Source organism: Micromonospora sp. WMMB235 (genome assembly GCF_001855515.1).
In the GTDB taxonomy this organism is placed as follows: Bacteria; Actinomycetota; Actinomycetes; order Mycobacteriales; family Micromonosporaceae; genus Micromonospora; species Micromonospora aurantiaca.
Window position 1 is genome coordinate 346029 of record NZ_MDRX01000001.1, and the last position, 114717, is coordinate 460745.

Annotated in this window: 104 protein-coding genes (1 of these 104 cut by a window edge); 46 read left to right on the forward strand and 58 right to left on the reverse strand. The window is 73.5% G+C overall.

The features are described 5' to 3' along the window. Positions 1-241, reverse strand: partial view of a DUF1540 domain-containing protein gene (locus tag BFV98_RS01260; RefSeq protein WP_030268344.1) — the 5' portion only. It extends 56 nt beyond the left edge of the window; 241 of the gene's 297 nt are visible here — the first part of the coding sequence; its start codon is at positions 239-241; its stop codon lies off the left edge, out of view. Between the two features lie 597 nt (positions 242-838). On the opposite strand from BFV98_RS01260, the gene BFV98_RS01265 reads away from it, so the two are divergent. Continuing rightward, complete coding sequence (locus tag BFV98_RS01265) at positions 839-1438, forward strand: VanZ family protein (protein WP_013286939.1); 600 nt, start codon at positions 839-841, stop codon at positions 1436-1438. Between the two features lie 74 nt (positions 1439-1512). Here the strand turns inward: BFV98_RS01265 and BFV98_RS01270 are convergent, their stop codons facing one another. Next, positions 1513-4233, reverse strand: a complete 2721-nt coding sequence (locus BFV98_RS01270) for a sugar-binding protein (protein ID WP_071094492.1) — start codon at positions 4231-4233, stop codon at positions 1513-1515. A gap of 590 nt (positions 4234-4823) precedes the next feature. Here BFV98_RS01270 and BFV98_RS01275 point away from each other — a divergent pair. The 7 genes from BFV98_RS01275 to BFV98_RS01305 all read left to right on the forward strand — a co-directional run bounded on the left by BFV98_RS01275 (position 4824) and on the right by BFV98_RS01305 (position 13399). Further along, a complete protein-coding gene (locus tag BFV98_RS01275) occupies positions 4824-5906 on the forward strand; it encodes an ROK family transcriptional regulator (protein WP_255367955.1) in 1083 nt (360 codons plus the stop codon). Positions 5907-6166: 260 nt separating this feature from the next. Continuing rightward, positions 6167-7219 (forward strand): extracellular solute-binding protein, encoded by a 1053-nt coding sequence (locus tag BFV98_RS01280; protein WP_013286936.1) that lies wholly within the window; start codon positions 6167-6169, stop codon positions 7217-7219. Positions 7220-7280: 61 nt separating this feature from the next. Beyond that, positions 7281-8354, forward strand: coding sequence for an ABC transporter ATP-binding protein (locus BFV98_RS01285; RefSeq protein ID WP_030268352.1), 1074 nt, complete (start codon positions 7281-7283; stop codon positions 8352-8354). Further along, the gene (locus BFV98_RS01290; RefSeq protein ID WP_013476376.1) at positions 8351-10099 is read left to right on the forward strand and encodes an iron ABC transporter permease; all 1749 of its coding nucleotides are present in this window, start codon (positions 8351-8353) and stop codon (positions 10097-10099) included. The genes BFV98_RS01285 and BFV98_RS01290 overlap by 4 nt, the downstream gene beginning before the upstream one ends. After that, positions 10087-10908, forward strand: a complete 822-nt coding sequence (locus BFV98_RS01295) for a creatininase family protein (RefSeq protein ID WP_013476377.1) — start codon at positions 10087-10089, stop codon at positions 10906-10908. The genes BFV98_RS01290 and BFV98_RS01295 overlap by 13 nt, the downstream gene beginning before the upstream one ends. A 41-nt stretch (positions 10909-10949) precedes the next feature. After that, positions 10950-12404 carry an argininosuccinate lyase gene (locus tag BFV98_RS01300; protein ID WP_030268353.1) on the forward strand — a complete coding sequence of 485 codons (1455 nt, stop codon included), beginning with the start codon at positions 10950-10952 and terminating at the stop codon, positions 12402-12404. Positions 12405-12499: 95 nt separating this feature from the next. After that, on the forward strand, positions 12500-13399 hold the full coding sequence (locus BFV98_RS01305; protein WP_013286931.1) for an ROK family protein: 900 nt from the start codon (positions 12500-12502) through the stop codon (positions 13397-13399). Positions 13400-13469: 70 nt separating this feature from the next. Here BFV98_RS01305 and BFV98_RS01310 read toward each other — a convergent pair whose 3' ends face one another. From BFV98_RS01310 to BFV98_RS01360, 11 genes are read right to left on the reverse strand one after another with little or no spacing between them, the layout of a single operon-like run. Continuing rightward, positions 13470-14219 carry an enoyl-CoA hydratase gene (locus BFV98_RS01310; protein ID WP_071094496.1) on the reverse strand — a complete coding sequence of 250 codons (750 nt, stop codon included), beginning with the start codon at positions 14217-14219 and terminating at the stop codon, positions 13470-13472. Then, a complete protein-coding gene (locus BFV98_RS01315; protein WP_071094498.1) occupies positions 14216-16330 on the reverse strand; it encodes an acyl-CoA dehydrogenase family protein in 2115 nt (704 codons plus the stop codon). The genes BFV98_RS01310 and BFV98_RS01315 overlap by 4 nt, the downstream gene beginning before the upstream one ends. After that, positions 16327-17055 carry a co-chaperone HscB gene (locus BFV98_RS01320; RefSeq protein WP_071094500.1) on the reverse strand — a complete coding sequence of 243 codons (729 nt, stop codon included), beginning with the start codon at positions 17053-17055 and terminating at the stop codon, positions 16327-16329. The genes BFV98_RS01315 and BFV98_RS01320 overlap by 4 nt, the downstream gene beginning before the upstream one ends. Beyond that, positions 17052-17846: a CoA transferase subunit A gene (locus tag BFV98_RS01325; RefSeq protein ID WP_071094502.1), complete on the reverse strand. Its 795-nt coding sequence runs from the start codon at positions 17844-17846 to the stop codon at positions 17052-17054. Before BFV98_RS01325 ends, BFV98_RS01320 begins: the two co-directional genes overlap by 4 nt. Beyond that, positions 17843-18688, reverse strand: coding sequence for an SDR family oxidoreductase (locus tag BFV98_RS01330; protein ID WP_071094504.1), 846 nt, complete (start codon positions 18686-18688; stop codon positions 17843-17845). Before BFV98_RS01330 ends, BFV98_RS01325 begins: the two co-directional genes overlap by 4 nt. After that, a complete protein-coding gene (locus BFV98_RS01335; protein WP_071094505.1) occupies positions 18685-20088 on the reverse strand; it encodes a 3-hydroxyacyl-CoA dehydrogenase NAD-binding domain-containing protein in 1404 nt (467 codons plus the stop codon). The genes BFV98_RS01330 and BFV98_RS01335 overlap by 4 nt, the downstream gene beginning before the upstream one ends. Further along, the gene (locus tag BFV98_RS01340; RefSeq protein WP_071094507.1) at positions 20085-21251 is read right to left on the reverse strand and encodes a thiolase family protein; all 1167 of its coding nucleotides are present in this window, start codon (positions 21249-21251) and stop codon (positions 20085-20087) included. Before BFV98_RS01340 ends, BFV98_RS01335 begins: the two co-directional genes overlap by 4 nt. Then, positions 21251-22585 (reverse strand): phenylacetate--CoA ligase family protein, encoded by a 1335-nt coding sequence (locus BFV98_RS01345; RefSeq protein WP_071094509.1) that lies wholly within the window; start codon positions 22583-22585, stop codon positions 21251-21253. The genes BFV98_RS01340 and BFV98_RS01345 overlap by 1 nt, the downstream gene beginning before the upstream one ends. Continuing rightward, positions 22582-23220: a TetR/AcrR family transcriptional regulator gene (locus tag BFV98_RS01350; RefSeq protein ID WP_071094511.1), complete on the reverse strand. Its 639-nt coding sequence runs from the start codon at positions 23218-23220 to the stop codon at positions 22582-22584. The genes BFV98_RS01345 and BFV98_RS01350 overlap by 4 nt, the downstream gene beginning before the upstream one ends. Further along, on the reverse strand, positions 23217-24050 hold the full coding sequence (locus tag BFV98_RS01355) for a cyclase family protein (RefSeq protein ID WP_013286921.1): 834 nt from the start codon (positions 24048-24050) through the stop codon (positions 23217-23219). The genes BFV98_RS01350 and BFV98_RS01355 overlap by 4 nt, the downstream gene beginning before the upstream one ends. Continuing rightward, positions 24047-25201 carry an acyl-CoA dehydrogenase family protein gene (locus BFV98_RS01360; protein ID WP_071094514.1) on the reverse strand — a complete coding sequence of 385 codons (1155 nt, stop codon included), beginning with the start codon at positions 25199-25201 and terminating at the stop codon, positions 24047-24049. Before BFV98_RS01360 ends, BFV98_RS01355 begins: the two co-directional genes overlap by 4 nt. Positions 25202-25416: 215 nt before the next feature. Here BFV98_RS01360 and BFV98_RS01365 point away from each other — a divergent pair, with 215 nt between their 5' ends. Together BFV98_RS01365 and BFV98_RS01370 are read left to right on the forward strand one after the other, a co-directional pair. After that, entirely contained in the window at positions 25417-26184 is a 768-nt protein-coding gene (locus BFV98_RS01365) for an enoyl-CoA hydratase-related protein (RefSeq protein WP_013286919.1), read from the forward strand. 9 nt (positions 26185-26193) lie between these two features. After that, positions 26194-26823, forward strand: coding sequence for an enoyl-CoA hydratase-related protein (locus tag BFV98_RS01370; RefSeq protein WP_013286918.1), 630 nt, complete (start codon positions 26194-26196; stop codon positions 26821-26823). 119 nt (positions 26824-26942) lie between these two features. Here the strand turns inward: BFV98_RS01370 and BFV98_RS01375 are convergent, their stop codons facing one another. From BFV98_RS01375 to BFV98_RS32175, 4 genes are all read right to left on the reverse strand, one after another. Beyond that, on the reverse strand, positions 26943-27362 hold the full coding sequence (locus BFV98_RS01375) for a heme-binding protein (RefSeq protein ID WP_013286917.1): 420 nt from the start codon (positions 27360-27362) through the stop codon (positions 26943-26945). Positions 27363-27397: 35 nt separating this feature from the next. Continuing rightward, positions 27398-28603, reverse strand: a complete 1206-nt coding sequence (locus BFV98_RS01380; RefSeq protein WP_013286916.1) for a CaiB/BaiF CoA-transferase family protein — start codon at positions 28601-28603, stop codon at positions 27398-27400. Between the two features lie 46 nt (positions 28604-28649). Then, the gene (locus BFV98_RS01385; RefSeq protein WP_143025307.1) at positions 28650-29012 is read right to left on the reverse strand and encodes a hypothetical protein; all 363 of its coding nucleotides are present in this window, start codon (positions 29010-29012) and stop codon (positions 28650-28652) included. 456 nt (positions 29013-29468) lie between these two features. Further along, the gene (locus BFV98_RS32175) at positions 29469-29690 is read right to left on the reverse strand and encodes a hypothetical protein (RefSeq protein WP_176921669.1); all 222 of its coding nucleotides are present in this window, start codon (positions 29688-29690) and stop codon (positions 29469-29471) included. A 484-nt stretch (positions 29691-30174) separates the two neighbouring features. On the opposite strand from BFV98_RS32175, the gene BFV98_RS01390 reads away from it, so the two are divergent. The 12 genes from BFV98_RS01390 (at position 30175) to BFV98_RS01445 (ending at position 40270) form a co-directional block, all read left to right on the forward strand. Further along, on the forward strand, positions 30175-30603 hold the full coding sequence (locus BFV98_RS01390; RefSeq protein WP_041799045.1) for a hypothetical protein: 429 nt from the start codon (positions 30175-30177) through the stop codon (positions 30601-30603). Positions 30604-30778: 175 nt separating this feature from the next. Beyond that, positions 30779-31987: a substrate-binding domain-containing protein gene (locus BFV98_RS01395; RefSeq protein ID WP_013286914.1), complete on the forward strand. Its 1209-nt coding sequence runs from the start codon at positions 30779-30781 to the stop codon at positions 31985-31987. Next, complete coding sequence (locus BFV98_RS01400; RefSeq protein ID WP_071094516.1) at positions 31984-32760, forward strand: ATP-binding cassette domain-containing protein; 777 nt, start codon at positions 31984-31986, stop codon at positions 32758-32760. The genes BFV98_RS01395 and BFV98_RS01400 overlap by 4 nt, the downstream gene beginning before the upstream one ends. Beyond that, entirely contained in the window at positions 32757-33854 is a 1098-nt protein-coding gene (locus tag BFV98_RS01405) for an ABC transporter permease (RefSeq protein ID WP_013286912.1), read from the forward strand. The genes BFV98_RS01400 and BFV98_RS01405 overlap by 4 nt, the downstream gene beginning before the upstream one ends. Beyond that, on the forward strand, positions 33851-34891 hold the full coding sequence (locus tag BFV98_RS01410; protein WP_071094518.1) for an amidohydrolase family protein: 1041 nt from the start codon (positions 33851-33853) through the stop codon (positions 34889-34891). The genes BFV98_RS01405 and BFV98_RS01410 overlap by 4 nt, the downstream gene beginning before the upstream one ends. Beyond that, positions 34881-35180 carry a NifU family protein gene (locus tag BFV98_RS01415; RefSeq protein WP_052166116.1) on the forward strand — a complete coding sequence of 100 codons (300 nt, stop codon included), beginning with the start codon at positions 34881-34883 and terminating at the stop codon, positions 35178-35180. The genes BFV98_RS01410 and BFV98_RS01415 overlap by 11 nt, the downstream gene beginning before the upstream one ends. Beyond that, positions 35177-36385 (forward strand): CaiB/BaiF CoA-transferase family protein, encoded by a 1209-nt coding sequence (locus BFV98_RS01420; protein ID WP_013286909.1) that lies wholly within the window; start codon positions 35177-35179, stop codon positions 36383-36385. The genes BFV98_RS01415 and BFV98_RS01420 overlap by 4 nt, the downstream gene beginning before the upstream one ends. A 10-nt stretch (positions 36386-36395) precedes the next feature. Further along, the gene (locus BFV98_RS01425; RefSeq protein WP_030268387.1) at positions 36396-36827 is read left to right on the forward strand and encodes a heme-binding protein; all 432 of its coding nucleotides are present in this window, start codon (positions 36396-36398) and stop codon (positions 36825-36827) included. Next, entirely contained in the window at positions 36824-37708 is an 885-nt protein-coding gene (locus BFV98_RS01430) for a hydroxymethylglutaryl-CoA lyase (RefSeq protein ID WP_071094520.1), read from the forward strand. The genes BFV98_RS01425 and BFV98_RS01430 overlap by 4 nt, the downstream gene beginning before the upstream one ends. Then, positions 37705-38859 (forward strand): CaiB/BaiF CoA-transferase family protein, encoded by a 1155-nt coding sequence (locus tag BFV98_RS01435; protein ID WP_071094522.1) that lies wholly within the window; start codon positions 37705-37707, stop codon positions 38857-38859. The genes BFV98_RS01430 and BFV98_RS01435 overlap by 4 nt, the downstream gene beginning before the upstream one ends. After that, a complete protein-coding gene (locus BFV98_RS01440; protein WP_013286905.1) occupies positions 38856-39605 on the forward strand; it encodes an SDR family NAD(P)-dependent oxidoreductase in 750 nt (249 codons plus the stop codon). Before BFV98_RS01435 ends, BFV98_RS01440 begins: the two co-directional genes overlap by 4 nt. 29 nt (positions 39606-39634) lie before the next feature. Then, positions 39635-40270 carry a GntR family transcriptional regulator gene (locus BFV98_RS01445; RefSeq protein ID WP_071094524.1) on the forward strand — a complete coding sequence of 212 codons (636 nt, stop codon included), beginning with the start codon at positions 39635-39637 and terminating at the stop codon, positions 40268-40270. Positions 40271-40328: 58 nt separating this feature from the next. Here the strand turns inward: BFV98_RS01445 and BFV98_RS01450 are convergent, their stop codons facing one another. From BFV98_RS01450 to BFV98_RS01570, 25 genes are all read right to left on the reverse strand, one after another. Continuing rightward, entirely contained in the window at positions 40329-41189 is an 861-nt protein-coding gene (locus BFV98_RS01450) for a CoA ester lyase (RefSeq protein ID WP_071094526.1), read from the reverse strand. Positions 41190-41201: 12 nt separating this feature from the next. Then, complete coding sequence (locus tag BFV98_RS01455; RefSeq protein ID WP_071094528.1) at positions 41202-42665, reverse strand: dihydroorotase family protein; 1464 nt, start codon at positions 42663-42665, stop codon at positions 41202-41204. 22 nt (positions 42666-42687) lie between these two features. Next, positions 42688-44094, reverse strand: coding sequence for an MmgE/PrpD family protein (locus tag BFV98_RS01460; RefSeq protein ID WP_013476392.1), 1407 nt, complete (start codon positions 44092-44094; stop codon positions 42688-42690). Beyond that, on the reverse strand, positions 44087-44926 hold the full coding sequence (locus BFV98_RS01465) for a cyclase family protein (RefSeq protein ID WP_013286900.1): 840 nt from the start codon (positions 44924-44926) through the stop codon (positions 44087-44089). The genes BFV98_RS01460 and BFV98_RS01465 overlap by 8 nt, the downstream gene beginning before the upstream one ends. Positions 44927-44957: 31 nt before the next feature. Continuing rightward, on the reverse strand, positions 44958-46157 hold the full coding sequence (locus BFV98_RS01470) for a CaiB/BaiF CoA-transferase family protein (protein WP_013286899.1): 1200 nt from the start codon (positions 46155-46157) through the stop codon (positions 44958-44960). Beyond that, the gene (locus BFV98_RS01475; RefSeq protein ID WP_071094529.1) at positions 46150-47007 is read right to left on the reverse strand and encodes an IclR family transcriptional regulator; all 858 of its coding nucleotides are present in this window, start codon (positions 47005-47007) and stop codon (positions 46150-46152) included. Before BFV98_RS01475 ends, BFV98_RS01470 begins: the two co-directional genes overlap by 8 nt. A 45-nt stretch (positions 47008-47052) precedes the next feature. Beyond that, positions 47053-48042, reverse strand: a complete 990-nt coding sequence (locus BFV98_RS01480) for an EamA family transporter (RefSeq protein ID WP_013286897.1) — start codon at positions 48040-48042, stop codon at positions 47053-47055. Beyond that, on the reverse strand, positions 48029-48493 hold the full coding sequence (locus BFV98_RS01485; RefSeq protein ID WP_013286896.1) for an Ohr family peroxiredoxin: 465 nt from the start codon (positions 48491-48493) through the stop codon (positions 48029-48031). Before BFV98_RS01485 ends, BFV98_RS01480 begins: the two co-directional genes overlap by 14 nt. Then, positions 48490-49317: an alpha/beta fold hydrolase gene (locus tag BFV98_RS01490; protein WP_013476396.1), complete on the reverse strand. Its 828-nt coding sequence runs from the start codon at positions 49315-49317 to the stop codon at positions 48490-48492. Before BFV98_RS01490 ends, BFV98_RS01485 begins: the two co-directional genes overlap by 4 nt. Beyond that, on the reverse strand, positions 49314-50678 hold the full coding sequence (locus BFV98_RS01495; protein ID WP_071094531.1) for a M20/M25/M40 family metallo-hydrolase: 1365 nt from the start codon (positions 50676-50678) through the stop codon (positions 49314-49316). Before BFV98_RS01495 ends, BFV98_RS01490 begins: the two co-directional genes overlap by 4 nt. Before the next feature lie 36 nt (positions 50679-50714). Next, positions 50715-51461, reverse strand: a complete 747-nt coding sequence (locus tag BFV98_RS01500) for an SDR family NAD(P)-dependent oxidoreductase (RefSeq protein ID WP_071094533.1) — start codon at positions 51459-51461, stop codon at positions 50715-50717. Between the two features lie 100 nt (positions 51462-51561). Next, positions 51562-52422, reverse strand: a complete 861-nt coding sequence (locus tag BFV98_RS01505; RefSeq protein WP_030268404.1) for an ABC transporter permease — start codon at positions 52420-52422, stop codon at positions 51562-51564. 12 nt (positions 52423-52434) lie between these two features. Then, on the reverse strand, positions 52435-53265 hold the full coding sequence (locus BFV98_RS01510) for an ABC transporter ATP-binding protein (protein ID WP_013286891.1): 831 nt from the start codon (positions 53263-53265) through the stop codon (positions 52435-52437). A gap of 25 nt (positions 53266-53290) precedes the next feature. Continuing rightward, a complete protein-coding gene (locus BFV98_RS01515; RefSeq protein WP_013286890.1) occupies positions 53291-54403 on the reverse strand; it encodes an ABC transporter substrate-binding protein in 1113 nt (370 codons plus the stop codon). 100 nt (positions 54404-54503) lie between these two features. Then, positions 54504-54890 carry a nuclear transport factor 2 family protein gene (locus BFV98_RS01520; protein ID WP_013286889.1) on the reverse strand — a complete coding sequence of 129 codons (387 nt, stop codon included), beginning with the start codon at positions 54888-54890 and terminating at the stop codon, positions 54504-54506. After that, positions 54890-55201: a hypothetical protein gene (locus BFV98_RS01525; RefSeq protein ID WP_013286888.1), complete on the reverse strand. Its 312-nt coding sequence runs from the start codon at positions 55199-55201 to the stop codon at positions 54890-54892. The genes BFV98_RS01520 and BFV98_RS01525 overlap by 1 nt, the downstream gene beginning before the upstream one ends. Next, positions 55201-56277, reverse strand: coding sequence for a class I SAM-dependent methyltransferase (locus BFV98_RS01530; RefSeq protein ID WP_071094535.1), 1077 nt, complete (start codon positions 56275-56277; stop codon positions 55201-55203). Before BFV98_RS01530 ends, BFV98_RS01525 begins: the two co-directional genes overlap by 1 nt. Positions 56278-56341: 64 nt before the next feature. Next, positions 56342-58369 (reverse strand): FAD-dependent oxidoreductase, encoded by a 2028-nt coding sequence (locus tag BFV98_RS01535; protein WP_071094537.1) that lies wholly within the window; start codon positions 58367-58369, stop codon positions 56342-56344. Positions 58370-58857: 488 nt separating this feature from the next. Beyond that, entirely contained in the window at positions 58858-59442 is a 585-nt protein-coding gene (locus tag BFV98_RS01540; protein WP_071094539.1) for a TetR/AcrR family transcriptional regulator, read from the reverse strand. 62 nt (positions 59443-59504) lie between these two features. Further along, positions 59505-60230, reverse strand: a complete 726-nt coding sequence (locus tag BFV98_RS01545) for an ABC transporter ATP-binding protein (RefSeq protein WP_013286884.1) — start codon at positions 60228-60230, stop codon at positions 59505-59507. After that, positions 60227-61357, reverse strand: coding sequence for an ABC transporter permease (locus tag BFV98_RS01550; protein ID WP_013476402.1), 1131 nt, complete (start codon positions 61355-61357; stop codon positions 60227-60229). Before BFV98_RS01550 ends, BFV98_RS01545 begins: the two co-directional genes overlap by 4 nt. 144 nt (positions 61358-61501) lie before the next feature. Continuing rightward, positions 61502-61927 carry a DUF6069 family protein gene (locus tag BFV98_RS01555; RefSeq protein ID WP_071094541.1) on the reverse strand — a complete coding sequence of 142 codons (426 nt, stop codon included), beginning with the start codon at positions 61925-61927 and terminating at the stop codon, positions 61502-61504. After that, positions 61920-62387: an SRPBCC domain-containing protein gene (locus BFV98_RS01560; RefSeq protein ID WP_071094543.1), complete on the reverse strand. Its 468-nt coding sequence runs from the start codon at positions 62385-62387 to the stop codon at positions 61920-61922. The genes BFV98_RS01555 and BFV98_RS01560 overlap by 8 nt, the downstream gene beginning before the upstream one ends. Next, positions 62341-62721, reverse strand: coding sequence for a helix-turn-helix transcriptional regulator (locus BFV98_RS01565; protein ID WP_174361719.1), 381 nt, complete (start codon positions 62719-62721; stop codon positions 62341-62343). Before BFV98_RS01565 ends, BFV98_RS01560 begins: the two co-directional genes overlap by 47 nt. Positions 62722-62865: 144 nt before the next feature. Next, entirely contained in the window at positions 62866-64212 is a 1347-nt protein-coding gene (locus tag BFV98_RS01570; protein ID WP_071094545.1) for a PHB depolymerase family esterase, read from the reverse strand. Positions 64213-64449: 237 nt separating this feature from the next. Between BFV98_RS01570 and BFV98_RS01575 the strand changes: the two genes are divergently transcribed. The 4 genes from BFV98_RS01575 (at position 64450) to BFV98_RS01590 (ending at position 68317) form a co-directional block, all read left to right on the forward strand. Further along, positions 64450-65412 (forward strand): PaaX family transcriptional regulator C-terminal domain-containing protein, encoded by a 963-nt coding sequence (locus tag BFV98_RS01575; protein WP_013286878.1) that lies wholly within the window; start codon positions 64450-64452, stop codon positions 65410-65412. Next, positions 65403-66656, forward strand: a complete 1254-nt coding sequence (locus BFV98_RS01580; protein ID WP_071094546.1) for a cytochrome P450 — start codon at positions 65403-65405, stop codon at positions 66654-66656. Before BFV98_RS01575 ends, BFV98_RS01580 begins: the two co-directional genes overlap by 10 nt. Positions 66657-66752: 96 nt before the next feature. Then, positions 66753-67013 carry an acyl carrier protein gene (locus BFV98_RS01585; RefSeq protein ID WP_013286876.1) on the forward strand — a complete coding sequence of 87 codons (261 nt, stop codon included), beginning with the start codon at positions 66753-66755 and terminating at the stop codon, positions 67011-67013. 65 nt (positions 67014-67078) lie between these two features. Then, the gene (locus BFV98_RS01590; RefSeq protein WP_071094548.1) at positions 67079-68317 is read left to right on the forward strand and encodes a beta-ketoacyl synthase; all 1239 of its coding nucleotides are present in this window, start codon (positions 67079-67081) and stop codon (positions 68315-68317) included. 30 nt (positions 68318-68347) lie between these two features. On the opposite strand, the gene BFV98_RS01595 is transcribed toward BFV98_RS01590, so the two are convergent. The 3 genes from BFV98_RS01595 to BFV98_RS01605 all read right to left on the reverse strand — a co-directional run bounded on the left by BFV98_RS01595 (position 68348) and on the right by BFV98_RS01605 (position 70722). Then, entirely contained in the window at positions 68348-69661 is a 1314-nt protein-coding gene (locus BFV98_RS01595) for a glycosyltransferase family 2 protein (protein ID WP_071094550.1), read from the reverse strand. A gap of 12 nt (positions 69662-69673) precedes the next feature. Continuing rightward, complete coding sequence (locus BFV98_RS01600) at positions 69674-69967, reverse strand: phosphopantetheine-binding protein (protein ID WP_244879622.1); 294 nt, start codon at positions 69965-69967, stop codon at positions 69674-69676. Between the two features lie 74 nt (positions 69968-70041). Further along, entirely contained in the window at positions 70042-70722 is a 681-nt protein-coding gene (locus tag BFV98_RS01605; protein ID WP_013286872.1) for a 4'-phosphopantetheinyl transferase superfamily protein, read from the reverse strand. Positions 70723-70787: 65 nt separating this feature from the next. On the opposite strand from BFV98_RS01605, the gene BFV98_RS01610 reads away from it, so the two are divergent. Then, complete coding sequence (locus BFV98_RS01610) at positions 70788-72197, forward strand: condensation domain-containing protein (protein WP_071094553.1); 1410 nt, start codon at positions 70788-70790, stop codon at positions 72195-72197. Positions 72198-72201: 4 nt separating this feature from the next. Here BFV98_RS01610 and BFV98_RS01615 read toward each other — a convergent pair whose 3' ends face one another. Beyond that, positions 72202-73404: a cytochrome P450 gene (locus BFV98_RS01615; protein WP_013286870.1), complete on the reverse strand. Its 1203-nt coding sequence runs from the start codon at positions 73402-73404 to the stop codon at positions 72202-72204. A gap of 10 nt (positions 73405-73414) precedes the next feature. Further along, a complete protein-coding gene (locus tag BFV98_RS01620) occupies positions 73415-74578 on the reverse strand; it encodes a nucleotide disphospho-sugar-binding domain-containing protein (RefSeq protein WP_071094555.1) in 1164 nt (387 codons plus the stop codon). 157 nt (positions 74579-74735) lie between these two features. On the opposite strand from BFV98_RS01620, the gene BFV98_RS01625 reads away from it, so the two are divergent. Next, positions 74736-75947, forward strand: coding sequence for a cytochrome P450 (locus tag BFV98_RS01625; protein ID WP_071094557.1), 1212 nt, complete (start codon positions 74736-74738; stop codon positions 75945-75947). A 7-nt stretch (positions 75948-75954) separates the two neighbouring features. On the opposite strand, the gene BFV98_RS01630 is transcribed toward BFV98_RS01625, so the two are convergent. Then, positions 75955-76818, reverse strand: a complete 864-nt coding sequence (locus BFV98_RS01630; RefSeq protein ID WP_013286867.1) for a TauD/TfdA family dioxygenase — start codon at positions 76816-76818, stop codon at positions 75955-75957. Between the two features lie 161 nt (positions 76819-76979). Here BFV98_RS01630 and BFV98_RS01635 point away from each other — a divergent pair, with 161 nt between their 5' ends. The 6 genes from BFV98_RS01635 (at position 76980) to BFV98_RS01660 (ending at position 84301) form a co-directional block, all read left to right on the forward strand. Continuing rightward, complete coding sequence (locus BFV98_RS01635) at positions 76980-78005, forward strand: methyltransferase (protein ID WP_071094559.1); 1026 nt, start codon at positions 76980-76982, stop codon at positions 78003-78005. 252 nt (positions 78006-78257) lie between these two features. Then, positions 78258-79277 (forward strand): polyprenyl synthetase family protein, encoded by a 1020-nt coding sequence (locus tag BFV98_RS01640; protein ID WP_047892613.1) that lies wholly within the window; start codon positions 78258-78260, stop codon positions 79275-79277. Further along, positions 79274-80308, forward strand: coding sequence for a UbiA family prenyltransferase (locus BFV98_RS01645; RefSeq protein ID WP_071094561.1), 1035 nt, complete (start codon positions 79274-79276; stop codon positions 80306-80308). Before BFV98_RS01640 ends, BFV98_RS01645 begins: the two co-directional genes overlap by 4 nt. Next, positions 80305-82005: a prenyltransferase/squalene oxidase repeat-containing protein gene (locus BFV98_RS01650; protein ID WP_071094563.1), complete on the forward strand. Its 1701-nt coding sequence runs from the start codon at positions 80305-80307 to the stop codon at positions 82003-82005. Before BFV98_RS01645 ends, BFV98_RS01650 begins: the two co-directional genes overlap by 4 nt. Then, positions 82002-83276 (forward strand): NAD(P)/FAD-dependent oxidoreductase, encoded by a 1275-nt coding sequence (locus BFV98_RS01655; RefSeq protein WP_071094565.1) that lies wholly within the window; start codon positions 82002-82004, stop codon positions 83274-83276. The genes BFV98_RS01650 and BFV98_RS01655 overlap by 4 nt, the downstream gene beginning before the upstream one ends. Further along, positions 83276-84301: an aminotransferase class I/II-fold pyridoxal phosphate-dependent enzyme gene (locus tag BFV98_RS01660; protein WP_225319490.1), complete on the forward strand. Its 1026-nt coding sequence runs from the start codon at positions 83276-83278 to the stop codon at positions 84299-84301. The genes BFV98_RS01655 and BFV98_RS01660 overlap by 1 nt, the downstream gene beginning before the upstream one ends. Here the strand turns inward: BFV98_RS01660 and BFV98_RS01665 are convergent. Together BFV98_RS01665 and BFV98_RS01670 are read right to left on the reverse strand one after the other, a co-directional pair. After that, positions 84206-85174, reverse strand: a complete 969-nt coding sequence (locus tag BFV98_RS01665) for a 2-hydroxy-acid oxidase (RefSeq protein ID WP_255367958.1) — start codon at positions 85172-85174, stop codon at positions 84206-84208. The genes BFV98_RS01660 and BFV98_RS01665 overlap by 96 nt on opposite strands. Positions 85175-85179: 5 nt before the next feature. Then, positions 85180-86118 (reverse strand): 3-oxoacyl-[acyl-carrier-protein] synthase III C-terminal domain-containing protein, encoded by a 939-nt coding sequence (locus BFV98_RS01670; RefSeq protein WP_047892608.1) that lies wholly within the window; start codon positions 86116-86118, stop codon positions 85180-85182. 71 nt (positions 86119-86189) lie between these two features. On the opposite strand from BFV98_RS01670, the gene BFV98_RS01675 reads away from it, so the two are divergent. The 5 genes from BFV98_RS01675 (at position 86190) to BFV98_RS01695 (ending at position 91495) form a co-directional block, all read left to right on the forward strand. Continuing rightward, positions 86190-87350 carry a glycosyltransferase gene (locus BFV98_RS01675; protein ID WP_030268445.1) on the forward strand — a complete coding sequence of 387 codons (1161 nt, stop codon included), beginning with the start codon at positions 86190-86192 and terminating at the stop codon, positions 87348-87350. Between the two features lie 85 nt (positions 87351-87435). Further along, positions 87436-88413 carry a daunorubicin resistance protein DrrA family ABC transporter ATP-binding protein gene (locus tag BFV98_RS01680; protein WP_013286857.1) on the forward strand — a complete coding sequence of 326 codons (978 nt, stop codon included), beginning with the start codon at positions 87436-87438 and terminating at the stop codon, positions 88411-88413. Positions 88414-88436: 23 nt separating this feature from the next. Then, positions 88437-89201, forward strand: a complete 765-nt coding sequence (locus tag BFV98_RS01685; RefSeq protein WP_013476421.1) for an ABC transporter permease — start codon at positions 88437-88439, stop codon at positions 89199-89201. A gap of 116 nt (positions 89202-89317) precedes the next feature. Further along, a complete protein-coding gene (locus BFV98_RS01690; RefSeq protein ID WP_083395217.1) occupies positions 89318-90970 on the forward strand; it encodes a class I adenylate-forming enzyme family protein in 1653 nt (550 codons plus the stop codon). Between the two features lie 45 nt (positions 90971-91015). After that, the gene (locus tag BFV98_RS01695; protein WP_071094568.1) at positions 91016-91495 is read left to right on the forward strand and encodes a hypothetical protein; all 480 of its coding nucleotides are present in this window, start codon (positions 91016-91018) and stop codon (positions 91493-91495) included. Between the two features lie 31 nt (positions 91496-91526). Here BFV98_RS01695 and BFV98_RS01700 read toward each other — a convergent pair whose 3' ends face one another. Next, positions 91527-93110, reverse strand: coding sequence for a ricin-type beta-trefoil lectin domain protein (locus BFV98_RS01700; protein ID WP_071094570.1), 1584 nt, complete (start codon positions 93108-93110; stop codon positions 91527-91529). Positions 93111-93635: 525 nt separating this feature from the next. Between BFV98_RS01700 and BFV98_RS01705 the strand changes: the two genes are divergently transcribed. The 4 genes from BFV98_RS01705 (at position 93636) to BFV98_RS01720 (ending at position 100079) form a co-directional block, all read left to right on the forward strand. Beyond that, the gene (locus BFV98_RS01705) at positions 93636-94637 is read left to right on the forward strand and encodes a glycoside hydrolase family 11 protein (RefSeq protein ID WP_013286852.1); all 1002 of its coding nucleotides are present in this window, start codon (positions 93636-93638) and stop codon (positions 94635-94637) included. Positions 94638-94777: 140 nt separating this feature from the next. Continuing rightward, complete coding sequence (locus tag BFV98_RS01710; RefSeq protein ID WP_013286851.1) at positions 94778-95206, forward strand: Fur family transcriptional regulator; 429 nt, start codon at positions 94778-94780, stop codon at positions 95204-95206. A 23-nt stretch (positions 95207-95229) separates the two neighbouring features. Further along, a complete protein-coding gene (katG, locus tag BFV98_RS01715) occupies positions 95230-97506 on the forward strand; it encodes a catalase/peroxidase HPI (protein WP_013286850.1) in 2277 nt (758 codons plus the stop codon). Positions 97507-97874: 368 nt separating this feature from the next. Further along, positions 97875-100079 (forward strand): carbohydrate-binding module family 20 domain-containing protein, encoded by a 2205-nt coding sequence (locus BFV98_RS01720; RefSeq protein ID WP_071094572.1) that lies wholly within the window; start codon positions 97875-97877, stop codon positions 100077-100079. Positions 100080-100132: 53 nt separating this feature from the next. On the opposite strand, the gene BFV98_RS01725 is transcribed toward BFV98_RS01720, so the two are convergent. Next, entirely contained in the window at positions 100133-100654 is a 522-nt protein-coding gene (locus BFV98_RS01725; protein ID WP_013286848.1) for an RICIN domain-containing protein, read from the reverse strand. A gap of 194 nt (positions 100655-100848) precedes the next feature. On the opposite strand from BFV98_RS01725, the gene BFV98_RS01730 reads away from it, so the two are divergent. Further along, positions 100849-103623 carry a LuxR family transcriptional regulator gene (locus BFV98_RS01730; protein WP_071094574.1) on the forward strand — a complete coding sequence of 925 codons (2775 nt, stop codon included), beginning with the start codon at positions 100849-100851 and terminating at the stop codon, positions 103621-103623. Here BFV98_RS01730 and BFV98_RS01735 read toward each other — a convergent pair. The 4 genes from BFV98_RS01735 to BFV98_RS01750 all read right to left on the reverse strand — a co-directional run bounded on the left by BFV98_RS01735 (position 103551) and on the right by BFV98_RS01750 (position 106400). Further along, on the reverse strand, positions 103551-104771 hold the full coding sequence (locus BFV98_RS01735; protein ID WP_013286845.1) for an MFS transporter: 1221 nt from the start codon (positions 104769-104771) through the stop codon (positions 103551-103553). The two genes, BFV98_RS01730 and BFV98_RS01735, sit on opposite strands and share 73 nt — an antisense overlap. Before the next feature lie 79 nt (positions 104772-104850). Next, positions 104851-105324 carry a hypothetical protein gene (locus BFV98_RS01740; protein ID WP_030268460.1) on the reverse strand — a complete coding sequence of 158 codons (474 nt, stop codon included), beginning with the start codon at positions 105322-105324 and terminating at the stop codon, positions 104851-104853. A 33-nt stretch (positions 105325-105357) separates the two neighbouring features. Further along, positions 105358-105546, reverse strand: a complete 189-nt coding sequence (locus BFV98_RS32975) for a hypothetical protein (protein ID WP_030268462.1) — start codon at positions 105544-105546, stop codon at positions 105358-105360. 41 nt (positions 105547-105587) lie between these two features. Further along, a complete protein-coding gene (locus BFV98_RS01750) occupies positions 105588-106400 on the reverse strand; it encodes a hypothetical protein (RefSeq protein ID WP_236619277.1) in 813 nt (270 codons plus the stop codon). A 110-nt stretch (positions 106401-106510) separates the two neighbouring features. On the opposite strand from BFV98_RS01750, the gene BFV98_RS01755 reads away from it, so the two are divergent. Both BFV98_RS01755 and BFV98_RS01760 read left to right on the forward strand, forming a co-directional pair. Next, a complete protein-coding gene (locus BFV98_RS01755) occupies positions 106511-109171 on the forward strand; it encodes a cation-transporting P-type ATPase (RefSeq protein ID WP_071094576.1) in 2661 nt (886 codons plus the stop codon). Positions 109172-109204: 33 nt separating this feature from the next. Further along, positions 109205-110086: a universal stress protein gene (locus tag BFV98_RS01760; protein ID WP_013286840.1), complete on the forward strand. Its 882-nt coding sequence runs from the start codon at positions 109205-109207 to the stop codon at positions 110084-110086. A 76-nt stretch (positions 110087-110162) separates the two neighbouring features. Here BFV98_RS01760 and BFV98_RS01765 read toward each other — a convergent pair whose 3' ends face one another. Next, a complete protein-coding gene (locus tag BFV98_RS01765) occupies positions 110163-110462 on the reverse strand; it encodes an STAS domain-containing protein (protein WP_013286839.1) in 300 nt (99 codons plus the stop codon). Then, the gene (locus tag BFV98_RS01770) at positions 110459-114607 is read right to left on the reverse strand and encodes a SpoIIE family protein phosphatase (RefSeq protein WP_071094578.1); all 4149 of its coding nucleotides are present in this window, start codon (positions 114605-114607) and stop codon (positions 110459-110461) included. The genes BFV98_RS01765 and BFV98_RS01770 overlap by 4 nt, the downstream gene beginning before the upstream one ends. Between the last annotated feature and the right edge of the window lie 110 nt (positions 114608-114717).

Below are 114717 nucleotides of genomic sequence, written 5' to 3' on the forward strand. Positions count from 1 at the left end.
TCGACTCGGCGGTGCAGGCCAGGTTGGTGTTGAACACGCAATCGGCCCGCGCGCACGCGCCCACCGCGCCGGTGACCTCCGCGATCCCGCCGCTGAGCGACGACTCGACGAACGTCGCGCAGGAGGCCGCGTCGGCGGACGCCGCCACGGTGATCGCGGGAGCGTGGCAGCCGTTGTCGTTGAAGCTGCACGCGGTGGCGGCGCATTCACGTACCGGCGGAGACTGCAACAGGGTCTTCATGGTGCCTCCAAGTCATGCGGGCCGGCGGAAGCGAACGGCCGGCCTCGTGGTGCTCGAATGCCATCTGGTATTTGCCGTGCGGCCGGTCCTCAAACCCGTCGGCCGTCAGTGAGGATCATGCTCACCTTAACAACGGAATGCGGGGTTGGCCGCCGGAAGGAGCCGTTTCCACACCGAATACCGAACGACGAAGATAAGGCTAACCTTGGTTAGGCGAGTCTTTCTTCACCCACCGGTACGGCGAATGCCGGCGTGCAATTTCCGCCCGTCCGACCAGGGTTCATCTGCGGGAACGCCACTGTCGCCCCGGACGGAGGCTGCGCCTCGGTGGTGGAATGGGCGAGCGCGGAACGCCGGTGAGGACGGAACGGCCGCGCCCTTCGGGTCGCGCCGAAATATCGGCTGGGAAATCAGCGGATCGGCAGGGATTCGGGACCGGCCGGGCGGCGGAATGCGAATCCGGTGGCAGGAAGCGCGGGCTCCGCATACGCGATGTCCGGGCCGGGGTCACCTGTCGGCGCGGGCGTGGCACCCTGAGCGGACCGCACGGGCCCGGTGCGGGCGCGGCGGATCCGGGGCGGGACGGGTGGAGGCGGCGTGATCGAGGGATGGCACGGCTGGTTCGGCACGATCAACGGGGTCGTGCTCCTCACCGTGGCCGCGTTGCCGGCGGCTGCGCTCGCGGTGTGGGTTCTGGCCCGACGGCGCGGCGGGGCGGGGCCGGCGTGGCGGAGGTCGCTGGCCGAGGTGGGCATCGTCTACGGGACCGTGCCGTGGGTCTGGATGATCATGCTGCCGGGGGACGGGGCCGGCGTGGTTCCCGGCCGGGTGAGCCTGGTGCCGCTTCGGGACCTGCTCACCGTCCTCGCGAGCGGGCCGCTGACGGTGACGGTCCAGATCGTCGGCAACCTGCTGGTGTTCGCGGCGCTCGGGTTCCTGGGCCCGCTGCGGTTCGCGGCGCTGGCGTCGGTGCCGCGGATCCTGGCGCTCGCGGCCGGCTGCTCGGTCCTGGTCGAGGTCGCGCAGTACGTCCTGCGGCTGGACCGCGTCTCCTCCGTGGACGACGTCCTGCTCAACACCGCCGGCGCCGGGCTGGCCGCGCTGGCGTCGCGCCGCTGGTGGCGCCGGCCGGCTGAGGTGTCACCCGCCACCACCGGTCCCGGCACCGGCCCGCTGAGCGGGGCACGACCCGGGTGACGCGGACGGCACGATGGGCCGGGCCGGCCGGCCCGGCCCATCGTGTGCGTCAGGTCGACGCGATCAACGTCCGCTCAGCAGATCTTCTTCGCCAGAGCGGTGGTGGCGCCGCCGTGCTCGTACGAGACGAGCAGCGAGGTGCCGGCCGGGAGCGACCCGCTCAGCGGCAGGACGAGCGTGCCGTCCTTGCGTAGAGCGGCGGTGGTCTCCGCCACGACCCGGGTGCCGTCCCAGAGGAAGGCGCGGGCCGTGCCCGCCTTCTTCACCTGGAGCTGCACGGACACCTTGCTCGCGGTGCGGGTGACCTTCTTGATCTTCACGGTGCCGTCCGGCAGCTTGGCGTAACCGCCCGGCGCCACCCCGTCCGAGACGGACTGCAGGAGGGTCTGCGGCGAGTCCACGCTCTGCGCCGCGGTGTCCGGCATGATCGGAGCCTTCGGCGCCGACGGCTTCGCCGCCAGGGCCGGCAGCGTCGCGTTGCCCCAGCGCCACGGGTCGGCCCGTACGCCGCTCCAGGTCGACCAGCCGACCCGGGTCTGCGCGGACAGGTCCTGCGTGTCCGAGTCGTTGACCAGGATGTTCAGGCCCATGCGGTTCGGGTCGACGGCGTCCGGCAGCACGCTGAACGGGATCTTGACCTCGATCCGGTAACCCGTGTAGGGGCTGCTTGTCACCACGGAGGCGATCTCCACGCCCGGCGCGGTCTCCGGGCCGCCCTGGTGGTTGTCCCGTTCCCGGGCGAAGCACGGCGGGTTCCCGTTGGCCGGGTCCTTCGTGGCCGGGAAGAGCGCCATGTTGAACACCGTGGAGGTGTTCGCCGAGTTGCCGCGCGGGTCGATGCCGAACTCGATGTTGTCGTTACGCCGCGGACGCTTGCAGTCCTCCGGCGGCAGGACGGTGCCGAGCACGTCGTCGGTGATGGTGAAGACGGCGTACAGGGCGTCGTCGGTGTGGGTCAGCTGGGCGGTGCCGGAGATGTCCGACGCCGGGGCGGCGGTGCCCTCCCAGCGGGTGGAGATGTCGATGACCTCGCCGGTGTACTCGTTGTCGTGGGCGTGTCCGTCGACGGTCGGCGCGCTGGCGGCCTTCGGGATCGTGGTGACCGGGACCAGGTTGAACGCACCGGGCTCGTTCGCGCTGCCGCCGGCGTAGCTGGTCTCGATCTGCACCCGGTAGGCGCCGTTGTCCGGCGCCCGGTTGGCCGTCGGCAGCGACGTGTCGGTGTTGGTGACTGTGAACGTCACCGAGGTGCTGGCGCCCGGCCGGAGCCCGCTGTACGGCACCTGCTGCTCGGCCACCGAGAAACCGGCGGGGACGTTCAGCTTGACCGCGCCGGACTCGACCCGGGTGCCGTGGTTGGTCAGGTTGACCTTGACGCTGCGGGTGCCGCCGCTGGGGATGTTCAGCAGGGACTCGATGAGCGCGTCGAGCTGCTGGGTCTTGTTCCGCACGGTCCACGCGCGGAAGTCGGCGATCTCCTCCAGCGGCTCCAGGGTGCCGCGCACCGGCGCGGTGCCCTGAACCCGGGCGCTGCTGGTGCCGCTGCCGTCCTTCTTGCTGGTCAGCGTGGCGTCGATCTTGAAGCGGGTGCCCACCTCGACCTGCGCGGGCGGGGTGACCGTGAAGGTCTTCACGACCTCCTTACGCGGGGTCAGCGTGCCCACGTTGCCGTTGCCGGTGACCGTCCAGCCGGCCGGCACGTTCAGGGTGACCTTGGCCCCCGGGACGGCCTTCTCGGCGTACAGGACGGTGTCCACCTTGATGGGCTGGCCCGCGACGGCCTCCCAGGTGCGCGGACGCACGTGGACCTCGGTGCCCAGCGGCAGGCCGCCCTGGGCGCGCAGGGTGGCGCCCTGGAGCGCACCGGTGCCGGCGCCCACGTTCGGGTCCGGGTACGGGGTGCGGGTGTCGATCAGCGTCAGCCGGTTGCAGCCGATGGCGTCGGGGTCGGTCGTCGGGAAGGAGCTGTTGCCCCAGCCCTGCGACACGTACTCCCGGCGGGCCCAGGTCTGGACCGTGTTCCACCGGTTGCCGTCGTGGCGCGCCGACTCGTAGCCCTGCCAGGTGCCGAAGACGACGTTGCTGGCCTCGGCCGGCGTGAAGGTGGTCTCGCAGGCGGGGCCGTTGGTGCCGGTGGTGCCGCTGCCGCCGGTCTGGAAGATGCGGGAGGCCCGCCAGGGCTGGAGGCCCTCCTTCTTGATCTGCTCCGGGAACGCCTTCGGGTCGGCAGCCGCGTAGAAGGCCTCCACGGCCAGCATGGCCGCCTTCTGGTGGTTGCCGTGGTTGCCCTGCGTGGCCGAGGGGTTCATCGTGAGGATGACCTCGGGCTTGGTGGTCCGCAGGACCCGCACGATCCGGGACAGCGTCTCCTGGTGGCCCCAGACCTCCTCGGTCAGGGGAGCGCTGGCGGTGTACCAGAAGTCCAGCGCGTCCAGGTTGTAGATGTGCTCGACGCCGGCCCAGCCGACGGCCTTGCGCTCCTCGGCCTCCCGCAGGATGCCGAGCTCCGGGCCCTCCTCGAGACCGGTGGCGTTGCCGCCGCCCTCGCCGCGGGTGGTGGTGATGACGCCGGCCTTCATGCCGTGATACTCGTTCCAGTATCCGAGCATGCCGAGCTGGCCGGCCTCGTCGTCCGGGTGGGCGCCGATGAACATGATGTCCAGGTCGACCGGCTTGTCGGACTTCTTGGCCTGGGGCTTCGGTGATGCTTGCTGGGGGTTGGCCTGGGCCGGAGTGGCCAGGCCCAACGACAGCAGACCGCACATGGCGATCGCCGCGCTGGTGCGCCATCTCATGGGCATACCTCTTCGTCTCGAAGCGAGAGTGCTGCGGCTGGGGACGGTCGGCCCGGCACGGGCCGGCTGACACGGTGGCTCGTGCCGGGCCGTGTTGCAGACAGCTGTCCACAGAGGACCGTGAGGTCCTCGGGGGTCGTGGTGCTCGACAACGGGATGGTGGTGCTCGCGCACCGTCACGGCGTGAGCGGTACGCACGGTGGCGACGTCGGTCCACCGGAAGGCCTTCGGGCCGTAACCTAGGGATCTTGCGAAGGCGTCGTCAATAGCTCCGGACGACTTTCTTCCTTATCCGAATAAACGATCGCCCCTGCTCAGGGCGATCACCCGGAGGTCGGCCGTGACGTGCGGACAGTCTTTGTCCAGGTTTGGCACCCCAATGTGGACCACAGGGCTCGGTTTTGCGCGACATGTCGGGCTGGCCCCGGCGCGACCGGCTTGTCGGCCGCAGAATTTTCCCTGGTCGGCGGACCGAGATCATCTCGTTACTTGACGCCAGAATTTTTTCTCACTAGGAAGAAAGTGTGTCTGACAAAGCCCCGACCAGTCCGGTCAGCCGTGAGCGGTCCCGTGAGATCAAGCGTCTCTCGGTGATCTTGGCCGCCCGGCAGGCCCGGCGGCTGTCCCGCGTGGACCTGGCCGAGATGACCGGCCTCTCGGCGGCGACCGTGACCGCGCTCGTGCGGGAACTCGTCGCCGAGGGTTACCTCATCGAACGCGGTCCCGGCGCGTCCACCACCGGCCGGCCCCGGGAGATGCTCGAGTTCAACCCCCGCGCCGAGCTCGTCGCGGCGGTGTCGCTGGAGCCGCCCCGGATCAGCTGCGAGATCGCCGACAGTGAGGGCGCGGTCATCGCGCACCGCGTCGCGCGGCTCGGCGCGAACGTGGTGGAGACCGTCTGCGAGTTCGTCCTCGACCTGGTCGGCGACAACCTGCCCTCGCTCCGCGGCGTCGCCATCGCGGTGCCCGGCGTGTCCAGCAACGGTGCGGTACGCCTCGCGCCGTCGGTCGGACTGGTCGAGGCGTGGCCGATCGGCGAATCCGTGCAACGGCGGCTCGGCGTACCCGTGGTCGTCGACAACGACGTCAACCTCATGGCCGCCGGCGAGTGCGTGGCCGGCGCCGGCGCGGACGTGGCGAACCTGTTGCTGATCCACGTGGCCGACGGCATCGGCGCCGGCCTCGTGCTCGACGGCAAGGTCCGCCGCGGCGCCAGCGGAGCCGCCGGCGAGGTCGGCTTCCTGCCGCTCGGCGGCGCGACCGAGCGCCGCTACAGCGGCGTCGGCGAGTTCGAGGCCCGGTGGTCGGTCAACGCCATCGCGGAGCGGGTCGTCGCGCTCAACCCGGGCCGCCGGCCCGAGTCACCGGTACGGGAGCTGAGCGGGCTCGCCGCGACCTCGGCGCCCGCCCGCGAGTACCTCGACGAGGTCCTCGGCGCCTGGGCCGGGCTCATCCTCTCCTGCGCCTGCGTCGTCGATCCGGGGCTGGTGCTGCTCAGCGGCGCCGCGGCGGAACTCGACGACGCGGCCCTCGACCAGCTACAGACCCTCGTCTCCGCCCGGACCCCGGCTCCCACCGAGGTACGCCGGGCCACCCTCGGCGACCAGGCCGTGCTGCACGGAGCCATCAGCTACGCGCTCTCGGCCGCGGTGCCCCGACCCTCGCTTCCCTGACCACCACCTGACCCCGGCCCCCGACGACCCCGACGCCCCCGACCCCGACACCCACCCCACCGTCACCGTCACCGTCGCGGCGACCGCGTCCGTATCCCGGACGACCGGTCGCGGCGCGATGCGGCGCGCCCCGGTCCGGGCGCGATCCGCGGACCTTCGACCCCGTCCCGGGGAACCGGCGAACCCGCCGGCGCCCCGGGTCGGGATCGCACACCGTCTTTCCCCGCTCCCGATAGTTCCCCCGCAAAATGGAGGTACCAATGAAACGTCGTTTGGCCCTGGCCGTCGCGTTCAGCGCGCTGCTGGCCGTCAGCGCGTGCGGCAGCAGCGACGACGACAAGGACACCGGCTCCTCCGGCTCCGCGTCGGCCGAGAAGGTCGTCATCTACAGTGCCCGCGACAAGTCGGTCACCGACTACGTCGTCGAGCAGTTCACGACCAAGAACCCCGAGTACAAGGGCAAGGTCGAGGTGCTCAACATGGGCGCCCAGGAGGTGCTGGAGCGGGTCCGCGCCGAGAAGGCCAACCCGCAGGCGTCGGTCTGGTGGGGCGGCACCCAGCAGGGCCTCGCCGCCGGCGCGTCCGAGGGCCTGCTGGAGTCCTGGCAGCCGTCGTTCGCCTCGAAGATCGACGCGCGGTACAAGGACGCCGAGGGCCGCTGGTTCGGCGAGATCCTGCTGCCCGAGGTCATCATGTACAACAACAAGGCGCTGACCCCGGAGACCGCGCCGAAGGACTGGGACGACCTGGTCGACCCGAAGTGGAAAGACAAGATCATCATCCGGGACGTGGCCGCCTCCGGCACCATGCGCTCGATTTACGCCTCGATGATCCAGCGCTTCACGGCCGACGGGTCCAACCCGCAGCCCGGCTACGACTGGCTGCGCAAGCTCGACGCCAACACCGTCGAGTACGCGGCCAACCCCAGCGACCTCTACCTGAAGATGTCGCGTGAGCAGGGCGTGGTGAGCGCCTGGAACCTCCAGGACATCCTGCTCCAGGCCAACGAGAAGATGCCGTTCGGCTACGTCATGCCGGCCTCCGGCGCGCCGGTGCTCGTCGACGGCGTGGCCGCGGTCAAGGGCGGCAACAGCGAGGGCGCGAAGAAGTTCCTCGAGTTCCTGTTCGACGACTCGCTGCGGGCCAGCCTGGCCAAGGACTACTTCCAGATCCCCGCTGTCGACATCGCCGAGAAGCCCGAGTGGCTGACCAAGCTCGACCTCAAGCCGATGAACGTCGACTGGAACGTGATCGGCAAGAACGAGACCGCCTGGATCACCCACTGGAACGCCCAGATCAAGGGCAAGGGCTAAGACGCTCGGAACCGGGCCGTGCTCCGGCACGGCCCGGCTTCGTCCTGGAAGGACCCACGAAATGATCGATGTCCGACTGACGGCGGTCAGTAAGCGCTTCGCCAAGTCGAGCGACTCCGCGGCGGTCGATGACGTCACCGTCACCATCGGAGCCGGCGAGTTCTTCACGCTGCTCGGGCCGAGCGGCTGCGGCAAGACGACGACGCTGCGCATGGTGGCCGGCTTCTACTTCCCGACGTCCGGTCACATCCACTTCGGCGACGACGACGTCACCCACTGGACGCCGAACAAGCGGGACACCGGCATGGTGTTCCAGAACTACGCGCTGTTCCCGCACATGACGGTGGCGCAGAACGTCGCGTACGGGCTCAAGGTCCGCCGGGTCTCCCGCGCCGAGCAGGCCCGGCGGGTCACCGAGGCGCTCGAACAGGTGCACCTCGCCGGCTACGGCGACCGGCGCATCGACGCGCTCTCCGGCGGCCAGCAGCAGCGCGTCGCGCTGGCGCGGGCCCTGGTGATCCGTCCCCGCACCATGCTGCTCGACGAACCGCTGTCGAACCTCGACGCGAAGCTGCGCGAGGAGACGCGTGCCGAGATCCGGCGGATCCAGCGGGAGAGCGGCACCACCTCGATCTACGTCACGCACGACCAGGCCGAGGCGATGGCGATGTCGGACCGGATCGCCGTCATGGAGTCCGGCCGGGTCCAGCAGGTCGGCACCCCGCACGAGGTCTACTACCAGCCCGCGAACGCGTTCGTGGCCCGGTTCATCGGACGCAGCAACGTGCTGAGCCTGCCGGTGACCGGCGCGGCGGAGCAGCGCGTCCAGGTACGCCTGCCCGGCGGCGCCACGATCGAGGTAGGCGCTCCCGCCGGACACGGGCTCACCGAGGGTGACACCGCACTGGTCTCCGCCCGCCCCGAGCACATCGCGCTCGGCGGCGACGACGACACCGCGGCCATGCGCGGCCGGGTCAGCCACGTCGAGTTCACCGGCATGGCCACCCACGTCACAGTCGACGTCGACGGTGACGAGGTGATGGCCGCACTGGTCGACGCGCCCGCCGGCATCGGGCTCGGCGACGTCGTGGGCCTGCGGCTCGCACCCGAGCGGCTCTGGGTGGTCAAGCCGTGACCGCTGCGACCCCGACCGCCCCCGGCTGGGCGGCGGCCCTCGGCCGGCGCCTGGCCGGCGGGGCGAACTCCCGATGGTTCCCCTACCTGCTGGTGCTGCCGCTGGTCCTGGTGCTGTGGGGCTTCGTCGTCCAGCCGATGTTCGCCACCTTCCGGGAGAGCGTCAGCGCCAACGGCACCGACAACTACCTCCAGTTCCTCTCCTCCTCCGGGGTGGCCCGCGAGTCGCTGTTCACCTCGCTGTTCATCTCGGCCGCGAGCGTGCTGCTCTGCGGCGTCGTCGGCGTGGCGATGGCGTTCCTGCTCAAGCGGTTCCACTTCCGCGGCCGGCGGCTCATCGAGGCGTTCATCCTGGTGCCGGCGGCCCTGCCGCCGCTGATCGGCGCCGTGTCCTTCCAGCTGCTCTACAGCAACATCGGCATCGTGCCGCGCGGCCTTCAGGCGCTGCTCGGCACCGAGAAGCCGGTCCTGGCCTTCGACGGGATCGCCGGTGTGCTGGTGGTGCACACGTTCACCATGTACCCGTTCTTCTTCCTGGCCGCCTCCGCGGCGCTGGCCGGGATGGACCCGTCGGTCGAGGAGGCGGCGTACAACCTCGGCGCGGGCCGGGTACGCGTGTGGCGCACCGTCCTGCTGCCGATGCTCACCCCGGCGCTGATCTCGGCGTCGCTGCTGGTCTTCATGACGTCGCTGGCGTCCTACACCGCGCCACTGCTGTTCAACGTCAGTCAGACCATGACGATGCAGATCTACATCAACCGCACCAACGGCGACCTGCCGATGGCCTCGGCGTACGCATCCGTGCTCGGCATCGTCTCGATCATCTTCCTGCTGGGCATGCGCTGGTACGAGGGGCGGCGCAACTACCAGTCGCAGTCCAAGGGCGTCTCGGCGGTCCGGCGGGAGATCACCAACCCGGTCGGCCGCTGGCTCGCGCCGCTCGCCTCGGTGCTGGCCACGCTGGTCCTGCTCGCCCCGGTCGGCGCGATCGCGCTCGTCGCGTTCTCCGAGGACCGGTCCTGGACCACCGAGGTGCTGCCGCCGACGTACACGTTCGAGAACTTCGTCACCATCTTCACCGACCCCAAGGCGTTCCAGCCGATCCTCAACTCGGTGCAGATGAGCCTCATCGCGGTCGTGGGCTGTGTGGTGATCGGCGTGCTGATCGCGTACGCGGTGCGGCGGCTGAAGTTCGTCGGGCGCGGCCTGCTCGACGTGGCCGTGATGATCGCCTGGGCACTGCCCGGCACGGTCGTGGCGATCAACCTGATCTCGGCGTTCAGCACCGGCAACGCGTTCAGCTTCGGGCAGGTGCTGGTCGGCACGTTCTGGATCCTGCCGCTGGCCTACTTCGTGCGGTTCCTGCCGATCGTGTTCCGGTCCAGCTCCGCGACGCTGGCCCTGATCGACCCGTCGCTGGAGGACGCCGCGCGTAACCTGGGCGCCTCCTGGCTGCGCGCGTTCTACACGATCACCGTGCGGCTGATGCTGCCCGGTGTGCTGGCCGGCGCGCTGCTGGCGTTCGTGCACGGCGTCGGCGAGTTCGTCGCCTCGGTGCTCATCTACACCTCGTCGACGGTCCCGATCTCGGTCGCCATCAACAACCGCATGTACAGCTTCGAGCTGGGCACCGCGGCCGCCTACGGCATGCTCCAGGTGCTGCTCATCTTCGTGGTGATGTGGTTCTCCGGACGGCTGGAGAGCAGCCGCACCGCGACCCGGAGGGCCGAGCAGTGGACGAACTGATCGAGCGGTGGCGGACCGGGGGAGGGCTGCTTCCGGTCACCCGGGTACCCGGGCACGCGTTCGCCGCCGTGACCGAGGCGGCCGACCTGGCGGTGCTGCCGGTCGGCGCGGTCGAGTGGCACGGTCCGCACCTGCCGATCGGTACCGACCTGATCCTGGCCGAGGGCTTCGCCGGGGAACTGGCCACCGGGTCCGCCCGGGCGGTGCTGTTCCCGGCCACGCCGTACGCCGCCTGCCCGGGCCAGACCCGGCCGTGGCCGGGCACTGTGGCGCTGCGGCCGGAGATCGCCGTCGGCTACCTCGCCGACGTGCTCGCCGGCATCGTCGAGGCGGGCTTCACCCGGGTGCTCGTGGTCAACGGGCACGACGCCAACATGTCCACCGTCCGCGCGGCGATGGAGTGGGTGTCCGGGCGGCACCGGGCCAGCATGATGCTGGTGAACTGGTTCCAGCTGGTCGGCCCGGACGAGACCACCGAGATGTTCGGTGAGCTGCCCGCCCGGGGGCACGGCGGCGCGTACGAGAGTTCCGCCGTGCTCGGCTTCGACCCGGCCGCGGTACGCCTGGACGCGGCGCCGGACCTGCCGCCCAAGCCGAAGCTGCCCACCCCGTACCCGTACGTGCTGGTGGAGTCGCGCCCCGACCCCTGGCAGGGCTGGTCGGGCCACGTCTCGCTGGCAGGCGAGGAGGCCGGCGGCCGGATCCGCGCCACCGCCGGCACCCGCCTGCGCGAGCTGGTCGGGGCGTGGCTCGCCGCGCCGCTGCCGGGACCGCCCGGCGCCGACCGGCCGGACCAGCCGGCCGGATGACAGTTACGCCCCAGGACCACGCACCACCTCGGGAGGCCTCCATGAGCCCGTCACTGACCGTCTACCAACAGCACCACCTCCGCGTCGTGTTCGACCACCACGTCGCCCACCTCTACCCGGCGATGGTCACGGCCAGCAAGGCCCACGTCGTCATGCTCGCCGAGCAGGGGCTGATCTCCGACGACGCCGCCGCGACGATGCTGCGCGGCCTGGTCGCCCTCGCCGCGGACCGGCCGGAGGAACTGGAGTACGACGGCAGCGTCGAGGACGTCTACTACACGCTGGAGAAGCGCCTCGCCGCCGCGGCCGGCATCGAGGTGTCGCAGCTGAGCGTGCAGCTCGCGCGTAGCCGCAACGACCTCGACGCCGGCGTCTTCCGGATGGTGCTGCGCGACCAGCTGCTCCAGGTGCTCGACGCGCTGCTGGCGACCGGCCGTACCGTGCTGGACCGCGCGGACCGGCACGCCGACGTGGTGATCACCGGCTACACGCACCGCCGCCCGGCCCAGCCGACCAGCATCGGGCACGTCTTCGCCGGCTACGCCGAGGCGCTCGCCGGCGAGGCCGCCGCGTACGCCGGCCTGCTGGACGAGATGAACCGCTCGCCGCTGGGCTCCTGCGCCTTCGCCGGCACCGACCTGGACATCTCGCCCCGCCGGCTGGCCGACCTGCTCGGCTTCGACCAGCTCATCGTCAACTCGTACGAGGCGGTGGCCGGCGCCGACCACCTGGTCCGGGTCGCCACGCTCAACGCGCAGGCGCTCGCCACCGGCGCCCGGCTGGCCCGCACCCTGATGGACTGGCTGAGCTGGGGCTGGGTGGTCACGCCCGGCGAGTTCACCCAGGGCAGCAGCATCATGCCGCAGAAGCGCAACCCGGTGGTGCTGGAACACCTCGTCTCGATGGCCGGCGCCGCCGCTGCCGACGCGGCGAGCGTGCTCAACAACGTCGGCGCCGCCTGGTGGGAGGACTCGAACAACGCCACCACCGACGTGCAGTCCCGGCTCTGGGACGGCGACGACCGGGCGTACCGGTTCTTCTCGCTGCTCGGTGGCCTGATCGAGAAGCTGGACCCGCAGCGCCCGCCGTCCGGCGAGGAGATCGTCGCCTCCGGCGCCACCACCACCGCGGCAGCCGACGCGCTGGCCCGCCACGGCGTGCCGTTCCGCGGCGCCCACTCGCTGCTCGGCCGGCTGGTCCGCGGCGGCGCCCCGGCGACCTGGACCGAGGATCTGGTCCGGTCCACCGCCGCCGACCTCGGTCTGGCGCTCGACGACGCCGCGGTACGGGACCTGCTGGCCGCCGCGGTCCGCCCGGAACTCGTGCTGCGCCGCGCCCAGGCCGACGGTCCCGGCGAGGCGGCCGTCCGGGACCAGGTCGGACGACTGTCTACAATGCTCGACGCGGTGCAGGAGCGGGCGCAGGCGTTGCGCGAGCGGCTGACCCGTGCCGACGCGGCTCTCGCCGAGGCGGTCGCGGCGAGGGTAGGCCTGTGACGGGGCGGCAGCCGCAGCTGGCCGTGGTCGCGGACGTCGTGTCGCGGCGACCACGTGATCTGGACCGACGGCCCGAAGGGCGATCTGACATCACCATGGAACGACCGGCAAATCCGCGCCTGCTCGGCATCGACTTCGGCGGCACCAAGATGGCGATCGGCGTGGGCGACACCGACGGCCGGCTGCTCGTCTCCGAGCGCCTGCCCACGATCGCCGAGCGGGGCGCGCAGCAGGCCCTCACCCGGGCGCTGGACCGGGCGTGCGAACTCGCCGAGCAGACCGGCGGCACGATCGTCGCGGCCGGCATCGCCTCGCCCGGCGTCGTCCACGACGACGGCATCGAACTGGCGCCGAACGTGCCCGGCTGGGAGCAGTTGCGGCTGGGCGAGGCGGTCCGCGCCCACCTCAACCTGGCGCACGTGCGGGTGACGAACGACCTGAAGGCGGCCGCCTACGCCGAGCTGCGGCTCGGGGCCCTGCGCGACGCCGATCCGGGCCTCGTCGTCGGGCTCGGGACCGGGGTGGCCGCCGCGGTGACGGTCAACGGCGAGGTGCTGCCGGGCCGCCACGGCGCGGCCGGCGAGATCGCCTACGGACTGACCGACCTCAGCTGGCCGCCCCGCCTGGAACCGATGCTGGAGGCGACGTTCTCCGGCCGGGCCCTGGACGAGCTGGCGCAGCGCCTCGGCGTGGACGGCCGGGCCGCCGGCCTGTGCGCGGCGGCGGAGCAGCCCGGCCCGGTACGGGAGCAGCTCCGCCTGCGCGTCGACGAACTGGCCCGCCAGCTGGTCACGTGCTGCCTGCTGCTCGACCCGCAGCGGATCGTGCTGGTCGGCAGCGTCGCCGGCAACGACCTGGTGCGGGAGCTGCTGACCGAGCGGCTCACCCACACGCTGCCGTACCCGCCGGAGATCGTGCTGTCGGACTTCGCGCAGGACGCCGCGCTGCTCGGCGCGCTCGTCATGGCCACCGAGGCACAGCCCGCCGTGGTCTGACCGGAGCGGCGGCGTGATGCCGCCGGGCGGGGCGCACAGCGGCGCCCCGCCCGGTCCCGCGGCGGACGGGTCACCTGCGGAACGCGGCCACCGCCTCCTGGATCGCCGGCCCGGTCGCGGAGGACGCCTGCGCCCACGACTCGAACTCCAGCGCGGCGGCGAAACCGGCCGTCTCCGCGGTGCGCACCGCCGTCTTGATGTCCCGGGCCAGCGCCGGGTCCAGCGCCGCCCACCGTTCGGCCCGCTCGTGCGCGGCCGCCAGCGGGTCGTCGGCGAGCGTCGCGGCGAGCCCGACGCGTACCGCCTCGGGGCCGTCCACGCTCCCGCCGTCGAGCAGCAGTTGCAGGGCGCGTTCCGGGCCGAGCGCCCGGGTGAGGAACCAGGTGCAGCCCCCGCCGGGGTGCAGGCCGAGCTTCGTGAACGAGGCGATCAGCTTCGCCTTCGGCCCGACGATCCGGGTGTCGCACGCGAGCGCCAGGTTCAGCCCGGCGCCCACCGCCGGTCCCTGCACCGCGGCGATCGTCGGGATCGGCAGCGCCCGTACCCGCAGGAAGCTGTCGTAGACGCGGTGCAGGTCGGCGCGGATCTCCGCGACGCCGCGGCCTGGTTCGCCGAACATGGCGGGCAGGTCGGCGCCCGCGCAGAACGCCGTGCCCGCGCCGGTGACCACGAGCGTGCGGGCGTGCCGGTCGGCGGCCACCTCGGCGATCGCGTCGCCGAGCGCGTCGCGCATCTCCGCGTCGATGGCGTTGCGCCGGTCCGGGTCGTTCAGCGTGAGCGTCCAGCGCCCGTCCGCGTTGTGCAGTTCCACTTTGCTCATGACTCAGCCTCCTGATCGGTCAGCCAGGACCAGACGCCCGCGCTGCCGCGCGGCACCAGCGCCGCGCCGAGCGTGGCGGCCCAGAACTGCTGGGTGCCGTTCTCGTCCCGCCAGGACCAGAGCCTGCGGGTGGACAGGTGCAGCGGGTGCTCACGGGTGACGCCCATCGCCCCGTGCAGCTGGTGCGCGCCGCGCGCCACGATCGTCGCGGCCCGGCCGGTGAGCACCCGCGCGGCGGCGACCCGCAGCGGGTCCGGCCCGGCCAGCGCGGCGTCGAGCGCGGTGCCGGCGAGCAGCGTGTGCGCGGTCATCCGGGCCAGGGTCTGCCCGACCGCCTGGAACGCCAGCAGCGGCCGGCCGAACTGCTCCCGCGTCGTCACGTGCTGCCGGGTGTGCTCCACAGCCGTCTCCAGCGCGCCGGTGAGCGCGGCGGCGGTCAGCAACGCCGCCTCGGCGCGTACCGCCCCGGCGGGCGCGACGCCGGTGAGCCGCATGTCGCCGGTGACCGGCACGTCGAACACGACGTCGTCGCGCGGCTCGGCGGCCAGGTTGCGGCCGGGCGTGACCCGCACGCCGGGGTGGTCGGCGGGCACCACGAACGCCTCGTCGCCCGCGTACACCAGCAGTGTCCGCGCGGCGGCGGCCCACGGCACGCGGGCAGCCGTGCCGCGCAGCCGCCCGCCGGCCACCGCGAGCCCGTCGCCGGCGACCACGGTGGCGACGCCCTCGGGCAGGCCGCGACCGGCGGCGGCGAGCTGCCGGGCGGCCAGCACGGTCCCGGCCAGCGGCAGGGAGACACCGTGGCGACCCAGCCCGCGCACGAGCGCGGCCAGGTCGGCGAGCGTGCCGCCCGAGCCGCCCGCGTCCTCCGGCACCGACACCCCGGTCCAGCCCAGCCCGTGCACTGTGGACCAGAGCGTGGGCAGGCCGTCCGGGTCGCCGCCGTGACCGCCGAGCACGTCGTCGGTCAGCTCCCGCAGCTCGTCGCCGCCGCGCCGGGGCGCTTGGGCGGCGCCCTTGGCGATGATGGTGCGCAGCACCTCGGTGGTGCCGCCGCGGATCGAGAAACCCGGCGCGGCCAGTAGCCCCTGGGCGAGCAGCCCGGCCGGTCCGTCGCCGTCGGGGTCAGGCTCGACGTCGAGCACGGTACGCGCGATCTCGTTGACGTCGGCCTCGAACTCGGTGCCCAGGTCCTTCAGCACCGCCGCGGCGTGCACCGGGGCCTGCCCGGCGTCCAGCTCACCGGCGATGCGCCAGGCCAGGCCGCGCAGCCCGGCCAGCCGGGCCAGCGCCTCGCCCAGCGCGGCGTCCGCGTCCCGCCGCGCGGCGCACGCGTCGACGGTGGCGGCCAGCAGCGGGTACGTGCTGAGCACCCGCTCCATCCCGCCGCGCTCGAAGGACAACTGCTCGGTGACCTGCGTCCAGCCGTTGCCGGCGGTGCCCAGAACGTGGTCGCCGGACACCCGCACGTCGTCGAAGACGACCTCGTTGAAGTGGTGCTCGCCGCGCAGGTCGACGATCGGCCGGACGGTCACGCCGGGCGCGGACATGCCCACGATCAGCTCGGTCAGGCCCTCGTGCCGGTCGCCGCCGGTGCCGGTGCGGCACAGCACGTACGCGTGCGTGGACCGGTGGGCGTGACTGGTCCAGATCTTGCCGCCGGTGAGCCGCCAGCCGTCGCCGTCCGGGCGGGCGGTGGTGCGCACCGAGGCGAGGTCGCTGCCGGACTCGGTCTCGCTCATGCCGAGGCAGAACGTCACCTCCCCGGCGGCGATCGCCGGCAGGTACCGCTCGCGCAGCGCGGGGGAGCCGTACCGCAGGACGGCCGGGCCGATCTGCCGGTCCGCGATCCAGTGCGCGGCCACCGGCGCCCCGGCGCGCAACAGTTCCTCGGTGACCACCAGCCGGGCCCGGTTCGAGCGGGCCTGCCCGCCGTACTCGCGCGGCCAGGTCAGGCCGATCCAGCCCCGGTCCGCCAGCGCGCGGCTGAACTCCGTGTCGTACGAGCGCAGCCACGCGTCGCACACCGGCCGGAACCGGTCGCCGTCGCGCCACTCACCGACCAGCTTCCGTACCTGCCGGCGCAGCTCACCGAGATCGTCGTCAGTCATCCTCTGTCCGTTCCCTTCGCCACTGAGTAGCCCCGTACGGCGGCCCGCCGCAGCACGCCCACGGCCGCGGCGCGTTCGGCCGCGGTGACCGGCGGCCGGGGCGCCGCGCCGTCGACGGGTACGCCGAGCGCGGCCAGGTGGGCACGCAGCACCTCGCCGTCCGCGGTGACCTCCTCCAGCCGCGGATCGGCGCCGAGCCGCACCACGCCCCACCGGGTGTGCAGCCGCACCAGCGCGTCCGGGGCGGGCGCGGCCGTCACGTGCTCGACCGCGCACACGATCCGGCGTGGATCCCGTGCGCCGTGCAGCAGCACCAGTTCCCGTGCCGCCGCCGCGATGTCGGCGGCACCCCCGCCGCCGGGCAGCCGCACCGTGGGCCGCTCCCGGGGGCCCAGGTACGACGAGTTGATCCGGCCGCGCAGGTCGACGTTGCCGGCGTCGAGCACCACCCGGTCGAACCGGTGGCCCATCGCCAGGAGCACGTCGGCGGTGCCGCCCAGCCAGCCGAACCCGCCGGCGTACGCCGGGTAGTCGGTGGTGCTGGTCGGCACGTCCGCGCCGGGCCGGTGCGTGCTGGCGCCGGCCTCGAAGACCTGGCTGAACGGTTCGCCGGGCAGCGCGTACGCGCACTGGCCGGCGAGCACCGGCCAGTGGAAGCCGGTGAACACCCAGCCGCCGCGCCGGAACTCCCGCGCCGCCCGGACCAGGAAGTCCGCTGTGGTCACAGCACCTCCTCGGCCAGCCACCGCCGGAAGCCGTCGGCGGTGGCCGAGCGGCGGGCATACCGCTGGTACGCCTCGACGTCACGCGGGTACCGGCCGACCGCGCCGTCGGGGTGCACCGCGCCGGGGGACTCGACCACCGCGTCGACGAGCAGCCCGGGAATGCTGATCCCGGCGGCGCGTACCGTCTCGGCGTCGGTGACCTGCTCGGCGACGAGCACGGTGCGCCGGGCCGCCTGGGCGGCCACGAGCACCTCACCGAGCGGGCCGCGGATCACCCCGTTGCCGTCGGCGTCGGCCAGGTCCACGTGGACGAACGCCACGTCGGGCCGCTCGGCGCGGACCACCCGGGCCGGCCCGAACGCCGAGTCGACCGAGGACAGCCGCCCCCGGCTCCAGTCCTCGTCCAGGTAGCCGGTGCCGGGCAGGTCCGGCACCGGCATGAACGGCACCCGCCAGGCGCCCGCGGTGAGCGCTGCGGTGAGCAGCCCGAGGCTCAGCTCGTGCAGCGCGACCCGGGTGTCGCCGTCCTGAGCGGCGCGCCGGAAGTTCCAGGCGGGCGCCGGGCCGACCGGGCTCCAGCAGTGGCCGTACGTGGCCGAGCGCAGCACCCCGGCGCCGAGCAACTGGTCCATCAGCAGCCCGCCGGAGGCGATCACCACGTCCACGTCCCGGATCCGCTGCCGGATCATCTCGTGGCCCACGGCGAACAGTTGCGCGCCGAAGTTGCCCAGGTAGACCCGTCGGCCGGGGCGTACGTGCTCGGCCACGACGTCGGCGAGGGCGCGGCTCACCGGTACGCCTCCGCCAGCATGTGCAGCCCCGGTCCCAGGTGTGCGCCGCCGTCGAGCTGGATGAGCTGGCCGGTCATCATGGCGGCGGCCGGGCCGGCCAGGAACGCCACCAGCTCGGCGACCTCCTCGGCGCGGGTCGGGCGGCGCAGCGGCGTGGCCCGGTCCACCAGGTTGTCCCGCACGTGCCGGTCGGCCTCGGCGTCGAGCGCGGCGGTGAGCACCGTGCCCGGTCCGAGGCAGTTGAGCCGGATACCGTCGGCGGCCCACTCCAGGGCCAGCGTGCGGGTCAGCCCGAGCACGCCGGCGCGGGCCGCGACGGCGTGCGCCATGCCCTGCCCGCCGCGTTCCACCCCTGACAGCGACATGTTCACCACCGCGCCGCGGGTGCGCCGCAGGTACGGGTACGCGGCGGTGGTGAGGTGGAAGACACTTGTGAGGTTCAGGTCGACGACTGCGGCCCAGCCGCCCGCAGAGATCCGCGTGGCCGGGGCGAAGAACTGCCCGCCGGCGTTGTTCACCAGCAGGTCGATGCCGTGCGCGTCGCCTGCCTCGGCGAGGGTGGCGGCGGCGCGGTCGTGGTCGCGGACGTCGCAGACCGCGTACGTGTAGCGGCCGCCCCCGGTGGCCGCCTCGCCGGTGATCGCCTCGCCGGTGATCGCCTCGCCGGTGGCGGCGAGCGTGTCGGCGTGCCGGCCCAGCCCGGTGACGTGGGCGCCCAGCTCGGCCAGGCGTATCGCGACCGCCCGGCCGATGCCGCTGCCGGCGCCGGTGACCACCGCGTGCCGCCCGGCGAGCACACCCGCGCGCAGCACGGCCACGCCGGTGTCGTCCCCCGGCGTCACCGGGCGGCCCTCGCCTCACCGATCGCCTGCCGCCGCAGCAGTTGCGCCGGCCGGTAGCGGGGGTCGCCGAACGCGTCGGCCATCGACCGCAGGGCCTCGTACACGGTCCCCGCCCCGGCGGCCCGCAGCGTCTCGAACGGGCCGCGCGGATGGTTCATCGCCAGGCGCAATGCCACGTCCACGTCGTCGGCGGTGGCGGTGCCCTCCTCGACCACAGTGGCCGCCTCGTTCACCAGGCAGTGGGCGAGCCGGTCGCCGACCAGGCCGGGCAGCGCCGGCACCCGCACCGACGACGCGCCGAGGTGGTCCAGCAGCCGGTCGACGAAGCCGGGGACGGCGACGCCCGCGACCGGGTCCTCGACCACCTCGGCGAACACGGCGTCGTCGGCGCGCCGGTGCAGCCGGATCCAGCCGACGTCGGCGGGCAGCACCTCGGCCCAGCCGGCGTCGGAGCTGTCCAGCACCACGTTCTGCCGGGCCGCCAGCCGGGCCAGCTCCGCCTCCCGCTGCGGGGTCGGCGCGCCGAGGCTCACCACGCGGGCCGCCGGACCGTTCGGCGCCCCGGGCCGCCGGACCACCCGGGCGTTGGCGTCGCGCGGCGGCTCGACGGCGTAGTCGTAGAAGCCGCGGCCGGCGGCCTTGCCGGTCAGGCCGGCCCGGACCAGGCCACGCACCTGGGGGATGGGCCGGTAGCGGGGGTCGCCGAACTCGCGCAGCGCGGTCTCCGACGAGGCCAGGTGCGTGTGCAGCCCGGTGAAGTCGAGCAGTTGCAGCGGACCCATCGGGTGCCCGAGCGCGCCCCGGGCGACCGCGTCCACCACCGCCGCCTCGACGCCCTGCGCGAGGAGGAGCTGCGCCTCGTAGTACAGCGGCCGGCAGACCCGGTTGACGATGAAGTTCGGCGAGTCCCGGCACACCACAGCGGTCTTGCCGAGCGACTCCACGAGCGCCAGCGCCCGCCGCACCGTCGCCTCGCCGGTGGCCGCGCCGACGATCACCTCCACCAGGCGCATCCGGGTGGGTGGGTTGAAGAAGTGCAGCCCGAGCAGGCGTTCCGGGGCGCCGAACGCGCGGCCCATCTCGTTGACGCTCAGCGACGAGGTGTTGGAGGCGACGAGCAGGTCCGGCCCGCCGGCGGCGGCGACCCGGGCGAGCAGGTCGCGCTTGGCGGCCATGTCCTCCACGATCGCCTCGATCAGCACGTCCGCGCCGGCGAGCGCGGTCTCGACGTCGGCGGCGGCGCCGAGGTCCCCGGTCGCGCCGTCGGCGCGGATCCGCTCCAGGCCGGCGCGGCCCAGCTCGGCGGTGGCGTCGACGACCCGGACGGTGTGCCCCGCCCCGGCGAGGACCTGCGCGATGCCCCGGCCCATCGGCCCGAGGCCGACCACGACGGCGATCACCGGGTCACCCGCTCGATCACGGCGGCGATGCCCTGTCCGCCGCCGACGCACAGGCTCGCCACGCCGTACCGGCCGTCGCGGCGGGCCAGCTCGTGCAGCAGCGAGACGATCAGCCGGGCGCCGCTCTGTCCGGTCGGGTGGCCGAGGGCGATCCCGCCGCCGTTGACGTTCACCCGCTCCTCGTCCAGGCCCAGCGCGCGCACGTTCTGCACGATCTGCGCGCCGAACGCCTCGTTGATCTCGAACAGGTCCACGTCGGCGACGGTCAGCCCGGCCCGGTGCAGGGCCAGCGGAATGGCCTCGGCCGGTCCGACGCCCATCATCGTCGGGTCCACGCCGACGGCCGCGAACCCGACGATCCGGCCCAGCGGGGTCAGCCCGTACCGCCGTACCGCCTCGCCGCCGGCCACCACGACCGCGGCGGCGCCGTCGGCCATCTGGCTGGCGTTGCCCGCGGTGACCGTGCCGCCGTCGGTGAACGACGGGCGCAGCCGGGCGAGCCGTTCCGGTGTGGTGTCGGGGCGTACCGTCTCGTCGCGGTCCAGCTCGTCCAGCGGCAGGACCTCCTGCGCCATCGCGCCGGACTCCCAGGCCCGGGCCAGCCGCTGGTGGCTGCGCGCCGACCAGGCGTCCTGGTCGGCGCGGGACACGCCGAACTCGCGGGCGACCTTCTCCGCGGTCTCGCCCATGCTCATGCCGCAGATCGGGTCGGTGCCGCCGTCGCGCCAGCCGTCCTGGAGCAGGACGTCGCCGCGGCGCACGCCGTCCCAGCGCAGCGTGTACGGCGCCAGGTACGGCATCGTGCTCATGCTCTCCGCGGCCACCGCCAGTGCCACGTCGGCCTCGCCGGACCGCACCGACCGGTGCGCGAGCTGCACCGCCTTGAGCCCGGAGGCGCAGGCCATGTTGATGGTCTGCGCGGGCGTCGGCACCGGCACGCCCGCCGCCAGCGAGATCTGCCGTCCCGGGTTCGGGCCGTTGCCCGCCTGACGGCAGTTGGCGACCACCGTCTCGTCCACCGCCTCGGCGGGCACCCCGGCCCGCGCCAGCGCGGCGGCGCCGGCCAGCCCGCCCAGGCGCACCACCCGCACGTCGCGCAGCGCGCCGCCGTACCGGCCGTGCGGGGTACGCACGGCGCCGACCAGGAACGCTTGCCTGTCCATCACGGAACCTTCCGGTCGGCGCGTACGACGCGCTTGCTCTTGTGGGTGCTGCGCGGCAGCGTGCCCTCGGGGACGGTCTCCACCACCGCGCGCACCGTCAGCTCGGCGCGCACGGCGTGCGCCAGCTCGCGGGCCACCCGCTGGTCGTCGCCGGTCACCTCGACGCGCAGCTTGATGCCGGTGAGGTAGCCGGTCGCCGGGTCGGCGACGTCCTCGTCGAGGACGATGAGGTATTCGCCGCAGGTGCCGGGCGTGGCCCGGACGACCTGCTCGACGGCGGAGGGGAACAGGTTCACCCCGCGTACCACGAGCATGTCGTCGGCCCGGCCGACGACGCCGCCCGGCAGCCGGGCGAGCGTGCGCCCGCACGGGCAGGCGGTGCTGTCGCGGACCACCACGTCGCCGGTGGCCCACCGCACCAGCGGGCTCGCCCGCTTGTCCAGGTGGGTGAGCACCAGCAGGCCGGGTGCGCCGTCGGGCACCGGCTCGTGGGTGTACGGGTCGAGCACCTCGGCGTACGCGAAGTCCTCGGCCAGGTGGCCGCCGGCCTGTTCCTCGCACTCCCAGGCGATCGGCTGGAACTCCAGGCTGCCGTACCCGTCGAAGCACTTGGCGCCCCAGCGCTGCTCGATGTGCGCGCGGGTGGCCGGCACCCCGGCGCCGGGTTCGCCGCCGACCTGGATCCGCCGCACCGGCGAGTCGCGCAGCGGCGTGCCGGCGCGTTCCGCGGTCTCGGCCAGGTGCAGCATGAACGACGGCGTCCCGCCGACGGCTGTGGTGCCGTACCGGAAGATCGTGTCGATCTGACGCTGGGTGTCGCCGGACCCGGCGGGCAGCAGCGTCACGCCGATGCGCTGGTAGCCGGCTGTCGCGCCGAGCCCGCCGACGAACCAGGCGTAGCTGAACAGGCACTGGTACACGTCGGTGTCCCGCACGCCCTGGCTGTACGCGGCCCGCGCGTACAGGTCGGCCCAGCGGTCCAGGTCGTGCGCGGTCCACAGCACCGGGGTCGGGTTCGAGGTGGTGCCGGAGGAGAAGTGCACGCGGCGGCGGTTTGCGACCGGCGCGGCGACGGCGCTGCCCCACGGCGGGTGGGCGGCCAGGTCGGCCACGTAGTCGGCCTTGCCGACCAGCGGCAGGCGGCGCAGGTCGGCCAGTTCCCGGACGTCGCCCGGGTGGAAGCCGAGCGCGTCCCACCGGGTGCGGTAGAAGTCGCTGGCGGCGTACACGTAGGACAGTTGCGCCTTCAGGCGGGTGAGCTGGTACGCGGCCAGCCGCTCGCGCGGCCACGTCTCGGCCTCGTGCCAGTGGCGCTCGGAGAACGGCCCGGTCATCGCGGGCTCCGGCGCAGCCCGCCGACGATGAAGTCGGCGTACTCGTCGGCGAGCCGCTGACGGGTGTTGTAGTCGCCGCGCTGCGGGTCGTACCAGAGGCTGATCCAGTTCAGCGCGCCGAGCAGCGGTTTGGTGGCCAGCCGGCTGTCCACCTCGCGGAACACCCCGGCCTTCCGGCCCTCGTCGATGACGTCGGCGAAGATCTGCTCGTACCGGTCGCGCATGGCGATCACGGTCTCCAGCGCCTGCTGCTGGGCCGGGGCCTCGCCGAGACGGCGCATCTCGACCGCGCGCATCGCCACCCGCTGGAACGAGTTGCGGGTCATCATCAGCCCGGCGTGGTGGTGCGCCATCCGCCAGAGCCGGGTGGCCGGGTCGAGGCCGCCGTTGCCGGCGATCGGCTCGATCCCGTCGATCAGCTCCTGCATGCCGGTGGTGACGATGTCCAGGAAGACGTCCGCCTTGGCCCGGTAGTAGTGGTAGACCCGGCCCTTCGTGGCGCCCATCTCGCGGGCGATGTCGTCGATGGTGGTGGCCGCGTACCCGTTGCGGGTGAACGCGGTGGCTGCGGCCTCCAGGATGTCCCGCCGGCCGGGGGCGGGCGGGCGCGCGGTGGTCTCGTCGTCGGCGGTCATGCGGTGGTCTCCGGTGCGGTGGTGTCGGGTACGACGGCGAGCGGGCGGATCGGTGACCCGGTGCCGCCCCGGATGGACAGCGGGGCGGCGATGAAGAAGAAGTCCCAGACCTCCTCGGCGGCCAGCGGCGCGAGGTTCATCGCCTCCATGATCGGCACGCCGTGGTCGACGAGCAGGTGGCAGTGCACCGCCAGCGCGGGGCTGGGCATGTGCTCGAACGCGATGGTGTCCGCGCCGGCAGCCACCACGCCGTGGTCGGTGAGCCAGCGCGCGCCGCTGACGTCCACGCCGGGTGCGCCGGTGGCGACACCGAGGTACGCGGCGTTGTCCGTCCACTTCTCGTCCCAGCCGGTACGCACCAGCACCACGGCGCCGGGGCGGGGGCGGGGCCGGTCGGCGAACCAGCGCTCGAACAGCTCCGCGCCGACGCCGTCGGCGGGTGTCAGCGGCCGGCCGAGCGCGACTGTCGCGTCCACCAGGTGACCGGGCGCCAGCATCGGCGGCAGCTCGTGCACCGACACGTCCGGCACCCCGCCGGCGTACGACTGGCTCGCGGTCACGTCCACCCCGCCGTACACCTTGCCGAGCCGGGAGACGTGGGCGAGCCCGTCGACGTGGGTGCCCACGTGCCCGCCCGTGGTGATCATCTCGGCGGCGGCGGAGACGCCGTCCGGGTACATGATCTCGCCGTGCCGCTTGGTCAGCGTGAAGCTGTACGGCGGGTGGTTCGGGTGGTGCGGGATGCCGGTGTACATCTGCTGCGCCAGGTCGAACACCCGGGTCGGGCCGGACGCGGGCCAGTCGACGTTCAGCCGCCAGGACGCGCTCATGCCGCCACCGACGCCTTGATCGCCCGGCCCAGCACCAGCCGCTGGATCTCCGAGGTGCCCTCGTAGATCTCCAGGATCCGCTGGTCCCGGTAGAGCCGCTCGGCGGGGCAGGGCTTGCAGAAGCCGTCGCCGCCGAACACCTGCACGGCCGTGTCGACCGCCCGGTGCGCGACCTCGCTGGCGTACAGCTTGGCCATCGCGCCGAGGATGCCGACGTCGCCGCCCTCCTGATGGGTGCGGGCGGCCTCGAAGGTGATCATCCGGGCGGCGGTGATGCCGGTGGCGACGTCCGCCAGCGGGAACGAGATGCCCTGGTTGTCGATGATCGGCCGGCCGAACGTCTCCCGCCGGGCCGCCTCCCGCGACGCGACGTCGAAGCCGGCCAGGGCGACGCCGAGCGACTGGGCGGCGACGCTGATCCGCCCGGCGGACAGCGTCTGCATGGCCAGCCGCATGCCCCGGTTGAGGTCGCCGAGCACGTCGCCGTCGGGCACCCAGGTGTCCAGCTTGAGGTTGCTGGTGAGCGTCCCGCGGATGCCCATCTTGTCCTCGTACCGGTCGATGACCACGCCGTCGGCGTCCTTGTCCACCAGGAACGCGGTGATGCCGCGGGTGCCGGCCTGCGGGTCGGTGAGCGCGAAGACCACGTAGTAGCGCGACGCGCCGCCGTTTCCGATGTAGATCTTCTCGCCGCGCAGCCGCCAGCCCGCGCCCTCGCGCCCGGCTGTGGTGCGGATCCGGGCGGCGTCGCTGCCGGCGCCCTCCTCGGTCAGCGCGAAGCTGATCGCCTCGCCCCGGGCCAGGCCACCCAGGTAGCGCTCGCGCTGCTCGGGGGTGCCGGCCAGCACCAGCGGGGTGGCGCCGAGCGCGTATGCGGTGAGGATCGCGCCGGTCGACGGGCAGGCGCGGGAGACCTCCTCGATGACCGCGCAGGCGGTCACGAACGACGCGCCCCGCCCGCCGTGCTCGCGTTCCACGAGCAGCCCGGCCAGCCCTTCCTCGACGAGCACCCGCACGCTCTCCCACGGGTAGCGCTGCTCCCTGTCGAGTTCCTCGGCCAGCGGCGCGAAGTGGCGCGCCGCCACGTCCCGGGCGAGGTCGCGCCAGTGGCGGCCCTCGTCGTCCAGGCGTGGCTCCCAGATCACGGACACGTGGTGCCTCCCGGTTCTCCGGCGCGGGCCGGTCGTTGCGCCGCACGCCATACCGTTGCGTATGTCGAGATGTCTAGGCGGTGCGCTCGAAGTGTGTCAAGCGCTTCCCGGATGCTGTTTTCCCTTGTGTCGTACGTTTGCCAAGCCGTCCGCGAAGATCTTGACGACATACCGAAGAGTATGTTCGCCTGGTGCGGACGACAGGGAGGTGATCCGTGGAACCCGTCGGTTACGCGGTACACGACGCGGTGGCGGTCGCCACCATCGACCGGCCGCAGACACGCAACGCGCTCAGCGCCGACGTCCTGCGCGCGCTCGCCGCGGCGATGGACCGGGCCGAGGCCGACCCGGCGGTACGGGTGCTGGTGCTGACCGGCGGCCCGCGGCTGTTCGCCTCCGGCGCGGACATCCGCGAACTGCGCCGCACGTCGCCCGCCGACTACCTGCTCTCCGAGCGGCTGGAGTGCTGGAACCGGTTCGCCCGCTTCGGCAAGCCGGCCGTCGCAGCCGTCGCCGGATACGTCCTGGGCGGCGGGTGCGAACTGGCCATGACGTGCGACGCGGTGGTCGCGGCCGACTCCGCCGTGTTCGGCCAGCCGGAGATCAACCTCGGCATCATCCCCGGCGCCGGCGGCACCCAGCGCTGGGCCCGCGTCGCCGGCCGGTTCCGGGCCGCCGAGCTGGTGCTGGGCGGCCGGCTGGTGGACGCCTGGACCGCGCAGCGGATGGGCCTGGTCAGCCAGGTGGTGCCCGCCGAACGGGTGGTCGAGGCCGGGATCGCGCTGGCCGCCTCGATCGCCGCCCGCAGCCCGGTCGCGGTCCGCCTCGGCAAGCAGGCGCTGCGTACCGCCGAGGAGGTCGGCCTGACCGCCGGCCTCGCCCACGAGCGTTCGCTGCTGCTGACGCTGCTGTCCACCGACGACCACATCGAGGGCATCGACGCGTTCCTGGAGAAGCGTCCGGCCCGCTTCACCGGCCGATAGGAGAGACACGTGACGCAGGTACACGAGGCCGCCGACCCGGGCGCGGGCGAACGGCTCGGCCCGGCCGCCCGGGCCGCCCTGCTCGACGCGCTCAAGCGCCACGCCCGTACGCCGGGGGAGCCGCTGCTGATCCGCGTCGAGGGCGACGCCTGGCGGCACGAGCCCGACGACCTCACCCAGCCGGTGGTCAGCGGGCAGTTGCACGAACTCGTGCTGCGGGTGCACGCCGCACCCGGCCCGGTGATCGTCCACGTCGACGGCGCGGTACGCGGCCTCGGGCTCGGCTTGGCCCTCGCCGCGGACCTGCGCGTCGCCGCGCCCACCGCGACGTTCGGCACCGGCTCGCCGGCGGCGTTCCTGGCCGGCGGCGCCGGACGGCTGCTCGCCGGTGTCGCCGGCACCGGCGTGCTGGCACACCTGGCCTGGACCGGCGCCACGCTCGACGCCGACGAGGCGTTGCGGCACGGCCTGATCGGGTCGGTGTCGGCCGACCCGGACGCCGGGGCCGCGCTCGCCGCACGGGTCGCCACGATCGGCGCGGGCCCGGCGTCGGCGCTGGCACGCGCGCTGCGCGGCCGGGACCGGCCGGAGCTGACCGCCGCGCTCGACTACGAGTCCTGGCTGGCCGGCGTCGCGTGAGCCGGTCGCGCCGGCGCGCCCCGGCCGTTCCGCCCCGGCGGGACCAGCCGGGGCGGGCCGGGCGGGCGCCGGCACGGGACCGATGGCCGGGGAGCCCGGGCCCCGTGCCGGCGGCCGGGTCACGCGACGGCGTCCAGCCCGGCGCGCGCGACCTCCATGTCCTGCGTGTAGTGCCCGCCGCTGACCCCGATGCCGCCGATCACCGCGCCGTCGGCGGTGATCGGGTAGCCGCCGCCGAACACCACCAGCCGGTCGATGCCCGTGGTCGCGCCGGTGGCCAGCGGCGCGTCGTCCTTGATGAAGTCGTACCAGCCGTCGGTGGGCATGCCGAAGCCCGCCGCCGTGTACGCCTTGTCCTGCGCGACCTGCACCGACAGCAGCGCCGCGCCGTCCATCCGGGCGAACGCCTTCAACACGCCGCTCTCGTCGACGACGGCGATGACGCACGGCAGCGCGATCTGCTCGGCCTTGGCGATCGCGGCGGCGAGGATCCGCTGCGCGGCGCCGATCGTGACCGACGTCTTGGTGAAGTTGTCCATGAGGGGTTCCTTCCGTGGTGGTGGGTGGGGTGGGCTCAGACGACGCCCGCGGCGCGCAGGCGGGAGATCTCGTCGCCGTCGAGTCCGGCGACGTCGCGGAGCACCTCGTCGGTGTGCTCGCCCAGCTCGGGCCCGACGCGGCGGATGCCGCCGGGCGTCGCGGTCAGCTTCGGCACGACGTTCTGCATCGGGAACTCGCCGAGGTCCGGATGCTCCAGCCGGACGATCGCCTCCCGGGCGGCGAAGTGCGGGTCGGTGAGCATCTCCTTGGCGGTGTAGATCCGCCCGGCCGGCACACCGTGGCGGTGCAGCAGCTCCAGCAGCTCGTCCCCGGCGTACCCGGCGCACCACTTGGCGATCAGCTCGTCCAGCTCGTGCTGGTGCCGGCCGCGGTCGGTGTGCCCGGCGAACCGCGGGTCGGCGGCCAGTTCCGGCTGCGCCATCGCCTCGGCCAGCCGGCGGAACACGGTGTCCTGGTTCGCCGCGATAACCACCATGCCGCCGTCGGAGGCGACGTAGACGTTGCTCGGCGCGATGTTCGGCAGGATCGAGCCGGTGCGTTCCCTGATGTAGCCGCCGATCGCATACTCCGGCACCAGCGACTCCATCAGCGCGAGCACCGACTCGTAGATGGCGCTGTCGACGATCTGGCCCCGGCCGGTCGCCTCGGCCACCCGCAGCGCGCCCATCGCGCCCACAGCGGCGAACGTGCCGGCCAGCGAGTCGCCGATGCTGATGCCGACCCGGCTGGGCAGCGAATCGGGATCGCCTGTGGTGTAGCGGATGCCGCCCATCGCCTCGCCGATCGAGCCGTACCCGGCGCGTTCGGCGTACGGCCCGGACTGCCCGTACGCGGACACCCGCACGATCACCAGCCGCGGGTTGATGTCCCACAGCACGTCCGGGCCGACGCCCCAGCGCTCCAGCGTGCCGGGCCGGAAGTTCTCCACCAGGACGTCGGCCTCGGCGGCGAGCCGGCGCAGCACCTCCTGCCCCTCCGGAACGCGCAGGTTGAGGGTGACCGAGCGCTTGTTGCGGCCGAGCACCGGGAACCACAGCGACTTGCCGTACGGCCGCTCGCGTCCCCATTCGCGCATCGGGTCGCCCCGCCCCGGCTCCTCCACTTTGATCACGTCGGCGCCCAGGTCGCCGAGGATCTGGCCGCAGAACGGCCCGGCCAGCAGGACCCCGGCTTCGATCACGCGCAAGCCGGACAACGGGCCGCGGGCATAGTCGTTCATGTCGTCCCTGTTCTCTCGTCGGTCGTCTCGTTGGTGCGGGCGGAGGTCAGGCCGGCACGGCGTGCGGGCGGGCCTCCGGTTCGGGTTCCGGCTCGGGGGAGTGCCGCTGGGTGCGCTGGCGGATCCAACCGAGCGACACCGCGCCGAGCAGCGTGACGCCGAGCAGGATGTCGCCCAGCGGCAGCGGCATGCCGCGCAGCCGGAAGATGTTCAGCACGATGCTCAGCGAGAGCAGGCTGAGGAACGCGGTCATCGGGCTCCCGTGCCCGCCGCCGGCGAGCCGGAACCCGGCGATCAGCAGCGCGCCGTAGACGTACAGTTCGGTGCCCTCGCCGAGGGTGACGGCCGAGGCGCCGGTGCGCATCACCTGGACGCACCCGGCGACCGCCGCGGCGGTGCTGGTCAGCACGAACAGCGCCACTGCCCCGGCGGCCGGTGAGCGCCATCCCGCCGAGCAGCAGGATCGAGATCACCCGGAACTCGGTACCCGGGGTCAGCGTGGACCGGACGATGTCGCCCTGGGACGCGAGGACCAGCCCGGCGAGGCCGGCGACCAGCCCGCAGGACACCAGCGCGCCGGCCTGGATCCGGTCCGGCCGCAGGCCGCGCACGATCAGCGCCGCGTTCACGATGCCGATGAGCGTGCCGAACACCAGCACCGCCACCAGCACCACGGCGAACGGCGCGCCGTCGGTCAGCAGCTGGGCGGCGATCAGCGCGGCGGCCACAGCGGTCACGCCGACGGACAGGTCGAACTCGGCACCGCTGAGCATCACCAGGCTGACGCCGACGACCAGGACGCCGATGAACGCCATGTTGAAGGCCACCGCGATGACGGTCTGGTGGGACAGGAAGGCCGGCGACTTCACGGCGTGGCCAGCACCAGCGCGACCCAGAGCGCGGCCAGGGCGAGGGTGTCGCCGTGGCCGCGGAGCACGGGGAGAACCGTGCTCCGCCGGACGGCCGCCTGCGGGGCAGACACGGACATGGTCAGGTGTAGCCCTCGTACCAGAACGGGGTCGAGCCGCCGAGGCCGGCGGCGCTCGACGTCCCCCGGACGAGGGACTGTCACTGCCTGCTCTGTCATGGCGAGAGAGTCAAGCAATGTATGCAATCACTGTCAAGGATTCTCCGCGAGGCGGTGGCTACGGTGCTCGCCGCCGGGTCTCATTCGACCCGGCGTGTCGAGAAAATCGGGAAAACAACCAGGTGAAGACGCTGCTGGCGGCATGCGCCGGCCGATCTCACTGACCACGAGACAGTCTTGACCGCTCCGGGCTGCGCACCTATGTTGTGTACATTCTCGGGCTGCTGGTGGCCGCGATCACATACCGCGCAACGCCCCGACGAGCGGCCGCGCCCGTCCACCACCTCGTCGCGCTCCCGTCGACAGGAGAACGGAGTTGACATGATCAATGGGATGGTCGTGGTGGACGGTGTCGTCCACGGGTACGACTTCCGGCCCGGGAACCGGGCGCCGCACTGCTCCCAGGCCGCGTACGACGGCATGGTGAACGCGCTGTACCGCATCGGCCACACCCCACCCGAACATCTGGGCGACGATCGAGTCGGTGTCGAACATGATCGTGCGCAAGCCGCGCCGGTTCGCCGAGATCGTCGGCATGCTCATGATGCACGGCGGCACGGATCGCATCATGTTCGCCACCGGCGTGCCGTCCGCGCACCCGCAGCCGATCATCGACGCCTTGACGGATTTCGAGATGCCCCGGGATCTGGTGGACGGGTGGGGCTTCCCGGAGTTCACCCCGGACGTGTTCGCCAAGCTGATGGGCGGCAACGCGTTGCGCCTGCACGGCCTGGGCGGGGAGAAGGTGCGCGCGGATGCTGACCGAGCACGGCCGGGCGGTCCTGCGCATCGGGCGTTCCGCGGCGTCCGTCCGCTGACGCGTACCCCGCGAGCCTCACGTCGGAAAAATACAATTTCTCCGCCCGGTCGGGGCGAACGCGCCTCCCTCGCGGGCTGGAGAAACGCTCTCTAACAGGGCTTATGTTTCGGCATTGCGAACTATTGACTGTCGATGTTGATCGTGTTGGACTGCGATTGCATGCAACCCGAAGCGCCCGTCACGCGCCGGGTTTGTTTTCGCCCCTCCCTGCGCCGACTCATCGATTCGCTTCTTTTCGACGACTGCCACCCACCGAGGGAGTAGCACCGTGACACACACTTTCGGAGCCCGCCGGCTCCGCGCCGCCGCCGCCGCATTCGGGGCGGCCGCCCTTCTGCTCACCACCGCCGCCTGCGGATCGGGTGCGGAGAGCACCGCCTCCGACACGCCCGCCGCGGTGAACGACGAGTACACCGAGACGGCCCGCAAGCTGATCGCCGCCGGCACCGGCGGGATGCTCTACTTCGAGGGCAAGGAAGCCGACATCACCCTCGACAAGATCAAGGTCTACGAGGAGTGGTCCGGTCCGACGACGTCGGTGAAGCCGCCGGCGAACGGCAAGCTCAACATCATCGTCTGCAAGATCGGCACCTCCTGTGAGGAGGTCGGCAAGCGGGCCACCGCCATCGCCGAGAAGCTCGGCTGGAGCGCCGAGATCCTGGACGGGCAGGGCACCCCGGAGGGCTACCAGAAGGCGCTGGCCACCGCCGCCGCCAACAAGCCCACCGCCGTCATCACCGTCGCCATCCCGGAGAACCAGGTCGCCGACGGCATCGCCGAGCTGCAGAAGGCGAAGATCCCGGTCGTGGGCGTCTCCGCCGTCGCCGAGGGCGGCGCGGTCGGCTACGACGCGCACGTGTCCAGCCGGGAGACGTTCCAGGCGGTGCTGGCCACCGCCAAGGCCGTCGCCGACTCCAACGGCAAGGCCAAGGTCGTCTTCCTCTGGGACGTCGGCTACCCGCACCTGGTCGAGGCGCTCAACGCCAGCAAGCGCGTGCTCGCCGGCTGCACCGGCTGCGAGTTGCTGGAGGTCCGCGAGCGCACGCTGGCGCAGGCGGTCGACCCGATCGAGATGCAGAACATCACCACCTCGCTGATCCAGAAGCACGGCGACAAGCTGCAGTACATCCTCACCCCGTACGGCAACGGCGTGGAGTCCGTCATCGCCGCCATCCGGGCCGCCGGCCGCAACGACATCAAGGTGCTGTCGAAGAACGCCGAGCCGGAGCGGCTGGGCAGCGTCGCAGCCGGTGACCAGCTCGCCGACTTCGGCGCCATCCGCGGCTGGAACGCCTACGCCGCCATCGACCAGGTGGGCCGGCTGGCCGCCGGTCAGCCCGCGCTGCCCGACGCCGAGCAGGGCATCCCGGCCACAGTCTTCGACAAGTCGAACGCCCCCAAGGACGGCGCGGTCGACTGGAACAGCTACGTGAACTACGCCGAGCGCTACGAGAAGATGTGGAGCGAGGCCCGATGAGTGCCGCCCCGGTGCTGGAGGCGGTGGGCGTCAGCAAGTCCTACGGCCGGGTACGCGCCGTCACCGACGTCTCCTTCGACGTACGCCCGGGCGAGATCCTGGGCGTCGTCGGGGACAACGGCGCCGGCAAGTCCACGCTGATGAGCATGGTCAGCGGCGCGCTGGCACCGGACTCCGGCCGCCTGCGGGTGGCCGGCCGGGACCTGACGCCGCACACCATCGGCGCGGCCCGCGCCGCCGGGATCGAGATGATCTACCAGGACCTCGGGCTCTCCGACAACCTGAGCATCGTCGAGAACGTCTTCCTCGGTCGCGAGTGGACCGGCGGCGTACGCGGCCTGCCGGTGCTGCGCAAGCGGGCGATGCGCGAGCGTACCCGGACGGTGCTGGAGGAGTTGGGCATCGACCTGCACGACATGAACGTGCTGGTCGAGGGGCTCTCCGGCGGGCAGCGGCAGATGGTCGCCATCGCCCGCGCGCTGGTCACCGAGAACGAGCCGCGCGTGATGGTGATGGACGAGCCGACCGCGGCGCTCGGCACCACCGAGTCCGACGGCGTCAACGCGCTGATCCGCCGGCTGCGCGACCGCGGCTACGCGGTCATCGTGATCAGCCACCGGATCCCGGAGGTCCTGTCGATGGCCGACCGGCTGCTGGTGATGAAGGGCGGCCGCAACGTCTACCACGGCCCCACCGAAGGGCTCGACGTCGAACGGTGCGTGCAGCTGATCGTCGCGGGCACGCTCGCCACGGCGGGGGAGGCGGTCCGATGACCGCCGCCACGACGAAGACGCCCCCGGGCGGCGGCCGCACCGTCGTCAAGCAGAGCGCCGACCGGTCCCGCGCCGGGGCCGGGGAGCGGGCGGTCGAGGGGGTGAGCCGGTTCGGGCTGCTCGGCATGCTCGTCCTGGTGATCGCGGTCTTCTCCGCGCTCACCCCGGACACGTACTTCACCACCACCAACTTCCGGCTGATCCTGGTCAACCAGACAGTGACGGTGATCGTGGCGATGGCCGCCACGCTGCCGTTGCTGGCGCACTATCTGGACGCGTCGGTCGGCCCGATGCTGGGCCTGGCGCAGGGCGTGAGCATCTGGCTGATCGCGGTGCAGGGCGTGCCGATCTGGCTGGCCCTGCTCGCGGTGCTCGCCGTCGGCGTCGCGGTCGGCCTGCTCAACAGCCTGCTGGTGCTGAAGTTCGGCATGAGTTCGATCATCGCCACGCTCGCCGTGGGCAGCCTGCTGATGGGTCTGCTCTACATGGTCACCGGCGGCCGGGTGCTGTACCAGAACGTGCCGCCGGCGTTCACCGAGATCGCCCGCGGCGACCTGGGCGGCGTCCCGCTGCCGCTGATCTACCTCGTGGTGCTGGTGCTGGCGCTGGAGTTCATCGTCGTCTGGACGCCCTTCGGGCAGCGGCTCTACGCGATGGACGGCAACCTGCGCGGCGCCGCCCGGGCCGGCATCGACGTCCGCAGCTACACCGTCCGGGCGTTCGTCGGCGCGGCGGTGCTCGCCTCGCTGGCCGGCGTGCTGCTGGCCTCGCGGATCGGCTCGGCCCAGCCGACGGTCGGCGAACAGTTCCTGCTGCCGGCCTTCGCAGCGGCCTTCCTCGGCGCCGCCGCGCTGCGACCAGGCCGGGTCAACATCCTCGGCACCGTGATCGCCGCGTACTTCATCACCTTCACCATCGCCGGTCTGCAACACCTCGGCGCCGCGACCTGGATCGAGCGCGTCTTCAACGGCCTCGCCGTGATCACCGGCGTATCGGTCGCCGCGTGGTCGGTGCGCCGCCGCCGCCAGCTCGCGGTCCGGCACGTCGAACGCCTGGAGAACGACACCACCCCGAAGGGACGTCCCACCCCATGAAGAACGGCTTCTTCGTCCTCGACAACGCCATCCACATGTACAAGCTCACCGACGAGAACATCGACTTCAACCACGGCGGCAAGAAGTCGACGAACGCGCTCGTCGAGTACGCCCGCAAGTACTCCGCGCCGGGCTACCCGTACGACGACATCTCCGGCCGCGAACTGTCGGTCGAGGACGCGTACCGGCTGATGTTCGAGGAGTCCGACACCGACATGGCGATGGCCCAGACGGTGCCCAGCCACGGCGGCTGGAAGCTGGGCTTCTCGCCGGCGGAGAACAACTACAAGCTCAAGGAGGCGTACCCGGACCGGGTGCTGTTCTGCGGCGGTGTCGACCCGATCACGCACGGCCGCTACGGCGCGGTGACCGAGATGATCCGCCAGATCGAGGAGTGGGGCGCCACCAGCTTCAAGTTCTACCAGGCGCACTCCGGCGGCCTGTCCTGGAAGATCGACGACCGGCAGGTCGCGTACCCGCTGTGGGAGACCGCCCTCGAACACGGCGTGACGAACGTGCAGTTCCACAAGGGCCTGGCGTTCAACACCCAGCACATCGCCGACCTGGCCCCGTACGACCTGGAGCGCGCGGCGCAGGACTTCCCCGAGATGACGTTCATCGTGCACCACCTCGGTGAGCCGTTCATCAACGAGACGATCAACATCGCGGCCCGGTACGAGAACATCCACCTCGCGCTGACCGCCTGGATCAACCAGTACCCGGTCGCGCCGCGCGCCGCGCTGCACGCCATCGGCAAGTGCCTGCTGCACGTCGGCCCGGACCGGCTGCTCTGGGGCTCCGAGGCGTTCGTCTGGCCGAAGGTGCAGGCGTACATCGACCTGTTCGCCGAGATGCGCATGCCGGAGGACCTCCAGGACGGCTACGGCTACCCGGAGCTGACCGACGAGATCAAGGAGAAGATCTTCGGCCTGAACTTCGCCCGGGTGCTCGGCATCGACGTGAAGGCCAAGAAGAAGGAGCTGTGCGGCAAGAGCGGCAAGAAGTCCGCGAAGAAGGGCCGTAAGGATGGGCGCTGACAAGACGGCGAAGGCCGCCGACCGCGCGCTCGACGGCAAGGTACGCCAGCTCGTCGAGGCGCACGGCGGTGGCGTCACAGTCGACGTGGACGCCGACGGCGACGCCCGGGTGACGTTCCACGGCCGCTGCGCCGCCTGCCCGTCCGCGCCGGTCACCATGGGCTCCCTGGTCCGCCCGGCGCTGCTGAAGATCGAGGGCGTCCGGTCGGTGACCCGGGCGGGCGCGGTCTCCCGGTTCGCCGAGGCCCGCATCGAGAAGATGTTCGGACTGTCGGAGCCGGCCGGATGACCGACGGCTTTCCCGACGGGCCGCTGACCGGCGTGCGGGTGGTGGAGGCCGGGGTGCTGCTGGCCGGGCCGTTCTGCGCGCAACTGCTCGGCGACTTCGGCGCCGAGGTGATCAAGGTCGAGCAGCCGGACGGCGGCGACCCGATGCGGCAGTGGGGGCGGGAGAAGCCGCACGGCAAGTCGCTGTGGTTCCCGGTGGTGGCCCGCAACAAGAAGTCGGTCACCTGCAACCTGCGGATGCCCGAGGGACAGCAGCTCATGCGCGACCTGCTCGCCGGCGCCGACGTGTTCGTGGAGAACTTCCGCCCGGGCACGCTGGAACGCTGGGGGCTCGCGCCGGAGGAGCTGCACCGGATCAACCCGCGGCTCGTCGTCGTGCGGGTCACCGCGTTCGGGCAGGACGGCCCGTACGCGTCCCGGGCCGGCTACGGCTCGATCGGCGAGGCGATGGGCGGGATCCGGCACGTCACCGGCGACCCGTCCACGCCGCCGAGCCGCATCGGCGTGAGCCTCGGCGACTCGCTGGCCGGCACGTTCGCCGCGCTCGGCGCCATGATGGCGTTGCGGGTGGCGACCAGCACCGGCCAGGGCCAGGTGGTGGACAGCGCCATCTACGAGTCGGTGCTGGCCCTGATGGAGTCGCTGGTGCCGGAGTACGCGCTCACCGGCTACATCAGGGAGCGGACCGGCTCGATCCTGCCCAACGTGGCGCCGAGCAACGCGTACCCGACGCGCGACGGCGCCACAGTGCTGATCGCCGCGAACCAGGACACGGTGTTCCGCCGCCTGGCGGCGGTGATGGGCCGCCCGGACCTGGCCGACGACCCCCGGTACGCCACCCACGCCGCCCGCGGCGCGCACCAGGCCGAACTGGACGACCTGATCGCGGCGTGGACCGTCACGTTCGAACCGGCCGCGCTGCTGCGGCTGCTGCATCTGGGCGGCGTACCGGCCGGGTCGGTCTACACCGCCCGGGAGATGCTGACCGACGAGCACTTCGCCGCGCGCGAGGCGATCGTCGAACTCGACCACCCGGAGATGGGCGCGTTCCCGATGCAGAACGTCGCGCCCCGGCTGTCCCGCACCCCGGGCCGGCTGCGTTCGGTGGGCCCCCGGCTGGGCGAGCACACCGACGAGGTCCTGCGCCAGGTGCTGCGCCTGGCCGACGACCGGATCACCGAACTGCGCGCCGCCGGCGCGATCTGAGGAGGCAGTCATGGCGAAGAACCCGTACGTGGTGAAGAAGCGCTCGATCTCCGCGTCGGCCGCGCGGGCGATGGTGGCCGCCGCCGTCGCCCGCGCCGAGGAGATGGGCTTCGCGGTCACCGTCGCGGTGTGCGACGAGAGCGGCGTGCTGAAGGCGTACGAGCGGATGGACGGCGCGCCGCTGGTGAGCGTCCAGCTGGCGCAGGACAAGGCGTACACGGCAGTCGGTTTCGGGCTCAGCAGCGACGGCTGGTACGACTTCATCAAGGACGACGGGCCGCTGGCGATGGGCGCCCCGCCCGCGATCGACCGGCTGGTGACCTTCGGCGGCGGCTATCCGGTGAAGGTCGACGACGTGCTGGTCGGCGGCATCGGGGTCAGCGGCGGCCACTACACGCAGGACATGGAGGTCGCGCAGGCCGGACTGAAGGCGCTGTCTTGAACGTCGAGATCGTCGAGGTCGGCCCCCGGGACGGCCTCCAGAACCACCCGGCGGAGCTGACCACCGGGCAGAAGGCCGAACTGGTACGCCGGGCCGTCGCGGCGGGCAGCCGGCGGGTCGAGGTGACGAGCTTCGTCAACCCGGCGAAGGTGCCGAAGCTCGCCGACGCCGACGCGCTGGCGGCACTGGTCCGCGACGAGCCGGGCCTGGCCTCGATCGGCCTGGTGATGAACGGCCGCGGCCTGGACCGGGCGGTCGCCGCCGGCGTCACCGAGGTCAACTTCGTGGTCGTCGCCACCGACACGTTCTGCCGGCGCAACCAGGGCACGACCACCGCCGAGGCGGTGGCGCAGGTGCGGCGGCTGCTGCCCCGCGCCCGCGAGCAGGGGCTGCGCGCGTCGGTCACGGTCGGTGCCGCGTTCGGCTGCCCGTTCGAGGGGGAGACGCCGCCGGAGCGCGTGCTGCGCGTCGTCGACGACCTGGCACCGGTGGCACCGGACGAGGTGGCGCTCGCCGACACCATCGGCGTGGCCGTGCCGTCCCAGGTGGAGCGCCTGTTCACCGCCGTACGCGAGCGCATCGGGGCGAGCCTGCGCGGGCACTTCCACAACACCCGCAACCTGGGCCTGGCGAACGTGCTGGCCGCCGTCGGGGCCGGGGCGCGGGCGATCGACGCCAGCGTCGGCGGCATCGGCGGCTGTCCGTTCGCGCCGGCCGCCACCGGCAACGTGGCCACCGAGGACGTGGTGTACGCGCTGGAACGCTCCGGCATCCGGACCGGCGTGTCGCAGGAGGCGGCGATCGGCAACGCCAGGTGGCTGGGCGAGGTGTTCGGCGCCGAGCTGCCGGGCATGCTGAGCCGGGCCGGTGGCTTCCCGTGACCGGGCCGCTGACCGGACTGCGGGTGCTGGACCTGACCAGCACGTTCTCCGGCCCGTACTGCACGCTGATGCTGGCCGACCTGGGCGCCGAGGTGATCAAGGTGGAGCCGCCGGGCGGCGACATCGCCCGCCAGCTCGGCGCCGCCCGCACCCCCGGCATGGCGGCGGTGTTCCTCAACATGAACCGGGGCAAGAAGAGCGTCCTGCTGGACCTCAAGGCGCCCGCCGACCGGGCCGCGTTCGACCGGCTGGTGCCGACGGTGGACGTGCTGGTGCACAACATGCGCCCGGCCGCCGCGGCCCGGCTCGCGCTCACCTACGACGACGTACGCGCGCTGCACCCGTCGATCGTGTACTGCGCGATCCCGGGCTTCCGCGGCACCGGCCGGCACGCCGACCGGCCCGCCTACGACGACGTGATCCAGGGCGCCGCCGGCATCGCCCGGCTCCAGAGCGTCAACCAGGACCAGCCCGGGTACGTCGTCACCCCGCTCGCCGACAAGATCACCGGGCTCACCGCGTCCACCGCCGTGCTCGCCGCGCTGCGCCACCGCGACGCCACCGGCGAGGGGCAGCGCGTCGAGGTGCCGATGTACGACACGATGGTCGCCTTCGGCCTGCTCGAACAGCTCGACGGCTGGACGTTCGACCCGCCCACCGGGCCGCCGCTCTACCCGCGTACCGCCGCGCCGAACCGCCGTCCGTACGCCACCGCCGACGGGCACCTGTGCGTGCTGATCTACACCGGCCGGCAGTGGGAACGGTTCCTCACCCTGGTCGGGCGCGCCGACCTGCTGCGCCACCCCGACTACGACACCGTCGGCAAGCGGATCGCCAACGCCGACGGGCTCTACCGGGTCGTGGCCGAGGTGCTGCGCGGGCGCACCACGGCCGAGTGGCTGACGGAGCTGTCCGCGATCGACGTGCCGTGCGCGCCGCTGGCCGGCTACGAGGAGATCCTCCGCGAGGAGGAAGAGGCCGGGTCCGGCCTGGTGTCGATCGTCGAGCATCCGGTGGCCGGGCGGCTGCGCAGCGTCGCCTCGCCGATCGTCATGTCGGGCTCGCCGTTGCCGGCCGGCCGGCTCGCACCGACGCTCGGCGAGCACACCGACGAGGTGCTCGCCGGCGGTACCGAGGGGAGAAGCGGATGAGGGGCAGGGTCGCCGTCGTCACCGGCGCCGGATCGGGGATCGGGCTCGCCGTGGCCCGCCGGCTGGCCGACGAGGGTGCCGAGGTGGTCTCCGCCGATCTGGACGTCTCCGCGTGCGTGGGCGTCCCGGTCACCGCCGACCTGGGCACCCCGGCCGGCGTCGCCGCCGTCGTGCGGGAGGTGACCAGCCGGTACGGCGGCGCGGACGTGCTCGTCAACAACGTGGCGCTCGCGCCGTACCGGGACGCGTTCACCGACATCGACGACGCCGCCTGGCAGCGCACCTGGGACGTGAACGTGATGTCCTGCGTGCGCCTGTGCCGCGCGCTCGTGCCGCTCATGGTCGAGCGGGGCGGCGGCAGCGTGGTCACCATCGGCTCCGAGGCGGCGCGGCACCCCAAGCCGCACATGCTCGACTACGCGGTCAGCAAGGCCGCGCTGCTCAGCCTCGCCAAGGGCCTGGCCCTGGAGTACGGCTCCCGGGGCGTACGGGTGAACACCGTCGCGCCCGGCCCGACCCGGACCGCGACCATGGACGCCTACCTGGAGTCGGTCGCGCTCCGGCTCGGCATCGACGTCTCCGCCGCCGCCGACCACGTCGTGCACGAGCTGCGCCGGCTGCCGCTGGGCCGGATGAACGAGCCGGAGGACGTCGCCGAGGTGGTGCTCTTCCTGGCCGGGGACCGGTCCCGGCAGGTGACCGGCTCGGAGTACGCCGTCAACGGCGGTTCCACCGCGTCGATGTAGGTTCACCATCGGTGAACAGAGGGGGACGCATGGGCCGGGCCACGCAGTCGGCGTACGAGTCGATCAAGACGCGCATCCTCGGTGGGGCGTACGAGCCGGGGAAGAAGCTCTCCGAGGAGGACCTCGCCGCCGCGGTGGGGGTGAGCCGCACTCCCGTACGGGAGGCGCTGCGCCGGCTGCACGCCGAGGGCCTGGTGGACTGGGAGGCCAACCGGGGCGCCACCGTCCCGGCCTGGCGGGAGCAGGACCTGGAGGAGATCTTCGAGCTGCGTGCCCTGCTGGAGGGGTACGGCGCCGAGCTGGCCGCGACCCGGATCACGCCGGAGGAGATCGTCCGGCTGCGCGAGCTGTGCGCCGAGATGGAGGGCTACGCGGCCGGTCAGCGGCGGGACCGGGCGGACCGGATCGCGGTCTGCAACGCGCAGTTCCACGAGATCATCCTGGGCGCCGGGCGGAACCGCCGGTTGAGCGCGCTGCTCGGGGCGGTGGTGCAGACGCCGCTGGTGAACCGCACGTTCCGCCGGTACGACGAGGCGGCGATGGCGCGCAGCATGTCGCACCACCGGGAGCTGATCGACGCGTTCGAGGCGCGCGACCGGGCCTGGGCCGGCTCGGTGATGCGGGCGCACATCCTCGCCGCCCGCGCCACGCTCGGCACGCCCTGACCCACGCCGGGCCGGGCCACGTCGTACCCGTCGACGGTCCCCGGCCCGGCGTCACGTGTCACCCCGCGGACGCCTCGGCGCGGCGTACCACCTCGGCGGCGGCCCGTACCACCGCCCGGTCCAGCAGCCGCCCGCCGGCGTCGGTGGCCACCCCGGAGCCGCCGCGTTCGGCCCGCTCCAGCGCCTCCAGTACGGCCCGCGCCGAGGCCACCTCGGCCTCGGTGGGGGTGAACACCTCGTTGACCGTCGCGATCTGCCCGGGGTGGATGGCGCTGCGCGCCCGGAAGCCCTGCCGCAGCAGCGCCCGGGTGGTCTGCTCCAGCCGCTCCGGGTCGCGCAGCGTCGTCTCCACCGGTCCCACCGGCGGGGTGATGCCGGCCGCTGCCGACGCGACCACGACCTGGGAGCGGATCGGCGCGAACTCCGCCCGCTCCGGCCCGGGCTGCAACCCCAGCTCACCGGCGAGGTCCGCCTCGCCGAGGCCGAGCCGCAGCACCCGCGCTGCGGCGGCCACCTGCGGCGCGGTGAGCACGCCCCGGGCGGTCTCGATCAGCGCCACCACCCGGAACGCCGGGGCGTCCGGGCCGAGCCGCCGCTGCACCCGGGCCAGCGCGGCGTCGACCTCGGCGAGCAGGTCCGGCTCGGCCTTCGGCACCCAGACCCCGGCCGCCGCCGGGGAGAGCACCTCGACGTCCGCCTCGACCTGGTCGCTGTTGATCCGCACCCACAGCTCGGGGCCGGCCGGCGCGGCGGCGCCCAGGTACCCGGCGACCGTCTCCCGGGCCTGCGCCTTGCGAGCCGGCGTGACCGCGTCCTCCAGGTCGAGCACGAGCGCGTCCGCGCCGCGCCCGGCCGCCTTGTCCAGCAGGTCCGCCCGGTCGCCCGGCACGTACAGGTAACTGCGCGCCACCGCCGCCATCAGTCGTTCCCCCTACCGCTGCGGGCGGGCGAGGTAGCGGCCGGCCGGCTCGCCGGTCACCTTGCCGCCGACGAGCACGTGCTGCCCGCGGACGAAGGTGTCGGTGACCCGTGCGGTCAGCTCGAAGCCCTCGAACGGCGTGTACTCCTGCGTCGACTCGGAGTCCTCGGCGCGCACCGTCCAGGTCGAGTCCGGGTCGACCAGGCAGATGTCGGCGTCGTACCCCTGCAGCAGCGCGCCCTTGTTGCGCAGGCCGAAGCGCTGAGCCGGGTTCCACGAGGTCAGCTCCGCCACCCGCTGGTACGACAGGCCACGCCGGTTGCCCTCGGTGACCAGGCCGGGCAGCAGGTACTCGGCGCCGCCGAAGCCGGACTTGGCGACGAAGATGTCGTCGCGCGGCTCACCGAACTTGACCTCGTCCTTGCAGCAGGCGTGGTCGCTGACCACCCAGTCGATCTTGCCGTCCAGGACGTACCCCCAGAGCGCCTCGACGTCGGCGCGCGGGCGCAGCGGCGGGTTGACCTTGCCGCCCAGGCCGTGCGCGGTGTCGATGTCGGCGACCAGGTGGCCGATGGTCACCTCGCGGCGGAAGTCGATGTGCGGGAACGCCCGCGCCATCCGCAGCGCCGCGTCGACAGCCTTCTCCGAGGTCAGGTGCAGCAGGTTGATCTTCGGCAGACCGGTCTCGTGCGCCAGGTACGACGCGATCGACACGGCCAGTCCCTCGGAGTGCGGCGGCCGCGAGGCGTGGTACGCCTCCAGCCCGCGCAGCGTGCCGTCCTGCTCGACCTGCTTGGTGTACGCGCTCATGATCTCGGCGGTCTCGCAGTGCAGCGACAGCGAGATCTCGTCGGCCAGCTCGGGGAAACGCTCCCGGGCCGCCTGGACGCCCCGCATCACGAACTCGAAGTGGGCGTAGTCGTACCGCTCGCCCTCCGGGATCATGAGGAACGAGTTCTGGTCGGCGGACCGGCCGTGCAGGCCGTGGCTGCCGTAGAACATGAAGATCTTGAACGAGGTGACGCCGTGCTCCTCGACCAGGGACGGCACCTCGCCGATGTGCTCCCGCGACATCGGCGCCAGGTGGAAGCCGTAGTCGATGTAGGAGCGGCCCTCGGTCGCGGACAGCACCTCGGGGAAGAAGTCGGCGTACCGGCCGCCCCGGTTGAGGTAGTACTGCCCGGTGCGCATGTAGTTCAGCGCCGTGGTGACGCCGCCCTGCACCGAGGCGCGGCTCTCCGAGACGGCGTCCTCGCTCAGCGGGTTGTAGATGCCCCAGTGCTGGTGCGCGTCCACCACGCCGGGGAAGGCGAGCCGGCCGCCGCCGTCGACGACCTGGGCGGCCTCCGCCCGGTCGATCTGCGGGGCGACGCGGCTGATCCGTCCGTCGGTGACGCCGATGTCCATCAGCTCGGGTTCGGGCCGGTCGTGCCGGACCACGCGGACGTTCGTCAGCAGCAGGTCGTAGGTGCTCATGGTGTTGCTCCTCGTGCTCGGTTCAGCGGCGGTTGATCAGGCCCATCAGGCCGTGGACGTCGGGGGCCCGGTCCAGCCGGTGGACCTCCTCGGTGATGCGGTCGGCGGTCGCCTCCGGCAGGGCGGCGGCGTTGGTGCGGAACTTGACCGCCAGTTCGGCGTCGCTGAGCGGACGCTGCGGCCCGCCCCGGTTGGCGAGCACCTCCTGCACCCACTCCCGCCCGTCGCGGGTGACCACCCGCAGCACGGCCGGGAACTGGTGCGGGAAGATCGCGTCGCACCGCTCGTCGCCCACCACGTCGACCAGCGCCATCAGCGCCCGCCGCTGCGGGTCGTGCGCCAGGGCGTCGGTGAAGTCGGCGAGGTCCACGCCGAGACCGCCGCCGCCGATCAGGCCGGCGACCACCGCGTACGGGCCGCTGAACTGCGCCTCGTAGCCGGTCTGCGGCGCCCGCTTGCGCTCGATGGGCTGGCCGATGGTGCGCACCGTCGGCGTCGGCACGCCGAGCGTGATCGACTCGATCTCGTCCAGCGGCAACCCGCGCTCGCGCAGCGCGATCGCCGCGTCGATGGCGGCGTGGGTGAAGTGGTTCGCCGGATACGGCTTGAAGAAGATGCCCGGCACCGCCCAGTCGGTGCCGAGCCCGCGGACGATCTCGTCGCCGTCGAACTCGCCGCGCAGGAACGCCTGGAAGAAGCCGAAGCGTCCCTCCAGCACCGTCGGCGGGCCGGTCACGCCGTGCCGGGCCAGCTGCGCGGCGCTCACCGCCGCGTGCGCCGCCCAGCCGCAGTGGATCCGCTTGACGGTGCCGCCGTTGCGGTTGGACTCGATCAGACCGGCGGCCATCGAGGCGGACACGCCGAGCGCGTCGAGCGCGCCGTCGGCGTCCAGCTTCAGCAGCCGGGCCGCCGCCACCGCACCGCCGAGCGTGCCGCAGATCGAGGTGGCGTGCTGCCCGTGCTCGAAGAAGACGGAGTTGCCGGCGGCCGGGTCGTAACCGGCCATGCCGAGCCGGACGCACACCTCCAGGCCCACGGCGATGGCCGCGACCGTCTCCCGCCCGGACGCCCCGGACGCCTCGGCGGCGGCCAGCGCGGCCGGCACCACCGACGCGCTCGGGTGCAGCACCGACGGCAGGTGCGTGTCGTCGTAGTCGAGCGAGTGCGCCAGCACGCCGTTGGCGAACGCGGCCAGCGCGGCCGGCGCCTTCTCGTCCAGGCCGACGACAGTGGCCTGGCCGCGGCCGCCCTGCTCCTCGACGTAGGCGAGGGCCGCCTGGCTGGTCGGCAGCGGCCGGGCCGCCACGCAGAGGCCGAGCACGTCCAGGACACGGGCCCGGACGCTCGCGACGACCTCGTCGGGCAGCGTCTCGGCGGCGGTGTCGGCGGCGAAGGTGGCCAGGTGGCGGCCCAGGGTCGGCTCAGCCACGGCTGATCACCGCCAGCGGGCGCACCGGGGAGCCGGTGGCGCCGTACAGCGGCAGCGGCGCCATGACGAATGTGAACTCGTGCACCTCGTCGCGGGCCAGCTCCTCCAGCGCCATCGTCTCGATCAGGTAGACGCCGTGCTCGACCAGCAGGATCCGGTGGGCCGGCAGCGAGCTGTGGCCCTTGCCCGGCGGCAGGCACTCGAAGGCGATGGTGTCCGCGCCGGCGGCGTGCACCTGCCGCTGCGCCAGCCACGTCGCGCCGTCCGCGCCGACCCCCGGCACGCCGGAGTCCTTGCCGACGTACACGCCGCGGTCCTCGTGGTCGAACAGCCGGCCCCACCCGCTGCGGATGAGCACGACGTCGCCCGGGCCCACCGGCGTGCCCTGCCGGGACACCGTGGCGTCCAGGTCGGCGGGGGTGATCTCGTAGCCGGGCTCGCAGGCCTCCACGCCCAGCGCGGCGGGCACGTCCAGCAGCACGCCCCGGCGGACCATCGGCGCGACGGTGTGCACGCCCAGTTCGTCGAACCGGCCGCCGACCTGCGCGTCGGCGGCGTCGGCGCCGCCGTGCAGCCGGCCGTCCTGGGAGACGTGCGCGAGCGCGTCGACGTGCGTGCCGACGTGCGTGCCCATCACCAGCAGGTCGTTGGCGGCGGAGCCGCCGTCGGCGCGCACCATGTCGCCGTGGCGGCGCGGCAGGGTGAGCCCGAACGCCGGGTGGTTCGGTGACTGCGGCATGCCGACGGTCAGCCGCCGGCCCAGGTCGTAGATCGTGACACCGGCCTGCACGGCGTCGAGCAGGCGGTCGGCGGTTCTGGCTGTGGTGCCCACGGGGTTCCTCGCGTTTCGGCTGTCGGCGTCGTCAGGCGACGACGCCACGGGCTTTCAGGTCGGCGATCTCGGCCGGGTCGCAGCCGAGTTCCTCGACGAGCAGGGCGTCGGTGTCGGCGCCGGGGGAGCGTCCGGTGAACCGGATCCGGCCCGGCGTCTCCGACATCCGCCACATGACGTTGTGCATCCGCATCGGGCCGAGGTCGGGATCGTCGACCGTGGTGATCATCTCGGTGGCCCGGACGTGCGGGTCCTCGACGATGTCCTTGGCGCTGTAGACCGGGGCGACAGCGGCACCGGCCTCGGCGAACGCCGCGGCCACCTCGTCGCGGGTCCGCTCGGCGATCCACGACCCCACGTACTCGTCGAGCAGGTCCGCGTGCGCCACCCGCCCGACGCCGGTACGGAACCACGGCTCGTCGATCACCTCGGGGTGGCCCACCAGCCGCAGCACCCGCTCGGCGATGGCCTGGGCGCTGGTGGAGATGGCCACCCACGACCCGTCCTTGGTCTGGTACGTGTTGCGCGGCGCGTTGTTCGTCGAGCGGTTGCCCTGCCGCTGCTCCACCACGCCGAGCTGGTCGTAGACGGTGGGGCCGGGACCGACAGCGGTCATGATCGGCTCCAGCAGGCTCATGTCGACGACCTGGCCCCGGCCGCCGGAGCGCTCCCGGTGCCACAGCGCCATCATCACCGCCGACGAGGTGGCGATGCCGCAGATGCTGTCGGCCAGCCCGAACGCGGGCAGCGTGGGCGGGCCGTCCGCGGTGCCGGTCAGGTGGGCGAACCCGCTCATCGCCTCGGCCAGCGTGCCGAACCCGGCGCGGGAGGCGTACGGGCCGGTCTGCCCGAAGCCGGTGATCCGGGCGATCACCAGACCGGGGTTGACCCGGTGCAGCTCCTCCGGGCCGACACCCCAGCGCTCCAGCGTGCCCGGCCGGAAGTTCTCCACCAGCACGTCGGCCCGCTCGGCCAGCCGCAGCAGCAGCGCCGCGCCCTCCGGCGCGGACAGGTTCAGCCCGACCAGCCGCTTGTTGCGGGAGATCTCCTTCCACCACAGGGGATGGCCGTCCTTGGCCTTGCCGTGGCCGCGCATGCTGTCACCCATGGTCGGGTGCTCGATCTTGATCACGTCGGCGCCGTAGTCGCCGAGGATCTGACAGCACAGCGGCCCGGCGAGGATCGTCGAGACGTCAAGCACCCGCAGGCCCGTCAGCGGTCCGTCACTCACCTGTTCCACCTCCCCAGTTCTGTTCCTGACCCGTCCGCCCGGCGACACGCTGCGCCGGCGGCCGGAAACCCAGTTCGGCGGAGATCTCCGCCGCCGCCGCGGCGACCAGCGCCCCGTGCGCGGCGCACACCTCCGGGGTGAACCGGTTCTGCGGCCCGCACAGCGAGATCGAGCCGAACACCTGCCCGGTCGCGTAGCGCACCGCCGCGGCCACACTTCCCGCGCCGTTCTGCCGCTCGCCCATGCTCACCGCGTACCCCTGACGCCGGATCCGGGCCAGGTCGGCCCGCAGCTTGGCGGTGGAGGTGATGGTGGCCGAGGTGACCGCGTCCAGCGGGTGGTGGCCGAGGTAGTCGTCGACCTCCGCGTCCGGCAGCGCCGCCAGGATCGCCTTCGACGACGACCCGGAGTGCAGCGCGTGGCTGGTGCCCAGGGACACCGACATCCGGACCTCGTGCGGCGACAGCACCTGGTCGATGTAGACGCGTGACCAGCCCTGCCGCACCGACAGCGTGGCGGTCTCGCCGGTGTCGCGCACCAGCCGGACCAGGTAGCGGCGCGCGATGTCCGGCACGTCCAGCGCGCGCAGCGCGGCCAGGCCCACCGCGAGCGCGCCGGTGCCGAGCCGGTACCGCTTGGTCTCCTCGTTGAAGGTGAGGAAGTTGTCGGCCACCAGCTCCTTGAGGATGCGGTGCGCGACCGCCTTCGGCAGACCCAGTTCCCGCGCGATCGTCGACACGCCGAGGGTCTCCGGTGCCCGTTCGGCGATGATGTTGACGATGTCGAGGGCGCGGCCCAGACCGGAACGGGTCCGGCCGGCGGTGCTCTCGACGACCGCTGTCGTGATCATCTCTGTTCCTCCACTGTCGACGTACGTGCGTGGGGTCGCCGGGCGTCAGGCGGGTGCGACGGGGGTCTTCCCGGGCGGGAGGCCGTCGGCCTGCCGGGGTCGCTCCCGCGCGATGACGAGCGCCACCGAGGCGAGCACCACGGCACCGGCGAGCACCTGTCGTCCGGACAACGATTCATCCAGCACCATCATGCCGAGCAGGACCGCCACCACCGGGTTGACGTACGCGTAGGTGGACGCGAGCTGGATCGGCGCGTTGCGCAGCAACCACGTGTAGACGCTGAAGCCGACCACTGTGCACACCAGCATCAGGTAGGTCCACGCCAGCCAGGACCGGCCGGTCACGCCGGCCGGGTCGAACCGTCCCAGCTCACCGCTGACCACGCTCGCCACCGCCACCGCGACGCCGCCGACGAGCATCTGCCAGCCGGTGCCGACCAGGTGGTCGGCCGGCATGTGCAGCCGCTGCGACAGCGTCGAGCCCAGCGCCCAGACCATCGTGGAGACCACCAGCAGCAGCATCCCGCCGAGGTGCCATCCCTTCGTCGGCACCGAGAACAGCAGCGCCAGCCCGGCCACCCCGCCCAGTACGCCCACCGCCGCGAGCGCCGACGGCCGTGGACCGACCGCCAGCCGCAACACCAGCACCCACAGCGGCATGCCGGCCACCACCAGCGACGTCAGCCCGGTCGGCACGTACTGCTGGCCCAGGGCGAGCAGCGCGCTGCCCGCACCGACCATCAGCAGCCCGCTGGCGCCCACCCCGCCCCACTGCCGCCGGGGCAGCAGCAGCCCGGCCGGTCCCCGGCGCAGCGCCGCCACCGCGAACAGCAGCAGCGCGGCGGCCAGGAACCGGGCCGAGGTGGCGACCAGCGGCGGGATGCTGTCCAGGGCCACCCGGTTGCCCAGGTAGGTCGAGCCCCAGATCAGGTAGACCGCGCCGAGCCCGACGGCCAGGGCCATCGGGCCGGCGGGCCGCTGCGGATCCGCCGGGTGGCGGACCGCTGCGGGCCGGGTCAGGTCAGCGGTGGCCATCGACCCGGATCGCCACCGCGGTGTTGCCCCGCAGGGCGTTCGAGTAGGGACACATCCGGTCGGCCAGCTCCACTGCGCGCTCCAGGTCGGCCTGCGGGCACTGCGGCGCGGACACGTCCAGCACCACGGCGATCGCGTACCGGCCGTCGTCGGTCTGCCCGAGGGAGACCGAGGCGGTGACGGTCGTCGGACCGGGCCGCACGCCGGCCTGCCGGGCGGCGACCGCGAGCGCGCTGTCGAAGCAGGCCGCGTAGCCGGCCGCGAACAGCTCCTCCGGGTCGGTGCCGGGCGCGTCCGGACCCCGCTGGGCGGGGCGGGTCAGGTCGACCCGCAGCGACCCGGTCAGCGACCGGGCGCTGCCGCCGCGGCCGCCGGAGACCTCGACTGTGGCGGTGTAGACAGTGTTCGCCGGTACGACCTTCGCCTCGGTTACCGGGGTGCCGGCGCTCATGCCGCCACCTCCCGTCCGAGGTCGGCGTGCACCCGCGCGGCGACCGCGTCGGCGAACGCCTCCGGCTGCTCGTCGGCCACGAAGTCGGTGCCGCCGGGGATGGTGACCAGCTCGGCGCCGGGCAGCGCGGCCCGCACCTGCGGCGTCATCCGGTCCAGCAGGTCGTCGGCGCCGTGCAGCAGCACGATGGGCAGCGCGTCCAGGGCGGCGGTGTCGACGTGGTGGTCGAACACCGCCCGGTACGCGGTCGCGTAGTCCGGTCCGGTCAGCAGGTACTCGGTGACCTGCCGGTCCGCCTCCTCCGGGGTCAGGCGCGGGTACAGGCCGTACACCCGGTCCCAGATCACCTTCAGGTGCCCGCCGTCGCGGTCCGGCACGTAGCCGGGCGCGTACGACCGCTTCTTCTCCGCCCGCTCCTGCTCGTCGTAGAGCGGGATGCCCTGGAGAATCAGCCGGTGCACCCGCTCCGGCGCCGACATCAGCGCCTCCGCGCCGACGATCGCGCCGGTGTGCTGCCCGAGCAGGTGTACCCGGGACAGCCCGAGGGCGTCGGCGAACTGCCACACCCCGGCCGCGTACTCCGGGATGGACCACGGGCGCGGTGGCGCGTCGGACATGCCGAACCCCGGCGTGTCCGGGGCGATCACCCGCAGGCCGCGGCGGGCCAGCGGCTCGATCACCGCGTCGTAGGTGGCCGAGGAGAGCGGGGACTGGTGCAGGATCAGCAGCACCGGGGCGTCGGCGTCGCCGCCGTGCCGGTAGTGCACCTGACCCCACGGCACGTCGACGTAGGCGCGGCGGGCCACGCCGCGGGCCCGGGTCACTCGGCCACCGCCAGCGCCGCCATGACCTCGATGACGTGCTTGATGCCGGCCTTGTAGTCGTCCAGCCGGATGTTCTCGTTCGGGCCGTCCACACCGGAGTCGGCGCGGGACACGCCGACGCCGACGATCGGCCGGTCGGCGATCACGCCCTGGTTGCCGATCCACTGCGTGTACGGCTCGATCACCGGCTCGGTCCCGTACACCCGGCGGGCCGCGTCGGCGACCAGCGCGACGAACGGGTCGCGGTGGTCGGTGAGGTTGGGCCGGCTGGTCGCCATCACCTCGATGCGCAGGTCACCGAAGCCGGTCGCGGCCAGGTGGTCGCGGATGCAGCCGAGCACCCGGTCCGGGTCCTGGCCCGGCACCAGCCGGATCTCCAGCTTCGCCGAGGCGGTCGACGGGATGCCGAGCGTCACGTCGTCGCGCATGTCGCCGCCGGCGAAACCGGCGACGGTGAGCGTCGGCACGGTACGGATGGCGACCGCGGCGCCCTGGTCGTCCAGGTCACCGGTGAACCGGTCGACCTGGGCCCGCTTGCGCAGGAAGTCCCCGTCGAACGCCACCTTCTCCAGCAGCGCCCGCTCCTCGTCGGTCGGCGGCCGGGCGTCGTCGGCGAGACCGGGGATCGTCACGGTGCCGTCGGGCCGCTGCAACTGCGCCAGGGCGGCGGCCAGCCGGGCCGTGGCAGCCGGCAGCAGCGCGGTGTTCTGGCTGGTAAGGTCGCGCGGCAGGGTCTGCGCGGTGAGGCGCAGGTAGAGCACGCCCTTCTCGGCGAGCTTGAGCAGCAGCCGGTCCTCGCCGTCGAGCCAGGAGTTCTCCCACAGCGCCGCGTCGCTGGCGAGCCGGTCGGCGTGCGCCTCGACGAACGAGCCGAGACCCGGGCTGTGCAGCCACTTCTTGCCCTCGAAGATGATCCGGTTGGTCACCGGCGGGGTCAGCCCGGCCAGCTTCCAGGCCGCCGCCGCGTGGATGCGGGACATGACGACGCCCTTGTCGTCGGCCACGCCCCGGGCGTACAGCCGGCCGTCGTGGATCTCCGCCGCGTACGGCGGGCTGATCCAGTCGGCGTCGTCACCGGCCGGCTCGACCTCCACGTCGTAGTGGGTGAAGTGCAGCAGCGCCTTGTCGCCCTCGCCCGGCACCTCGGCCAGCACGTACGGGTACGACTGCTCCCACGGGATGATCTCGGCTTCGCCGCCCCAGCGGCGGACCGACCCGGCGATGAACTCGGCGGTGGCCTCCATCTGCTCCGGCTCCTGGCGGCGGCTGCGGATGCGGCACAGCTGCTGGAGCTCCTCGACGAACTCGTCGAAGTGCGCGTCGACGGCCGCAAGCGCGGCCGCGGTATCCGGTTTGGGCATGGTGGTCCTCACAGAAGGGGTCGGGGAGGGGGGAAGTCAGTGGATGGTGACGCCGCCGTCGACGAAGATCGTCTGCCCGGTGGTCATGGCGGCGGCGTCACTGAGCAGGTAGGCGACCGCGTTGGCGACGTCCTGCGGCTGCGCCATCCGGCCCAGCGGGATCGACGCCATCTTGTCGGCCAGGTACGCCTCGTCGCCGCGGACGTCGGAGGTCATGTCGGTGGGCACGATGGTGGGTCCGACGGCGTTGACCCGGATCCGGTCCGGCGCCCACTCCAGCGCCAGCACGCGTGCCATGTGCATCACGCCGGCCTTGCTGACGCAGTACCCGAGCGTGTTCAGCACCGCGACGTGCCCGTTCGTGGAGCCGATGTTCACCACCGCGCCGCCGCTGCGCCGCAGCGCCGGGTACGCGGCCTGGCTCATCCGGAACGCGCCGGTCAGGTTGACGTCCAGGACGGTGGTGAAGTCCTCCTCGGACATCGTCGCCGCCGGTCCGCGCCGGACGATCCCGGCGTTGTTGACGAGCAGGTCCAGGCGGCCGTGGGCGTCCAGGACCTCGGCCACCAGCTGTGTGCAGGAGGCGGCCGACCGGACGTCCACCCGGTGCCGGGTGTGCGCGCCGCCGGTCAGCTCGGCCTCCGCCCAGTCGTCGAGCAGGTCGGCCTGCGCCACCGTCGCGCCGCGCTGTGCCAGCGTCGTGGCGATCCGGGCGCCGATGCCGCGGGCCGCCCCGGTCACCACTGCCACCCGTCCGTCGAACCGGTTCGGGTCGGTGTTCATGTCTCGTGTCCTGCCTTTCCGGTCCGGCCACCGGCCGGGCGGGCGTGAACCACGCCCGGCCGGTGCTCCGCACGCGTGACGACGGTCCCGTCAGCTGTCGTCACGCGCCGATCACCTTCGTGTCCTCGGCCCAGAAGGCCAGCCGCTTCTGCAGCAGCCGGATCACGAAGTGCGCCACCAGACCCATCACCGACAGCACCACCAGGACGGCGAACATGCCGGCGATGTCGAAGTTGTAGTTGGTCTGGAGCAGCAGATAGCCCAGGCCCTCCTTGGCGCCGATGAACTCGCCCACGACCGCGCCGAGGATGGCGAAGACGATGCCGATGTCCAGGCCGGCGAAGATGAACGGCAGCGCGCTGGGCAGCCGGACCATCCGGAAGATCTGGGTCTTGCTCGCGCCGAACACCGTCAGCATCTGGATCTTGTCGGCGTCGGCCGCCCGCAGGCCCTCGATGACGTTGACGAGCATCGGGAAGAACGAGATCACCGCGGCCATGACCACCTTGCTGGTCAGGCCGAAACCGAACCAGACCACGAACAGCGGGGCCAGGGCGACCTTCGGGACGGTCTGGAAGGCCACGATGTACGGCATCAGGGTGGCTTCGACGATCTTGATCTGGGAGATGAACGTGCCGAGCAGCAGCGCGGCCCCGACACCGATCACGAACCCGAGCAGCGCCTCCTGGGTGGTCACCCAGAAGTGACCCCAGAACTGGTCGTCGCCGAGCTGCTGCCACAGCGACTCGACCACGCTCGACGGCAGCGGCAGGACGTACTCGTCGACGCCGATGAGCTGGACGCCGTACTCCCAGGCCAGGACGACCACGACGAAGACCGTCGGGACCAGCCAGAGCTGGGGCTTCTCGCGGAGGTCGAACTTGCGCCGGGCGGGCTTGGCGGGCCGGGCGGACGGCGCCGGTGGCTGGGCCGGCTCGCGGACCAGGTTGCTTGTTGCCATGGCTGTCCCTCGTCAGTCGATAACGCCGGCGGCGTTGAAGTGTCGGCGGATCCGCTCCACGTAGACCCCGGCCCGGTCGGACGACATGACGCCGAGGTCACGCGGCCGCTCCAGGTCGATGTCCATGACCTCCGCGATGCGGCCCGGCCGGGGGCTGAGCACGACCACCCGGTCGGAGAGGAAGACCGCCTCCGGGATGGAGTGCGTGACCAGCACGATCGTCTGGTTGCTCTCCTGCCAGATGCGCAGCAGCTCCACGTTCATGTACTCGCGGGTCATCGCGTCGAGCGCGCCGAACGGCTCGTCCATCAGCAGTACCGCCGGGTCGTGCACCAGCGCCCGGCAGATGCCGGCTCGCTGCTGCATGCCGCCGCTGAGCTCGTGCGGGTACTTCTGCTCGAAGCCGTTGAGACCGACCATCTCGAGCAACTGCTGGGCGCGTTCCCGGTGCCGGCGGGGATCCAGTCGCTGGATCTCCGCCGGCACCATCACGTTGTCGAAGATGGTGCGCCACGGCAGCAGCGTCGGTGCCTGGAACACCATCCCGACCTCGGGAAGGGGCTTCGTCACGTCCCGCCCGGCGATCCGTACCGCGCCGCCGGTCTTCGGGCTGAGCCCGGCGAGGATCTTCAGCAAAGTGGTCTTGCCGCACCCGGACGGTCCCACGACCGAGATGAACTCGCCGCGACGTACCGTCAGGTTGATGTCGCTCAACGCCTGGGTCGGTGCCGACTTCCGGGGCCGGTACTCCTTGTCCAGCCCGTCGATCTCGATCCAGGAGTCTTCCGACACCGATGCCGGAGCCTGCGTCTGCGCCCGGCGGGCCGTCGCCTTGATGGCCATCGAAATCCCTTCCGCTGTCCGCTGCCTAGGCGGTGTAGTTCGCGGCCTTGCTCAGCACCGCGGCCTTGTCGAAGTTGTTGGCGCCGGAGAGCAGGCTCGGATCCCACAGCTTCTTGAGGTCGACCTCGCCGGTGATCTGCCCGGCCTCCTTGGTGTACGCCTGGGTCTTCGCCCACTCCTCGTCGCTGATCGCGCCCCAGTCGCCGAACTGCTCCGGGTCGCCGCTGGCCGGGGTGGCCGTCTTCAGCCAGGCGGTCAGGCTCTCGGTGTCCGCCTTGAGGCGCTCGTCGGCGGACTTGCCGGCGAGGATCTGCGGGAAGACCTTGTAGCCGATCTTCATGGCGGCCTCGGGGTTCTTCGCCGAGAAGAGCATCGCCTTGTACGCCGCGCGCAGGAACCGCTCGTACGAGTCCTTCTTGGCGTCGAAGTCACGGGCGCCGACGCTGAAGGTCAGCGACCGGATGCCGGAGAACACGTCCGGGTTGGTCAGGTACTTCAGCTCGGTGCCGGCGTTCTCGATGACCGCGTACGCCTGGGTGTAGAGCGCCAGCATGTCGACCTTGCCGTCGTTGAGCGCGGCGGCGGCCTGCGCGCCCACGCCCACCGGCAGAAGCTCGACGTCCTTGGTCGGGTCCAGGCCGGCGGCCTTGACGTAGGCGCGGGCGTACGGGGCCGAGCCGGAGGCCAGGCTGATCACGCCGATCTTCTTGCCGCGCAGGTCAGCGCCACCGGTGAGCGGGGAGTCCGGCTTCACAGCCATCACCCACGGCCAGTTCTGCACCAGGCCGCCGATCGCCTTGATCGGCACGTTCTTCTCCGCCGCGCCGAGCGCCGAGCCGGCGTCGGCGGGGGTGATGTCGCCGCTGCCGGACGCGACCGCCTGGAGGGCGGCGACCGAGCCGTCGGCGTTGATCGTCTCGACGGTCAGCTTCTCCTCGGCGAAGTAGCCGAGTTCCTTGGCGACCGCGTAGACGGCCACCTCCTCCTTCGGGCCGATCACGGCCGAGGCGATGGCCATGGTCAGCTTCGCCTCCTTGCCCTCGCCGCCGGCGCCGTCGTCGTCGGAGCCGCCGCCGCACGCGGACAGGACCAGCGCGGCGGCCAGCGCCGCCGGGAGCAGAGCCCACTTTCGTTTCATATGCACACACCTCGTCATGAGTCGGGGGAGACCACCTCCGCCGCCGGGGGCGGCGGAGGTGGGGGAATCAGGCGTCGCGCTGCCGCGCGACCGTTGTCCGTCAGGCGTCGCGCTGCTGCGCGACCAGTGCCAGATCGTTGTAGACGTGCTGCTCGACGATCAGTCCGCCGTCGAGCACGAAGACGTCCGCGTAACGGATGTCCTCGAACGGAGTGCCGTCGAGCCATTCCCCGTACAGCCGCCCGAGCGAGGTCACGGTGACCCGCCCGTCGGCCTCACCCACCAGGTAGCGGTCCCGGTGCTTGCGCACCCACCGGTAGGTTCCGGTCGACGCGGCCGCCATCTCCCGCAGCGACGAGTACTCCCGGCCGCCCGGGAAGACCAACCGCGCCCGCTCCGCGAGAAAGCGCCCCGCTTCGTCGAGTTCGCGGTCCTCGCACAGCTGCAGGTAGCTGTCGATCAGGCCGGGCGCGTCCGGTGTGCTCATCAGCCGGTCTTCTCGCTCAGCGCCGCCTCCCACTGGTCCCGCAGCGGGTGCTCCGCGGGGCCGTGCTCGGTGAGGATGCGCATGAGGCGGGCCAGCAGCTCGTCCCGCTCGCGGTCGAGGACCTTCTGCTCCTCCTCGGTGGAGACGAACCCGTCGACGGCGCCCGCGGTGAGCGCGCCGGAGCGGGTCAGCAGCGCCTCGACGACGCGTACCCGCTGGCGGGTCACGTGCAGCTCGGTGGAGAGCTGCAGCACCAGGTCGAGCAGCTTGCCGACCTTGGGGTCCCCGAAGTAGTCGAACTCGGTGCTCATCACGCCTCCGGCTTGGTCGCGGCCAGTACGGCCCAGGGGAAGTGCCACTCGGGACGGTCGCCCCAGCCCTGCGGCTGGACGCCGTTGCGGCGCTCGTCGAACGGGGTCCACGACACGTCGGTCAGACCGGCCTCGGTGCAGACCTCGATCAGGTCCGAGCCGAACAGGTCGTGGAAGAACGGCTCGTTGTTGCGCTCGGCGTGCTCGTAGACGGTGGCGTCGCGCAGCGGGTCGCCGGTGAGCATGAACTCCAGGAAGCGCAGCGATCCGCCCGGCTTGAGCAGGCGCGCGGCCTCCACGATCGTCTCCCGGATCGCGGCGGCGGGCATCTCGTGCAGCACCATCGTGCCGGTGACCACGTCGCAGCTGTCCGCCTCGATGCCGGTGGCCCGGCCGTCGGCCTGCCGGTAGTCGATCGCGACTCCGGTCGCCTCGGCCTCGGCGTGGGCCAGGCGCAGACCGGGCGCGGCCAGGTCCACGCCGATCACCTGCGCGGTCGGGTACTTGGCGGGCAGTGGGCGGGTGCTCTTGCCGAAACCGCACCCGATGTCGACGATCCGGGTCGCCGCGGGCAGCTCGGGCAGCGCGGTCTGGGCGAACAGCGTGTGGAACTTGTAGCCGTCGTTGTCGCGCAGCATGACGATGCGCGCGCCGAACTCGTACACGTAGGCCGACATGTCGTCGGAGAAGAAGCTGCCGGGCTGGATGTGGATGTCGTAGTCGGTGTACCAGTCGGGCAGTTCCAGGTCGGGGTTCAGCTCCAGCGAGCCCTTCGGCTGCTCGGGCAGCGAGGTGAGCTGGCCGGTCAGCTCCTCGCGGCGGCTGAGCACCGCGTCGCCGGCGACCTTCCACAGCATCTTCTGCTGCACCCGCTCCAGGTGGCTGAACCACGGGTAGAGCGGGAGACCGCGCAGCACCTGACCGGCGTCGGCGACGGTGGTGGCCGACGCCCCGGTGGCGCCGTACTCCTCGCGCAGCGCCGGGTAGACGGTGTCCGCCCAGCGCTTGCGCAGGCCGAGGACGAAGTCCACGGCGGAACGCTCATCCAGGGTGAGGCGCTCCTCGACATCGAACATGCCTTGTCTCCTCTACAGGTGGGGGAGGTCCGGCCCGCGGTGCACCGCGACCGGGGTGGACGGGTCAGTGGGCGTACCGCACGCGTTCGGCGGCCGCGGTGTCGAAGGCGCCGAGGAACGCGCCGGCCATGCGTCCCTCGTAGACGGCCTCGAAGGCGCTGCGGGGAGCGTTCGCGTCGCCGACGACGTGGACACGGGGGCCGTCGGGCAGCGCGTCGAGCTGCCGGTACAACTCGTCCGCGGCCTGCGCCGAGCCGCCGTCGACGACTGTGGTGACGCCTTCGACGATCGTCTCGCCGCCGGCGAGCGGGCCGCCGAGCGCCACCGCGCCGGCGCCCGCCGCACGGGCGGTCCGCATCGGGTGGACCGCGATCCCCAGGTCCGCGAAGCGCTTGAGCAGCGCCAGCCGGGAGTAGGTGGTGATCTTGGCGCTCACCGTGGCGGTGGGGGAGACGAGGTGGACGCGGGCGCCCCGCCGGGCGAACGCCTCCGCCACCGACGCCGCCGACCAGGTGCCCTCGTCGTCGAGCACGACGACGGCGCCGTCCGGCCGGTAGCCGGGGTCGGCCAGGTGGTCGACGGCCTGCCAGATGTCGACCACCGGCGGGCCGCCGGGCAGGTCGCGGCGGGCGGGCCGGGAGCCGGTGGCGAGGACGACGTCCTGGTAGCCGCCGGACAGCACGTCCGCGACGCCGGCGCGGTGGCCGAGGCGGACCGGGATGCCGGCGGCAGCCACGTCGCGGGCCAGGTCGCGGGTGAGCAGACCGAGCCGCTCCCGGCCGGGTACGCGCGCGGCCACCTCGACCTGCCCGCCGAGCCGGTCGCGTGCCTCGACAACTGTCACCCGGTGCCCGGCCCGGTGCGCGGAGAGCGCCGCCTCCAGGCCGGCCGGACCGCCGCCGACGACCAGGACGTCCCGCGCGCCGGACGGTCCGGGCAGCTCCGGCCAGGCGTCGGCCCACTCCCGCTCGGCGCCGACCTCCGGGTTCACCACGCAGGAGATGGGCAGGCTGGTCTCCAGCCGGCCGATGCAGCCCTGGTTGCAGGCCAGGCAGGCGCGTACCTCGTGCTGGCGGCCCTGCTCGGCCTTGCGGACCAGGTGCGGGTCGGCGATGTGCGGGCGGGCGAGGCCGACCAGGTCGGCCTCGCCGGCGGCGACGAGTTCGGCCGCCTCCGGCAGGCTGTCCAGCCGGCACACCGCGAGCACCGGCAGGTCCGGGAACTCCTGCTTGAACAGCGCCGCGTGGTGCCGGAACGGGGCGTGCCCGAAGCTCATGTCCGCCATCTGCGTCGCGAGCGACCAGCTGCCGTGGTAGGCGGAGTGGCTCACGTGCACGTAGGCGAGGGGGAACTCGGCGCGCAGCTTCCCGACGATCTCCAGCACCGCGGCCGGGCCGAGGCCGCCGGGCAGGAACTCGTCGGCGCTGACGCGCAGGCCGACGGGCAGTTCGGGTGCGGCGGCGAGAACCGCGGTCAGCACCTCGCGGGTCAGGCGCATCCGGTTGTCGAGGCTGCCGCCGTACGCGTCGTCGCGGGTGTTCGTGTGCGGCGAGAGGAACTGCTGGAGCAGGTGGCCGTGGCCGGCGTGCACCTCCAGGCCGTCGAAGCCGGCCTCGCGCATCCGTCGCGCGGCGGCGGCGAACGCCTCGACGACGACCGCGATGTCCCGGCGTCCCATCGCGTGCGGCACGTGCGAGCCGGCCGCCCACGGCACCGGCGACGAGGACCAGGCGGCGGTACGCGTCGCGTCGCCGTTGGCCTGCCGTCCGGCGTGCATGATCTGGGCGAACATGCGGGCCCCGTGCTCGTGCACGGCCTCGGTCACCGCCGCGTACGCCGGGATCGACGAGTCGTCGAAGCTGCCGAGGCTGATGCTGCGGCCCGCGCTCGTGGGGTGCACACGGATCGCCTCGGTGATGATCAGGCCGGCGCCGCCGCGCGCCCGCTCCGCGTGGTACGCGACGTGGCGGCGGGTGGGCACATTGTTCAGTCCGAAGTTGGTGGTGTGGCCGGGGACGAAGACCCGGTTCCGCAGTGTGAGACGCCCGAGCCGGGTGGGGGAGAGAAGAGCGAGAAGCTTGTCGTCAGGCATGCCTCGGACTTCCTGTTTCGGGCCGCACTCGGCGAGGCCGAGAGCGTTCGGATGAACCGTACGCCGTTCGATTGAGTGGAACGGTAGGGCCGGGTTCACATGCCGTCAACGGGCTACCGATCAGTAACTTAGTTCCCCGTACCGCCTCTGAGCTGCTGTTCCACTAGGCGGAACGCTGACCGATGACGACCGTCGATGCGGCGGTCGATCGTTCGGTTCCTCCTGCTCGGACGACAGTGCCGGCCGCCCATCGCCGGTCGGAGGCCCGTGCCGATCGTTCGGACGGCCGCTCCGGCCCGCGTCGGCGGACGCCCGCCGGCAGCGCCGGCGCGTCCCCGGGTGCCGGGTCCGGACATGCGTCTGCCCGGGTCGTCGCCCGTGCGCGCACGCGTGGTGCGGCTGCCGGCGACGACCCGGGCCGTCGTTGTTCAGCAGGTGTGGCGGTGCCCGGACGCCGTCGCGCCGCGCCGGATCTCAGGGGCGGGTGGTCAGCCGGCGTCCGGGCGCAGGTACGGCGTGAGCAGCTCGCGGGCGAGGCCCCTGGCCGCCGGAAGGTCGAGACCGTTCTCGATCATGCGGCTCAGGGCGTAGACGACCGACTGGACGAGCTCCGCCATCCGGTCCGGGTCGCTCGCCCCGTGTTCGGTGAGCGCGGCGCGCAACGGCGCCTCGAGGCTGTCGTGCAGCAGCCGGCTGGAGGTCGCCAGCACCTCGCTGTTGCCCGCCGATGCCAGTGCCCGGGCCAGCGCGTGGTCGCCCCGGGCAACCAGTTGCAGGTTGGCCTCGACGTACGCCAGGATCCTCGCCCCCGGCGTGCGGGCCTCGGCCATCTGCTTCTCGACGAAGGCCGACCACCGGGGGAACGTGTCGGCGACCAGCACGTCGAACATGTCGGTGCGGGACTTGAAGTACGAGTACGCGCTGGAGCGGGCCAGCCCGGCGTGCCGGGCCACGTCGGCCAGGCTCGGGATCTGCTCCGGGTGCTCGGAGAGCAGGGCGCGGGCGGCGTCGAGCAACGCCGCCCGCTGCGCGGCCCGGTGTTCCGCGACGGTAGAGGCTTGGATCTTCGGCACAGCGACCTCCCCGTGTCTCCCGCCGCCCGTGTCCGGTCCGCGTCGCTCCCTGCTCGTCGCGGTCAGCTGCTCGTGGCGAGCTTGCCGTCGATCATCTCGTAGATGGTGTCACAGTATTGCAGCACGTCGTGATCGTGAGTGACCATCACGACGGCCACCGAGCGCTCCCGCGCCTCCTGAGCGAGCAGCTGGACGATGTCGTGACTGCGGGCCCGGTCCAGCGCCGCCGTCGGCTCGTCCACCAGCAGCACCGACGGCTCGGTCATCAGCGCCCGGGCGATGCCGACGCGCTGGCGCTCGCCGCCGGAGAGCTGGTGCGGCCGGCGGTCGGCCTTACCGGCCAGGCCGACGTGCGCGAGCATCTCCAGCGGGTCGCGTCCGGACCGTTCCCGTCGCCCGCCCAGCCGCAGCGGCAGGCGCAGCTGGTCGGCGGCGGTCAGCGCGGGCAGCAGGTTGCCCGACTGGAACACGAACCCCACGTGCCGGCGGCGCAGCTCGGTGCGCGCCCGGCGGCTGGACACGGTCATGTCGTGCCCGGCCACCGTGACGGTGCCCTGATCGGGGCGGGCCAGCCCGCCGGCCACGGCGAGCAGGCTGGACTTGCCCGCGCCGGACGGTCCGACGATCGCGGCCAGCTCACCGGGCGCGACGGTCAGGTCGACGTCGTCCAGCGCGTGCACGGTCTCCGCGCCGTCGCCGTGCCGCAGGTGGACGCCGCGCATGACCAGGCCGAGGCCGGCTCCAGCGGTGCCCGGCGTCGAGAGTGACGGTGTGGTCCGGCTGCTCATCGGTTGCCTCCCAGGGCGGTCGCCGGGTCGATGGAGGTGAGGCGGACGACGGCGGCTGCCGCGCCGACCAGGCCGAGCACGAGCAGGCCGGCCGCGGCGGCGGCGATGCTCTGCGGGTGCAGCGCGAACGGAACGTTGCCGCCGGAGATCAGCGCGCCGAGGCCGAGGCCGATCCCCATGCCGACGGCGATGGCGAGGGCCAGCAGGATCAGTGCCTGGGTGAGCGCGTCGCGCAGCACCCAGCCGGTCGAGGCGCCCAGCGCCCGCAGCACGGCGACCTCCTGCTTGCGCTGGATCGCCCAGACCGCGAAGAACGCGCCGGCCACGAGCGCCGAGATGGCGTAGAGGAAGCCCTGGATCAACTGGAGCGTGGTCGTCTCGGCGGTGTAGCCGGGCGAGGCGCCGTACGACTCGTCGAGCGTCAGGCTCTCCGTGCCCGCGGCCTTGTCGCCCGCGGCCAGGTCCACCGAGCCGCCGCCGGTCGCGCGGACCGCGACGGCGGTGATCTCCTGGGTCGCCTGCGCCGGCACCTGCGCGCCGGCCGGGGTGCCGGACTTGACCGCCTGCCACGTCGCCAGCGGGACGTACGCCACGTCGACGTGGCCGAACGTGTCCTGCTGCTCGGTGACGCCGACGACGCGCAGCCGCGTGCCCAGCCGGTCCACAGTCACGGTGTCGCCGACGCGCAGGCCCGCGTCGATGGCGGTGGGGCTCACCACGATCCCGTCCGCCGGGCCGAGCCGGTCGCCCTCGCTGACGGCGGGGGACAGGAACGAGCCGGTCTCGACGCCGAACAGCGCGAGGTCGACCTCGGTGCCACCGTCGGTCCGCCCGTTGACGAGCGTGTTGCCGAACGGGGTCGCCTCGGCCACGCCCGGCTGGTCGCGCCAGGTGTCCACCGCCGAGGCGTCCACCACGCTGCGCGAGAACGCCGAGTCGTGCTGCACGCCGTGGGCGAAGGCGAACGAGGTGACCGGCAGGTTCTGCAGGCCGGAGACACCGTCCCGGACCAGCCCGACGGACAGGCCGGACAGCATCACCATCAGCACCGAGATCAGCGCGATCACGGCCCCCATCAGGGCGAATCGCAGCCGCGCGAACCCCAGCTCACGAATGGCCAGGAACATCAGCCGCCACCTCTCAAACTTGTCGACACCATGTCGTCATGTTAACAACGCGGTGTCGGCAAAAGAGGCCGGCGGCGGCTGTCTACCCGACCACACTCCGTGACGGCGTGGGCCGGTCCCGCGGGCGGCGCCCCGTGCCCGGCGTCAGGCGGCGACCGGGCCCGCGGTGGCGCGGCGCGCGCGCCGGCCGAGGGCGGTCACCGCGACGACGATGATCGGGGCGAGCGTGAGGTGGCACGCCGCGAGCGTGATCTTGCTGGTGGTGTCCAGGTCCGCGGGCAGCGTCATGGTGGCGATCGTGAGCACCGCGAGCGCCGGGCCGATGATCAGCGCCGCCCGGACCACCCAGGCGAAGCGGTACGCCAGCAGGGCGACGGCGGTGAGCCCGAGCGCCAGCGGCAGCGCGCTGAAGCCCGCGACGGTCACCGCGTCGACCTCGACCCGCCGGCCGTCGGCGGTGAACAGGAAGCTGCCACCGGCCGCCCGGCCGATCGCGTACACGATCAGGTTGACGACCACCGCGACGGCGGTGGCGAGCGCGACGACGGCGGTGCGGGACAGGTCAGCCACGGGAGGTCTCCTCTGCGTGCTCTCGGATCAGGTACGCCTCGATGCGGGCGAACGCCCCGGTCCAGACCTCGCCGACGAAGAAGTCGCGCAGCTGCGGGGTCGGGAAGTCGCTCTGCACCACGGTCATCAGCGTGCCGCCGTCCTTCGCCTCGAAGGTGACCTCGATGCGCGTGGTCATGGTCGTGCCGTCCGGGCCGGTACCAGTCGACTCGGTGACCAGCCGGTGCGGGCGGTCGATCTCCAGGAACGTCTGCGTCTCGCGGAACAGCATGTCGGGGGAGGGGCCCCAGACGGCGGTCTGCTTCCCGCCGACCCGCAGGTCGACGTCGATCTCCACGATGCCGGGCTGCTCGTCGAGGATGCCGAACCAGATCTTCTGTTTGCCGGCGTCAGTGTAGGCGTCGAACACCTCGTCAGGGGTGCCCGGAAGGTGTCGTGTCACTCGCATGTGGAGCGTCATGGTCGCGGTCCTCCGTGGTGAGTGTGAGGTAGGCGTCGAGGCCGTCGAGGCGACGGGCCCAGAGACGTCGGTAGAAGGCGATCCAGGCCATGGCCGAGTCCAGCGGCGCCTCGCTGAGCCGGCACTGCCGGGACCGGCCGACCTTGCGCGTCACCACGAGGCCCGCGTCCTCCAGCGCCCGGACGTGCTTGCGCATGCCGGTGAGGCTCATCCCGGTGGGCTCGGTGAGCTCGCTGATGGTGGCCGGGCCCGCGCCGAGCCGGATCAGGATGTCGCGTCGGGTGGGGTCGGCCAGGCTGGCGAAAACCCGGTCGAGCGTCTCTTGCTGAACCACGAGGTTCACCGTACGACACTGAACCATTCGGTTCAACGTTATGCCGAGGTGGGCGTGGCGTACGCGTGAAACGGCCCCGCGACCTCTCGGGTCGCGGGGCCGTCCCCGGCGCCGTGGGAAGAACGCCGGAGTGTGCGGTGCCGGTCAGGCGAGTGTGCAGGGTGCGCCGTTGAGGCTGAACGAGCCGGGCCGGGCGGTGTTGCCGGTGTGCGTGGCCTGGAAGCCGATGGTGGTCGAGCCGCGAGCCGGGATGACCGCGTTGTACGCGAGGTTGCGCGCGGTCACCTGACCCGAGGCGGGGGAGTAGGAGGCGTTCCAGCCCGAGGTGATGGTCTGGCCGCCGGGCAGCGTGAACGTCAGCGACCAGCCGTTCACCGCGGCCGAACCGGTGTTGCTGATGGTGATGTTCTCGGTCAGCCCGTTGTTCCAGGCGTTCAGCTCGATGCTCACCGAGCAGGCGCCGGTGCCGGGCGGGGGCGTGGTCGGGCCGGGCGGAGGTGTGGTCGGGCCGGGCGGAGGCGTGGTCGGGCCCGGCGGGGGCGTGGTCGGGCTCGGCGTGGTGGTCAGGCCGAAGAACGCCACCGCGGCCGCGGCCATGCCGGCCGAGGGCAGGCTGTGCCCGGCGCCCTGGATGCTGTACGCCTCGACCTGCACGGTGCCGGTGCCGTCGGCGTAGCGCCGCCGGTTCCAGCCGGACTGCGGCGTGTCGGTGGACGTGGGCGTCTGGCTGAGGCCGAACACGTTCGTCCACTGCTCGATCGTCTCCTGGAGCAGCGAGTACGGCACCAGCGTGTCGTTGGTGCCGTGCCACAACTGCACCCGGGGACGGGGACCGGTGTAGCCGGGGTATGCCTGGCGGACCGCGTCACCCCACTGCTGCGGGGTGCGGTTCATGTTCCCGCCGGTGCACTGGCTGGATCCGGGCGGATAGTCGGCGGCGCCGGCGAAGCAGTTGAACGGCACGCCCATGAACGCCGCGCCGGCCTTGAAGACGTCCGGGTAGAGCGCCAGCATGTGGTTGGTCATCATGCCGCCGGACGAGCTGCCGGTGGCGTAGACCCGGTCCGGGTCTGCGCCGTACTGCTGCTGGACGTAGCGGACCATCGAGATGAGCGACACCGGGTCGCTGCCGCCGCCGCGCCGCTTGGCCGCGTCGGACCAGGTGTCGAAGCAGTTGCCGAAGCCGGCCTGCTGGGTCGCGCTGGGGTAGATGACGATGAAGCCGTACCGGTCGGCCAGGCCGGCGAACTCGCTGCCGGAGTAGAAGCCGGGGCCGGAACCGCCGCAGCCGTGCATGGCCACCACAGTGGCCGGACGGGCCGGGCGGGCGTCCGGGACGTAGACGTGCATGCGCATCCGGCCGGGGTTGTCGCCGAAGCTGGTCACCTCGGTCAGCGACGCCGCGTACGCGGGTTGGACGGCGGGGATCACCAGGCCGGCCGTCGCCAGCGACGCGGCCAGGGCCACCACCATCTTGGCTCTGATTCTCACGGAGACTCCTTCGATCGCCCTGTGCGGGCGGGGTCGGGCGGATGCGCCCCGCGCCGGCGACCCGGGCCGCCGCGGTGTCGCGCCTCACCCACTGACGTGGTTCGCCCGGCCCGGCTCCGTCGTGTGGCACATAGTGTTCCGGCCGGACGGCGAAGTGTCAATCGACATGCTCCGATGAGCTGCGGCGGCGTTCGTCTACAGTCGGTGCACCGTCCCTGAGCCGAGCCCGGAGCGCGTGTGGCAAGCCCGTTCGACATCGAGGAGATCTACCCGGACGAGGGACCGGCGCCGCGGCTGCCCCGGCGGCAGGCCGGCACCTCGCCGCAGAGCGTCGCGGTGACGCTCCTGACCGACTACACGCTGCGTACCCGCGCCGCGCTGCCGTCCGCGGCGATCGTCGCGCTGCTCGGCGAGGCCGGCGTGACCAGCGCCGGCGCGCGTACCGCGATCAGCCGGCTGGCCCGCCGCGGTGTGCTGGAGGGCAGCCGGCAGGGCCGCAACAGCTTCTACCGGCTCAGCCGCGCCGCCGCCGCCGACCTGTCCGCCGGCGGGAACTGGATCACCGCCTCCACCGCCGAGACGCAGGCGTGGGACGGATGCTGGACGATCGTCGCCTTCTCGCTGCCGCAGGACCACGGCACGCAGCGCCGGGCCCTGCGCGGCCAGCTGCGCTGGCTCGGCTTCGCGCCGCTCTACGACGGGCTGTGGATCTCGCCGTACGAGCTGGCCGGACCCGCGTGCGCCCGGCTGGCCCAGCTCGCCCTCGGTGCGGTCACGGTGTTCCGGGGACGGCAGGACGCGCTGGACGCGATCGGCCAGCGCGCCCCCGTGGACGCCTGGGACGTCGACGCGATCAGCGGGCACTATGAGGCGTTCCTGCGGCGGTGGACGCCGCTGGTGTCGCGGCTCGGCTCCGTCGACGGCGCCGCCGCCGTGCGGGCGCGTACCGAGGTGATGGACACGTACCGGCGGTTTCCCACGCTCGACCCGCGGCTGCCACTGGAACTGCTGCCCGCCGGATGGCCGCGCCGGGCGGCCCGGGACCTGTTCGCGGCCGTCTACGACGGCCTGGCCGGGGCCGCCGAAGCCCACGTCCGGGCGGTCGTCGCCCGGTTCGCCGACCCGGTGCCGCCCGGCATCCGGGCGCACACCACCGCCGACATGCTCGCGGGCGTCGGCGAGGAGCGGCCATGCGCGTGACCATCTCCCTCGACGAGCTGCTCGGCGACGAGGTACGGCGCGACCCGTACCCGTTCTACGCCCGGCTGCACGAGGCGGGAGAGGCGGTCGCGCTGCGGCCCGCCGACCCGCACGCGCTCGTCGTGCACGGGTACGACGCGGTCAACCGGGTGCTGCGCGACCCCGTCTTCCGGGTACTCGGCGCCGACTACCTGGACCGGGCCGGGGTGCGCTGGCGCGAGCACCAGGTCATCCGGATCCTCCAGTCGTCGATGCTCAACGCCGCCGAGGGCGACCACCTGCGGGTCCGACACCTGTTCTCCCAGGCCCTCACCCCGCGCCGGGTCGCCGCGCTGGAACCGGCCATCGGGCGCATCGCCGACGGCCTGCTCGACGGGCTCGCCGCCGAGGGCGCGGACGGCCGGCCGGTCGACTTCATGGCCCGCTTCGCGCTCCGGCTGCCCAGTGACGTCATCGGCGAGCTGCTGGGCGTGCCGGAGGCGGACCGGGAGTGGTTCCCGTCCCGGGTCCGCGCGTTCGACGCGGTGCTGGAGATCGGCCGCCGGTCCATGCGCGAGGTCCGGGCCGCCAACGTGGCGGCGGCGGAGCTGACCGCGTACTTCACCGACCTGGTCGCCGCGCGCCGGGCGGCGCCGCACGACGACTTCGTCTCGGCGCTGCTGCGCGGCCTGGACGACGAGCCCGGCCGGCTGAGCGCCGACGAGCTGCTGGCCAACCTGATCATCATGTACAACGCCGGGTTCCGGACCACCGCGAACCTGCTCGGCAACGGGCTGGTGCTGCTCACCGAGCGGCCGGACGCCCGGGACGCGCTGCGCGCCGATCCGTCGCTGGCCGCGTCGTACGTCGAGGAGATCCTGCGGTACGAGCCGCCTGTGCACTTCGCGGTCCGGTACGCCGCCGAGGACACCGAGGTTGCCGGCCTGCCGGTGGCGGCGGGCCGGACGGTGGTGGTGCTGACCGGTGCCGCGAACCGGGATCCGCGCCGCTTCCCCGACCCGGACCGGTTCGACCCGTCCCGCACGGACAACCGGCACCTGGCGTTCAGCGCCGGGCCGCACTACTGCTTCGGGGCGACGCTGGCCCGGACCGAGGGACGGCTGGTCCTGCCCCGCCTGCTGGACCGCTTCCCGGCGCTGGCCGCCGAACCCGGGCCGCGCCGCGCGCTGATGCTGCGCGGGTACGACCGGCTTCCGGTACGGCTGACCGACCGGATATCTTGCCAAACCAATCCGATCGAGTAAGGTCGATGCTACGCGGAGTGTCCGCTCCGCGCCTCACAGGTTCCGTCGAGCAGGTCGAGTGCGCCGCCAGGACACCGTGGAAGGGAAACACCGGGCATGACCGACGAGATCCGCGCGTTCCTCCTCGCCGCACTCACCGAGATGAAGTACGACGTCTCCGACGTCGACGACGACACCGTCTTCGGTCCCGCCGGGCTCGACGTGGACTCCCTCGGCCTGGCCGAGCTGGCGGTACGTGTGGAGGACCGGTTCGGGGTCGCCTTCGACGACGACGAGGCGGAGGATCTCGCCATGATGACCGTCGGCGAGTTCAGCCGGACGGTGGCGGCACGCATCGCACCGGCCTCGGCGCACTGACCGATGTCGGGGCACGGCACCCGGCCGCGCGGCGTCCCGGCGCCCACGTCGGCGCAGCGGTTCCGGTGAGCGTGCGCGAACCGGTCACCGTCACCGGGATCGGACTGGTCAGCCCGGTCGGCGCGACCGCCGCCGAGGTGTTCGACGCGGTCTGCGACGGCCGGTCCGGGCTCACCCGGCCCCCGGCCGGCCATCCGCTGCACGGCGTCGTCGACGTCGCCGCGTTCGCCCCGGCGATCGACCCGGCGAGCGTGCTGCCCGGCCCGGAGTCACGCGTCGTGGACCGTTCGATCGTGATGGTGCTGCGCGCCGCCGAGGACGCGCTCGCCGACGCCGGACTGCGGATCGGCCAGGACGTCGATCCGTACCGGGTGGCGGTCGTCGTCTCCGGCGTCGGTGGTCTGTCCATGCTGGAGGAACAGGTGCTCGCCCGCGCCGGGCGGGGCCGGTTCGGAGTCAGCCCGTACATGCTGCCCGGGACGCTGCCGAACATGGGCGCGGCCCGCATCGCGATCAAGTTCGGCATCCACGGCTACACCTCGTCGATCGGCACGGCGTGTGCGGCCGGGGCGCAGTCGATCGGGGAGGCGCTGCGCATCCTGCGCGCCGGCGAGGCGGACGTGGTGCTCGCCGGATGCGCCGAGGCGCCGCTGTTCCCGACGTTCGCCGACGCGTTCGGCAACGCCCGCGCGCTGGCCCGCGGCTGGGCCGACCCGGCCGCCGCGAGCCGCCCCTTCGACCGCCGCCGCAACGGGCTCGTCCTCGGCGAGGGCGCCGGGGTGTTCGTCCTGGAACGCGCCGAGCACGCCGCCGCGCGCGGCGCCCACCGGCACGCCGACGTGCTCGGCTGGGGTGCCACGAACGACGCCCACCACCCGACCACGCCGCGCCCCGACGGCGCGGGCGCGGCCCGGTGCATGCGGATGGCCGTCCGCGACTCAGGGCTGGTGCCTGGCGACATCGGGTACGTCAACGCGCACGGCACCAGCACCCGGGCCGGGGACGCCGCCGAGCTGGCCGCGCTCGCCGAGGTGTACGGCGCCGCCCCGCCGCCGCTGAGTTCGACCAAGGGCGTGACCGGGCACATGCTCGGCGTCTCCGGCGTGATCGAGGCGGCCGTCGCGGTCGAGGCGCTGCGTCGCGGCCTGCTGCCGCCCACGCACAATCTGGACGACCCGGAGCGCGACGGCGAGGTCGACCACATCCGCGGGCGGGCACGCGCCACGGCGGTGGACGCGGTGCTGTCCAATTCGTTCGGCTTCGGCGGGCACAACGTCAGCCTCGTCCTGGCCCGGCCCGCCTGAGCGGCGCGGCCCCCTGCCCGGCCGGGTACCTCAGCGGAGCGTGATCACCGTGGCGGTGTCGTACGCGGCGACGGCGACGGTGAAGTGCGGGCGCAGCATGTCGGCCACGTAGTCGAGGTCGGCGACCAGCGGCACCGGCAGCAGGGCGCGCTGGTCCGGGCCGGTCCGGGTGGCGACCAGTTCGATCCGGTCGGCCTTGAGCAGCCCCCGGGTGAGGAACGCGGGCAGGTCCTCGGGCAGCAGGCACCGCCACATGTCGACGTTGACGATCAGGTCCAGCGCGCCGGCCTTGAACTGCTGGAGCACGGTGCCGAGCAGGTGGGAGTTCGTCTCGCCGACCGGCGCGTCGTGATCGAACGTGTGCGACCCGGCGCCCAGGTCCAGCGTGGACACGCCGTTGCCGACGATCAGCGCCGCGCTCGCCGTCAGCTCCTCGCGCAGCGACGCGGGCAGGACGTCCGGCCGGCCCAGCCCACCGGCCCGATACGCCTCGATGGCCTGGCCGTAGAGCCGGATCCGGCCCAGGTGCCGGCCGAACGTGTTGAGCCCGTACAGCACCTCGACGTCGTAGCGCAGGTGCTTGCGCAGCAGGTACTTCATGTTGTCCATCGAGGCGAGCCCGTTCGATGTCTTGCGGAAGTGCGGCAGGTGGTAGGAGAGCGCGTCGACGTCCAGCCGGAACAGCTCCGGCGGCGCGCCGTGCAGGTGGAACACCCGGTAGAAGAAGTCGAGGTCCTCGAAGCCCCACTTGACCATCGCCTCGTCGAAGCCGCCGACCCGCCGGAACGACTCGTGGTCCACCGAGGCGTTGTGGGTCAGGCCCAGCACCCAGGGCGCGCTCGGGAAGTCGTCCGTCCGCTGCGGGAGGGCGATGTCCTCCAGCCGCGGGTCGCCACGCTCGGCGTCGAGCATCACCGGGGCGACCGGTTCGCCCCGGCGCAGCGCGTCCGCGCCGGCCCAGTCCAGGTCGTACCGCTGCCCGAGCAGCACCCCGGGCCGGCCGGCGCGACCGGAGTGGAAGTCGCGGTGCCGCTCCAGCAGCCCGGGATGCGCCACCGTGTCGGCGTCGAGGAACATCAGCGTGTCCGCGCGGGCCCGGGCCGCCGCCGCGTTGCGGTTGGCGCTGCGGCCGCGGTTCCGCTCGCTGCGGACGTAGTCGATCCGCAGCCGGTCCCGGTAGGCGTCCACCACCGGGCCGAGCGCCACGGCCGAGCCGTCGTCGCCGACGATCACCTCGAAGTCGCCGGGCGGCAGCGTCTGCCGGGTCAGCGACCGCAGCGTCGCGTCGAGTGCGGAGCCGTTCTCGTGCGCGGGCACCACCACGCTCAGGCCGGGCCGGTCCACGTCTCGGCCTGCTCAGCGCGGGGTGGAGTTGGCGGTGATGTAGTCGGCCAGGTCGCCGAGCGTGGCCATCCGATCCTCGTCGAGTTCCTCGACGTCGATCTGGATCTCCAGCTCGTCCTCCAGCGACAGCAGCAGCTCCAGGCCGAGCGAGGAGCTGAGGCCGAGGTCGTCCATCAGCTGGGTCTGCTCGGTGACCGGCGTGTCCGGCCGGAGCATGCGGGTCAGCAGGACGGTCAGGCGGTCGACGACCTGGTCACGGGGCGGCGCGTCGGCCGGCGCGTCGTGTTCTAGCACCGGGCGTCCCACGAGTCGATCATGCGCGTCGGCATGGAGTCATCAGAGCAGGGGACATCGGCAGGTGTCAACGGGTACGGCGATCGTCACCGATCGTGACCGAGGCCGGTGTGGCACTCGACGGCGTACGGCCGGTCGCCGGCGAGCGCGACCGCCACCGCGTACCCGGCGGGTGTGGGCAGGTCGGCGAGCCGGTGCGGGCCGGCCGGCTCGACGCACTCGACCACGTCGGCCCGGTGCACCGGCACGGCGAGGTTGGGCCACAGCCGGCCCCCGGCCGCCTTGACCGCCGCCTCCTTGCGCGCCCACAGCCGGGTGAACCGCAGTGCCCGGCCGGCCGGGTCCGGTCCGGCGGCGACGTGCCGGGCCTCCCGCGGGTCGAAGAAGCGCGCGGACGCCGACACCGGGTCACCGCCCGGCGCGACGTGCTGGATGTCCACCCCGACCGGGCGGCCCTCGCTGAGCGCGACCGCCACCAGGTCGCCGGAGTACGACAGGCTCGTGTGCAGGCCGCTCCACGGGCCGGTCAGCGCCGGTTTGCCGTACCGGCCGCGGTGCCAGGTCAGGGCCGCCGGTGGCGCGCCGGCAGCCCGCCCGGCCAGGACGCGCAGCGCGCCGTGCGCCACTGTGAACCGGTCCCGCAGCGCCCCGGCGCCGAGCCGCGCGGCCCGGTTCCGCTCGTCCGCGTCGAGCACCGCCCGGTACCGGGCCAGCTCGTCCGCCGGCACCGCCACCGGGACGATCCAGACCCGGACGGCGTCCCGCATGGACGGCAGCGTAACCGTGCGCCGTCACGTTGACACACACCGATGCGCGTTGCTCTGATGAGCGGGTGTTCGCGCAGACGGTCCAGGCCCAGGTTCCCGTGGCGTTCGCCGGGCCGGGCGCCGGCACCGCGCCCCTGACCTGGGGGCAGAAGGCCATCATGCAGGACATGCGGGAGACCGGCTGGACGCACAACGTCAGCGGCGCCCACCCGATGCCCGCGGGTGTCACGATCGAGCAGGTGGCGGCCGAGTTCGCCGCGCTGATGGCCCGGCACCCGGCGCTGCGGATGCGGCTCGGCGACGGCGACGACGGCGGCCCGCGCCAGGTCGTGTCGGCGAGCGGCGAGACGGTCCTGGACGTGGTGGACGTACCCGACGACGCGGACCCGGCCGACGTGGCCGCGTTCGCCTACGACCTGGGCCACGCCCGCCTGCTCAGCCACTACGACCTCTACCGGGACTGGTCGGTGAGGATGGCGGTGATCCGGCACCGCGGCGCGCTGGTGCACCGGGTGCTGACGATCGACCACCTCGTGGTGGACGGCACCGCCACGTCCCTCATCCTGGCCGACCTCGGCCTGGCCGGCCGGCCGGTCCGCCGGGTCGCCGACCCGCGTACCGTGCAGATCCTCGACCTGGGGCGGCGGGAGGAGACGCCGCCGCTGCGCCGGCTCAGTGACCGGGCCGTGCGCCACTGGGCCGAGCATCTGCGGGACGTCCCGCCGCTGACGTTCGGTGAGCCGAAGGCCGGTGGGCGCCGGGGCCACCGGTACTGGCACGGCCGGTTCAGCTCGCCTGCCGCGTACCTGGCGGTGCGGGCCATCGCGGCGCGGACCCGCACGGACACCTCGCGCGTGCTGCTCGCGGTCATCGCGGTCGCGATCGGCCGGGCCACCGGCGTCAGCCCGCTCACCGCGAAGCTCATCGTCGGCAACCGGTTCCGGCCGGGCTTCGCCGAGGCCATCGCTCCGCTCAGCCAGAACGGCGTGCTGCGCGTCGACACCGCGGACACCACTGTGGACGAGGTGGTGGCGCGCGCCCGCCGGGCCGCGGTCTCCGCCGGGAAGTACGCCTACTACGACCCGGCCCAGCTCGCCGAGGTCTCGGACCGGCTGGACGCCGAACGCGGGTACCCGGCCCGGATCAGCTGCCGGATCAACGACCGGCGGGTGACCACCCGGCAGGCGGCCGACGGCGGGCTGCACGACGACCCGGTGACCGCCGAGCGGATCCGCCGCCGGGCCGACGAGACGTTCCTGGTCTGGGACGGCCCGCTGGACCACCTGCCCGAGCAGGTCTTCATCACCGTCGAGGACCAGCCGGAGACGGTCCACCTCCAGGTCATCTTCGACTTCGGCTGCTTCACCGAGGAGCAGGCGGAACGGCTGCTGCGCGGCGTGGAGGAGGTGGCGGTGGAGGCGGCGCTCGACCCCGCCGCGCCGACCCGGGTCGTCCCCGGGTCGGCGGGCGGCTGACCGGTCACCGGTCCCAGGTCACCGGCAGCGACTCCAGGCTGCGCACCACCAGCCCGGGCCGGAACCGCAGCTCCGCCTCGTCGACAGCGAGCCGCAACCCTGGCAGCCGCCGCAGCAGCGCGCCCAGCGCCTCCTGCAACTCCATCCGCGCCAGCGCCGCGCCCAGGCAGTGGTGCGGACCGGCGCCGAACGCCAGGTGCGGATTGTGCACGCGGGTCAGGTCGAGCGTGTCCGCGCCCGGGAACACAGTGGCGTCCCGGTTGGCCGACGCGATCGCCGGCAGCACCGCGGCGCCGGCCGGCAGGCGTACGCCGCCCAGCTCCACCTCCTCGGTCGTGACCCGGGGCAGCAGCACCCCGTTGTCGCCGAGCTGGATGAAGCGGGACAGCTCCTCGACCGCCCGGGCCACCGCCACCGGATCGTCGCCGCGCAGCCCGGCCAGCTGCTCCGGATGGCGGGCCAGGACCAGCAGGAACAGGTTGAGCTGGTTGGTGGTGGTCTCGTGCCCGCCCACGAAGATCCCGGCGGTGACCGACACCAGCTCCCGTTCGGTCAGGTCGTCATGGTCGTCCCAGACCGAGATGAGCGCACTCATCAGGTCGTCGCCGGGCTCGCGGCGCCGCTCGTCGATCAGCTCGCGGAACGCCTCCAGCGCGGCCCGGGGCGCGTCCGGATCGGCGTCCCAGTCGCCGACGAGAGCATCCGACCACTGGCGTACCCGCTCCCGGTCCCGCTCCGGGATGCCGAACAGCGTGCTGATCACGGAGATCGGCAGGGGACCGGAGAGGTGCGTGATCAGGTCGGCCGGCGGACCCGCGGCCTCCAGCTCGTCGATCATCCGGTCGACGAGCGCCGCGACCCTCGGGCGCAGCTCCTCCACCCGGCGGACGGTGAACGCGTGCGAGACGGCCCGGCGCATCGTGGTGTGCCGGGGCGGATCCATCCCGATCAGCGAGTCCTCGGCGAGTGAGCCGAGTTCCCGGGTCGGGCGGTTCGGGCCGGCCGCGGCGGCCCGGCTGAACCGCTGGTCGGTGAAGACCCGGCGCACGTCGGCGTGCCGGGTGGCCAGGTACGCGCACGCCCCGTCGGGCAGCTCGACCCGGGCCACCGGGCACGTCTCCCGCATCCGGGTGTAGTCCGGCGACGGGTGGTAGATCGTCGGAGCCGGCGCGAGCGGGTACGGGATGGCCGGTGGCTCCTGCGTCATCTGCGACTCCTCAGATCGGGCCGCCCCGGGCCAGGGCGGCAAGCGCCGGCACCAGATCCGCGGGGGCGGGCATGGCGTGGACCTGGTCACGCATCGACGTCGCGGCCCGTCGCCGGGGCCCGTCACCGACCAGCTCGCCGACGAGTTCCCGGACCGCGTCGGCGGTGGCCTGCTCAGCTGTCAGCGAGGTGCCGGCGCCGGTGGCGGCCAGCCGTTCCGCGTTGAAGTGCTGATCACTGACCTGCGGCAGGACGAGCTGCGGCACGCCGTAGGCGAGCGCGGTCATGGTGGTGCCGGCCCCGCCCTGCTGCACGAGCGCGGCGCAGGTCGGCAGCACCAGCCGTACGGCCAGCGGCCCGTCGACCAGGCGGACCCGGGCCGGCAGCGGGCCCAGCCCCTCGTGCTGACGCGGTTCGACCACCACGACGACCTCCACGTCGAGCCCGGCCACCGCCCGGATCACCCCGCCCAGGTCGAACCGGTCGTGCAACCCGGCGGCGGCCATCATGGTGCCCGCAGTGACGCACACCCGGGGCCGGCCCGCCGGGCGGCGCAGCCAGTCCGGCACCACGGCCGGACCGTTGTACGGCACGAACCGCACCGGACGGCCGGGGCGCGCCGTCGGCACCTGCATGGGCGGCGGCACCGGGTCGAGCGTCAGGACGCCGTCCAGCGGCACGTCGGCGGCGCGTAACCCGAACCGGGCGGCCAGCGGCCCGACCACCTGATCCGGGTCCAGGCGCAGTGTGGTCGAGGAGTCCGGCCCCCACAGGTTCAGCACGCCCGGCACGCCCAGCGCGGCGGCGGCCACCGGCGCGGCCAGGTTGAACGGCTCCCAGAGGACCAGGTCTGGCCGCCAGGACCGGCCGAAGGAGACCAGGTCGTCGAGGACGGCGTCGGCGAACCGGACCACCCCGCCGTCGGCGGTGATCGCCGGCACGACCGCGCCGGCCGGCGCGGAACCGGCGAGCGGGGCCACCGTGCCGATCCGGCCGGCGAACGCCTCGGCGAAGTCGACGTCCGCGCCCAGCGGTACGGCGGCGAGCCCGGCCGCGCTGATCGTGGCGGCCATCGACGGGTGACTCGCCACCCGCACCTCGTGACCGGCGGCCTGCAACGCCCAGCCGAGCGGGACCAGGCTGTAGAAATGCGACCGCCAGCCCCACGTCGACATCAGAATTCGCAGCGGCGCAGTCAAATCCCACCAATCCGCGCGGCGAAACGGCAGCCCTGGAGAACCGATGCTAGGGGATCGGCACCGGTACGCGGAAGGCCGCGGACGCATGCGACGGATATTGACGCCGGACTAACCGATGCTGGACTCTTAGCCGATGTCGGACGTGGACCGCGATCAGCTGCCCGGTGGCCCGGTGACAGTCAATTCCGGGCTGCGTTCCTATCCGTTCGAACCGTTCACCGGAGACCTTCCCGCCGAGCTGCTGGAGATGGTCGTCGCCGAGCCGGTCAGCCGGGTGCGGCTGCCCGACGGGCGGGCGGCCTGGCTGGTGCTCGGCTACGAGGACTGCTGCACCGTCCTGGCCGATCCCCGCTTCTCCCGGCTGCCGCTGGGCGCGACGGCGACACCGGACGGCGGCGGTCCCCGTGAGTTGAACATGGACGGTCCGGCGCACGCCGTGGTGCGGCGGGTGGCCGGCCGCGCGTTCACCGCCCGGCGCATCGGGACGTTCCGGCCCCGGGTGCAGCGGCTGGTGGACGAGCTGGTCGACGCCATGCTGGCCGGTCCGCGCCCGGCCGACGTGGTGGCCGGACTGGTGGCGCCGCTGCCGGTGCTCGTGGTGTGCGACGTGCTCGGCGTCCCGGCCGCCGACCGGCCCCGGTTCTACGCTTGGATCGAGGGGCTGAACTCGGTCACCGCGTACGGCTCGGCCGCCGCCGTGACCGCGCAGGCCGAGCTGCGGGACTACCTGGCCGGGCAGCTGGCGCGCAAGCGGGCCGAGCCCGGCGACGACCTGCTCTCGGCCTGGGTCCGCGGCGGCGGCGCGCACGAGCTGGTCGACGCCGAACTGGTCGAGCTGGCCATGGGGGTGCTGCTCGGCGGGCTGGAGATCAATTCGACGAGCGCGGGCCTGCGCGCGTTGTTCCAGCACCCGGACCAGCTGGCGAAGCTGCGGGCCGCGCCGGGCAAGCTCGCCGCGGCCACCGACGAGATCCTGCGCTACACGTCGGTGAGCGCCATGTTCCGGGTGCAGGTGGTCCGCGAGGACCTGGTCCTCGGCGGGGTCGGGATGAGGGCCGGCGACTGCGTGATGGCGATCCCGTGGGCCGGCAACCGCGACCCCCGGTTCTTCCCCGAGCCGAACGTCTTCGACATCGACCGCCGGCCCGGTGTGCCGCATCTGACCTTCGGCTTCGGGCCGCACTTCTGCCTCGGCACGGCGCTGGGCCGGATGCAGGTGGAGCTGTCGCTCGGGGCGCTGCTGACCCGGATGCCGGCGCTGTCTCCGGCCGTGCCGCTGGCGGAGATCCCGTGGCGGCACGACCGGATGAACGGCGGCATCGCCTCCTTCCCGGTCACCTGGTGACCGGCGGTCAGTAGCTCTCCACCGCGTTGACCCGGCCCGGCCAGTAGCGCTCGCCGGGTGCCGGGACGTAGTGCTCCCACCGGGGCTCGTTCCCGGTCGGGTGGTCGCCGAGCACGGTGATCCGCTGCCCGCGCCGCAGCCCGTCGTAGTCGTTCACGGCGTAGTGCTGGGTGACCCGGTTGTCCCACACCGCGACGTCCCCGGTCCGCCACCGGTAGCGGCAGGTGAACTGGGGACTCTCGGAGAAGGTGAACAGGTGCTCCAGCAGCGCGTCGCTCTCGTTGCGGGTCAGCTGCGGGATGTGCGAGGTGAACAGCCGGTTGACGTACAGCGAGCGGCGCCCGGTCTCCGGGTGCACCCGGACCACCGGGTGTTCGGCGCGGCTGGTGAACTCGGTGCCGATCCGGATGACGTGGATGGCGGTCAGCCCGTCGAGCAGGTCCCGCATCGGCGCGGAGAGCGCCTCGTAGACCCGGTACTGGTTGGTCCACATGGTGTCGCCGCCGACCTCGGGCAACTGGATCAGGTGCAGGATCGAGGCGATCGGCGGGCTCTGGTGGAACGTCATGTCGGTGTGCCAGACGTCGACCTTGCCGCCGTCGGCGGAGTCGATGACGACGATCTCCGGGTGTCCGTCCAGCCGGGGCAGGTACGGGTGCAGCTCCACCTCGCCGAAGCGGCGGCCGAACGCGACGTGCGCCTGCGGCGTCAGCCCGGTCTGACCGGCGAGGAAGACCACCTGGTGCTTGAGCAGCAGGTCGTGGATCAGCGCGAAACCCTCGTCGGTGAGCGTGTTCAGGTCGATGCCGTGGACCTCGGCGCCCAGCGCGCCGGAGACGAGCCGGACCTCGGCCGCGATGGATGTGGTCATCGATGATCCCTCCGGTCTGCGCGCCTCGGCTGGTCCGCGAATTGTTCCACGTCCATGAATGTCCTCACCAGCCGTCGTCGTTGACTCACCCGCCGTACGCCTGGAAGCATGCGCACCGGCGGGGGCGGCGGTGCCGGCCCGCGACGCGGGAGGAGGCGCCGGTGTCGATCGATGCCCAGATCGAGGGTGACGCGGGGGAGCGGCTCGACCGGCTCACCGACCTGGCCACCCCGTTCGCGGTCCGCACGGCGGTGACGCTGCGCGTGCCGGACCGGATCGCCGCGGGCGTCACCGGACTGGGTGAGCTGGCCGACGCCTGCGGCGCGGACGCCGCCGCGCTGGGCCGCCTGCTGCGCTACCTCGTGCACCGGGGCGTGTTCGTCGAGGTGTCGCCGGACGTGTTCGGCCTCACCGACGTCGGCGAGCTGCTCTGCGACCGCGACGGCGGCGGCCACGGCGCCTACCTGGACCTCGGCGGGCTCGGCGCGCGGATGGACCTGGCCTGGACCGGCCTGCCGCACGCGATCCGCACCGGCGGGCCCGGCTACCGGGAGGTGCACGGGCGCGACTTCTGGGCCGACCTCGACGCCCACCCGGACCACCGGGCCTACTTCGACGCGCTGATGCTCAGCCAGCAGCGGTTCACCGCCCCGGAGGTCGCGGCGCTCTACCCCTGGCACGAGGCGAAGCACGTGGTCGACGTGGCCGGGGGTGCGGGCGGGCTGTTGCGGGAGGTGCTGGGCGCCCATCCGCACCTGCGGGGGACGCTCGTCGACCGCGACGAGCCGGTGGCCACCGCCGCCGCGACGTTCGCCGCCTGCGGGCTGGCCGACCGGGCCGAGACCGTGGCGGGGGACTTCTTCGCCCCGCTGCCGCCCGGCGCCGACGTGTACGTGGTCTCCCGCGCGCTCACCGACTGGAGCGACGCCCACGCCACCGCGATCCTGCGGCGCTGCGCCGAGGCGGCCGGGACCACCGGCAGGGTGCTCGTCATCGAGGTGCTGCCGACGGTGCCGCACGTGCCGCACCTGTCCCCGTACGACCTGCGGATGCTGGTCCTCGTCGGCGGCCGGGAGCGCGGGTTGCCCGAGTTCGCCGCGCTCGCCGCCGCCGCGGGCCTGGCGCCCCGGCGCACCTACCACGGCACCGACGGGCTGACGCTCATGGAGTTCGCCGCCGGCGCCTGAGCGGGCCCGGGGGAGCCGAACCTGTCCGGTGCCGTCCCGTGCGCCCGAACATTGACGTATATGCATCGAGATGGCGGCCGTGGGTCAAACGGCGGATTTCTCTGCGCATCGGTCAATGTGCTGAAGAATGCTGTCGCGACATTTGCGGCCACCCATGTCCATGCGCGTTTATCAATGGTTGTTCCGGGGAGGACCTACCGGTAACGTCTCGCGTGGCGACTAGCCGATCCCTGGCGAAAGGGTCGACGCGTCATGACGGTTGCTGGCTCCACGCGATATCCGCCCTTCATCGACGACCTGGCCCGCAGCGAATCGGGGCGGCTGCTGCGCGCCGAACTCGGCCGGCGGTGGCCGGAGACGCCCGACCAGCTCGACGCGATCGTGCGCTACGCGCTGCTGCCGGCGGGCAAGATGCTCCGCCCGATGATGACGTTGCACGCCGCCGAGGCGGTGGGCGGATCACCACGGGACGTCCTCGCCGCCGCGCTCGGCACCGAATACCTGCACGTCGCGACGCTCGTGCACGACGACATCATCGACGCCGACACGCTGCGCCGCGGCCGCCCGGCGGTCCCGGTCGCGTACGGCATCCCCGGCGCCATCGTGGCCGGGGACCACCTCATCTTCCACGCCTTCCAGGCGATGGTGGAGAGCGGCCGGGCGGTCCCCGCGGCGTCGGTCGTCGCCGCCGTCACCGCGCTCGCCGAGGCGGGCCAGGACCTGTGCCGGGGCCAGGCGCTGGAGGCGCGGCTCGTCGGCGACCTGGACGCGGGCGCCCGCTGGTACCCGGAGATGATCCGGCTCAAGACCGGCTCGCTGTTCCGCGCCGTGTGCCACATCGGCGCGCTGCTCGGCGGCGCCGACCCGCTGGTGGCCTCCGCGCTGGCCCGCTACGGCGAGCACGTCGGCACCGCGTTCCAGATCCGCGACGACCTGCTGTCCTACCTGTCCACCCCGGAGCAGACCGGCAAGCCCGCGACGAGCGACCTCAACAACGGCCGCCCCACGCTGCCGTTGCTGCTGGCGTACGACGCGATCAGCGACGCCGCACGGGTGGAACTGCTGGCGGTGCTGCACCGCCGTGGCGCCGGTCCCGGCGACGTCGAGTGGGTCACCGCCCTGCTCCGCGAGGTGGGCGCTGTCGACGGCGCCCGGCGGCTGATGGTGGAGCACGCCGAGCGGGCCCGCGCCGAGCTGGCAGCGCTCACCCCGTCCGCGAGCGCGGACGTGCTCACCGGCATCGCGGCCTGGATGACGAGCGAGATGGCGTGAGCACGGCCGGCGCCGTGCGAGCACTGCGGGCCCACGTGGAGACCTGGCGGCCCTACACCCTCTGGTACGTCGGGCTCGTCGGCCTGGCCGGCGCCGCAGTGGCCGGTGGCCACGATCCGTGGCTGCTGCTGTCGGCCTGGGCCGCGCCCACCGCCGGCTGGCTGGGCGGCCACTATCTCGGCGACTACTTCGACCGGGACCTCGACGCCGGCAGCAAGCCGCACCGGCCGATCCCGTCCAGCCGGCTGCGCGCGGGCACGGCACTGTGGTGCGGCAGCGCCTGCTTCGCCGCACTCGGCGTCCTGGCCGTACTCGGTGGATGGGGCACCACAGTGGCGGCGCTGCTGGCCGCGTGCGGCATCGTCGCGTACAGCAGGTGGTTCAAGGCCCGGGGGATCGCCGGCAACCTGGTCCGCGGCGCGCTCGGCGCGGTCGCGCTCGGCTACGGCGCGCTCGCCGCCGGGATCGCGCCGGACCGGGACTGGGCGGTGCCCGTGTTGCTCGCGCTCGCCGTCGCGTTCTGGTCGCACGACGCCATGTCCAACCTGGTCGGCGCGCTGCGCGACATCGAGGGCGATCGTGCCGGCGGCTACCGCACGCTGCCGGTGGGACGGGGCGTGCCGGCGGCCGTACGGACCGTGGTGGCGCTCTACGCCGTCACGATCGGCGCCGCCGTGACCGCCGGGCTGCTGACCGAGCCGGGCACACGGATGGCGTACCTGGCCACTGTGCTCGTCGTCCTGGTCACCGGCGTCGCCGCGCTGGCTCCGCTGGTGGCGCGCCGCGACGGGATGCCCGTCCTGGTGGCGCTGCGCGCCCACTCGGTCCTGGTCGTCGAGCGGGTCGTGCTGGCCTCGGCGGCGGTCGGGCTCGGCCTCGGCGTCGCCGTGCAGCTCGCGCTCGCGCTGCCGATGGTGCTGCTGACCTGGCTGGCGCAGCGCGGCATGCGCGTCCGGCACGAACTCGGCCCGCCGGTCGCGGGCCTGACCCTCGCCACCCACAGTCGACTGCCTCTGGAGGACGCGCCATGACCGCTGTGACCGCCGAGGCCGTCGGGAAGGCCCTCACCGCTGGTGCCGAGGCGCTGTTCTGTCGCCGCCGCCCCGACGGCGCCTTCAGCGACGACCCACCCGCCTCGGTGCTCGGCACCGCTGGGGCTGTCGCCGCGCTGCACGCCGCCGACCCGTCCGGCTGCGCCGACCTGGTCGACGCCGGAACCGCCTGGCTGCGCCGCGCGCAGCACGACGACGGCGGCTGGGGTGGCGTCGTGGGCGCCGGCACCGCCGTCGTACCCACCGCCGTGGCGGTCGCCGCGCTGGCGCTGAGCGCACCGGCTGACAGCGCCGACGCGATTGCGGCGGGCCGCGCCCGGCTGGCCGCGCTCGGCGGCGTCGACACCATCACCGATCCGGCCATCTCGCTGCTGTGCCGGCAACTGCTCACCATGGCCGGGATGACAGCCGAGGCCGGCCCGCTGCGCCGGCTGCCGCTGGAGATCGTCCTGTTCGACCGGGTACGCCGGCAGCGCCTGTCGTTCCGTACCGCGCCGTTCGTCGGGCTGGCCCTGATGCAGGCCGACATGCTGCCTGCGGGCCGGCTGCGCCGGGCCACGCTGCGCCGCGCCCGTCCGGCGGCGGTACGGCTGCTGCGGTCCATCCACGACCACGAGGGCCGCACCGGAGCGCTCAGCGAGGACCCGTGGCCGGCCGCGCTCGTCCTGCTCGGTCTGGCCCGCAGCGGCGAGGCGCCCGACATCGCCCGCGCCGTCGTCGGCTGGCTGCGCCGGGCGGTACGCCCCGACGGATCCTGGGACGCGGTCAGCAACCTGGACCTCACCCGGTCCGGGTACGCGGCGACCGGGCTGATCGCGGCCGGCTACGCCGACGATCCCCGGCTGCACGCCACCCGGGAGTTCCTCCACGTCGCCCGCAAGACGGAGGCGTTCGAGGTGCTTGACGTGCCGCCGGGCGGGTGGAGCTACTCGAACGCCCGGGGCTGGCCGGTCACGCTGGAGTCGGCCGAGATCCTCTCCGCGCTCGCCGGACTCCCCGGTGCCGGCACCGACCCGGTGCTGCGCCAGGGACTGGCGTGGCTCGTCGGCCGCCAGGACAGCCGCGGCTCGTGGAGCCTGTGGGTCCGCGACACCCGGCTCGCCAACGACGGACCCTGCCCGGGCATCACCAGTCAGGCGATCCTCGCGCTGCACGACGCCGGGTATCCGGACGACCATCCGGCGATCGCCCGCGCGGCGGCCTGGCTGCTCACCCGGGCCGCGCCCGCCGGCACGTTCGAGAACCTCTGGTACCGCGACCACACCTCCGGCACCGCGGTGGTGGTCGCCGCGCTGTCCCGGGTCGGGCACGCCCGGCACGAGGTGGTGCGCCGCGCGGCCCGGTGGCTGCGCGACACCCGGCTGCCCGACGGCTCGTGGGGCCCGGGCGACGGCACCGGCGGCACTGTGGAGGAGACGTCCTGGGCGGTGCAGGGCCTGCTCGCGACCGGCGATCCGGACGCCGCCGACGCGGTGGACCGGGGCGTCGCCTGGCTGGTGGCCGCTGCCGGACCGGACGGCGCCTGGCCCGCCGCCCGGGTGTGCAACTACATCCGCCACCACATGCGGTACCCGAACGCGGTGATCACCCAGGCGCTCGCGCTGCGGACGCTCGGCGAGTACCGCCGGGCCGCCGCCACGCGGTCCGGCGCCGCACCGGGCGCGGTGGCCCGATGACCGCCGACGTGGTGGTGGCCGGCGCCGGCGCGGGCGGGCTGGCCTGCGCGCACGCGCTCGGCGCGCTCGGCCTGCGGGTGCTCGTGCTCGACCGGCAGCGCGCTCCCGCGTCGATCGCCAAGGGCGAGATCCTCCAGCCCGAGACGGTACGCATCCTCGACTCCTGGGGCGCGCTGGACGCCCTGCGGGCCACCGGCGCGCGTCCGGTCGGGCGGCTGGCCATCCGCGACGCGTACGGCGAGCCGCTGCTCTGCCTGGACTACGCCGGCCTGCCCGGGGCGTACCGGCAGATCCTCTGCGCCGACTACGGCGACCTGCGCGCGGTGCTGACCGACCGGCTGCCGGCCGGCGTGGAGGTCCGGTGGGGTGTGCGGGTGACAGGCGTCCGGCGCGATCACGACGGGCGGATCGACGGCGTCCGGGTCGTCGCGGGCGGCGCCGAGCGGGACATCGCGGCGCCGCTGGTGGTCGCGGCCGACGGCATGTCCTCGCCGCTGCGCCGCGCGGCCGGGATCGGCGTGGAGCGCCGGGAGTACCCGCACGGCCTGGTCGCCTTCGACGTGGACGGCGCCGAGGTGGCCGACGAGGTGTCCGCCTACCGCACCGCCCGGGGACTCTGCCTGGTCTACCCGCTGCCGGGCGGGCGGTGCCGCCTCTATGTGCAGGTCACACCGGACGAGTTCCGGGGCCGCGTGGACCTGGACGCGTGGTGCGGACGGCTGCTCGCCGACGTGCCGGCGATCAGCCCGCTGGAACCGGCCGTGCGCGCGAGCCTGCACCGGCGCCAGTTGCTCGCGGTCTACCGGCTGCGCAGCGCGCGCCTGGCCGCACCGGGGCTCGCGCTCGCCGGTGAGGCCGCCCACGCGGTGCACCCGATGGCCGCGCAGGGCGTCAACAGCTCCCTCGGTGACGCCGAGACGCTCGCCGCCTGCCTGGCCGCCGAGGGCGGCGCGCCGGAACCGGCCGCCGTGGACCGGGCGCTGCGGGCCTTCGAGGCGGCCCGGCGGCCCCGGCTCGACCACGTCGCCACCGTCAGCCACAACGCCTCCCGCATGATCACCGCCGTGTCCGGGCTGCCGAAGCTGCTCGGCGCGCGGATGATGCGCCGTACCGCCGCCAACCCCCGGCTGCTCGGGCTCACCGCCGGCAACCTCTCCGGCACCGACGTGCGGCCGCTGTCAGCCGTCGACCGGCTCTACCAACTGGGGCTGCTGGCCGACCGGCACGCGCACACCCCGTCCCCACCGGTCCCGTCGGAAAGTGAGCGATGATGACGCCTGCCACCGCCGTCGGGACGCAACCCCCGGCCGACCTGTCCATGAACGAGACGCCCTACCCGCCGCTGCCGGGGATCCGGCGGGTGGTCGAGGGCGCCGCCGCGACGCTCCAGCGCTATCCGGACCGCACGTCGTCGGCGCTCGTCGCGGCGCTGTCGGCGCGGCTCGGCGTGGGCCCCGAGGCGATCCTCGTCGGCCCCGGCTCGGCCGGACTGTGCCAGCACCTCGTGCAGTCCCTCGGACCACGCCCGGACGTCGTCCACCCGGCCCTGTCGTTCGAGGGCTACCCGCTGATCATCGGCAACGCCGGCGCCCGCGCCGTGCCGGTCCCGATGGACGGGTACGACCACGACCTGCCGGCCATGGCGGACGCGGTCACCGACCGGACCCGGTGCGTGCTGCTGTGCAACCCCAACAACCCGACCGGTACGGCGCTGCGCCGCGACGACGTCGAGGCGTTCCTGGAACGGATCCCGGCCGACGTGCCGGTGATCGTGGACGAGGCGTACCGCGAGTTCGTCACCGACCCGCGCTCGCCGGACGGGATGGACCTGTACCGCGCGTACGACAACGTCTGCGTGCTGCGCACGTTCTCCAAGGCGTACGGGCTCGCCGCGCTGCGCGTCGGGTACGCAGTGGTGCCGCCCCGGCTCACCCGGGCCGCCGCGCTCACCGGGGCGGTGTTCTTCCCCTCCGCGCTCGCCCAGGCGGCGGCGGTGGCGAGCCTGACGCCGGAGGTGGGTGCCGAACTGACCCGGCGGTGCACCGAGCTGGTGGCGGCGCGTACCGGTCTGATCGGCGCGCTGCGCGGCCTCGGGCTCACCGTGGCGCCCAGCGAGGCCAACTTCGTGTGGCTGCCGCTGGGGGAGCGGGCCGTGCCGTTCGCCGAGCGGGCCCGGGAGGCGGGCATCCTGGTGATGGCGCTACCAGGCGCCGGGGTCCGGATCACCGTCGGCGCCCCGGAGGCGAACGAGCGGCTGTGCGCGTTCGTCCGTGCCGCGCTCGCCGACGGGCTCTGACCGGTCCGCCGGCGCCAGCGCGGCCACGCTCAGGTAGCCCAGGCCGGGCTCGTAGTCGGCCACCACCACCGGCCGGGGCCGCGCCGCGTCCCCGGCGAGACGGTCCAGCAGCGCCCACCAGACCCCGGTGGACGGCTGCCTCGGTGGACCGGTCGTCACCGCGCCGCCGCCGGGGCCGGGCCACGCGGCCGCGAGGTCGGCGCCGAGCACGACCGCGACATCGGTACGCCCGGCCGTCAGCTCGTGCACCTCGGCCGCCGCGAGCGCCGCGACGTCGCCGGGGCCGACGTCGGCGTGCTGGCGCAGCCCTGTCACCCGCGTCCCGCCGGTCCGGGCGGTGTCGTCGTCGGCGGTGCCGTAGAGCATGGCGACGGCCCGGTGGCGGGCCGGTACGGGCACCGCCGTGTCGTACGGCAGGACCGCCTGTTCGACGGTGAGCAGCAGGGCGCGGCGGCACCCGTACTCGCGGGCGATCCGCAGCCCGGTGAAAGCCGCCGCCGAACCCTGGTCGCAGAGCGCGAACGACATCGGCGTGCCCGGGCACACGTGACTGAGGTACGCCGCGGTGGCCCGCCCGGGCAGCACGTCGTGCACGGCGAACGCCAGCACCAGCAGGTCCACCGGCTCGTCCGGCGGCACGACCGCCGGGATCAGCTCGGCGGCCATCTCCCCGTACGACTGACCCAGCGCCCCCGACGGCGCGTCGAACAGACCGTTCGGCACGCGCAGTCCGTACGGCCGGGTCAGGTCCGCCAGGTAGCCGGCGGTGCGCTCGCGCAGCACGGGATCGGCGAGCAGCGCGGCGGGGCCGGTGACCGTGTGCCGCGCGGCCCGCAGCAGGCGCAGCCCGTCGTCCAAGGTGGCCTCCCGCACGCCGGTCAGTGCTCGAACACCATGGCGGCGAACGTCGCGCCGTCCCCGGCGCCCACCGCCGCGACCAGGTAGCGGTCACCCGGCCGGAGCAGGTCGCGCTCCCGGGCGGTGCGGTAGTTCACGAACGCGTCGGCGCAGAACACGTGCCCGGTCTCGGTCACGTTGTCCAGCAGCACCCGGTCCAGCGGCAGCCCGATCAGCCGGCACAGCCGCTTCCAGGTCATCAGGTTCACGTTGTGCGGCAGCACCAGCCGCAGCTCGGACAGCGCCGTCCCGGCCCGGTCCAGCGCGCGGCCGATCACCTCGGCCAGCGCCGGCCGGTACGCCCGCTGGAACCGTGCCGGGGACTCGCCGCCGGCCACGTCGAACTCGCCCCGCTGGTGGCAGGCGTACGCGAGGAGCCGGTCCCGGCCGCCTCCGGCGCTGAGCAGGCAGGCCGAGGAGCCCTCGCTGAACACCGACGTCTCGGGGATGAACTGGGCGTCGCGGGTGAACGCCTTCTCCCCGGTGAGCACCAGCGCGAGCGGCGGGCCGTCGGGCGTGTCCGGTTCGGACGCGAGCAGCCGCCCGGCCACGTCGATCGCGGCCAGCGCGCTGGCGCAGGACTGCTGGGTGAGCGTGAACGCGAGCGCGTGGCCCAGCCCGAGCGTGCGGCACACCTCGTGCAGCGGGTTGACCGGATAGGGGGTGACCACCGGGAACGCCCGCCCGTACACCACGAACCGCACGCGCTGCCGTAGCGCGGGAAGCGCGGTGAGGCCGGCCGCCGCGTGCAGCAGCAGGTCGGTCAGGGACAGCCCGGGGTCGCGACGGACCTCGGTCAGGCCGTGGAAGCGGCGGAACAGGCGGACCTGCATGTCGGTCAGGCCCAGCGGCGCGGCCAGGCTCTCGACCGGCACCCGGCGCTGCGGCAGGAACACCGAGACGGCGTCGATCGCCGTCATACGCGTACCGTCACGCCACGGATCAGATCAGTGACGCCGATGGATGTCAACGCGCGTGCGATCATATCGACGTGGCTCGCTTCCTCTTCGTCGTGCTGCCGGTGGAGTCCCATCTGCACGCCCCGGTCGCCATCGCCCAGCAACTGGAGGCGGCCGGGCACGAGGTGGCCTGGGTCGGGCCGCGCAGCGACCTGCGTCCGCTGGTCGGCCCGGACGCCACGCTGTTCCCGACCGGCAAGCGCTACTACCGCCCCGACGGCGCGTCCGGGCCGGACTCCGTGCGCAGCCTCTGGGAGGGGCACGTGCTGCCCGCCAACCGGTTCATCCGCGACGCCGCCGACTCGGCGGTCGAGCGGTACCGGCCGGACGTGGTGGTGGCCGACCAGTACGCGCTGGCCGGCGCGCTCGCCGCGCACCGGCGCGGGCTGCCGTGGGCGACGTTCTGCGTCGGCATGCTGGAGCTGACGCCGCCGACCGGGGAGATGCCCGAGTTCACCGACTGGGTTGACGCCCAGGTCCGCCGGGTGTGGGCGATGACCGACGTACCGGTGGACGAGACGATCGACCTGCGCTTCTCGCCGTACCTCGTGATCGGGCTGACCACCACGGCGCTGACCGGCCCGGCGCCGCTGCCGCCGGGCTGCGTGCTCACCGGGCCGGCGCTGGGACGGCGGCCGAACGCGCCCGCGTTCGCCTGGGACGCGTGGGATCCCGGCCGCCGGCACGTGCTGGTCACGGTCGGGACGATGGCCGAGCACCTCGCAGCCGACTTCTACCGGCGGATGACGGCGGCGACCGCGCCGCTCGCCGACCGGGTCCAGGTGATCCTCACCGCCGCCCCCGGCCTGGTGCCCGACCCGCCGCCGCACGTGCTGGTCGCCCCCCGGGTGCCGGTGCTGGAGCTGATGCCCCGGCTGGACGCGCTGGTGTCCCACGGTGGCCTGGGCACCGTCTCCGAGGCGCTGGCACACGGCGTGCCGGTGGTGGTCGCGCCGATCCGGCACGACCACCCGGCGGTGGCGCGTCAGGTGCGCCGGGCCGGCGCCGGCCTGGAGGTCTCCTTCGGATCGGCGACCCCGGCGGAGCTGACCGCCGCCCTGATCGCGGTGCTCGACGAGCCCGCGTACCGGGCGGGCGCGCGCCGGGTGGGGGAGTCGTTCGCAACGGCCGGCGGCGCCCGCGCGGCGGCGACGCACCTCGCCGCGTTGGCACGGACGGCTCCCGACGCCTGACGCATCGACCGTTGTCCAACAGTCGGGGCCGAACTAGCCTGACCTGACGCACCCGCGCAGGCGTCGTGCCGCACGAGGAGGCTCGATGATCGAGGCCACCGGCCTACGCAAGTCCTTCCGGGTCGGGCGCGGGCGCGGCGCCACCACCGTCGACGCGGTACGCGGCGTCGACTTCGCGGTACGCCGAGGCGAGATCGTCGGGTTCCTCGGCCCGAACGGCGCCGGTAAGTCCACCACGCTGCGGATGCTCGCGACGCTGATCCGGCCCAGCGGGGGAGCGGCCACCATCGCCGGTGTCGATCTGCTGCGCGCGCCCGCGCAGGTCCGGCGGCGGATCGGCTTCGTGGCGCAGGCCAGCGGCACCTACGACGACTCCACCGCCCGGCGGGACCTGGTGCTCCAGGCCCGGATGCACGGCCTGTCCAAGTCGGTGGCGCAGGAACTGGCAGCCGGGGCGATCCGCGCGTTCCAGCTCGACGACTTCGCCGACCGCAAGATCAAGACGTACTCGGGCGGGCAGCGCCGCCGCCTCGACGTCGCGCTCGGCGTCATCCACTCGCCGCAGGTCATGTTCCTGGACGAGCCCACCGCCGGGCTCGACCCGCCCAGCCGGGTCCGGATGTGGCAGGAGGTACGGCGGCTGCGCGAGGAGGGCATGACCATCTTCCTCACCACGCACTACCTGGACGAGGCCGACAGCCTCTGCGACCGGGTCTCGATCATCGACGCCGGGCGGATCGTGGCCGAGGGCACCCCGTCGGCGCTCAAACGGGAGATCTCCGGTGACGTGGTCGCGATCGACTTCGCCGCCGCCGATGTCGCGGGCGAGACCGGCGGCGACCTGCCGGCAGCGACGAAGCTGCTGGCCGAGGCGCCGTACGTGCACGCGGCCGAGCCGGTCGACGGCACGCTGCGGCTCTACGTGGACAGTGCCGCCACCGCCATCCCGCAGATCATGCGGGCGCTCTACGACAGGGGCATCGAGCCCGGCGCGATCGAGGCCCGCCGGCCCAGCCTCGACGACGTGTTCCTGGCCAAGACCGGCCGGTCGCTCGCCGAGTGACCGGACGCCGAGAGGAGTACGGCGTGAAACTCGTCCGCGACACCTGGCTGATCTTCCAGCAGGAGGCCGGCCTGATGGTGCGCAACCCGGTGATGGTCGCGTTCAGCCTGGCCCAGCCGATCACCTACCTGATCCTCTTCGCGCCGTTCCTCAAGGTGGTGATGGTCGACCGGGGCGCCGCGTCCTACGCCGACGCGTACCGGATCTACGTGCCCGGCCTGTTCGTGGCGATGGGCCTGTTCGGTGGCCTGTTCGCCGGTTACGGGCTGCTCAGCGCGCTGCGCGCGGGCATCATCGACAGGTGCCGGGTGACGCCGGTGAGCCGGACCGGCCTGCTGCTGGGCCGGGCGCTGATGCACGTGTGCCTCAACGTGGTGCAGGCCGTCGTGGTCACGCTGGTGGCGCTGCCGTTCGGCCTGCGGGTGCACCTGGCGAACCTGCTGGTGTCGTACGCGCTGCTGTCGGTGATGGTGCTGCTCAGCACCTCGATCTCGTACGACATCGCGTTGCTGGTGCGCAACGAGAACAGCCTCGGCGTGCTGGTGAACACCGTCGGGCAGCCGGTGTCGCTGCTCGCCGGCGTGCTCATCCCGCTCGTGCTGGCGCCGATGTGGATCCAGCGGGTCGCGGTGTGGAACCCGTTCGCCTGGGCCACCGACGGCATGCGCGCGCTGTTCGCCGGCCAGATCACCCAGACCGTGGTGTGGCAGGGCGCGCTGATCATGTCCGGGCTGGCCGCCGCCAGTCTGTTCTGGTCGTCGCACCTGTTCAACCGCGAGGTCTCCTGACCGTCCGTACATCGACCATTGTCTCAGCGTGGCGGGCGCTCTAGCCTGATCGTGTCCCCGCTCGGCGGCCGGTACGGGGCGCGGCCGTGACGCGTGTCAGCTGAGGAGGCCACTCGTTGGGTGCCGACAACTTCCGGGCGACGCTGGCGGCCGACATGGAGCTGGGCGCGGGCAACGTGCTGCTCCGGCTGGCCGAGCACGGCGCCGACATGGACATGCCGCGGGTGACGTTCGACGCCGACGTCGACGGCATCCCCGCCTGGACGCCGCTGTCGCTGGCGACGCTCACCGACCGGGTCGCGGCCCGGGCCGCCTGGTTCCGGGCGCGCGGCGTCCGCCGGGCCGACCCGATCGCGGTGTACGTGACCTCCGCGCCCGACGTGTTCCTCAACTTCCTGGCGCTGACCTGGCTCGGCGCGATCCCGGCGCTGATGAACGGCAACATGCCGGTCCCGCTGGCCGCCGAGTTCGTCAGGCGGCTGCGCGGGGCCGGCGTGGTGGTCGACGCCGACCACGCCGCGCTGGCCGAGCACGACCTCGGCGTGGAGATCCTCGGCGACGCGGCGCAGACCGGCACCGGCGACCCGGCGCAGGCGCCGCCGCACCACCGGCACCACCCCGAGGAACCGGTGGTCATCACCCACTCCTCGGGCACCACCCGGGTGCCGGCGGCGATCGTCCACTCGCACCACGGCCTGTTCGCCGCGATCCGCGCGGTCCGGCTCACCGAGTCCCGGCCGTACGGCGAGGTGCGGGAGATGTCCGCGCTGCCGGCCGCGCACGCCGCCGGCATCATCACGCTCAACCAGGCGCTCTGCAACGGCTACCAGCTGCTGTGCCTGTCCGCGCAGGGCGGCCCGTTCGAGCGCAGCGCGGAGACGATCCTGGACGCGATCGAGCGGTGGCGTCCCACCGGCGTCTTCGGCTTCGCGGTGACCTGGTCGGAACTGGCCCGGGTCGACCTGACCACCCGCGACCTCAGCTCGGTGCGCAACTGGTTCAACACCGGTGACTGCGCGCACGAGGCGCACGTCCGCCGGCTGGTCGCCGTCGGCAGCCACCCCGCGTACACCCGCGACGGCATGGTCGACGTCCCCGGCTCCAAGTTCGTCGACATGCTCGGCTCCACCGAGATGGGGCACGGCGCGTTCCGGATCACCCACCGGCTGGGCAGCGACCGCTACGACCGCTGCGTCGGCAGGCCGTACCCGTTCGCCGAGATCGCGCTGCTCGACGTGGACACCGGCGAGGAGGTCCCGCCGGGGCAGGTGGGGCACGTCGGCCTCAAGTCGCCGACGCTGGCGCTCGGCTACTGGAACGACTCGGTCACCACGTACCGGACGCGGCTGGGCGGCTACTACCTGACCGGTGACCTGATGTACCGCGACGCGGCCGGCGACTACCACCACGTCGACCGGGCCAGCGACGCGGTCGACCTGGGCGGCGGCACCTGGCTGTACACCGCGCTGTCCGAGGAGCGCATCCTCCGGCACTGCCCGGACGTCCGCGACTGCACCGTCCTCGCGGCGGCGGGGGAGGACGGCACGACTGTGACCGACGTGCTGCTCCTGCTCACCGCCGACGCCGATCCGGCAGCCGACCGTACCGGCCGGGTCCGGGCCGCGCTGGGGCCGGCGGTGGCCGCGACGCTGCGCCGGGTGGTGACGGTCCCCGACGACGACGTGGTCATGGGGCCCACCGGGAAGGTGCGCAAGTTCCTGATGCGACAGCGGCTGCTGGCCGACGCCGGAGCGCCCGGCGCGGGCTGACCGGCGGGGGATCGACGGTTGGCACGGCCGTGCCAGAATCCAGCCGTGTCCTACCTCCCCTCGCAGCCGTACCCGCCGATGCCCGGCGGCGTCAGCCCGCTGATCGCCTACCCGCACCCGATCACCCCGCCGCCCGGCTGCGGCGTGCTCGTCGTCTCGGTGAATCGCGGGCCGTACCTGATCCCCGTGCCGGCGACCAGCCGCTTCAAGATCGACCGTCAGGTGGTCGCCATCCCCGGCGAGGGGACATGGCACGTCGCGGTGCCGGCCGGCGCGCACGACGTCCGGTACACCGACTTCATGGGTGTCCCGATCGTCACCACGACGCTCGCGGTGCAGCCGGGGGCCGCGCACCACCTCGCGTTCCGCTTCGGCGGGTGGCGCAACCGGGTGTACGACGGCTACGGCACCGACGTCACCCGGTTCGGCATGTGGTCCAACTACAGCGTCATGCTGGTCCTGCTGGCCGTCGTCGGCGTGGCCTGCTGCGGGGTGCTCGGGCTGGCCGTGGGCTCGAATCCCTGATCCGGTCCGGCCGGCCGGACCGGCCGCGCGGCTAGCGCAGCGACCAGGTCTGCTTCACGTTGAACACGCAGGTCCAGGCGTTCAGCGGTGCTCCCGCGGCGTGCCCGTCGACGTCCAGGCAGCGGTCGGTGGCCCGGTTGAACAGCGACCGCCGGCCCTGGCTCTCGATCCACTCCCACTTCTGCGCCGGGTTGCCGCTGCACCACGCCGTCTGCACCGGTACGCCGTCGCGCTTCTCGCCCCAGGCCACGTCCAGGCAGAGGCCGCCCTCGACCCGGACGCTGCCGTCGGACGCGAACGTCCACCACTGGGAGCGCTCCTCCCGGCAGGCCCGCAGCACGACGCGTACGCCGTCCCCGCTGCCGCCGCTGGCGCACAGGCCGGTCTCCTTGCCGACGAGTTGCTTCGCGCCGGCCGGGCGGACCGGTGCGGCCGGCTTCTCCGGCTCCTTCGACGTGCCCGCTGCCGGCGACGACGTGGACGGGCGCGCGGCCGACGAGGCCGGCGGCTTCGGCGTCCGGGTGCCGGGCGACGGCGTGCCGGAAGTCACCGGCGTGCCCCGCAGCCGGCCGTCGAGGGCGTAGAAGTCGGTGAACTCCCGGACCGTGCGCAGGAACTCCTGCGTCCTGGCGTCGAAGTCGCCGCCGGTGTGGCGCACGGCGTCGGTCCCGTCGCGGTACGCCGCCAGCGCCAGCAGGTCCGGGTCGCCGTCGAGCGCGGCCAGTTCGCGCCGCAGCGCGCAGAGCGTGGCGCCGGCCGCCGGTACCGCCGCCTGCGGATCCCACGGCGAGGCGCCGGACGGGCCGTACGCACGCCACAGCTCGGGCCGGAACTGGGCGATGCCCTTGCGGCCGCCGTCGCCGAGCAGGTTCGGGTCGAAACCGGAGGAGGCCATCAGCTGCGCGGCGACAGCGGCCGGCGGCACCTGCGGGCACACCGAGCCGGCCCGCACCACGAGGCGGACGTACGCGGCGGGGACCGCCTTGGGCTGCCGGCGTTCGCTCTCCCGGTTCGCCGGGCCGGTCTCGGCGAAACCGTCCTGCCGGCCGTAGTAGGCGGCGTACCGGCTTGCCTCGTCGACGTACGGGACCGCCGTCGAGGGCACCCCCTCGGCGGCGCGTACCTCCTCGAACCCGGTGTGGAACGCGGCGAGCGACAGCCGCCACGGGTCGCCGGGGACGGCAGCCGCCCGCACCTGCCCGGCCAGGTCGCACATGTGGTGGGCGAGCGCGAGGATGTTGGCGGCGCTGTCGGTGCGCTGCGCGTCCGGCCACGGCGCCCAGGTCCGCCACCGCTCGTCGTCCAGCCCGGCCAGGCCCCGGCCGCCGGACGCGGTCCGCTCGGCCCGCGCGTCCAGACCCGACTCGGCCATCAGCTGCCCGGCCAGCCGCGCCGGGGTCAGCGCGGGGCAGGACCGGGCCGCGGTGCGGATCGCGGTCAGGTGCTCGGCGGAGACGGTCCGGGCGGCCGGCTCGTCGTCGCGGGCGGCGGCGACGCTCCCGCTGAGGGCGGCGACCACCAGGCTCAGCGCCGCCAGCCCGGCGGCGCCGGCGGCGACCACGCCGCGCGGGATCCGGCGCGGCCGCGGGCGCGCGCCGGGGGCATCGGGTGTCACAGGGCGGTCCTTCCGGTGATGACGTACGCCGGACGGGTGCGCGACGTCCTCGGTTCACCCGGCCGGAATCGGGTCCGACTCCGGTCCGGCCGTCATTGAACCGACCGACCGGCGAGCCGTCAAATGTGGACTGTCCGGCCCGGCCCCGACCGCTCGCGCGCGCCGAGCAGCCGGGGCAGTGTTGATCCGGAACAGGGCCGAAAAGTTTCGGAATCCAGGCGCCTTCAATGGCGGGCGGGCGCCCTTCGTCGACATGTCGATGCTGATCCGAGGCCCTTTCCGGCAGCCGTAACGGCCGTTCAGGGCCGGACGGCGGTTACCACAACATTTCCGGAACTCGTTGACAGGATGAACCGGGCCTCCAATACTGTGGCCATCGGCGTATCTCGATTGACGTCGATGTCCGACCACCACCCGTGGCGCGGCTGTCGCCCCGGTCCCGCCGTCCGCGGGCGGGCGAGCACCCGCGGCTCGCGCCACCGGAAGCTGGCCGCCCGCCAGCCGTCACAGGGAGGAAACCCGTCCATGAAAGACGCCCCCGTCCGTACGGGCATCCGCAGGCGCGGACGCCTCAGGATGGTCCTCGGCGGCGCCTGCGCCGTGGCGCTGATCGCCGCCGGGGCGACGGCCGTCGCGTCAGGTCCGGCCTACGCCGACACCACCGTCACGTCGAACTCCACCGGCACCAACAACGGCTACTTCTATTCCTTCTGGAAGGACAGTGGCAACGTCTCCATGACCATGGGCAACGGTGGTCAGTACAGCACCCAGTGGAGCAACATCAACAACTTCGTCGCCGGCAAGGGCTGGAACCCGGGCGGCCGCCGCACGGTCAGCTACTCCGGCAGCTTCAACCCGTCCGGCAACGCGTACCTGACGCTCTACGGCTGGACGCGCAACCCGCTCGTCGAGTACTACATCGTGGACAGCTGGGGCAGCTGGCGCCCGCCGGGCAGCGGCTACATGGGCTCGGTGTCCTCCGACGGCGGCACGTACGACATCTACCGCACCCAGCGGGTCAACGCCCCCTCGATCGAGGGCACCCGGACGTTCTACCAGTACTGGAGCGTCCGCCAGTCGAAGCGCGTGGGCGGCACCATCACCTCCGGCAACCACTTCGACGCCTGGTCGCGCTACGGCATGAACCTCGGATCGCACGACTACCAGATCCTGGCCACCGAGGGCTACCAGAGCAGCGGCAACTCCAACATCACGATCGGCGGGACCGGCGGTGGCAACCCGACCACCCCGCCGCCGAACAACGGTGGCTGCACGGTCAGCGTGAGCCGGGCCGAGGAGTGGGGCGACCGGTTCAACGTGACCTTCTCGGTCAGCGGCACCAGCAACTGGGTGGTCAACATCCAGACCCAGGGCGGGCAGAGCCTGCAGAACAGCTGGAACGCCTCGATCAGCGGCACCAGCGGCACGCTCACCGCGCGCCCGAACGGCAACGGCAACAACTTCGGCATCACGCTCTACAAGAACGGCAACAGCAACACACCGACGGCGAGCTGTTCCGCCGCCTGAGCCCTTCTCCGGGGAGGGGGTGCCGCGTCGCGAGGCGCGCGGCACCCCCGTTTTCGTGCGCCCGGACCCTGCTGGTGTGACGGCCGACACACCTGGGCAAAAACTTGATTCATTCCAAAAGACCGGACTAAGGTCGTCGCATGACGGCCGACTTCGAGACGCAGCTCCGGGCGGTCTCGTTGCGGGTGACCCGGCCCCGCGTGGCGGTGCTGGCCGCGCTGCGTGACCACCCGCACGTCGACACCGACACGGTGATCGCCCTGGTCCGCGCCGAGCAGCCCACCGTGTCCCACCAGGCGGTCTACGATGTGCTCCGGGCACTCACCGACGCCGGGCTGATCCGGCGCATCCAGCCGGCCGGCGCCACGGCCCGCTACGAGTCGCGGGTGGGAGACAACCACCACCACGTCGTGTGCCGTTCCTGCGGCGCCATCGCCGACGTCGAGTGCGCCGTCGGCCGCGCCCCCTGTCTCACCGCCTCCGACGACCACGGCTTCGTGGTGGACGAGGCGGAGGTCGTCTACTGGGGCACCTGCCCCGGCTGCGCGGCCGACCGCACCGCCCAGTGATCCGCCAGTTCGGAAGGAAGCAGATGAGCGACACCCAGGACAACCGGCCCGTCAGCCCGCAGGGCGTGGACGCCAAGGAGGCGGCCGGCTGCCCGGTCGCGCACGACTCCGTGACCGCGCACGGCAGCGAGAGCGAGAACCCGGCGATCGACTCGCCGACCCCGAAGACCGGCGGTCGTCCGCGCAGCAACCGCGACTGGTGGCCCAACCAGCTCGACCTGTCGGTGCTGCACGCCCACTCGTCCAAGGGCAACCCGCTGGGCCCGGAGTTCAGCTACGCCAAGGAGTTCGCCAAGCTCGACGTCGAGGCGCTCAAGCGGGACATCACCGAGGTCCTCACCACCTCGCAGGACTGGTGGCCGGCCGATTTCGGCCACTACGGCGGCCTGATGATCCGGATGAGCTGGCACGCCGCGGGCACCTACCGCATCGAGGACGGCCGCGGTGGCGCCGGCGACGGCGGGCAGCGCTTCGCCCCGCTGAACAGCTGGCCGGACAACGCCAACCTGGACAAGGCCCGCCGGCTGCTCTGGCCGGTCAAGCAGAAGTACGGCCAGAAGATCTCCTGGGCCGACCTGCTGGTGCTCGCCGGCAACGTGTCCCTGGAGTCGATGGGCTTCAAGACCTTCGGCTTCGGCTTCGGCCGTGAGGACGTCTGGGAGCCGGAGGAGATCTTCTGGGGCCCCGAGGACACCTGGCTGGGCGACGAGCGCTACGCCTCCGAGAAGGACATGGTGGCCGGCGTCGGCGCGACCGAGATGGGTCTGATCTACGTCAACCCGGAGGGCCCGCGCGGCAACGCCGACCCGCTCGCCGCGGCGCACTTCATCCGCGAGACGTTCCGCCGGATGGCGATGAACGACGAGGAGACCGTCGCGCTGATCGCCGGCGGCCACACGTTCGGCAAGACCCACGGCGCCGGCCCCGCCGACCGGCACGTCGGCCCCGAGCCGGAGGCCGCGCCGCTGGAGGCGCAGGGCCTGGGCTGGCTGAGCACGTACGGCGAGGGCAAGGGTGGCGACACGATCACCAGCGGCCTCGAGGTCACCTGGACCGACAAGCCGACCCAGTGGAGCAACCGCTTCTTCGAGATCCTCTTCGGCTACGAGTGGGAGCTGACCACCAGCCCCGGTGGCGCCAAGCAGTGGGTGGCCAAGGACGCCGAGGCGATCATCCCGGACGCCCACGACCCGTCGAAGAAGCACAAGCCGACCATGCTCACGACCGACCTGTCGCTGCGCGTGGACCCGGCGTACGAGAAGATCTCCCGCCGCTTCCTGGAGAACCCGGACGAGTTCGCGCTGGCGTTCGCCAAGGCCTGGTACAAGCTGCTGCACCGTGACATGGGCCCGGTCAGCCGCTTCCTCGGCCCGTGGGTGCCCGAGGCCCAGCTCTGGCAGGACCCGGTGCCGGCCGCCGCGCACGACCTGGTGAACGACGCCGACGTCGCCGCGCTCAAGGCGAAGGTGCTGGAGTCCGGCCTCACCACCGCCCAGCTCGTCTCCACCGCCTGGGCCTCGGCCGCGAGCTACCGCTCCACCGACAAGCGCGGTGGCGCCAACGGCGCGCGGATCCGGCTGGAGCCGCAGCGCAACTGGGAGGTCAACCAGCCCGAGCAGCTCGCCACCGTGCTGGCCACCCTGGAGGGCATCCAGCAGGAGTTCAACGCCGCCGGCGGCGCCCAGATCTCGCTCGCCGACCTGATCGTGCTGGCCGGCTCGGCCGCTGTCGAGCAGGCGGCGCGCGACGCCGGCGTCGAGGTGACTGTGCCGTTCCACCCGGGTCGTACCGACGCCACGCAGGAGCAGACCGACGTCGAGTCGTTCCGGGTGATGGAGCCGCGCGCCGACGGGTTCCGCAACTACCTGCGGCCGGGCGAGAAGACCCAGCCGGAGGTGCTGCTCGTCGACCGCGCGTACATGCTGAACCTGACCGCGCCGGAGATGACCGTCCTGGTCGGCGGCCTGCGCGCGCTCGGCAACAACGTCGGCGGCGCCGCGCACGGCGTGCTCACCGACCGGCCGGGCGTGCTCACCAACGACTTCTTCGTCAACCTCCTCTCCCCGGGCACCCGGTGGAAGGCGGCGGAGTCCGAGGAGCACGTGTACGAGATCCGCGACCTGGCGACCGACCAGGTGAAGTGGACCGCCACCGCGGTCGACCTCATCTTCGGCTCCAACTCGCAGCTGCGGGCGCTCGCCGAGGTCTACGCCAGCGACGACGCGCGGGAGAAGTTCGTCCGCGACTTCGTCGCCGCCTGGACGAAGGTCATGGAGCTGGACCGCTTCGACCTGGCCTGATCCGTCACATCTGAGCGAGCCCCGGTCCGTCGCGACGCGACGGACCGGGGCTCGTCCGTGTCCGGCGGGTGCCGGGCGCACCCGGCCCGCAAACGCTGGAAAATCTGCTCGGAAGTTGCGATCGTCCCGCGAAGCGGGTCGTCCCGTCCCGAGCAGCGGGATCTCGGTCGAGCGCCGACTCGCTCGGTCCAGCGTGGATCGCCGCTGGTGGCCGGGAATCCGAGCCCACTCGTGTTGCCTGCTGGTTTCGAAAACTTTGCCGCAAGCTCTTGCAAAGACTTTCATGGATGGCGCATGGTGTTCGCTACCCGGGACGGCCGCCCCACCCCCGCTCACCCTTTCGAACCCACGGAAGAGGTCCCCCGACCATGCAATCCGCCAGGCCACACCCCCGTGGCCGCGCCGGTCGCCTGCTGCTCGCCACCGCGCTCGTCGCGGCCGGCGGCACGGTCGCCGTCGCCGCTGCCACCACCACCCCCACCCCCGCCCGCGCCGCCGTCGTCCTGAACGACAGCGAGGTGACCGCCAACCTCTGGGAATGGAACTGGAACTCGGTCGCCGCCGCCTGCACCGACCACCTCGGACCGGCCGGCTACGGCGCGGTGCAGGTGGCGCCGCCGCAGGAGTCGGTGAAGCTGCCCGCCAGCGCCGACGGCGCCTACCCCTGGTACGAGGTGTACCAGCCGGTGTCGTACAAGCTGGACAGCCGGTTCGGCAACCGCCAGCAGTTCGCCGCCATGGTCACCGCGTGCCACAACGCCGGTGTGCGCGTCTACGTCGACGCGGTCGTCAACCACATGGCCGGCACCAACAACCCGGCCGGCACGCGCGGCTATGCCGGCACCGAGTTCTCCGGCTACAGCTACCCGGCCGTGCCGTACGGCGCAGGCGACTTCCACCGCCCCGGCGACAACTGCCCGACCGGCGGCGCGATCAGCGACTGGAACAACGAGGCCCAGGTGACCAGCTGCGAGCTGCTGTCGCTGTCCGACCTCTACACCGAGAAGGAAGCGGTCCGCAACAAGATCGCGGGCTACCTCAACGACCTGATCGGGCTCGGCGTCGACGGCTTCCGGGTCGACGCGGTCAAGCACATCCGCAAGGACGACTTCGCGGCCATCCTGGGCAAGCTGAACAACACCGTCGCCGAGGGCCGGCGTCCGTACGTCGCACAGGAGATCTTCGACGGCGCCAGTAATCCCGCGTTGCAGGCCCGGGCGTACATCGGCAACGGCGACGTGCTCGACTTCGCGTACGCCAAGGGCATCCGCTCGGCGTTCCAGGGCTCGATCTCGGCGCTGGCGAACGTGCCGAACTGGAACCTCGACGCGCCGAGCGCCAACGTCTTCGCCATGGTCACCAACCACGACCTGGAGCGCGACGGTGTGGTGCTGTCGTACAAGAACGGCACCGACTACGTGCTGGCGAACTACTTCGCGCTGGCCTACCCGCACGGCAAGCCGTCGGTCTACGACAGCTTCACCTGGTCCAACCGCAACCAGTCCCCGCCGCACGACGGCACCGGACGGGTCACCGACACGACCTGCGGCGCCGCCTGGAACTGCCTGAGCCGCACCACCGGCGTCAAGGGCATGGTCGGCTGGGCCAACGCCGCCCGGCCGGTGAAGACCGTCTCGGACTTCACCACAGTGAACAGCAACGTGATCGGCTTCCACCGGGGCGACCGGGCCTGGATCGGCGTCAACGACTCCGGCTCGGCCACCACCGCCACCTTCGTCACCGGGCTCGCCGACGGCCGGTACTGCGACGTCATCTCCGGCGTCGCCACCGGCAGCGGCTGCACCGGCTCCACGGTGACCGTGTCCGGCGGCCGGGCCACAGTGACCCTCCCGGCCAACGACGCGGTCGCGATCCACGTGAACGCCCGGCCGGGTGCCAGCCCGTCCCCGACCGCCTCCCCGACCGTGTCGCCGACGGCCTCCCCGACCGCGTCCCCCACGGTCAGCCCGGGTGACCGGATCGCCACGACGTTCACCGTCGCCGCGAACCTGGCCGCCGGGCAGGACGTCTACGTCGTCGGCAGCATCCCCGAGCTGGGCTCGTGGACGCCCGCGAACGGCGTCAAGCTCGCCGCGCAGGGCGGCGGCACCTACCGCGCCACCGTCAGCCTGCCCCGGTCCACCGGCGTGGAGTTCAAGTTCGTCAAGCTGACCACCGCCGGTGCGGTCACCTGGGAGTCCGGCGCGAACCGGACGTTCACCACGCCGGCCACCGGCACGTACGCGGTGACCGAGACGTTCCGCGGCGACACCGTCAGCACGGCTGTGGCCACCACGTTCTCCGTCACCGCGACCACCGTCTACGGACAGAACGTGTTCGTGGTCGGCAACGTCCCGGCGCTCGGCGGCTGGAACCCGTCCGCCGCCGTCGCCCTCTCGCCCGCCGCCTATCCGGTCTGGCGGGCCACGGTCGACCTGCCCGCGAACACCGCTGTCGAGTACAAGTACGTCAAGAAGAACCCGGACGGCACGGTGATCTGGGAGTCCGGCGCGAACCGGACGTTCACCACGCCGGCCGGCGGCACCCGGGCCGTCAGCGACACCTGGCGCTGACGATCGTGCGGCCCGTCCCCCTCACCCCTGGGGACGGGCCGCATCCGCGCCGGTCAGACGGCCGCGAACGACCAGACCTGGGCCGGGTTGCCGAAACCGGTGCAGCGGTAGATCTGGACGGTCGCGCCGTCGGCGTCCGATCCGCCCCGCACGTCCATGCACCGGCCGCCGATCTGCGACTTGATCTGGTGCACCCCCGCGAAGGAGTTCGGGTCGACCGTCCATTTCATGCTCGACGTGCCGGTGCAGGCCCACTGCTGCAACGGCGTGCCGTCGGCGTTCACCCCGTTGCGGACGTCCACGCACATGCCGCTGAACTGGTTGACGAACGTGTAGGTGTCCCTGCCCACCGGCGACCAGCGCTGCACGGCCTGGCCGTCGCAGGTGCGCTGCACGACCCGGCCGCCGAGCGACGACGGGGCGCCGGACCGGTCCACCTCCAGGCACTTGCCGCTGCCGTAGTTGACGATGGCGTAGTGGCCGGTCGCGGCCTGCGCCGGCGGGCCGGACGCCACCCCGAGCCCGGTGGCGAGCAGTCCCGCCGCCAGCACCCCGGCGGCTCTCTTCCCGATCATGGTGTCTCCCCTCGGAGTCGTGTCGCCGTCCCGGATGCGCCGGTGGTCACCGGCCGGACGACTGGGGACGACGCTAGGGATCCGCGACGGCCACCGGATCCGGGTTCCTCCTAGTCGACGAGGCCGCGCGAGCCTCCTGTCGGGTTCGCGTCGCGCCCGCCCGCCCGGACGACGCCGGCGGCTAGCGTGCGGTCATGGGCAGTGGTCCGGCGCCGGCCGGTGCCGTCGGCACGGCCACGGACACCGGCGGGGACGCCCTGCTCGGGCGCGCCGACGAGTGCCGGCGGCTCGGTGCGCTGCTGGCCGACGCGGTCGACGGTCACGGCGGCGCCCTGGTGGTGCTCGGCGCGGCGGGCGTCGGCAAGACGGCGCTGCTGGAGCACTGCGCCGCCCGGTCCACCGGGATGCGGGTGCTGCGCGCCACCGGCGCCCCGTTCGAGGCGGAACTGCCGTTCTCCGCGCTGCACCAACTGGCGCGCCCGCTGCTGCACCGGCTCGGCGATCTGCCCGCGCAGCAGGCCGACGCGCTGCGTACCGTCTTCGCCATCGGCGGCGGCTCCCGTCCGGTCAACCGGCTCGCCGCGTACGTGGCGACGCTGAGCCTGCTCACGACGGCGGCCGAGGACACGCCGGTGCTCTGCCTGGTCGACGACGCGCACTGGATCGACCCGGCCTCGGCGGAGGCGCTGCTGTTCACCGCCCGGCGGCTGCTCGCGGACCGGGTCGCCGTCGTCTTCGCGGCCCGCGACGCCCCCGCGTTCCCCGCGCCCGGCCTGCCGGAGCTGCCGCTGACCGGTCTGCCGCGGGACGACGCGATCCGGCTCGCCATGCGCGCCGGCCTGGACCCACGGGTCGCCGCCGACCTGGCGGCGGCCACCGCCGGCAACCCGCTCGCGCTGACCGAACTGCCGGCGACGCTGTCCGAGGAGCACCGCAACGGGTGGCTGCCGCTGCGGGAGCCTCTCGTGCTCGTCGAACGCATCGAGATGACCGTCCTGGCGCACGCCCGTGGGCTCCCCGACGACACCTGGCGCGCGCTCGTCGCCTGCGCGGTCACCGAGGCCACCACCCCGGCGCTGCTGGAGCGGATCCTGGCGGCGGACGGGCTGCGCCTGGGCGTGCTGGACCCGGCGGTCGACGCCGGGCTGATCCGGGTGACCGATCGCGAGGTGACGTTCCGCCACCCGCTGACCCGCGCCGCTGTGCACTCGGTCGCCGGCCCCGGCCGGCGGCGGGCCGCCCACCTGGCGGTGGCCGCGGCGCTCACCGGTGACGACACCGCCGACCGCCGGGCCTGGCATCTCGCGGCCGCCACCACAGTGCCCGACGAGGGCGTCGCCGCGTTGCTGGCCGACTCCGCCGAGCGGGCGCAACGCCGGGGCGGCGTGGTGGCCGAGGCGCGCGCGTACGAGCGGTCCGCCCGTCTCACACCGGACCCGGACGTACGCGCGTCCCGGCTCGCCGCCGCGTCCCGCGCCTGGGCCAACGCGGGCGCGAGCCGGCACGCGATCGCGCTGGGGGAGGAGGCGATCGGGCTGACCCGGCGCGCCGACCTGCGTTGCCGGGTCAAGCCGTTGCTCGCCCACCTGGCGCAGCAGCACTGTGACACGGCGGGCGCCGAGGCGTACCTGGCCGACGCGCAGGCGTACGCGCAAGCGGATCCGCTCGGCGCGGCCCGGCTGATGAGCGCCCGCGTCAACCAGTTCTGGGCGCGGCTGGACGTCACCGGCATGGTGCCGCTGTGCGCGCGGGTGGCCGAGCTGGCCGCCGCGGACGCGGGCGCGACCTGGCCGAAGGGGCCGATCCGGCTGGCCGCGGCGCAGGTGCTGGCCGGGCTGCCCGAGGGGGTCGCGTCGGCCCGTGCCCTGGTCACCGCCTGCGCCGGCCACGCCGACGGCTCGGCGGCGGAGCTGGCCGAGGTGTTCTGCTGGATCGGGGACCACGACACCGCGCGTGCGCTGCTGGAACCGGAGATCGACCGGGCCCGCGCCACCGACGACGTGTTCCTGCTGGCGTACGCCCTGCCCCGGCTCGCCGGGCTGGAGTGGCGCACCGGCCGGCTGCACGCGGCGTACCAGGCCGCCGCCGAGGCGGTCCGGATCGCCGAGCAGGTGGCGCTTCCGGTGCTGCGGGCGGAGGCGCTGGCCGTGCTGGCCCTGGTGGAGGCGCTGCTCGGCGAGGAGCCGGAGGCGCTCGCGCACGTCGAGGACGCTCGTCGTCTCCTGCCGGGCGAGTTCCGGGAGATCGAGGTCCGGCTCCGCTACGCCACCGGGATCGCGGCGGTGGTGGGCGCGCGCTGGCACGACGCCGTGACCGAGCTGGAACGGGTCCGCCGGGCCCAGCGCGACGGCGGCATCGCCGAACCGGGGTGGCTGCCCGTCGCGGCCGAGCTGGCCGAGGCGTACGCGCACCTGTCCGACCCGCAGCGGTCGGCACGGCGGTTGCGCGACCTGGCTGGTACGGGTGGTGCCGCCGCCCGCGCCGCCTCCGCGCGCGTCGAGGGCCTGCTCGCCGGCGAACCGGACCTGGACGAGGTCTTCGCGGCGGCGCTGGCCCGGTGTGATCCCGCCGTCGTCCCGCTGGAACGGGCCCGGACGCTGCTGAGCTACGGGCAGCGGCTGCGCCGGGCCCGCCGTCGCCGGGACGCGCGGGTCCAGTTGCACGCCGCGCTGCGGTTGTTCGAGGCGCTCGGCGCACAGGGCTGGGCGCGGCGGTGCCGCACCGAGATCGACGCCACCGGCCGGCGGCCGCCCGAGCCCGGCGACCGGACCGTCGACCGGCTGACCGGCCAGGAACGCCTGATCGCCCTGCACGTGGCGGAGGGCCTGACGAACCGGGAGATCGCGGCCCGGGTCTTCCTGTCACCGAAGACCGTCGAGTACCACCTCGGCAACGTCTACCGGAAGCTGCGGCTGCGTTCCCGGCCGGAGCTGATCCGCCACCTGTCCGGCCCGCCGGCCGCCGGTTGACGACGCGGCCGGACGGCCGCCGCCAGTGCCGCGGCCAGGCACGCCACCGCGGCGAGCACCAGCGGCGGCCGGCCGCCGACCGCGACCGCCGCCGACCCGAGCGGGATGGCCAGCGTGATCGGGCCGAACATCGCGGTGTTCGCGGTCCCGGCGACCCGCCCGAGCATCGCCTGCGGCGTGTACGTCTGCACGGCGGTGACCGCCGCGACGAGCGTCCACGGCAGACCCACACCGACGACGACCGAGGCGGCCACAGTGCCCGGCCACCAGGGCAGGCAGCGCCCCAGACAGCCGGCGGCGAACAGGACCGCGCCCGCGGCACCGACCGTGATCTCGCCGTGGCGACGGACGAGCCGGCCGACGACGAGCCCGGCGAGCAGTGACCCGCCGCCCTGCGCGCTCGCCAGCACACCGAGGAACGTGGACGGCAGCGCCAGGTCCGTCACCACCACGTCGTACAGCGCTGCGGTGGTGAACCCGGACATCGCGATGGACACCGCCGCGAGCGCCACGGGTACGCGTACCGCCCGCCGGGCCAGCAGCGCGGCGAGGCCGTCCCGCACCCGCGCCGGGCGTGCGGCCGGGGGAGCGGGGGCGGTCCGCGTCAGGCGCAAGGCGCCGTACAGGGCGGCCGCGAGCACCGGTACGGCGGCGGCGAGCACCGCGACGACGTGCCCGCCCCGCCACGCGTACAGGCCCGCCCCGGCCAGCGGCGCCACCAGCTTCATGCCCTCCTGTGCGCTCGACCGCCAGCCGTTGACGTCGGCCAGCCGGGCCGGGGGGAGCGCGGCGGGCAGCAACGCGGTCTCGCCGGCGTCGACGAGCACGTAGCCGATGCCGTAGGCGAGCGAGACGGCGTAGATCAGCCACGCCTCGCCGGGCCCTCGCACCGCCAGCAGGCTCAGCAGCGCGGCGGCGAGCGCGAGGTCGACACCGATCACCAGGGGACGCCGGGGCACCCGGTCGAGCAGGCCGCCGAGCCACGGTCCGGCCAGCGTCGGGGCGTAGACGCAGAGCCCGGCCAGCGCGGCGAGCCCGGTGGAACCGGTGAGATCGAGGATCCAGATGCCGGAGACCAGGGCCATGGCGCTGCCGCCGAGGCCGGACAGCAGCGAGACGGCCACGAACAGGACGGCGTTGCGGCGCATGGATCCCCCGAGAGGTTGAGTCTGGTGGACTCACATCCTCCGGAGTTGAGCCGTCCCGGGGCAATGCCTTGGGCGTACGTCAATATGATGTTGACAGCGCGGCGGCGATGCGCCGGGCGGCGTCGCGTGCCGGAGCGGGCAGCCGCCGCCCCGCCCCGGCCAGGTCGTCGGCGAGGTGCGCGGCCAGCGCGTACAGCGGCCCGGCGGGGGCGTCCAGCGCGAGCGCGCAGGTGCGGCGCGTCAACGCCGCGCGGGCGAAGCGCCCGTCCCACGCGCGGTCCGTCTCGATCCAGCGGTGCAGGTCGGTGACTGCCGCCCGCAGCACGGGCAGTTCGGGGGAGCCGCCCGGGTCGAGCCGGGCCAGGCGGGTCCGCCGGGCCGCCACGAGGCGTTGCCGGCGCTGCTCGGCGGCCTGCCGGCTGCCCAGGCCCAGCGCCCGCGCGACGTCGGCCCAGGTGGCGCCGTCATGCCGGGCCCGGTCGATCAGGTCCAGCTCGCGGTCGTCCAGCCGGACCCGGGCCGCGGCGATCTCGGACAGGCGGTCCAGGGTCACCCGTCAACGCTACATTGACATCGGCCCGGCGCGTCAGTCCTCCGGGACGCCCGGGCCCACCTCGCCGCGCGCCAGGTGCTCGGCGTTGCGGTCGGCCTCACTCTCCGCGTTCTCCGCCCCGGCGCCCGGATCCCGGGTACGCCGCCCCTCGGCGTCCTGGAACACCTGCCCGCGCTCGAGCGCGCCCTCCTGCTGCCGCTGGAACTGCTCCGGATCAGTCATGACCGTCAGGTGCCCCGGCGGTCGCGCGGCAAACCGGTACGTCAGCGCGGCGGCGCCACGTAGAGGGCGGTCCGGCAGCCGGTCTCGCCCGGCTCCAGCCAGATCCGGTCGTACCCGGGACTCTCGATCTTCCCGGCCGGCGTGCGGACGAGCAGGAGACAGTCCCGTTCGGCCGGTACGCCGACGGCGGCGACGAGCGCGCCCTCGTGCACTGTCGTGTCGACGCTGATCCAGTCCTGTGGGAAGGCCGCCCGCACCGCGCCCGCAAGCGTGTCCGGGGTGGCGGTGCGCAGCACGGCGGTGAGCCGCTGCCGCCCGTCCTCGGGCACCCTCGGCACCGGCGCGGCGGTGGGCGGCGAGGGAGCGGGGCCGCTCGGACAGTCGATCTCGTGGTACGTCGTGTAGCGGTAGAGCTCGAACTCGTAGCGGTAGCAGCGCGTGGCCTCACCGGCGCTGTTGCTCGCGCCACCGATCGACACCGGCGGCTGCTCCGGCACCGTCACCACGAACCGCACGTCGACGGTGGCCCGCTCGTTCCCGGCGGTGCGCCCGGACCAGGCCAGCGCCTCCCGCCGGACTGTCGCACCGCCGCCGGACGCGGCGTCCGTCGGCTCCTGGACGATCTCGGCCGCTGCGATCGACCCGGCGTCCCGCGCCCGGTTGCGGTGACCCAGCTCCGTGTTGAGCTGCTTCGCCTCCGCCGCCGCGGTGTCACGCGCCAGCGCGTCGCCGCTCTCCTCCCCGAACCCCCTCCCGCACCCCGCCGACGCGAGGAGGAGCACCGCGAGCGTCCACCGGACCCATCGGTGACGGGACGGAGGTGTCGGCTCGGTGGCGCTGCGTGTCCGGCTCACCGCGCCGACGTTACCGACGAGCCGGGGGCCGCGCTGCCCCGTACGCGGGGGGCCGTTGGTCCCGGGTCCGACAGGCCCTCGGCCCTGCGAGCCACGTAGGTTCGCGCGGCATGCTGGGATTGCCCGGCGCGGGCGGCGACGACATGGAGGACGATGTGGTGATCAACGGCGGGCCGGCGACAGCGACGACGCCCACCGAGATCTCTCCGGCCCCCGCGACCGGGCTCAGCTCGGCCGAGGCGGCCGCCCGGCTGCGCGCCGACGGCCCGAACACCGTGGCCGCCCCGCGCAAGCGCGGGCTGGCAGGCCGGGTGTTCCGCCAGCTCACCGACCCGCTGGTGGCGCTGCTGCTGGCCGCCGCCGTGGTGACCACGCTGCTGCGCGACTACCCGGACACCGCGGTGATCGTGCTGGTCGTCCTGATCAACACCGCGATCGGCGTGGTGCAGGAGGTACGCGCCGACCGGGCCGTCGCCGCGCTGGACCGGCTCGCCGCACCGACCGCGCGTGTGGTCCGCGACGGCCGTGACCTCGTGCTGCCCGCCGCCGACCTGGTGCGCGGCGACCTGGTCCGCTTGGAGGCCGGCGACGTGGTACCCGCCGACCTGGACCTCACCGACGCGGTACGCCTCAGCCTGGACGAGTCGGCGCTGACCGGCGAGTCGGTGCCGGTGGCCCGGGTCGCGGGGGAGGAGGCCAGCGCCGGCACCGTGGTCACCACCGGCCGCGCCACCGGAACCGTGGCGCGCACCGGCGCGGCGAGCGCGCTGGGCCGGATCAGCGCCCTGGTCGCGGCGACCCGGCCGGCGCCCACCCCGCTGCAACGACGCCTGTCCTCGCTCGGCCGGGTGCTCGGCCTGACCGCCGTGGTGCTCTCCGGGCTGGTCTTCGCCATCGGCGTGCTCGACGGGCGGCCGGTCACGCAGATGGCCGTCACCGCCGTCAGCCTCGTGGTGGCGGCCGTACCGGAGTCGCTGCCCGCCGTCGTCACGCTGGCGCTCGCCCTGGGTGCGCGCCGGATGGCCGGCAGCCGCGCCATCCCCCGCCGGCTGCACGCGGTGGAGACCCTCGGCTCGGTCACCGTGATCGCCTCCGACAAGACCGGCACGCTCACCGAGGGCCGCATGGCGGTGCAGTACGCGGTCGTCCCCGGCCGGGACCGCTACGCCGTCACCGGCACCGGCTACGCGCCCGACGGCGAGGTGCACCACCGCGGCGAGCCGGTGAGCGCCCCCGACGAGCTGCGCGCTCTCGCCCGCGCCGGGCTGCTCTGCAACGACGCCACAGTGACGCCGCCGACCGACGAACGGCCCGAGTGGACGGCGATCGGTGACCCGCTGGAGGCGGCGCTCGTCACGTTCGGCGCCCGCTGCGGCCTGGACCCGGACACCACCCGCGACGCCTGGCCCCGCGTGGCGGAGGCCCCGTTCGACCAGGACCTGCGCCGGATGACCACGGTGCACCGCCGCTGCGACGGGCGCTACCTGGTGGTCTGCAAGGGCGCGCCGGAGAATCTGCTGGCCGCGCCGCTGGTGGACGCCGACGCCGCGGAACTGGCCGAGCTGACCGGCGCCGCGCACCGGCTCGCCACCGAAGGGCTGCGCGTGCTGGCGGTGGCCTCCGCGGTGGTCGACACCCTGCCCGACCCGGCCCGGCCGACCGGCCTGCGCCCCCTGGGCCTGGTCGCGGTCGGCGACCCGCTGCGCGCCGCGGCCCCCGGCATCGCCGCGGGCTTCGAGGAGGCCGGCATCCGGCTTGTCCTCATCACCGGCGACCACCCCGCGACCGCCGCCGCCATCGGCGGACGGCTCGGGCTCTGGCGCGACGGCGACCCGCTCGCCAACGGCGACGACGGCGACCCGGGCCGCGCCCACCCCGAGACCCGGGTGTACGCGCGGACCCAGCCGGAACAGAAGCTCGACATCATCGCCGGCCTCCAGAACCGGGGGCACGTGGTGGCGATGACCGGCGACGGCGTCAACGACGCCCCGGCGCTGCGCCGCGCGGACATCGGCGTGGCCATGGGCGGCGGCACCGAGGTGGCCCGGCAGGCCTCCGACCTGGTCCTCGTCGACGACGACCTGACCACCGTGGCGACCGCCATCGGCGAGGGCCGCCGGATCTACGACAACATCCGCCGGTTCCTGCGCTACGCGCTCGCCGGTGGCGTCGCCGAGATCGCGGTGATGCTGCTCGGCCCGCTGTTCGGCCTGCCGGTGCCGCTGCTGCCGGCGCAGATCCTCTGGATCAACCTGCTCACCCACGGCGTACCCGGTGTGGCGCTCGGCGCGGAACCGGCCGAGCCGGGCACGCTGCGCCGGCCGCCCCGCTCGCCGCAGGAGTCGGTGCTCGGCGCCGGCCTGGGCCGGGACGTGCTGGTCACCGGCGGGCTGATCGCCGCGGCGACGCTCGGCGCCGGGGTGTGGGCCGCGGCGGCCGACCGGCCGTGGCAGTCGGTGGTGTTCGTGGTCCTCGGCCTCGCCCAGCTCGGCGTGGCGCTGGCGGTCCGCGCGATCCGTACCCCGGGTTCGCGCGAGCGCAACCTCGCGCTGCCGGTGGCGGTAGCGATCTCCGCTGTGCTCCAGGTGGCGGGCGTGCTGCTGCCGCCCCTGCGCGAGCTGCTCGGCACCTCGCCGCTCAGCGCGCTCGACCTGCTCGCCTGCGCCGCGATCGGCGTGCTGCCCGGGCTGGTGCTGCGGCTGACCCGCCGCTTCCGCGGGACCAACGGCCCCCACGCCGGGCCCGCCGGCCCTGCCGGGCCGGCCGCCTGACCGGCAGGCTGAGGACGAGTGAAGGAGGACGACATGACGATCCACTCGCAGGCCCCCGTCGTGGTGGGCGTGGACGGCTCCGCCGCCTCGCTGGACGCGGTCCGGGTGGCCGCCCGCGAGGCCGCCGACCGGAACCGGCCGCTGCAGGTGGTGCACGCCTTCATCTGGCCGCTGACCCGCGCGCCGCTCACCCCGGCCCCGGGCGCGCCCGCCGGCGCCGGCCTGCGCAACCAGGCCGAACGGGTCGTCGCCGAGGCGGTCGCCGAGGCCGGCAAGGTCGCCCCGGACGTGCCTGTCACCGGCGTGGTGGTCGACGGCGCGCCGGCGGCGGTGCTGGTCGCCGAGTCCCGCGAGGCGGCGCTGATCGTGCTCGGCCACCGCGGTCTGGGCGGGTTCGCCGGCCTGCTGATCGGCTCGGTCACGCTCCAGGTGTCGGCCCGCGCGCACTGCCCGGTGCTGGTGACGCGCGGCGAAGCGCGCGCCGACGGCCCGGTCGTGGTCGGCGTGGACGGCTCCGAGCTGTCCACCGCGGCGGTCGGGTACGCGTACGAGGAGGCCGACCGCCGGGGCGCGTCGCTGATCGTGGTGCACGCCTGGCTGTACCCCACCCCGATCGGCCCCGGCGACATCCTGCCCCTGGTGTACGACCCGGAGGCGCTCGCCGAGGAGTCCCGGCGCGTCCTCGCCGAGTCGATCGCGGGCTGGGCCGAGCGTTACCCCGACGTGCCGGTACGGCAGCGGTCGCTGCGCGGCGCCCCGGCCCGGGTGCTTGTGGAGGAGTCGAAGGACGCCCAGCTCGTGGTGGTCGGCGCGCACGGACGGGGCGCGCTGGGCGGGCTGCTGCTCGGCTCGGTCAGCCACGCGGTGCTGCACCACGCCCACTCGCCGCTGGTGATCGTGCGCAACGGAACCTGACCCCGCGACCGCGCCCGACCAGGCGACAGCCCGTGACGGCGCCCGACCCGCGACAGCGCCTGACGCCCCGACGGCGTCAGGCGCTGCGGACCGTGGTGAGGTCGGCCAGCCCGGAGATGGTCAGCAGCGGCTCCAGCAGCGGGCCGGCGATCAGCGCGATCCGGTCGGCGTGCGGGAACAGCGCGGCCAGCCCGGCGCTGTCCAGGTACTCCACCTTCGTGAGGTCCACGACCAGGGGCTCGCCGTCGGGGCGTACGGCCTCGGCCAGCGCGTCGGCGAAGGCGGACGCGTTGCTCATGTCGATCTCACCGACGGCGGCCAGCACGCGGACGCCGTCGGGGCTGTCGCTCGTGGTCAGGGTCAGGGACGTGCTCATGGCGTGATCCTCGCCTGCATGTCGACGGTGGTGCCGGTGGCCCCCGGAGTGACGCTGATGTTGTCCATCAGCGCGCGCATGAGCACGAGTCCCCGGCCGCGGTGCGGGTCGGGAGGCTGGTCCCGGTCGCGCCAGTGTCCGCTGTCGGTGACGCTCAGGCGCAGGGCGCCGGCGGTGGCGGCGGCGCGCAGCCGGATCCGGCCGCCCGGGTTGTCGCGGTGCCCGTGCTCGATCGCGTTGGCGCACGCCTCCCCGGCCGCCACCAGGATGTTGTACGCGTGGGCCGGGGCCAGCCCGCAGCGGTCCAGCCATCCCCGCAGCGCGGTGCGGACCTCGGCCAGGCGCGTCGACTCGGCCGGGAACTCCAGTTCCAGCGGCCCGGGGTGACGGTAGAGCAGCAGGGCCACGTCGTCGTGGTAGCCCCCGTCCGGGGTGAGCCGGTCCATGATCTCGGTCGCCAGCACCTCGACCGGCGCGTGGTGGCCCTGCTGGATGGCGTCGGTGGCGCGGGCGATGCCGGCGGTGATCGGCTGGCGGCGGCGTTCCACCAGGCCGTCGGTGTAGAGCATCAGGGTGGCGCGCGGCGGGACCGTCGCCTCCGCCTCGGGACGTTCCTGCCCGGGGCGTACGGCCAGCGGCCGGGACCGGCCGTGCTGCAGCAGTTCGGGAGTGCCGTCGGCGCGGACCACGATGGCCGGTGGGTGACCGGCGCTGGAGTAGCGCATCAGGCCGGTGGCCGGGTCGAGGACGCCACAGAAGACGGTGGCGCAGGACGCCCCCGGCAGCAGCGCGGCGAACCGGTCCAGCGCCACGAGCGTCCGGGCCGGGCTCGGGTCCTGCAACAGCAGGGCACGGCAGGCGCTGCGCAGCTGACCCATCACCGTCGCGGCCTGAAGGCCGTGTCCCACGCAGTCGCCGACCACGATGCCGATGCGCCCGTCCGGCAGCTCGACGGTGTCGTACCAGTCGCCGCCGACCTTGAGCGGCATCGCGGCGGGGGAGTACCGCACCGCGAAACCGGCGGGGAGCTGCGCCGGGCCGAGGATCGCCCGTTGCAGGGCCAGCGCGGTCTCCCGCTGCTGGTCGATCTGGTGCACCCGGTGCAGCCCCTGCCCGATGTGGCCGGCCAGCAGCGCCAGCAGCGTCTGGTCCTGCTCGGTGAAGGGCCGCTTCTCGCCCAGGTCGATCCAGAGCGCCATGGTGCCGTGCGGATGCTCGACGGCGATGCCGGCGCCGTGCGTACGCGTCGCCACCGGGGTCAGCAGCGGGGTGTCCCGCAGCGCGAGCAACGCCTGCCGGCGCTCCTGCGGCAACGTCTCCCACCGGGCCGCCGGGTCGGTGGCGGTCACCTCGGGGGCGGGCAGGTCGCCGAAGACGGCGGTGAGCACGCCGGCGGCCCGCCACAGCTTGCGCAGCTCGTCCAGCACCCCGTGCAGCGCGTCGGTGAGGTCGTCGGCCTGCGACAGCCGCATGCTGAGCCCGGCCAGGGCGGTCTCCCGCTGCACCGCGTAGTGCTCGGCGGTGACGTCGCGGAACGTGCCGACGATCATCCGGCGGCCGCTGTCCGGGTCGTCGACCTGGTTGAACGCGGCCGAGATCCAGATCCGGTGCCCGTCGCGGTGGGTCACCGGCACGGTGTACGTGCCACGGGTCTGGCCCACGAGTCTCGAGAACGCCTCCGCCACCTGGCGGTGCGCCTCGGGCTCGGCCTCCCGGTCCGGCCACCACGGGTGCACCGCGGGGTAGGGCAGGTCCTCGGTTCCGTACCCGAGGATGCCGGTGAACGCCGCGTTGATCTCGACCACCGCGCCGTCCTCGTCGCAGACGAAGAACGCCTCCTGCAACGAGTCGACGAGCGCGGTACGCCAGCGGGCGTGGTGGTTGCGCAGCCGGGCCAGCTCCACGTTCGCGCGTACCCGGGCCAGCAGCTCGGCGGCCGGGAACGGCTTGACCAGGTAGTCGTCGGCGCCGGCCTCCAACCCCTCGATCGAGGCCTCCTGACCGGCGCGGGCGGACAGCAGCAGCACCGGAGTGCCGGCCGTACGCTGGTCGGCGCGCAGCGCGGCCACCAGTTGCAGGCCGTCGAGCCGGGGCATCATCACGTCGCTGACCACCAGGTCGGGGGTGTGCGCGCGGGCGGCGTCCAGCGCGGCCCGCCCGTCGGCGACGGCCCGCACCTCGTGTCCGGCCGAGCGCAGCAGCCGGGTGAGGTACTCCCGCATGTCGGCGTTGTCGTCGGCCACCAGGACCCGGGCCGGCGCCCCACCGGGCAGCGGCTGGACCGGCCCCTCGGCCGGGTCGCCCTCGCCGACGGCGGCGCCCGGGTCGGCGGGCAGCCAGCGCAGCGCCTCCTGCACGAACGGCTCGGCCGACACCGGCGCCCGGCCGGTGCCCGCCGGGGCGAGCGCGTCGGCGGGCAGGTGGGCGGTGCCGAACGGCAGCCGGATCGTGAAGGTGGTGCCCCGGCCCACCGCGCTGGACGCGTCGATGTCGCCGCCGTGCAGCGTGACCAGCTCCTGGACCAGGGCCAGGCCGATGCCGCTGCCCTCGTCGGAGCGGGAGCGGGCGTTCTCGATGCGGTGGAACCGCTCGAACAGGCGCGGCATCTCGTCGGCGGGTACGCCGATGCCGGTGTCGGAGATCCGCAGCACCGCCGCGTCGCCATCGGCGCGCAGCTCCACCCGGATCGTGCCGTCGAAGGTGAACTTCAGCGCATTGCTGAGCAGGTTCAGCACCACCTTCTCCCACATGCCGCGGTCCAGGTGCACCGGCTCGGGCAGGGGCGGGCAGTCGACCTCGAAGGACAAACCGGCCCGTTCGATAGCCGACCGGAAGACGCTCGCCAGGTCGGCGGTCACCGCGGCCAGGTCCACCGGCTCGTAGCGGGCCTGCATCCGCCCGGCCTCGATGCGGGAGAAGTCGAGCAGGCTGTTGACCAGCTTGCCCAGGCGCAGCCCGTTGCGGCGGATGACGTCCAGCTCGGTGCGGACCTGCTCGTCGGCGCCCTGCAACCGGCCGCGCAACTCGTCCAGCGGTCCCATGATCAAGGTGAGCGGGGTGCGGAACTCGTGACTGATGTTGGAGAAGAACGCGGTCTTCGCGCGGTCCAGCTCGGCGAGTTCCTCGGCGCGCCGCTGCTGCGCCTGGTAGCTGCGGGCGCTGGCGATCCCGGTGGCCAGATGCCCGGCGGTCAGCTCGACGAAGCCGCGGTACCCGTCGTCCAGCGCCCGGTAGCGGTTCAGTCCGGCGACCAGGAACCCGTACGGCGCTCCGCCCTGCTGCCGCAGCGGCACCAGGAGCGCCTCGGCCGGCGCGGCGGGCCAGACACCGGCGGGCAGGTCCGTGAAGGCGGGGCCGTCGAGCGCGACCCGCACCGACTCGCCCTCGGTGAGGGCGCCGGCCGGCCACGGCGCGGCCGGGTCGCCGGGCGACAGCGTGGCGGGGGCCGCCGGATGGCCCGCCGCCAACCCGGTCGCCTCGACGAGCCGGGCGCCGCCGCCGTCGTCGTACAGGTAGGTGAGCGTGAACGGCAGGTCCTGCGGGTTGCGGGCCAGCTGGCGGCTGACGAACGCGAGCGTCTCCTGTTCGGTGCGGATGACGCTCGGGTCCGAGCCGAGGTCGCGCAGCGTGGCCATCCGTCGCTCACCGATGACCCGCTCGGTATCCTCGCTGACCACACAGAGCATCCCGACCAGGCTGCCGTCGTCGGCGCGCAGCGGGCTGTAGGAGAACGTGTGGTACGTCTCCTCCCGGTAGCCGGCGCGCTCCAGGAACAGCAGCAGGCCCTCGTCCCAGGTCGCCTCGCCGGTGCGCAGCACGGTGTCGACACGGGGGCCGATGTCGTCCCAGATCTCCGCCCACACCTCGTTCGCCGGCAGCCCCAGCGCCCACGGGTACTTGCGGCCGAGCGTGTCCCGCCGGTAGGCGGCGTTGCAGAAGAAACTGAGCTGCGGCCCCCAGGCCATCCACATCGGGAACCGGGAGGACAGCAGGATCCGCACCGCGGTCCGCAGGCTCTGCGGCCAGGTGTCCGGCGGGCCCAGGGGGTGCGCCGACCAGTCGATCCGCGCCAGGTCCGGCCCGATCTCCGCGTCCACGGCGAAGACGTCGGCACGCGTACGCGGGTCGGTGTCAGCGCCGCTCATCGCCCGAGTCTCCCCCACCCCGTCCGGTCCCGCTCGTCCGGGCCGCGTCGCGGCCTCGTGGTCGCTTCTTGCCCCGTCGCGCCCCCGGCACTCCACCCGGGGCGGGGAGA

Coding starts and splice junctions, on each gene's coding strand:
- BFV98_RS01315 (WP_071094498.1), bottom strand. CDS start 16,330: ATGACTGACGACGATCTCGGTGAGCTGCGCCGGCAGGTACGGAAGCTG.
- BFV98_RS01560 (WP_071094543.1), bottom strand. CDS start 62,387: ATGACGCTCCACATGCGAGTGACACGACACCTTCCGGGCACCCCTGAC.
- BFV98_RS01670 (WP_047892608.1), bottom strand. CDS start 86,118: ATGACGGCGATCGACGCCGTCTCGGTGTTCCTGCCGCAGCGCCGGGTG.
- BFV98_RS01270 (WP_071094492.1), bottom strand. CDS start 4,233: ATGAGATGGCGCACCAGCGCGGCGATCGCCATGTGCGGTCTGCTGTCG.
- BFV98_RS01400 (WP_071094516.1), top strand. CDS start 31,984: ATGAGTGCCGCCCCGGTGCTGGAGGCGGTGGGCGTCAGCAAGTCCTAC.
- BFV98_RS01705 (WP_013286852.1), top strand. CDS start 93,636: ATGAAAGACGCCCCCGTCCGTACGGGCATCCGCAGGCGCGGACGCCTC.
- BFV98_RS01550 (WP_013476402.1), bottom strand. CDS start 61,357: ATGTTCCTGGCCATTCGTGAGCTGGGGTTCGCGCGGCTGCGATTCGCC.
- BFV98_RS01505 (WP_030268404.1), bottom strand. CDS start 52,422: ATGGCAACAAGCAACCTGGTCCGCGAGCCGGCCCAGCCACCGGCGCCG.
- BFV98_RS01765 (WP_013286839.1), bottom strand. CDS start 110,462: ATGAGCACGTCCCTGACCCTGACCACGAGCGACAGCCCCGACGGCGTC.
- BFV98_RS01280 (WP_013286936.1), top strand. CDS start 6,167: ATGAAACGTCGTTTGGCCCTGGCCGTCGCGTTCAGCGCGCTGCTGGCC.
- BFV98_RS01420 (WP_013286909.1), top strand. CDS start 35,177: ATGACCGACGGCTTTCCCGACGGGCCGCTGACCGGCGTGCGGGTGGTG.
- BFV98_RS01380 (WP_013286916.1), bottom strand. CDS start 28,603: ATGAACGACTATGCCCGCGGCCCGTTGTCCGGCTTGCGCGTGATCGAA.
- BFV98_RS01350 (WP_071094511.1), bottom strand. CDS start 23,220: ATGACCGCCGACGACGAGACCACCGCGCGCCCGCCCGCCCCCGGCCGG.
- BFV98_RS01630 (WP_013286867.1), bottom strand. CDS start 76,818: ATGACCACATCCATCGCGGCCGAGGTCCGGCTCGTCTCCGGCGCGCTG.
- BFV98_RS01375 (WP_013286917.1), bottom strand. CDS start 27,362: ATGGACAACTTCACCAAGACGTCGGTCACGATCGGCGCCGCGCAGCGG.
- BFV98_RS01580 (WP_071094546.1), top strand. CDS start 65,403: ATGCGCGTGACCATCTCCCTCGACGAGCTGCTCGGCGACGAGGTACGG.
- BFV98_RS01440 (WP_013286905.1), top strand. CDS start 38,856: ATGAGGGGCAGGGTCGCCGTCGTCACCGGCGCCGGATCGGGGATCGGG.
- BFV98_RS01480 (WP_013286897.1), bottom strand. CDS start 48,042: ATGGCCACCGCTGACCTGACCCGGCCCGCAGCGGTCCGCCACCCGGCG.
- BFV98_RS01300 (WP_030268353.1), top strand. CDS start 10,950: ATGAGCCCGTCACTGACCGTCTACCAACAGCACCACCTCCGCGTCGTG.
- BFV98_RS01730 (WP_071094574.1), top strand. CDS start 100,849: ATGGGCAGTGGTCCGGCGCCGGCCGGTGCCGTCGGCACGGCCACGGAC.
- BFV98_RS01455 (WP_071094528.1), bottom strand. CDS start 42,665: ATGAGCACCTACGACCTGCTGCTGACGAACGTCCGCGTGGTCCGGCAC.
- BFV98_RS01620 (WP_071094555.1), bottom strand. CDS start 74,578: ATGTCGACGTGGGGCTGGCGGTCGCATTTCTACAGCCTGGTCCCGCTC.
- BFV98_RS32975 (WP_030268462.1), bottom strand. CDS start 105,546: ATGACTGATCCGGAGCAGTTCCAGCGGCAGCAGGAGGGCGCGCTCGAG.
- BFV98_RS01535 (WP_071094537.1), bottom strand. CDS start 58,369: ATGCCTGACGACAAGCTTCTCGCTCTTCTCTCCCCCACCCGGCTCGGG.
- BFV98_RS01450 (WP_071094526.1), bottom strand. CDS start 41,189: ATGGCGGCGGTGGCGCGCAGTTACCTGTACGTGCCGGGCGACCGGGCG.
- BFV98_RS01340 (WP_071094507.1), bottom strand. CDS start 21,251: ATGGACAGGCAAGCGTTCCTGGTCGGCGCCGTGCGTACCCCGCACGGC.
- BFV98_RS01660 (WP_225319490.1), top strand. CDS start 83,276: ATGACGCCTGCCACCGCCGTCGGGACGCAACCCCCGGCCGACCTGTCC.
- BFV98_RS01405 (WP_013286912.1), top strand. CDS start 32,757: ATGACCGCCGCCACGACGAAGACGCCCCCGGGCGGCGGCCGCACCGTC.
- BFV98_RS01345 (WP_071094509.1), bottom strand. CDS start 22,585: ATGACCGGGCCGTTCTCCGAGCGCCACTGGCACGAGGCCGAGACGTGG.
- BFV98_RS01415 (WP_052166116.1), top strand. CDS start 34,881: ATGGGCGCTGACAAGACGGCGAAGGCCGCCGACCGCGCGCTCGACGGC.
- BFV98_RS01680 (WP_013286857.1), top strand. CDS start 87,436: ATGATCGAGGCCACCGGCCTACGCAAGTCCTTCCGGGTCGGGCGCGGG.
- BFV98_RS01605 (WP_013286872.1), bottom strand. CDS start 70,722: ATGCGGGACGCCGTCCGGGTCTGGATCGTCCCGGTGGCGGTGCCGGCG.
- katG (WP_013286850.1), top strand. CDS start 95,230: ATGAGCGACACCCAGGACAACCGGCCCGTCAGCCCGCAGGGCGTGGAC.
- BFV98_RS01650 (WP_071094563.1), top strand. CDS start 80,305: ATGACCGCTGTGACCGCCGAGGCCGTCGGGAAGGCCCTCACCGCTGGT.
- BFV98_RS01310 (WP_071094496.1), bottom strand. CDS start 14,219: ATGAGCAAAGTGGAACTGCACAACGCGGACGGGCGCTGGACGCTCACG.
- BFV98_RS01655 (WP_071094565.1), top strand. CDS start 82,002: ATGACCGCCGACGTGGTGGTGGCCGGCGCCGGCGCGGGCGGGCTGGCC.
- BFV98_RS01510 (WP_013286891.1), bottom strand. CDS start 53,265: ATGGCCATCAAGGCGACGGCCCGCCGGGCGCAGACGCAGGCTCCGGCA.
- BFV98_RS01515 (WP_013286890.1), bottom strand. CDS start 54,403: ATGAAACGAAAGTGGGCTCTGCTCCCGGCGGCGCTGGCCGCCGCGCTG.
- BFV98_RS01475 (WP_071094529.1), bottom strand. CDS start 47,007: ATGATCACGACAGCGGTCGTCGAGAGCACCGCCGGCCGGACCCGTTCC.
- BFV98_RS01530 (WP_071094535.1), bottom strand. CDS start 56,277: ATGTTCGATGTCGAGGAGCGCCTCACCCTGGATGAGCGTTCCGCCGTG.
- BFV98_RS01285 (WP_030268352.1), top strand. CDS start 7,281: ATGATCGATGTCCGACTGACGGCGGTCAGTAAGCGCTTCGCCAAGTCG.
- BFV98_RS01755 (WP_071094576.1), top strand. CDS start 106,511: ATGCTGGGATTGCCCGGCGCGGGCGGCGACGACATGGAGGACGATGTG.
- BFV98_RS01545 (WP_013286884.1), bottom strand. CDS start 60,230: ATGAGCAGCCGGACCACACCGTCACTCTCGACGCCGGGCACCGCTGGA.
- BFV98_RS01760 (WP_013286840.1), top strand. CDS start 109,205: ATGACGATCCACTCGCAGGCCCCCGTCGTGGTGGGCGTGGACGGCTCC.
- BFV98_RS01585 (WP_013286876.1), top strand. CDS start 66,753: ATGACCGACGAGATCCGCGCGTTCCTCCTCGCCGCACTCACCGAGATG.
- BFV98_RS01355 (WP_013286921.1), bottom strand. CDS start 24,050: ATGAGCGCGTCCTGGCGGCTGAACGTCGACTGGCCCGCGTCCGGCCCG.
- BFV98_RS01410 (WP_071094518.1), top strand. CDS start 33,851: ATGAAGAACGGCTTCTTCGTCCTCGACAACGCCATCCACATGTACAAG.
- BFV98_RS01625 (WP_071094557.1), top strand. CDS start 74,736: ATGTCGGACGTGGACCGCGATCAGCTGCCCGGTGGCCCGGTGACAGTC.
- BFV98_RS32175 (WP_176921669.1), bottom strand. CDS start 29,690: ATGACAGAGCAGGCAGTGACAGTCCCTCGTCCGGGGGACGTCGAGCGC.
- BFV98_RS01770 (WP_071094578.1), bottom strand. CDS start 114,607: ATGAGCGGCGCTGACACCGACCCGCGTACGCGTGCCGACGTCTTCGCC.
- BFV98_RS01485 (WP_013286896.1), bottom strand. CDS start 48,493: ATGAGCGCCGGCACCCCGGTAACCGAGGCGAAGGTCGTACCGGCGAAC.
- BFV98_RS01500 (WP_071094533.1), bottom strand. CDS start 51,461: ATGAACACCGACCCGAACCGGTTCGACGGACGGGTGGCAGTGGTGACC.
- BFV98_RS01305 (WP_013286931.1), top strand. CDS start 12,500: ATGGAACGACCGGCAAATCCGCGCCTGCTCGGCATCGACTTCGGCGGC.
- BFV98_RS01525 (WP_013286888.1), bottom strand. CDS start 55,201: ATGAGCACCGAGTTCGACTACTTCGGGGACCCCAAGGTCGGCAAGCTG.
- BFV98_RS01710 (WP_013286851.1), top strand. CDS start 94,778: ATGACGGCCGACTTCGAGACGCAGCTCCGGGCGGTCTCGTTGCGGGTG.
- BFV98_RS01720 (WP_071094572.1), top strand. CDS start 97,875: ATGCAATCCGCCAGGCCACACCCCCGTGGCCGCGCCGGTCGCCTGCTG.
- BFV98_RS01495 (WP_071094531.1), bottom strand. CDS start 50,678: ATGCCCAAACCGGATACCGCGGCCGCGCTTGCGGCCGTCGACGCGCAC.
- BFV98_RS01735 (WP_013286845.1), bottom strand. CDS start 104,771: ATGCGCCGCAACGCCGTCCTGTTCGTGGCCGTCTCGCTGCTGTCCGGC.
- BFV98_RS01615 (WP_013286870.1), bottom strand. CDS start 73,404: ATGACGCAGGAGCCACCGGCCATCCCGTACCCGCTCGCGCCGGCTCCG.
- BFV98_RS01520 (WP_013286889.1), bottom strand. CDS start 54,890: ATGAGCACACCGGACGCGCCCGGCCTGATCGACAGCTACCTGCAGCTG.
- BFV98_RS01725 (WP_013286848.1), bottom strand. CDS start 100,654: ATGATCGGGAAGAGAGCCGCCGGGGTGCTGGCGGCGGGACTGCTCGCC.
- BFV98_RS01445 (WP_071094524.1), top strand. CDS start 39,635: ATGGGCCGGGCCACGCAGTCGGCGTACGAGTCGATCAAGACGCGCATC.
- BFV98_RS01425 (WP_030268387.1), top strand. CDS start 36,396: ATGGCGAAGAACCCGTACGTGGTGAAGAAGCGCTCGATCTCCGCGTCG.
- BFV98_RS01640 (WP_047892613.1), top strand. CDS start 78,258: ATGACGGTTGCTGGCTCCACGCGATATCCGCCCTTCATCGACGACCTG.